The sequence below is a fragment of the Rhodophyticola sp. genome (genome assembly GCF_965284195.1).
Classification (GTDB): Bacteria; Pseudomonadota; Alphaproteobacteria; order Rhodobacterales; family Rhodobacteraceae; genus Rhodophyticola.
Map to the genome: position 1 here is coordinate 3,877,578 of NZ_CBDIRM010000001.1, position 111,866 is coordinate 3,989,443.

The 111,866-nt window shown below is 65.8% G+C and carries 105 protein-coding genes, 4 pseudogenes and 1 riboswitch (2 of these 110 cut by a window edge); of the genes and pseudogenes, 40 read left to right on the forward strand and 69 right to left on the reverse strand.

The genetic code is table 11. From position 1 onward, the window contains the following. Together ACQ651_RS19370 and ACQ651_RS19375 are read left to right on the forward strand one after the other, a co-directional pair. Nucleotides 1-587: the 3' portion of a uracil-DNA glycosylase family protein gene (locus ACQ651_RS19370; RefSeq protein ID WP_227284574.1), read on the forward strand. It extends 4 nt beyond the left edge of the window; 587 of the gene's 591 nt are visible here — the last part of the coding sequence; its start codon lies off the left edge, out of view; its stop codon occupies nt 585-587. Then, a complete protein-coding gene (locus ACQ651_RS19375) occupies nt 588-1,367 on the forward strand; it encodes an SseB family protein (protein WP_227284573.1) in 780 nt (259 codons plus the stop codon). 24 nt (nt 1,368-1,391) lie between these two features. On the opposite strand, the gene ACQ651_RS19380 is transcribed toward ACQ651_RS19375, so the two are convergent. The 7 genes from ACQ651_RS19380 to ACQ651_RS19410 form a co-directional block, all read right to left on the reverse strand. After that, a complete protein-coding gene (locus tag ACQ651_RS19380) occupies nt 1,392-2,327 on the reverse strand; it encodes a 2-hydroxyacid dehydrogenase (protein WP_430450202.1) in 936 nt (311 codons plus the stop codon). A 13-nt stretch (nt 2,328-2,340) separates the two neighbouring features. Continuing rightward, a complete protein-coding gene (rodA, locus tag ACQ651_RS19385; protein WP_375550731.1) occupies nt 2,341-3,480 on the reverse strand; it encodes a rod shape-determining protein RodA in 1,140 nt (379 codons plus the stop codon). Beyond that, nucleotides 3,477-5,429, reverse strand: coding sequence for a penicillin-binding protein 2 (gene mrdA, locus ACQ651_RS19390; RefSeq protein ID WP_430450203.1), 1,953 nt, complete (start codon nt 5,427-5,429; stop codon nt 3,477-3,479). The genes rodA and mrdA overlap by 4 nt, the downstream gene beginning before the upstream one ends. Continuing rightward, nucleotides 5,426-5,962 carry a rod shape-determining protein MreD gene (locus tag ACQ651_RS19395; RefSeq protein ID WP_227284569.1) on the reverse strand — a complete coding sequence of 179 codons (537 nt, stop codon included), beginning with the start codon at nt 5,960-5,962 and terminating at the stop codon, nt 5,426-5,428. The genes mrdA and ACQ651_RS19395 overlap by 4 nt, the downstream gene beginning before the upstream one ends. Beyond that, nucleotides 5,959-6,897, reverse strand: coding sequence for a rod shape-determining protein MreC (gene mreC / locus ACQ651_RS19400; protein WP_430450204.1), 939 nt, complete (start codon nt 6,895-6,897; stop codon nt 5,959-5,961). The genes ACQ651_RS19395 and mreC overlap by 4 nt, the downstream gene beginning before the upstream one ends. A gap of 44 nt (nt 6,898-6,941) precedes the next feature. Further along, entirely contained in the window at nt 6,942-7,979 is a 1,038-nt protein-coding gene (locus ACQ651_RS19405) for a rod shape-determining protein (RefSeq protein WP_121896350.1), read from the reverse strand. A 223-nt stretch (nt 7,980-8,202) separates the two neighbouring features. Continuing rightward, nucleotides 8,203-9,768 (reverse strand): 2-isopropylmalate synthase, encoded by a 1,566-nt coding sequence (locus ACQ651_RS19410; protein ID WP_430450205.1) that lies wholly within the window; start codon nt 9,766-9,768, stop codon nt 8,203-8,205. A gap of 258 nt (nt 9,769-10,026) precedes the next feature. Between ACQ651_RS19410 and ACQ651_RS19415 the strand changes: the two genes are divergently transcribed. The 3 genes from ACQ651_RS19415 (at nt 10,027) to ACQ651_RS19425 (ending at nt 12,764) form a co-directional block, all read left to right on the forward strand. Next, nucleotides 10,027-10,695, forward strand: coding sequence for an SDR family NAD(P)-dependent oxidoreductase (locus tag ACQ651_RS19415; protein WP_375550729.1), 669 nt, complete (start codon nt 10,027-10,029; stop codon nt 10,693-10,695). Continuing rightward, nucleotides 10,689-12,215 (forward strand): cryptochrome/photolyase family protein, encoded by a 1,527-nt coding sequence (locus ACQ651_RS19420; RefSeq protein ID WP_430450206.1) that lies wholly within the window; start codon nt 10,689-10,691, stop codon nt 12,213-12,215. The genes ACQ651_RS19415 and ACQ651_RS19420 overlap by 7 nt, the downstream gene beginning before the upstream one ends. Nucleotides 12,216-12,320: 105 nt before the next feature. Continuing rightward, a complete protein-coding gene (locus ACQ651_RS19425) occupies nt 12,321-12,764 on the forward strand; it encodes a DUF1801 domain-containing protein (protein WP_430450207.1) in 444 nt (147 codons plus the stop codon). Here ACQ651_RS19425 and ACQ651_RS19430 read toward each other — a convergent pair. From ACQ651_RS19430 to ACQ651_RS19440, 3 genes are all read right to left on the reverse strand, one after another. After that, entirely contained in the window at nt 12,754-13,671 is a 918-nt protein-coding gene (locus ACQ651_RS19430; RefSeq protein ID WP_227284563.1) for an MBL fold metallo-hydrolase, read from the reverse strand. The genes ACQ651_RS19425 and ACQ651_RS19430 overlap by 11 nt on opposite strands. A 128-nt stretch (nt 13,672-13,799) precedes the next feature. Next, nucleotides 13,800-14,897 carry a PAS domain-containing protein gene (locus tag ACQ651_RS19435; RefSeq protein ID WP_430450208.1) on the reverse strand — a complete coding sequence of 366 codons (1,098 nt, stop codon included), beginning with the start codon at nt 14,895-14,897 and terminating at the stop codon, nt 13,800-13,802. A 162-nt stretch (nt 14,898-15,059) separates the two neighbouring features. Continuing rightward, nucleotides 15,060-15,470, reverse strand: a complete 411-nt coding sequence (locus ACQ651_RS19440; protein ID WP_430450209.1) for a metallopeptidase family protein — start codon at nt 15,468-15,470, stop codon at nt 15,060-15,062. Nucleotides 15,471-15,533: 63 nt separating this feature from the next. Here ACQ651_RS19440 and gltX point away from each other — a divergent pair, with 63 nt between their 5' ends. Continuing rightward, nucleotides 15,534-16,856 carry a glutamate--tRNA ligase gene (gene gltX / locus ACQ651_RS19445; RefSeq protein WP_430450210.1) on the forward strand — a complete coding sequence of 441 codons (1,323 nt, stop codon included), beginning with the start codon at nt 15,534-15,536 and terminating at the stop codon, nt 16,854-16,856. A 285-nt stretch (nt 16,857-17,141) separates the two neighbouring features. Here the strand turns inward: gltX and ACQ651_RS19450 are convergent, their stop codons facing one another. Together ACQ651_RS19450 and ACQ651_RS19455 are read right to left on the reverse strand one after the other, a co-directional pair. Continuing rightward, nucleotides 17,142-18,398, reverse strand: coding sequence for a flavin monoamine oxidase family protein (locus ACQ651_RS19450; protein ID WP_430450211.1), 1,257 nt, complete (start codon nt 18,396-18,398; stop codon nt 17,142-17,144). A gap of 205 nt (nt 18,399-18,603) precedes the next feature. Continuing rightward, nucleotides 18,604-19,065, reverse strand: a complete 462-nt coding sequence (locus ACQ651_RS19455; RefSeq protein WP_227284560.1) for a pyridoxamine 5'-phosphate oxidase family protein — start codon at nt 19,063-19,065, stop codon at nt 18,604-18,606. 273 nt (nt 19,066-19,338) lie between these two features. Here ACQ651_RS19455 and ACQ651_RS19460 point away from each other — a divergent pair, with 273 nt between their 5' ends. After that, nucleotides 19,339-19,797, forward strand: coding sequence for a DUF2267 domain-containing protein (locus tag ACQ651_RS19460; protein WP_430450212.1), 459 nt, complete (start codon nt 19,339-19,341; stop codon nt 19,795-19,797). A 148-nt stretch (nt 19,798-19,945) separates the two neighbouring features. Here ACQ651_RS19460 and ACQ651_RS19465 read toward each other — a convergent pair whose 3' ends face one another. Next, a complete protein-coding gene (locus ACQ651_RS19465; RefSeq protein WP_227286038.1) occupies nt 19,946-20,350 on the reverse strand; it encodes an NUDIX hydrolase in 405 nt (134 codons plus the stop codon). Nucleotides 20,351-20,700: 350 nt separating this feature from the next. Here ACQ651_RS19465 and ACQ651_RS19470 point away from each other — a divergent pair, with 350 nt between their 5' ends. Next, a complete protein-coding gene (locus tag ACQ651_RS19470; protein ID WP_430450213.1) occupies nt 20,701-21,990 on the forward strand; it encodes an MFS transporter in 1,290 nt (429 codons plus the stop codon). Nucleotides 21,991-22,288: 298 nt separating this feature from the next. Continuing rightward, a complete protein-coding gene (locus tag ACQ651_RS19475; RefSeq protein WP_430450214.1) occupies nt 22,289-23,683 on the forward strand; it encodes an MATE family efflux transporter in 1,395 nt (464 codons plus the stop codon). Here ACQ651_RS19475 and ACQ651_RS19480 read toward each other — a convergent pair. Further along, a complete protein-coding gene (locus ACQ651_RS19480) occupies nt 23,657-24,220 on the reverse strand; it encodes a gamma-glutamylcyclotransferase family protein (protein ID WP_227284555.1) in 564 nt (187 codons plus the stop codon). The two genes, ACQ651_RS19475 and ACQ651_RS19480, sit on opposite strands and share 27 nt — an antisense overlap. Before the next feature lie 74 nt (nt 24,221-24,294). Then, nucleotides 24,295-24,387, forward strand: a riboswitch (glycine riboswitch). Between the two features lie 144 nt (nt 24,388-24,531). On the opposite strand from ACQ651_RS19480, the gene gcvT reads away from it, so the two are divergent. From gcvT to gcvP, 3 genes are all read left to right on the forward strand, one after another. Next, nucleotides 24,532-25,635: a glycine cleavage system aminomethyltransferase GcvT gene (gene gcvT / locus ACQ651_RS19485; RefSeq protein ID WP_227284554.1), complete on the forward strand. Its 1,104-nt coding sequence runs from the start codon at nt 24,532-24,534 to the stop codon at nt 25,633-25,635. A gap of 16 nt (nt 25,636-25,651) precedes the next feature. Beyond that, complete coding sequence (gcvH, locus tag ACQ651_RS19490) at nt 25,652-26,011, forward strand: glycine cleavage system protein GcvH (RefSeq protein ID WP_121896368.1); 360 nt, start codon at nt 25,652-25,654, stop codon at nt 26,009-26,011. A 181-nt stretch (nt 26,012-26,192) separates the two neighbouring features. Then, complete coding sequence (gene gcvP, locus ACQ651_RS19495) at nt 26,193-29,030, forward strand: aminomethyl-transferring glycine dehydrogenase (protein ID WP_430450215.1); 2,838 nt, start codon at nt 26,193-26,195, stop codon at nt 29,028-29,030. A gap of 80 nt (nt 29,031-29,110) precedes the next feature. Here the strand turns inward: gcvP and ACQ651_RS19500 are convergent, their stop codons facing one another. Both ACQ651_RS19500 and ACQ651_RS19505 read right to left on the reverse strand, forming a co-directional pair. After that, the gene (locus ACQ651_RS19500) at nt 29,111-29,572 is read right to left on the reverse strand and encodes an N-acetyltransferase family protein (RefSeq protein ID WP_430450216.1); all 462 of its coding nucleotides are present in this window, start codon (nt 29,570-29,572) and stop codon (nt 29,111-29,113) included. Between the two features lie 30 nt (nt 29,573-29,602). Then, nucleotides 29,603-30,127 (reverse strand): DUF4329 domain-containing protein, encoded by a 525-nt coding sequence (locus ACQ651_RS19505; protein WP_227284551.1) that lies wholly within the window; start codon nt 30,125-30,127, stop codon nt 29,603-29,605. A gap of 136 nt (nt 30,128-30,263) precedes the next feature. Between ACQ651_RS19505 and ACQ651_RS19510 the strand changes: the two genes are divergently transcribed. After that, nucleotides 30,264-30,437 (forward strand): hypothetical protein, encoded by a 174-nt coding sequence (locus tag ACQ651_RS19510; RefSeq protein ID WP_227284550.1) that lies wholly within the window; start codon nt 30,264-30,266, stop codon nt 30,435-30,437. A gap of 88 nt (nt 30,438-30,525) precedes the next feature. Here the strand turns inward: ACQ651_RS19510 and ACQ651_RS19515 are convergent, their stop codons facing one another. Both ACQ651_RS19515 and ACQ651_RS19520 read right to left on the reverse strand, forming a co-directional pair. Further along, entirely contained in the window at nt 30,526-30,732 is a 207-nt protein-coding gene (locus ACQ651_RS19515) for a cold-shock protein (RefSeq protein WP_121896372.1), read from the reverse strand. A 276-nt stretch (nt 30,733-31,008) separates the two neighbouring features. Continuing rightward, complete coding sequence (locus ACQ651_RS19520) at nt 31,009-33,558, reverse strand: glycosyltransferase (RefSeq protein WP_227284548.1); 2,550 nt, start codon at nt 33,556-33,558, stop codon at nt 31,009-31,011. A gap of 281 nt (nt 33,559-33,839) precedes the next feature. On the opposite strand from ACQ651_RS19520, the gene ACQ651_RS19525 reads away from it, so the two are divergent. After that, nucleotides 33,840-34,760, forward strand: a complete 921-nt coding sequence (locus ACQ651_RS19525) for a ring-cleaving dioxygenase (RefSeq protein WP_375550713.1) — start codon at nt 33,840-33,842, stop codon at nt 34,758-34,760. Then, nucleotides 34,757-35,416 (forward strand): alpha/beta hydrolase, encoded by a 660-nt coding sequence (locus tag ACQ651_RS19530; protein ID WP_430450217.1) that lies wholly within the window; start codon nt 34,757-34,759, stop codon nt 35,414-35,416. Before ACQ651_RS19525 ends, ACQ651_RS19530 begins: the two co-directional genes overlap by 4 nt. A gap of 24 nt (nt 35,417-35,440) precedes the next feature. Here ACQ651_RS19530 and ACQ651_RS19535 read toward each other — a convergent pair whose 3' ends face one another. The 6 genes from ACQ651_RS19535 to ACQ651_RS19560 form a co-directional block, all read right to left on the reverse strand. Further along, complete coding sequence (locus ACQ651_RS19535) at nt 35,441-36,988, reverse strand: polyamine aminopropyltransferase (RefSeq protein WP_430450218.1); 1,548 nt, start codon at nt 36,986-36,988, stop codon at nt 35,441-35,443. Then, nucleotides 36,985-37,209 carry a DUF350 domain-containing protein gene (locus ACQ651_RS19540; protein WP_227284544.1) on the reverse strand — a complete coding sequence of 75 codons (225 nt, stop codon included), beginning with the start codon at nt 37,207-37,209 and terminating at the stop codon, nt 36,985-36,987. The genes ACQ651_RS19535 and ACQ651_RS19540 overlap by 4 nt, the downstream gene beginning before the upstream one ends. Before the next feature lie 19 nt (nt 37,210-37,228). Next, nucleotides 37,229-37,399, reverse strand: coding sequence for a hypothetical protein (locus tag ACQ651_RS19545; protein ID WP_158598912.1), 171 nt, complete (start codon nt 37,397-37,399; stop codon nt 37,229-37,231). 12 nt (nt 37,400-37,411) lie between these two features. Then, nucleotides 37,412-38,707, reverse strand: a complete 1,296-nt coding sequence (locus tag ACQ651_RS19550) for a DUF4178 domain-containing protein (protein ID WP_430450219.1) — start codon at nt 38,705-38,707, stop codon at nt 37,412-37,414. After that, nucleotides 38,704-39,327, reverse strand: coding sequence for a DUF4178 domain-containing protein (locus tag ACQ651_RS19555; RefSeq protein WP_430450220.1), 624 nt, complete (start codon nt 39,325-39,327; stop codon nt 38,704-38,706). The genes ACQ651_RS19550 and ACQ651_RS19555 overlap by 4 nt, the downstream gene beginning before the upstream one ends. 84 nt (nt 39,328-39,411) lie before the next feature. Continuing rightward, a complete protein-coding gene (locus ACQ651_RS19560) occupies nt 39,412-40,782 on the reverse strand; it encodes an aspartate aminotransferase family protein (protein WP_430450221.1) in 1,371 nt (456 codons plus the stop codon). A 332-nt stretch (nt 40,783-41,114) separates the two neighbouring features. Between ACQ651_RS19560 and ACQ651_RS19565 the strand changes: the two genes are divergently transcribed. The 3 genes from ACQ651_RS19565 to ACQ651_RS19575 are packed head-to-tail and all read left to right on the forward strand — an operon-like array spanning nt 41,115 to nt 43,728. Further along, a complete protein-coding gene (locus tag ACQ651_RS19565) occupies nt 41,115-41,420 on the forward strand; it encodes a hypothetical protein (protein WP_430450222.1) in 306 nt (101 codons plus the stop codon). A 56-nt stretch (nt 41,421-41,476) separates the two neighbouring features. Next, entirely contained in the window at nt 41,477-43,003 is a 1,527-nt protein-coding gene (locus tag ACQ651_RS19570) for an ATP-dependent DNA helicase (protein ID WP_430450223.1), read from the forward strand. Then, on the forward strand, nt 43,000-43,728 hold the full coding sequence (locus ACQ651_RS19575; RefSeq protein ID WP_375550706.1) for an SDR family oxidoreductase: 729 nt from the start codon (nt 43,000-43,002) through the stop codon (nt 43,726-43,728). Before ACQ651_RS19570 ends, ACQ651_RS19575 begins: the two co-directional genes overlap by 4 nt. On the opposite strand, the gene ACQ651_RS19580 is transcribed toward ACQ651_RS19575, so the two are convergent. The 16 genes from ACQ651_RS19580 to trpS all read right to left on the reverse strand — a co-directional run bounded on the left by ACQ651_RS19580 (nt 43,725) and on the right by trpS (nt 57,116). Next, a complete protein-coding gene (locus ACQ651_RS19580) occupies nt 43,725-44,102 on the reverse strand; it encodes a nuclear transport factor 2 family protein (protein ID WP_430450224.1) in 378 nt (125 codons plus the stop codon). The genes ACQ651_RS19575 and ACQ651_RS19580 overlap by 4 nt on opposite strands. After that, on the reverse strand, nt 44,099-44,851 hold the full coding sequence (locus tag ACQ651_RS19585; RefSeq protein WP_430450225.1) for a TIGR02186 family protein: 753 nt from the start codon (nt 44,849-44,851) through the stop codon (nt 44,099-44,101). The genes ACQ651_RS19580 and ACQ651_RS19585 overlap by 4 nt, the downstream gene beginning before the upstream one ends. Further along, nucleotides 44,848-45,771 carry a sulfite exporter TauE/SafE family protein gene (locus ACQ651_RS19590; protein ID WP_227284534.1) on the reverse strand — a complete coding sequence of 308 codons (924 nt, stop codon included), beginning with the start codon at nt 45,769-45,771 and terminating at the stop codon, nt 44,848-44,850. Before ACQ651_RS19590 ends, ACQ651_RS19585 begins: the two co-directional genes overlap by 4 nt. Before the next feature lie 229 nt (nt 45,772-46,000). Continuing rightward, nucleotides 46,001-46,966 (reverse strand): ABC transporter permease, encoded by a 966-nt coding sequence (locus ACQ651_RS19595; protein WP_227284533.1) that lies wholly within the window; start codon nt 46,964-46,966, stop codon nt 46,001-46,003. Beyond that, the gene (locus tag ACQ651_RS19600) at nt 46,954-47,256 is read right to left on the reverse strand and encodes a hypothetical protein (protein ID WP_430450226.1); all 303 of its coding nucleotides are present in this window, start codon (nt 47,254-47,256) and stop codon (nt 46,954-46,956) included. Before ACQ651_RS19600 ends, ACQ651_RS19595 begins: the two co-directional genes overlap by 13 nt. Nucleotides 47,257-47,261: 5 nt before the next feature. Then, the gene (locus ACQ651_RS19605; RefSeq protein ID WP_227284531.1) at nt 47,262-48,371 is read right to left on the reverse strand and encodes an ABC transporter permease; all 1,110 of its coding nucleotides are present in this window, start codon (nt 48,369-48,371) and stop codon (nt 47,262-47,264) included. Continuing rightward, a complete protein-coding gene (locus ACQ651_RS19610) occupies nt 48,372-49,913 on the reverse strand; it encodes an ABC transporter ATP-binding protein (protein ID WP_227284530.1) in 1,542 nt (513 codons plus the stop codon). Between the two features lie 135 nt (nt 49,914-50,048). Further along, on the reverse strand, nt 50,049-51,047 hold the full coding sequence (locus tag ACQ651_RS19615; protein WP_375550701.1) for a BMP family lipoprotein: 999 nt from the start codon (nt 51,045-51,047) through the stop codon (nt 50,049-50,051). 180 nt (nt 51,048-51,227) lie between these two features. Beyond that, on the reverse strand, nt 51,228-51,644 hold the full coding sequence (locus ACQ651_RS19620; protein ID WP_430450227.1) for a GNAT family N-acetyltransferase: 417 nt from the start codon (nt 51,642-51,644) through the stop codon (nt 51,228-51,230). Beyond that, on the reverse strand, nt 51,641-52,315 hold the full coding sequence (gene tsaB, locus ACQ651_RS19625; protein ID WP_430450228.1) for a tRNA (adenosine(37)-N6)-threonylcarbamoyltransferase complex dimerization subunit type 1 TsaB: 675 nt from the start codon (nt 52,313-52,315) through the stop codon (nt 51,641-51,643). Before tsaB ends, ACQ651_RS19620 begins: the two co-directional genes overlap by 4 nt. Before the next feature lie 132 nt (nt 52,316-52,447). Continuing rightward, nucleotides 52,448-53,011 carry a NifU family protein gene (locus ACQ651_RS19630; RefSeq protein ID WP_227284526.1) on the reverse strand — a complete coding sequence of 188 codons (564 nt, stop codon included), beginning with the start codon at nt 53,009-53,011 and terminating at the stop codon, nt 52,448-52,450. 103 nt (nt 53,012-53,114) lie between these two features. Continuing rightward, on the reverse strand, nt 53,115-53,570 hold the full coding sequence (locus tag ACQ651_RS19635) for a universal stress protein (protein WP_121896393.1): 456 nt from the start codon (nt 53,568-53,570) through the stop codon (nt 53,115-53,117). A 136-nt stretch (nt 53,571-53,706) separates the two neighbouring features. Next, the gene (locus ACQ651_RS19640) at nt 53,707-54,573 is read right to left on the reverse strand and encodes a branched-chain amino acid aminotransferase (RefSeq protein WP_375550699.1); all 867 of its coding nucleotides are present in this window, start codon (nt 54,571-54,573) and stop codon (nt 53,707-53,709) included. Nucleotides 54,574-54,881: 308 nt separating this feature from the next. Continuing rightward, nucleotides 54,882-55,382, reverse strand: coding sequence for a VOC family protein (locus ACQ651_RS19645; protein WP_227284523.1), 501 nt, complete (start codon nt 55,380-55,382; stop codon nt 54,882-54,884). 119 nt (nt 55,383-55,501) lie between these two features. Beyond that, nucleotides 55,502-56,065: an AAA family ATPase gene (locus tag ACQ651_RS19650; RefSeq protein WP_430450229.1), complete on the reverse strand. Its 564-nt coding sequence runs from the start codon at nt 56,063-56,065 to the stop codon at nt 55,502-55,504. A gap of 25 nt (nt 56,066-56,090) precedes the next feature. After that, complete coding sequence (trpS, locus tag ACQ651_RS19655; protein ID WP_227284521.1) at nt 56,091-57,116, reverse strand: tryptophan--tRNA ligase; 1,026 nt, start codon at nt 57,114-57,116, stop codon at nt 56,091-56,093. A gap of 100 nt (nt 57,117-57,216) precedes the next feature. Between trpS and ACQ651_RS19660 the strand changes: the two genes are divergently transcribed. Then, nucleotides 57,217-57,900: a rhomboid family intramembrane serine protease gene (locus ACQ651_RS19660; RefSeq protein WP_227284520.1), complete on the forward strand. Its 684-nt coding sequence runs from the start codon at nt 57,217-57,219 to the stop codon at nt 57,898-57,900. Here the strand turns inward: ACQ651_RS19660 and murJ are convergent. The 3 genes from murJ to ACQ651_RS19675 are packed head-to-tail and all read right to left on the reverse strand — an operon-like array spanning nt 57,897 to nt 63,470. Then, on the reverse strand, nt 57,897-59,498 hold the full coding sequence (gene murJ, locus ACQ651_RS19665; protein ID WP_430450230.1) for a murein biosynthesis integral membrane protein MurJ: 1,602 nt from the start codon (nt 59,496-59,498) through the stop codon (nt 57,897-57,899). The two genes, ACQ651_RS19660 and murJ, sit on opposite strands and share 4 nt — an antisense overlap. 5 nt (nt 59,499-59,503) lie before the next feature. After that, a complete protein-coding gene (locus tag ACQ651_RS19670) occupies nt 59,504-62,338 on the reverse strand; it encodes a [protein-PII] uridylyltransferase (protein ID WP_375550695.1) in 2,835 nt (944 codons plus the stop codon). After that, nucleotides 62,298-63,470, reverse strand: a complete 1,173-nt coding sequence (locus tag ACQ651_RS19675; RefSeq protein WP_430450231.1) for a penicillin-binding protein activator — start codon at nt 63,468-63,470, stop codon at nt 62,298-62,300. Before ACQ651_RS19675 ends, ACQ651_RS19670 begins: the two co-directional genes overlap by 41 nt. A gap of 93 nt (nt 63,471-63,563) precedes the next feature. On the opposite strand from ACQ651_RS19675, the gene rsmI reads away from it, so the two are divergent. From rsmI to gshB, 3 genes are all read left to right on the forward strand, one after another. Next, nucleotides 63,564-64,460, forward strand: a complete 897-nt coding sequence (gene rsmI, locus ACQ651_RS19680; protein WP_375550694.1) for a 16S rRNA (cytidine(1402)-2'-O)-methyltransferase — start codon at nt 63,564-63,566, stop codon at nt 64,458-64,460. Continuing rightward, nucleotides 64,457-64,810 (forward strand): YraN family protein, encoded by a 354-nt coding sequence (locus tag ACQ651_RS19685; protein ID WP_227284516.1) that lies wholly within the window; start codon nt 64,457-64,459, stop codon nt 64,808-64,810. The genes rsmI and ACQ651_RS19685 overlap by 4 nt, the downstream gene beginning before the upstream one ends. A gap of 75 nt (nt 64,811-64,885) precedes the next feature. Then, a complete protein-coding gene (gene gshB, locus ACQ651_RS19690) occupies nt 64,886-65,833 on the forward strand; it encodes a glutathione synthase (RefSeq protein ID WP_430450232.1) in 948 nt (315 codons plus the stop codon). A gap of 135 nt (nt 65,834-65,968) precedes the next feature. On the opposite strand, the gene ACQ651_RS19695 is transcribed toward gshB, so the two are convergent. The 4 genes from ACQ651_RS19695 to cobU all read right to left on the reverse strand — a co-directional run bounded on the left by ACQ651_RS19695 (nt 65,969) and on the right by cobU (nt 69,430). Further along, complete coding sequence (locus tag ACQ651_RS19695; RefSeq protein ID WP_430450233.1) at nt 65,969-67,507, reverse strand: YifB family Mg chelatase-like AAA ATPase; 1,539 nt, start codon at nt 67,505-67,507, stop codon at nt 65,969-65,971. Nucleotides 67,508-67,570: 63 nt separating this feature from the next. Beyond that, entirely contained in the window at nt 67,571-68,251 is a 681-nt protein-coding gene (locus ACQ651_RS19700; RefSeq protein WP_430450234.1) for a glutathione S-transferase, read from the reverse strand. Between the two features lie 58 nt (nt 68,252-68,309). After that, on the reverse strand, nt 68,310-68,888 hold the full coding sequence (locus ACQ651_RS19705) for a histidine phosphatase family protein (protein WP_227284614.1): 579 nt from the start codon (nt 68,886-68,888) through the stop codon (nt 68,310-68,312). Beyond that, nucleotides 68,888-69,430, reverse strand: a complete 543-nt coding sequence (gene cobU / locus ACQ651_RS19710) for a bifunctional adenosylcobinamide kinase/adenosylcobinamide-phosphate guanylyltransferase (protein ID WP_430450235.1) — start codon at nt 69,428-69,430, stop codon at nt 68,888-68,890. The genes ACQ651_RS19705 and cobU overlap by 1 nt, the downstream gene beginning before the upstream one ends. 102 nt (nt 69,431-69,532) lie before the next feature. On the opposite strand from cobU, the gene ACQ651_RS19715 reads away from it, so the two are divergent. Continuing rightward, nucleotides 69,533-70,414 carry an RNA polymerase factor sigma-32 gene (locus ACQ651_RS19715; protein WP_227284511.1) on the forward strand — a complete coding sequence of 294 codons (882 nt, stop codon included), beginning with the start codon at nt 69,533-69,535 and terminating at the stop codon, nt 70,412-70,414. A 47-nt stretch (nt 70,415-70,461) separates the two neighbouring features. Here the strand turns inward: ACQ651_RS19715 and ACQ651_RS19720 are convergent, their stop codons facing one another. After that, nucleotides 70,462-70,932 (reverse strand): hypothetical protein, encoded by a 471-nt coding sequence (locus ACQ651_RS19720; RefSeq protein ID WP_430450236.1) that lies wholly within the window; start codon nt 70,930-70,932, stop codon nt 70,462-70,464. A 63-nt stretch (nt 70,933-70,995) separates the two neighbouring features. Here ACQ651_RS19720 and coaBC point away from each other — a divergent pair, with 63 nt between their 5' ends. The 7 genes from coaBC to ACQ651_RS19755 all read left to right on the forward strand — a co-directional run bounded on the left by coaBC (nt 70,996) and on the right by ACQ651_RS19755 (nt 78,162). Beyond that, nucleotides 70,996-72,195 (forward strand): bifunctional phosphopantothenoylcysteine decarboxylase/phosphopantothenate--cysteine ligase CoaBC, encoded by a 1,200-nt coding sequence (gene coaBC / locus ACQ651_RS19725; RefSeq protein WP_430450237.1) that lies wholly within the window; start codon nt 70,996-70,998, stop codon nt 72,193-72,195. A 42-nt stretch (nt 72,196-72,237) separates the two neighbouring features. Further along, nucleotides 72,238-72,714 (forward strand): dUTP diphosphatase, encoded by a 477-nt coding sequence (gene dut / locus ACQ651_RS19730; protein ID WP_430450356.1) that lies wholly within the window; start codon nt 72,238-72,240, stop codon nt 72,712-72,714. After that, nucleotides 72,714-73,769, forward strand: a complete 1,056-nt coding sequence (locus ACQ651_RS19735) for a HesA/MoeB/ThiF family protein (RefSeq protein ID WP_430450238.1) — start codon at nt 72,714-72,716, stop codon at nt 73,767-73,769. Before dut ends, ACQ651_RS19735 begins: the two co-directional genes overlap by 1 nt. Before the next feature lie 74 nt (nt 73,770-73,843). After that, nucleotides 73,844-74,632, forward strand: a complete 789-nt coding sequence (locus tag ACQ651_RS19740) for a transporter substrate-binding domain-containing protein (RefSeq protein ID WP_375550685.1) — start codon at nt 73,844-73,846, stop codon at nt 74,630-74,632. A 60-nt stretch (nt 74,633-74,692) separates the two neighbouring features. After that, entirely contained in the window at nt 74,693-75,496 is an 804-nt protein-coding gene (locus ACQ651_RS19745; protein ID WP_227284505.1) for an amino acid ABC transporter permease, read from the forward strand. Nucleotides 75,497-75,553: 57 nt separating this feature from the next. Beyond that, nucleotides 75,554-75,988, forward strand: a complete 435-nt coding sequence (locus tag ACQ651_RS19750) for a DUF4399 domain-containing protein (RefSeq protein WP_227284504.1) — start codon at nt 75,554-75,556, stop codon at nt 75,986-75,988. 155 nt (nt 75,989-76,143) lie between these two features. Further along, nucleotides 76,144-78,162, forward strand: a complete 2,019-nt coding sequence (locus ACQ651_RS19755; protein WP_430450239.1) for a M3 family metallopeptidase — start codon at nt 76,144-76,146, stop codon at nt 78,160-78,162. A gap of 81 nt (nt 78,163-78,243) precedes the next feature. Here the strand turns inward: ACQ651_RS19755 and ACQ651_RS19760 are convergent, their stop codons facing one another. Beyond that, nucleotides 78,244-79,296 carry an SDR family oxidoreductase gene (locus ACQ651_RS19760; RefSeq protein ID WP_430450240.1) on the reverse strand — a complete coding sequence of 351 codons (1,053 nt, stop codon included), beginning with the start codon at nt 79,294-79,296 and terminating at the stop codon, nt 78,244-78,246. 113 nt (nt 79,297-79,409) lie between these two features. Between ACQ651_RS19760 and ACQ651_RS19765 the strand changes: the two genes are divergently transcribed. After that, nucleotides 79,410-79,976: a TetR/AcrR family transcriptional regulator gene (locus ACQ651_RS19765; RefSeq protein ID WP_430450241.1), complete on the forward strand. Its 567-nt coding sequence runs from the start codon at nt 79,410-79,412 to the stop codon at nt 79,974-79,976. Between the two features lie 48 nt (nt 79,977-80,024). On the opposite strand, the gene ACQ651_RS19770 is transcribed toward ACQ651_RS19765, so the two are convergent. Next, the gene (locus ACQ651_RS19770; protein ID WP_430450242.1) at nt 80,025-80,585 is read right to left on the reverse strand and encodes an SH3 domain-containing protein; all 561 of its coding nucleotides are present in this window, start codon (nt 80,583-80,585) and stop codon (nt 80,025-80,027) included. Nucleotides 80,586-80,735: 150 nt separating this feature from the next. Between ACQ651_RS19770 and ACQ651_RS19775 the strand changes: the two genes are divergently transcribed. After that, complete coding sequence (locus ACQ651_RS19775; RefSeq protein WP_430450243.1) at nt 80,736-81,722, forward strand: 2-hydroxyacid dehydrogenase; 987 nt, start codon at nt 80,736-80,738, stop codon at nt 81,720-81,722. Between the two features lie 70 nt (nt 81,723-81,792). Beyond that, on the forward strand, nt 81,793-82,185 hold the full coding sequence (locus tag ACQ651_RS19780) for a GFA family protein (protein WP_430450244.1): 393 nt from the start codon (nt 81,793-81,795) through the stop codon (nt 82,183-82,185). A gap of 23 nt (nt 82,186-82,208) precedes the next feature. Here ACQ651_RS19780 and htpX read toward each other — a convergent pair whose 3' ends face one another. Continuing rightward, nucleotides 82,209-83,063, reverse strand: a complete 855-nt coding sequence (gene htpX / locus ACQ651_RS19785) for a zinc metalloprotease HtpX (protein ID WP_227284497.1) — start codon at nt 83,061-83,063, stop codon at nt 82,209-82,211. A 104-nt stretch (nt 83,064-83,167) separates the two neighbouring features. Between htpX and uxaC the strand changes: the two genes are divergently transcribed. Together uxaC and ACQ651_RS19795 are read left to right on the forward strand one after the other, a co-directional pair. Further along, on the forward strand, nt 83,168-84,565 hold the full coding sequence (uxaC, locus tag ACQ651_RS19790; protein WP_430450245.1) for a glucuronate isomerase: 1,398 nt from the start codon (nt 83,168-83,170) through the stop codon (nt 84,563-84,565). After that, on the forward strand, nt 84,562-85,944 hold the full coding sequence (locus tag ACQ651_RS19795) for a mannitol dehydrogenase family protein (RefSeq protein ID WP_430450246.1): 1,383 nt from the start codon (nt 84,562-84,564) through the stop codon (nt 85,942-85,944). Before uxaC ends, ACQ651_RS19795 begins: the two co-directional genes overlap by 4 nt. A gap of 16 nt (nt 85,945-85,960) precedes the next feature. Here the strand turns inward: ACQ651_RS19795 and ACQ651_RS19800 are convergent, their stop codons facing one another. Beyond that, the gene (locus ACQ651_RS19800) at nt 85,961-86,863 is read right to left on the reverse strand and encodes a sugar kinase (protein WP_430450247.1); all 903 of its coding nucleotides are present in this window, start codon (nt 86,861-86,863) and stop codon (nt 85,961-85,963) included. Nucleotides 86,864-87,043: 180 nt separating this feature from the next. Between ACQ651_RS19800 and ACQ651_RS19805 the strand changes: the two genes are divergently transcribed. Beyond that, nucleotides 87,044-89,548, forward strand: coding sequence for a GcvT family protein (locus ACQ651_RS19805; protein ID WP_430450248.1), 2,505 nt, complete (start codon nt 87,044-87,046; stop codon nt 89,546-89,548). 30 nt (nt 89,549-89,578) lie between these two features. Here the strand turns inward: ACQ651_RS19805 and ACQ651_RS19810 are convergent, their stop codons facing one another. From ACQ651_RS19810 to ACQ651_RS19885, 16 genes and pseudogenes are all read right to left on the reverse strand, one after another. After that, nucleotides 89,579-90,109, reverse strand: a complete 531-nt coding sequence (locus ACQ651_RS19810; protein ID WP_430450249.1) for a dihydrofolate reductase family protein — start codon at nt 90,107-90,109, stop codon at nt 89,579-89,581. Nucleotides 90,110-90,249: 140 nt separating this feature from the next. After that, a complete protein-coding gene (locus tag ACQ651_RS19815) occupies nt 90,250-90,603 on the reverse strand; it encodes a carboxymuconolactone decarboxylase family protein (RefSeq protein ID WP_430450250.1) in 354 nt (117 codons plus the stop codon). 69 nt (nt 90,604-90,672) lie between these two features. Continuing rightward, nucleotides 90,673-91,326, reverse strand: coding sequence for a DUF938 domain-containing protein (locus ACQ651_RS19820; RefSeq protein WP_430450251.1), 654 nt, complete (start codon nt 91,324-91,326; stop codon nt 90,673-90,675). Beyond that, complete coding sequence (locus ACQ651_RS19825; protein ID WP_430450252.1) at nt 91,323-92,402, reverse strand: NAD(P)/FAD-dependent oxidoreductase; 1,080 nt, start codon at nt 92,400-92,402, stop codon at nt 91,323-91,325. Before ACQ651_RS19825 ends, ACQ651_RS19820 begins: the two co-directional genes overlap by 4 nt. 122 nt (nt 92,403-92,524) lie before the next feature. Then, on the reverse strand, nt 92,525-92,887 hold the full coding sequence (locus ACQ651_RS19830) for a DUF1428 domain-containing protein (protein ID WP_375550671.1): 363 nt from the start codon (nt 92,885-92,887) through the stop codon (nt 92,525-92,527). A 157-nt stretch (nt 92,888-93,044) separates the two neighbouring features. Further along, entirely contained in the window at nt 93,045-94,124 is a 1,080-nt protein-coding gene (locus ACQ651_RS19835; protein ID WP_375550670.1) for a BMP family ABC transporter substrate-binding protein, read from the reverse strand. Then, nucleotides 94,121-94,882: an ion transporter gene (locus ACQ651_RS19840; protein ID WP_227284486.1), complete on the reverse strand. Its 762-nt coding sequence runs from the start codon at nt 94,880-94,882 to the stop codon at nt 94,121-94,123. The genes ACQ651_RS19835 and ACQ651_RS19840 overlap by 4 nt, the downstream gene beginning before the upstream one ends. 8 nt (nt 94,883-94,890) lie before the next feature. Then, nucleotides 94,891-95,825: pseudogene (locus ACQ651_RS19845) on the reverse strand (ABC transporter permease). Further along, nucleotides 95,795-96,922 (reverse strand): annotated as a pseudogene (locus tag ACQ651_RS19850) (ABC transporter permease). The pseudogenes ACQ651_RS19845 and ACQ651_RS19850 overlap by 31 nt, the downstream one beginning before the upstream one ends. Beyond that, nucleotides 96,909-98,448, reverse strand: a pseudogene (locus tag ACQ651_RS19855) (ABC transporter ATP-binding protein). Before ACQ651_RS19855 ends, ACQ651_RS19850 begins: the two co-directional pseudogenes overlap by 14 nt. After that, a complete protein-coding gene (gene xdhC / locus ACQ651_RS19860) occupies nt 98,445-99,380 on the reverse strand; it encodes a xanthine dehydrogenase accessory protein XdhC (RefSeq protein WP_430450253.1) in 936 nt (311 codons plus the stop codon). Before xdhC ends, ACQ651_RS19855 begins: the two are co-directional and overlap by 4 nt. After that, nucleotides 99,377-101,815, reverse strand: coding sequence for a xanthine dehydrogenase molybdopterin binding subunit (gene xdhB, locus ACQ651_RS19865; RefSeq protein WP_430450254.1), 2,439 nt, complete (start codon nt 101,813-101,815; stop codon nt 99,377-99,379). The genes xdhC and xdhB overlap by 4 nt, the downstream gene beginning before the upstream one ends. After that, nucleotides 101,812-103,209, reverse strand: a complete 1,398-nt coding sequence (gene xdhA / locus ACQ651_RS19870; RefSeq protein ID WP_430450255.1) for a xanthine dehydrogenase small subunit — start codon at nt 103,207-103,209, stop codon at nt 101,812-101,814. The genes xdhB and xdhA overlap by 4 nt, the downstream gene beginning before the upstream one ends. A gap of 178 nt (nt 103,210-103,387) precedes the next feature. After that, complete coding sequence (locus ACQ651_RS19875; RefSeq protein ID WP_430450256.1) at nt 103,388-103,861, reverse strand: SRPBCC domain-containing protein; 474 nt, start codon at nt 103,859-103,861, stop codon at nt 103,388-103,390. Next, complete coding sequence (locus ACQ651_RS19880; protein WP_375550662.1) at nt 103,854-104,321, reverse strand: SRPBCC domain-containing protein; 468 nt, start codon at nt 104,319-104,321, stop codon at nt 103,854-103,856. Before ACQ651_RS19880 ends, ACQ651_RS19875 begins: the two co-directional genes overlap by 8 nt. Then, the gene (locus ACQ651_RS19885; protein WP_227284478.1) at nt 104,318-104,662 is read right to left on the reverse strand and encodes an ArsR/SmtB family transcription factor; all 345 of its coding nucleotides are present in this window, start codon (nt 104,660-104,662) and stop codon (nt 104,318-104,320) included. The genes ACQ651_RS19880 and ACQ651_RS19885 overlap by 4 nt, the downstream gene beginning before the upstream one ends. Nucleotides 104,663-104,789: 127 nt before the next feature. On the opposite strand from ACQ651_RS19885, the pseudogene dnaE reads away from it, so the two are divergent. Beyond that, nucleotides 104,790-108,240 (forward strand): annotated as a pseudogene (dnaE, locus tag ACQ651_RS19890) (DNA polymerase III subunit alpha). 377 nt (nt 108,241-108,617) lie between these two features. On the opposite strand, the gene ACQ651_RS19895 reads toward dnaE, so the two are convergent. Beyond that, nucleotides 108,618-108,821, reverse strand: a complete 204-nt coding sequence (locus ACQ651_RS19895) for a SlyX family protein (protein WP_227284476.1) — start codon at nt 108,819-108,821, stop codon at nt 108,618-108,620. Between the two features lie 149 nt (nt 108,822-108,970). Here ACQ651_RS19895 and hisS point away from each other — a divergent pair, with 149 nt between their 5' ends. The 3 genes in view from hisS to hisG are tightly spaced (each overlapping or abutting the next) and all read left to right on the forward strand, a layout consistent with a single transcriptional unit that may run on beyond the window. Next, nucleotides 108,971-110,452, forward strand: a complete 1,482-nt coding sequence (gene hisS, locus ACQ651_RS19900; RefSeq protein WP_430450257.1) for a histidine--tRNA ligase — start codon at nt 108,971-108,973, stop codon at nt 110,450-110,452. Next, nucleotides 110,449-111,564, forward strand: a complete 1,116-nt coding sequence (locus tag ACQ651_RS19905) for an ATP phosphoribosyltransferase regulatory subunit (RefSeq protein ID WP_430450258.1) — start codon at nt 110,449-110,451, stop codon at nt 111,562-111,564. Before hisS ends, ACQ651_RS19905 begins: the two co-directional genes overlap by 4 nt. Beyond that, nucleotides 111,561-111,866, forward strand: the 5' portion of a protein-coding gene (gene hisG, locus ACQ651_RS19910; RefSeq protein ID WP_430450259.1) for an ATP phosphoribosyltransferase. Its footprint extends 384 nt past the window's final position; only the first 306 of its 690 coding nucleotides appear in the window; the start codon lies at nt 111,561-111,563; the stop codon falls past the right edge of the window. The genes ACQ651_RS19905 and hisG overlap by 4 nt, the downstream gene beginning before the upstream one ends.

Genomic DNA, 111,866 nt, shown 5'->3' on the forward strand with positions numbered 1-111,866 from the left:
CTTTCGAAGCGCTGACATCCGAACTGGCGGGCTGCACGATCTGCGCCGACCGATTTGCAGCCACCGCAACCGCGCATGCGCCCAAGCCGGTCATCTGGTTTGCCTCCGGCGCGCGCGTGCTGATCGCCGGGCAGGCGCCGGGACTGCGGGTGCATCGATCGGGCAAGCCGTTCACCGACCCATCCGGCGACCGGCTGCGCGCGTGGATGGGCGTGGCGGAGGATGTCTTCTATGACCGACGCAGGATCGCGATCGTGCCGATGGGGTTCTGTTTCCCCGGCTACGATGCGAAGGGCAGCGACCTGCCGCCGCCGAAAATCTGTGCGCAAACATGGCGCGAGCGGGTGATGGAGGTCCTGCCGAAGGTGCGGTTGACCTTGCTGATCGGTGGCTATGCGCAAAACTGGCATCTGGGGCGCGCGGGTGGTGTGACCGAAACGGTCGCCGGGTGGCGTTCGCATGCGCCCGACGTCATCCCGCTCCCGCACCCGTCCTGGCGCAACACCGGATGGCTGAAGAAAAACCCCTGGTTCGAGACGGAGCTTCTGCCCGTTCTCCGGGCCCGCGTCACGGAGGTTCTGGCGTAGATGACATCGCTTGATCAGGCCCATGCGGCGATGGAGGCCGCCCCCGGCGACGATGCCGCGCGGTTGAGATTTTACGACCGCTTGGCAAGCGCGGAGCTGTTCCTGCTTCTGGAGAGCGAGGCGGATGGCGACCGCGTCACGCCACGGATCTTTCCGGTGGAGGGGCAGAGTTTCGCGCTCGTCTTCGACCGGGAGGAACGGCTGACGGAATTCGTAGGCCAGATCGCGCCTTATGCGGCCCTCTCGGGGCGCACGCTGGCGGGCATGCTGGCGGGGCAGGAGATCGGCCTTGGGGTCAATCTGGGCGTGGCACCCTCCTCGATCCTGATCGACGCGGCGGCGGTGAACTGGCTGGCGCAGACACTGGAGAACGCGCCTGACGAAGTGGAGGGACGCCCGGACGAGCTGTTTCCGCCCAAGGGGCTGCCCGAGGCGGTGATCACGGCGCTGGATGCGAAGCTTGCCGGCGCGGCCGGTATGGCGAAACTGGCTTATCTCGCGGGTGTGACCTACGAGGGCGGGCGGCGCGCACATCTTCTGGGCTTCGTCGATGCGGACCCGGCAGCGGAGCGGGCGCTGGCGCAGGCGGTGGCGGAGGCCCTGACCTTTTCGGGGATCGAGGCCGGCAGTCTGGACGCGGCCTTTTTCAAGGCCTCGGATCCGATCTGTGCGTCTCTGGCGCGGGTCGGGTTGAGGTTCGACCTGCCGGACCCGGTGGTGGAAAAGGCACCCGGCACGGCGCCGGGTATGGACCCGGACACCCCGCCGCGTTTGCGCTGAGGCGCGGGCAGTGGCGGGCAGCGCTCAGTATCCCAGTGTCCGGTCCACGAGGTGAAGAAAGGGCTCGCCCGCTTCGCCGCGTCGGATATTGTCCACGATCACCCGCGCGGCGCTGTCGACGCGGGTTTCAGAGGCGATGTGAGGCGTTACGGTAACCTTGGGATGGGCCCAGAAGGGGTGATCCGCCGGCAGCGGTTCGATGCGGAACGTGTCGAGTGTCGCGTGGCCGATCCGGCCGCTGTCGAGCGCGGCAAGAAGTGCGTCGTCGTCTATCAGGGCGCCGCGCCCGGGGTTCAGGATCACCGCGCCGCGGGGCATCAGCGCAAGGGTGTCCACGTTCAGGGTGTTTTCGGTTGCCGGTGTGTCCGGCAGCAAAAGGGTTACAATCTCCGCCGATTTCAAGATTTCCTGTAACCCGTCCGGGCCGTGTTCGGTCCGGACGCCTTCGATCCGTTTCTCCGTCCGGGACCATCCGGTGACCCGGAAGCCGAGCCCGGCCAGCGCGGTTGCGCAAGCCGATCCGAGCGCGCCAAGGCCCAGGATCGCGACCGTGCGGTCGCGCGCAAGCGGCGGCACGACACCCGCGCGCCAGACGCCGTCCTGCTCGTGAATATGGGCGTCCATTCCCAGATGGTGGCGCAAGGTGTGGCCTGTGACCCACTCCACCATGCCTTCGGTCAGACCGTAATCCACCATGCGCGCCAAAGGGGCCTTGAGCGTGTCGTTGCCCACCACGTCCTCGACACCGGCCCAGAGGTTCAGGACCGCCTTCAGCCGCGTGTAGGGGGTGAAATCCGTGACCGGGCCGTTTGGTGCATAGACGATGTAGTCCACCTCCGACGGGTCGGCCTCGGTCGTCAGCACCGCATGTGCAAGACCGGCCTCGGCCAGGGCCTCGCGCAGTTGCGGTTCGTAGAGAGTCCAGCGCTCCGGTCGCGCGGCGAAAAGAATGTTGGGCATGGATTTCCGAGCCTTAGCGTGGGCGGTGAATATGTGCTGATTGCACCAGACCGAAGGCCACCATCAAGACCAACATGGCCGAGCCGCCGTAGCTGACAAGCGGCAGGGGCACCCCGACGACCGGTGCCAGCCCCATGACCATGGCCATGTTGAGCGCGAAGTAAAGAAAGAAGGCGACCGCGATCCCGAGGGTGACCAGAGACGCGAAGCGGTCCTTGGTCTGCAAGGCGGTGATCACACAGAACAGAAGGATCAGCAGGTAAAGCAGCAGAAGCGACGCCGCCCCGATGAAGCCGAATTCTTCGGCGAGCGTGGTGAAGATGAAATCGGTGTGCTTTTCCGGCAGGAAATTCAGCCGGCTTTGGGTACCTTGCATGAAACCCCGCCCGGCAAACCCGCCCGAGCCGAGCGCGATCTGGCTTTGGGTGATGTGGTAGCCCGCCCCAAGCGGATCGGTGGAGGGATCGAGGAAGGTGTCGATCCGGCGATATTGGTAATCCTGCAGCAACTGCCATGGCGTGCCGCGAGACGCGAACACCGCCGTGACGGCGCCAACCCCCGCGGCGACAACCGCGGCGAAATAGGCCCAGTGGACGCCGGCCAGAAACATCACCGCGCCGCCCCCCATCAGCAGCAGGAGCGCGGTTCCCAGATCGGGCTGGCGCAGGGTCAGCATCACCGGCACCGCGATGATGAGAAGCGGGATCAGCACATAGAGCGGACGCGACATTTTCCGGCTGTCGAGCCAGTCGTAATAGGCCGCAAGCAGCATCACCAACGTGATCTTCGTCAATTCCGAGGGTTGCAGCCGCATGAAGCCCAGATCGATCCACCGCTGCGCGCCCATGCCGATGGCGCCGAAGAATTCCACGTAAAGAAGCAGGAGGATCGAGATACCATAGGCCAGCCCCGACATGTTGCGCCAGAACCAGATCGGCACCATGGCGACCACGAACATCGCCACGAGCCCCATCCCGAACCGCTGCATCTGTGGCTCGACCCAGGGCGACATGGATCCGCCCGCGACCGAGTACAGCATCAGAAATCCGATGCTGGCGACCGCCGTAAGCAGGATGACCAGCGCCCAGTTGACGTAAAGCAGCTTCCGCAGGCCGGTGGGGGTCGATTTGACCGTGTATTCCAGAAAGCTCATGCCTGACTGCTCCCGCCCGTCGGACCGTCGACCGGGGGAGCGGGGCGAAGCGGCAGGCGTTCGTGCAGGTCTTCGATCTCGCGGCGCTGATCGGCGGGATAAAGCTCGGGCGGGGGCACATCGCCATGTTGGGCGCGCAGGAGAATGTCGCGTGCGATCGGCGCCGCCGCCGTCGACCCGCCGCCGCCATGTTCGACCACGACCGAGACGGCGTAGCGCGGATTGTCATAGGGCGCATATCCGACGTAAAGCGCATGATCGCGCCGTTCCCATGGCAGATCGGCGTTGCTGATCACGCCGGCGCGCCGTTCCGCGGCGGTGATGTTGCGAACCTGGCTGGTGCCGGTTTTGCCCGCGATGGTATAGGCCGCGTCTTCCGTCCGGCTGCGATAGGCGGTGCCGCGGCGGTGGTTGTTGACGCGGTACATGCCTTCCTGGATCAGCGCGAGATGGTTGGGGTGCAGGCCCATATCCTCGCCATGAAGCGCCCCCGCCTCCCGCCCGTCGATGGATTTCACCATACGCGGAGAAATCATCCGGCCCGTGGCCAGCCTTGCAGTCATCACCGCCAGTTGCAGCGGCGAGCTCAACACGAACCCCTGACCGATGGAGGCGTTCAGCGTATCGCCCACAAGCCAGTCCTCGCCCCGGTTCTCGCGCTTCCATTGCATCGTGGGGGCGAGACCTTCCACCACGCCGGACAGCGGCACATCGTGGCGCACCCCGCAGCCAAAGCGCCGGGCCATGGCGGAAATCGCCTCGATCCCGGTGCGTTGCGCAAGCTCGTAGTAATAGACATCGCAGGACTGGGTGATGCTGTCGATCATGTTCATATGGCCATGCCCGCCCCGCCGCCAGCAATGGAAACGCCGGTTGCCAAGCTCGGTGAAGCCGCCGCAGTAGACGGTTTCCTCCGGTGTGATGACGCCCGCCTCAAGTGCGGCCATGGCGACGATCATCTTGTAGGTGGAGCCGGGCGGATACAGCCCTTGCACCGCCTTGTTGGCCAGTGGGCGATAGCGGTCCTGGTTCAGCGTGTTCCAGTCGGTGGTGGAGATGCCGCGGACAAAGAGGTTGGGATCGAAGATCGGGGCGGAGGCGAGCGCCAGCACATCGCCCGTCTGCACCTCCATCACCACGGCGCCGGCGCTTTCGCCGATCATGCGCGCCTCCACGTAATTCTGCAGGCCCGCGTCGATGGTCAGTTGCAGATCCGATCCGGGCGTGGCGGCATCGCGGTCCAGCTCGCGCATGACCCGGCCGCCGGCATTGACCTCGACCCGCTTGGTACCCGCACGGCCGCGCAGACTGTTCTCCATCCGGGCTTCGATATTGTAGCGACCGACCTGAAAATCCGGGATCTGCAGGACCGGGTCGGTATCCCCGGTGGTTTCCAGATACCAGTCCGAGACGGGGCCGACATACCCGACCACATGGGCAAAATCGGCGCCGAGCGGATAGATCCGGCTGAGGCCGAATTCCGGCGTCACACCGGGCAGGGCGGGGGCATTGACCGCGACGGTGGACAACTCCTCCCAGCTCAGCCGGTCGGCAATGGTGACCGGGACGAAGGGCGCACGGGCCAGCATCTCCTCCCGCGCGCGGGAAAGGCGGCCCATGTCAAGATTGACCAGTTCGCTGAGCCGTCTGAGCACCTCGTCGATGTCATCGGCATCTTCGCGGACCATCGTGATCCGGTAATTCTGTTCATTGCCGGCAAGCAGCGTGCCGGCCCGGTCGAAGATCAGGCCGCGTGCCGGGGGAAGCAGGCGGATATTGATCCGGTTCTCTTCGGCCAGCAGGCGGAAATCATCCGCCCGTTCCAGTTGCAGATAGCGCATCCGGCCTGCCAGAACCGCGCCGGTGCCCGCCATCACACCCGCCACGATAAGACTGCGGCGTCCGATCAGGCGGGCGCTGTCTTCGGTTTCCTTGGGGGTGCGTTTCATGAGCTTGCCGCGGCTTCCGAGTCGATGGGGCCCAGTTTACGCAGGCCGAAGACGAATTTCGAGACGGCGACCACGATCGGATAGACTGCAACGGTGACAATTCCGTGTGCCAGCGTCAGGCCAAGTGTGGTCTGATCCACGACCAGCAGCCAGAGCGCGACCCTGTTCAGGATCAAAAGCGCGAAGACGGCCGCCGCGAAGGCCCCCCATTCCACCAGAAACGGGAACTCGGTCATGTGGGCGCGGCGACGGCGGAGGCTTTCGCTTGTCACCAGCACCAGCAGGGTCCAGAGGCCGGGCGGGCGTTGAAACAGGAAATCGGCCAGCAGAAAAAGGAGGATGATCGCCCCCATGGGGACGACGGCGGGCTGCCGCATTAGCCAGGCAAGCGTCAGGGCCAGCAGGATATCGGGCGCCGGGATGCCGGACTCGCCCAGACCCAGGGGCATGAGCTTATAAGCGATGACAAGGAGACCGAGCGCCAGATAGATCAGCCGATAGGTCCAGATATGCCGTGTAACCGGGTCGATCACTGGTTCAACTCCCCGGTTTCGAGGGTCGGCAGCAACGGCCCCTGCAGCGGAGCTTCGGTGCTGTCGTCGGGCAGGGGCCAGGGCGGCCCGACCAGCCCGCCGGGATCGGACAGCGTGGTGCCCGGATGGCTGCGCATCACCCGCAGGAAATTCAGCCGCGCGTAATCCGCCGCCAGACGGGTGCGCATCCGGCCATCGGGGCTGAGCCCGACCTGACCGACCAGAAGGCCTGCCGGAAACAAGCCGCCATCGCCGGAGGTCACGACCCTGTCTCCGGCGCTGATATCCTCGGGGTCCTCCACGAATTCCAGGACCGGCGCGACGGAATTGTCGCCAAGCAGCAGGGCCTGTTGCCCCGAGGGCTGAATGGTCACCGGCACACGGCTGTTGCTGTCGGTCAGAAGCAAGACGCGCGAAGTCCGTTCCCCCACGCCCGATATCCGACCCACGACGCCAAGCCCGTCCATCGTCGCCCAGCCATCCAGAATTCCGTCCCGCGCGCCCACATTCAGCAGGACCGAGCGTCGGAACGGCGAGCCGCTGTCGGCCAGAACGATGCCGGTCACGAAGGTCAGCTCCGGATCGAGCTGCACCCGGTTCAGATCCAGAAGGCGCGCGTTTTCCTGCTCAAGCTGCAACGCCGCCTCGCGCCAGGCGCGCATCTGCTGCAACTCGCGGCGCAGTTGCTCGTTCTGCTCGTAAAGCCTTGTGTAGCTTTGAAAATCATCCAGCATGCGGGCCATGCCGGTTACCGGCGCCATGGCCCATTCCATGTTGGGCACGACCCGGTCGATGATGGCCGCGCGCATCCGTTCGACGCGGGGATTGTCGATCCGCCAGATCAGCACAAGCAACACCAGACACAGGATCAGAACCGTCAACAGCAAACGCCGGACGGGGCGGGCATAGGCTTGATCATTGCGATCCCGTGCCATCTCGATCCTCGCAATCGGGCCGCGGCGGGCGCGGCGCGGGCGGGTTAACTGTCGTAATCTATCGCATGGCGGAGCAGTTTTTCATACTCCAACGCCTTGCCGGTGCCCATGGCAACGCAGTTCAGGCTTTCGTCGGCAACCGAGATGGCAAGGCCCGTCTGCTCACGAAGTGCGAGGTCCAGCTCGCCCAGAAGCGCACCGCCCCCGGTCAGCATGACGCCCCTGTCGACGATATCGGCGGCCAGATCGGGCGGGGTGGCCTCCAGCGCGCCCATGACCGCCTCGCAGATCTGCTGAACCGGTTCGGCCAGCGCTTCGGCCACCTGCGCCTGGCTGATCTCCGTCTCTTTCGGAACCCCGTTGAGAAGGTCGCGGCCACGGATCTGCATCGACGCGCCGCGCCCGTCATCAGGCATCCGCGCGGTGCCGATGGAGGTCTTGATGCGCTCGGCCGTCGCTTCGCCGATCAGCAGGTTCTGCTGGCGGCGCAGGTAGGAAATGATCGCCTCGTCCATCCGGTCGCCCCCGACACGGACAGAACGGGCATAGACGATATCGGCCAGCGACAGCACCGCCACCTCGGTCGTTCCGCCGCCGATATCGACCACCATGTTGCCGGTCGGGTCGGTGATCGGCATGCCGGCCCCGATGGCCGCGGCGATGGGTTCGGCGATCAGCCCGGCCTTGCGCGCGCCGGCGGACAGCACCGATTGCCGGATCGCGCGCTTTTCCACCGGCGTGGCCCCGTGGGGCACGCAGACGATGATTTTCGGCTTGGTGAAGGTGGTGCGTTTGTGGACCTTGCGGATGAAGTGCTTGATCATCTCTTCGGCCACGTCGAAATCGGCGATCACACCGTCGCGCATCGGGCGGATCGCCTGAATGCTGCCGGGGGTCCGGCCCAGCATCAGCTTGGCATCTTCCCCGAAGGCCAGCGCCTTCTTGACCCCGTCCTTCACCTGATAGGCCACGACCGATGGCTCATTCAGGATGACGCCCTTGCCCTTTACATAGACAAGTGTGTTCGCCGTGCCGAGGTCGATCGCCATGTCGGCGGAGAAAAGACTGCCAAATCCGGCCATATGAGGGGAAATCCTGCTGTCGCGTCCCAAAAAGCGCCTGACAGACTCAGGCGCCAAACCAGCATGCTTATAGGCACCCCCATGCAGCCCCGTAAAGGGCGATCTGGGATCGGATCAGCGCATTTTCGCTGCTCCGCGCCGGAGTGGCCGGCGCGGCGCGAAGGTCTTGCGATCTGCCCGGCCATCGCCCGTTCAGGGTGCGCCCGGAGGTGCGAGACCCTGGTCAGGAGACGTCCTTGTAAGAGACCTCCCTCAGGCCGCCGCCGGTCTTTTCGCGGCGCACAATCAACCGGTTGAGCGCGTTCACATAGGCCTTGACGCTGGCCACCACGGTGTCCGTGTCCGCCGACTGGCCGGTGGCGATGCGGCCCTCTTCCTCCATCCGGACGCTGACCGTGGCCTGTGCGTCGGTGCCTTCGGTGACCGCATTCACCTGATAAAGCTGCAAAACCGCATGATGGGGATAGATCGCCTTGACCGCGTTGAACGCGGCGTCGACCGGGCCGTCGCCCGTGGCCTCGACCGACTTCTCACGGCCATCGACGGATATGGTCATCGTTGCGCGTTGCGGGCCCTCGGTGCCGCAGACCACCGTCATCGAGACCAGTTGCAGATGGTCGGCCTGATCGGTGGCCGTGCTGTCGGTGACCAACGCGATCAGGTCGTCATCGAACACTTCCTTCTTGAGATCCGCCAGCGCCTTGAACCGGACGAAGACGTCGTTCAGCTGGTTGTCGGCCAGATGATACCCCAGATCGGACAGTTTGGAGCGCAGCGCGGCGCGGCCCGAATGTTTGCCCATCACGATATTGGTTTCGGCAAGCCCAACATCTTCGGGGCGCATGATCTCGAAGGTTTCGGCGTTTTTCAGCATTCCGTCCTGATGGATGCCGGATTCATGGGCGAAGGCGTTCTTGCCGACGATGGCCTTGTTGAACTGCACCGCGAAGCCCGACACCGTGGCGACCCGGCGGGAGATGTTCATGATCTTGGTGGAATCGATGCCCGTCGCATAGGGCATGATGTCGTGGCGCACCTTCATCGCCATCACCACCTCCTCCAGCGCGGTATTGCCCGCGCGTTCGCCCAAGCCGTTGATCGTGCATTCGATTTGCCGCGCGCCGCCGGCCACCGCGGCCAGTGAGTTCGCCGTCGCCATGCCCAGATCATTGTGGCAGTGGGTGGAGAAAACCACCTCGTCCGCGCCGTGCACTTCGGCGATCAGCCGCCGGATCAGATCGGCGGATTCATTGGGGGCGGTGTAGCCCACGGTGTCGGGAATGTTGATGGTGGTGGCGCCGGCTTTGATCGCGATTTCCACGACGCGGGCCAGATACTCCCACTCCGTCCGGGTGGCGTCCATCGGGCTCCACTGAACATCGTCGCACAGGTTGCGGGCGTGGGTGACCGTGTCGTGGATACGCTCGGCCATCTCGTCCATGGTCAGGTTGGGGATCGCGCGGTGGAGCGGTGACGTGCCGATAAAGGTATGAATTCGCGGCGCTTTTGCATGCTTCACCGCTTCCCAGCAGCGGTCGATATCCTTGAAATTCGCGCGGCTCAGCCCGCAGATCACGGCATTTTTGGCGTTCTTCGCAATCTCCGAGACGGCGGCGAAATCCCCCTCCGACGCGATGGGGAAACCGGCCTCGATGATATCGACGCCCATATCGTCCAGAAGGCCGGCGATCTCCAGCTTTTCCTGATGGCTCATCGTGGCGCCGGGGCTCTGTTCGCCGTCGCGCAACGTGGTGTCGAAGATCAGCACACGGTTTTCGTCATTACTCATGAATTCGGTCCTTAGCCTTGATTTTACGTGATTTTCTCGGCGCTGGATCTCCCCTGAGCGGTCGCGCCGGATGGCACGCTCAGAGGCGGCTAAGAAGGAGGAGACCGCGCAGCCCGAAGCGACCCGTGGGGGCGGCAATCAAGGCGATATGGCTGCGCATCGTCATGACCGGCATTTTACGGGCGCCTGTGAAGATGAAAAGCCCCTTTTTGGGTCAATGCGATTGACCTGTGGCCATGCCCGGCTAGATCGCTGGATATGACGGAAAAAGCTTTGATAATAGGGGCTTCCGGCGGCATCGGCGCTGCGCTGGTCGCGGAACTGGACCGCAGGGGCGCCGAGGTGACCGGCTTGTCGCGGAGCCGCGACGGGCTGGACGTGACCGACGAAGACAGCATCGCCACGCATCTGGGGGCGCTGGACGGGCCGTTTGACCGGATCGTGGTGGCGACCGGTGCGCTGGAGATCGACGGCGCCGTTCCGGAAAAGGCGCTGAAACAGCTTTCAGGTATATCAATGGTAGATCAATTCAGGCTCAACACGGTCGGGCCCGCGATGATCCTGAAACACGGGCTCCGCCTGCTTCCGCGCGACAGGCGGTCGGTCCTTGCGGTACTCTCCGCGCGTGTCGGCTCCATCGGAGACAACCGGCTGGGCGGCTGGATCAGCTACCGGACGGCGAAGGCGGCGGTCAATCAGGTGGTTCATACGGCGGCGATCGAGATCGGGCGGACCCACAAGCAGGCGATCTGCGTGGTGCTGCATCCGGGCACGGTTCAGACCCGGTTCACGGAGAAATACGTGGGGCGGCATCCGGCGGTGCCACCGGCGGAGGCGGCAGGACATCTGGTTTCGGTGATGGATCGGCTGACGCCGCCGGAGACCGGCGGTTTCTTCGACTGGGCCGGGAAACCCGTGCCATGGTGAAGCTCGTCCTGATCCTTGGCGACCAGTTGAGCGAGGAGGTTTCCGCCCTGCGCGAGGCCGACAAGGCGTGCGATGTGGTCGTGATGGCCGAGGTGGCCGATGAGGCGGGATATGTGCCCCATCATCCCAAGAAAATCGCCTTCATCTTCGCGGCCATGCGGAAATTCGCCCGCCGGCTGGAAGAGGCCGGGTGGCAGGTTCGCTATACGCGGCTGGATGACGACGGGAATTCGGGCTCGATCGCCGGTGAACTGTTGCGCCGCGCCGATGAGACCGGGGCCAAGGAGGTCATCGCGACGGAGCCGGGGGAATGGCGGCTGATTTCGGCGCTGGAGGACGTGCCGATCCCGGTGCACCAGTTTCCCGATGACCGGTTCCTGTGCGCGCATGACGAGTTCGACGACTGGGCGGAAGGGCGCAAGGAGCTGCGGATGGAGTATTTCTATCGGCAGATGCGGCGCAAGACCGGGTTACTGATGGAGGATGACAAACCCGCAGGCGGCAAATGGAATTTCGACCACGACAACCGCAAACCCGCGCCCGATGAGGTGGATTTCGGCGGGCCGATGCACTTCACCCCGGACGACACCGTGGAAGAGGTGCTGGACCTCGTGGAGGCCCGTTTCGGGGAGAATTTCGGCACGCTCCGCCCGTTCTGGTTCGCGACCGATCAGGGGCAGGCGCGGCGCGCCCTGAGCCATTTCATCAAGCAGGCCCTGCCCAGATTCGGCGACTATCAGGATGCGATGCTGCAGGAGAACCGGTTTCTCTATCATTCGGTGATTTCGATGTATCTGAATGCTGGATTGCTGGGCTGGCGGGAAGTGTGCGAGGCGGCCGAGGCGGCGTGGCGGTCCGGCGACGCGCCGATCAACGCGGTTGAGGGGTTCATCCGCCAGATCATCGGCTGGCGCGAATACATGCGCGGCATCTATTTCCGCGAGGGGCCGGAATACACCGCGCGGAACATCCTGCGCTATGACCGAAGCCTGCCCGCGTTCTACTGGACGGCTGAGACCGATATGCTCTGTGTCGCCAAGGCGGTCGAACAGACCCGCGAGGAGGCGTATGCCCACCATATCCAGCGGCTGATGATCACCGGCAATTTCGCGCTTTTGGCCGGTATCGACCCTGCGGAGGTGCATGAATGGTACCTGGCGGTCTATGCGGATGCCTATGAATGGGTCGAGGCGCCGAACGTGATCGGCATGAGCCAGTTTGCCGATGGCGGGATCGTGGGCTCGAAGCCCTATGTTTCGGGCGGGAACTACATCAACAAGATGTCGGATTATTGCGGGGATTGCGCCTATTCGGTCAGCAAGAAGACCGGCGAGGGGGCGTGCCCGTTCAACCTGCTCTATTGGGGGTTTCTGGACCGGCATCGCGACCGGTTCGAGAAAAACCCGCGAATGGCGCAGATGTACCGGACCTGGGACAAGATGGATGCGGAGCGCCGCCGCACCGTGCTGGCCGATGCGGCGGCGGTGCTGGAGCGGCTGGATGCAGGGGACCGCGTGTGACGGTGCAAGCGCGGCGCGCGGGCATAGCTTGCGGTCGTGACGACACGCGACGCTTTGGTGCGGGAGGCGTTCCGGTGTAATCTGCCCGTGAGCGGGGGCTGACGGATGAGCGAGATCGCGACACGACCCACGGATCAGGATGTGACCGCGTTTCTGGAGGCGGTGGAGCATCCGGTCCGGCACGCCGACGCGGTCGCGCTGGATGCGCTGTTCCGGCAGGTCACGGGCTGGGAGCCGGTGATGTGGGGCAGCAGCATCGTGGGCTATGGGCAGTATCGGTACCGTTATGAGAACGGCCGAGAGGGGACGTTTCTGGCCACCGGGTTTTCACCGCGCAAGGCCAGTCTGTCGCTTTACATCATGCCCGGCTATGCCGGGCGCGGGGCGATCCTGCCCCGGCTGGGCAAGCACAGGACCGGGCGGGCCTGTCTTTACGTCAACAAGCTTGCCGATATCGACAGGGAGGTTCTGGCGGAGTTGATCGCCGCTGGGCTGGAGGATCTGGGCCGGCGGTGGCCGGTCTCCGCCAGCCCGGGGGTCACCCCATGAGCTGGCCCGCTTCGGGCACCCAGCGAAACCCGTCGCCGCGCGTGTCGACGAAGCCCAGTGCCGGGAAGGGCATGTGATAGCCGATGGCGGGCAGCCGTTCGGCGGCCAGCATGCCCAGAACCGCGCGCCGGCTGGCGGCGGCGGCCGCCTTGTCCATATCGAAGCGAACCTCCCAGTCGGGGTGGGCAAGCGACCAGACGGGGTGATTGGCCAGATCGGCGAAAATCAGGAGGCCGGCGCCTTCGCTTTCCAGCCGATAGGTCATATGGCCGGGCGTGTGGCCGAAGGCGGCCAGCGCGGTGATGCCCGAGGCCGCATCCTGCCCGTCGTCGAGGAAGGTCATCCGGTCGGCGAAGGGGCGCACATTGGTGTTGAACCCGTCATCGTCCGCGGCGGCCCAGGCATCGTATTCGACCCGGCCCGTGACATAGCGCGCGTTGGCGAAGGTCGGCGCGCCGCCGGTCTGCATGCCGCCGATATGGTCGCCGTGCATATGGGTCAGCACCACGATATCCACCTGATCGGGGGCGTAGCCTGCGGCAGCCAGCGCCGCCGTTGTGCCCTCCGCGGACTGGCCGGTGTCGAACAGGACCAGCTCTGCCCCGGTATTGACCACGGTCGGGGTGAAGAAGAACCGGGATTCATCGGGGGAGAGGAAGTTTTCGGAACTCGCCTCCGCAAAGGCGGCGGCGCTGACATTCATTCCGAAAATGGATTGCGGGTCGGGCACCACCATCGTGTTGACCAGCAGGGTCGTGACCTCGAACGCGCCGAGGGTGATCCGGCGATAGGGGGCGAGATCGGCGCCCAGCATCGGGGCCTCGGCCCGGGCGAGGGCGGGGGCGAATGTGGCAAGCGGCAGGCTGGCGCCGGCGGCGAGGCTTTGGCGGCGGGTCAGTCGGGGCATCGCGGTATCCTTTGTTCAGATGTCTGAAAGGATAGCGCGACGCGGGCCGGGATGTAGCACAAGTTGTCGTGAGATGGCACGGACAGCAGGTCTCGGCGACCGGTCCGCGCCGGACCCGTTCCCGCCGCTCAGTGCATCTGGGCCGCATCGACCGATGGGGGCTTCAGCGGCACCACGAGGGTCAGAACCCCGCCATCGAAAGGGCCGCCAAGCGTGCTTTCGATCTTTCCGCCCCGGCTTTCGACCATGTTGCGCAAGTCATCATAGTGGTCGGTCGGCTCATCCAGACCCATGGCGAGCGTCGGGTTGGTGGAGAACGGGACGGACTTCCGGTCATCGGCGATCTGCAGTCTCAGGGTGCCGTCGGTTTCCTCCTCGGCCTTGATGTTGATGGCGCGGATCGCCCGCCGGACGGCCTGCGCCACCGACAGGCGCAGGATCAGCGGCAGCGCGACCGGATCGGCGGGCAGCACGCAGGAGGGGTACTGGATGAGCAGACGGGCGCCTGGGTCGAACTGGGCAACCAGATCGGCACAGATATGCCCCAGATCGACGGGCTTGAGATCGGACCCGCTCGCCGATGTCCGCATGCTTTGCTCCGCCAGCTGGACCAGTTGCTTTTCCAGGCTTCCGACCACGTCTAGGGCACAGGACAGCAGATCGAGCTTGCCGTCACCGAGATCGACGAAATCCTCCATCGCCAGCCTGATCATCGCATGTGCGGTGCCAAGCGGGCCCTGAACGTCGGTGGTCGCGACCTCCGCCAGCAGGCGCACCTCGTCATTCAGGCGGGTGAGCCGGGCGATTTTCTTGGCCGCATCGAAATGGCGGTGTTGCAGCTCGGTAACGTCGCGCGCGATGCCGATCAGGCGACAGACCCGGCCATTCCTGTCGAAAACCGGTGACAGGGTGGTCGACCACCAGCGCGTCTCGCCTTCGAGGGTCAGTTCCTCGTGGTAGGAATAGGGTGCGCCGGTTTCAGCGCATTGGCGATAGTTTCTGAGCACCGTCTCGGCCAGCCGTTCGGGGAGCAGATCGGTCGGGCTCATCCCCGCGATATCGGCGCTTTTCATGCCGACATCGCGTTCATAGGCGCGGTTCAGGCCCCTGAACCGAAAACCGCAATTCGATTGCTGGTCGATATCGACCACGAAGACGGGAAGGCTGATCAGATCAAGGACATAGTCGAGATCCTCGTCGGAGATGTCTTGGAAGTCGAACGTCATCGTAAGCGCCTAACCTGAAACTTGGGTGGACGCAGGATATCCTCCGACAGACTAACGGTAAGCTTACCTGTGCGACAATGAACTTAGAGTTTGGCGCAAATCCGAAACAAATCCGGTCGAAGCGGGCCGGACCGCAGGCGGGCCCCCGCGCCCCGCAACCGCCTATTCCCACCAGCGGTCGATCGCGGCGATATCGTCATCCGACCAGCCGAAATGATGCGCAAGTTCATGGACCAGCACATGGGCCACGAGCGTTTCCAGAGGCACGTCGCCGCGATCGGTCCACTCCTCCAGAATGGCGCGGCGGAAAAGCCAGATCGTATCGGGGCCGTAGGGCTGGTCCATCACCGATTTCTCGGTCAGGGGTATGCCTTCGTAAAGGCCTGTCAGATCAAGCGGGTCCGCAATCTCCATTTCGTTCAGGATATAGTCCGGCGCGAAATCCTCGACGCGCAGGGCGACCGCAAGCGCGGCCTCCCCGTAAGGTGGCGGAAGCGCCTCCCGCGCGGCATGGGCCATCATCTCGAAACTGGCGAGATCGGGAGCGGGGGTGTTGCCGGGCAAGCTGGACATTGCCCCGATATGGACAAAATGCGCCGCCTGTGAAAGAGGATCGACGCTGATTTGGAGGCATTCATGACCGTTACCCGTTTTGCGCCCTCACCCACCGGCTATCTTCATGTGGGCAACCTGCGCACCGCCTTGTTCAACTATCTGATCGCACGGAAGGCGGGCGGGCAGTTCATCCTGCGGCTGGACGATACGGATCCGGAGCGTTCGAAACCGGAATATGCCGATGCGATTCAGGAGGATCTGGAATGGCTCGGCTTGACATGGGACCGGCTGGAGCGGCAATCGGCCCGGTTGGACCGGTATGCGGCGGCGGCGGACGAACTGCGGGAAAAGGGCCGTTTCTACGAGGCGTTCGAGACCCCGACCGAGCTGGACCTGAAACGCAAGAAACAACTGAACATGGGTCTGCCGCCGGTCTATGACCGGGCGGCGCTGGCGCTGAGCGCGGCGGACAAGGACGCTTTGCGGGCAGAGCGCGGGCAGGGTGTGTGGCGGTTCAGGCTGGACCATGAGCGGATCGAATGGACCGACGGCATCCTTGGCGATCTGTCGATCGACGCGGCCAGCGTGTCCGACCCGGTGCTGATCCGGGGCGACGGGCAGGTGCTCTATACGCTGGCCTCGGTGGTGGACGACACCGAGATGGGGATCACCGATGTGGTGCGCGGATCGGACCATGTGACCAACACCGCGACGCAGATCCAGATCATCGATGCGCTGGGCGGGCATGTGCCGCGTTTCGCGCATCACTCGCTGCTGACCGGCCCGCAGGGGGAGGCGCTGTCGAAACGTCTGGGCACGCTGGCGCTGCGCGATTTGCGGGCGACCGGGGTGGAGCCGCTGGCGCTTCTGAGCCACATGGCGCGGATCGGCTCGTCTCAGCCGGTTGAACTGGCCGGATCGCTTGAGGAACTGGCCGACGGGTTCGACCTTGGCCATTTCGGCGCCGCGCCGACCAAATTCGATGTGCAGGATCTCTACCCGCTGACCGGGCGCTATCTGCACGGCCTACCGCTGGAGGCCGTTGCGGAGGACGTGGCCGCGCTGGGCGTGCCCGAGGCGCTGGCCGCGCCGTTCTGGAACGTGGCGCGGGCGAACATCACGACCCGCGCCGATCTGGCCGGGTGGTGGGCGCTGTTCCGGGACGGGGCGACACCGCTGGTGGATGCCGAAGACCGGGATTTCGTGGCCGATGCCTTCGCCATGCTGCCCGATCCGCCCTATACGGCGGAGACCTGGAGCACATGGACGGATGCGGTGAAGGCCGCGAGCGGGCGCAAGGGGCGGGGGCTGTTCATGCCGCTGCGCAAGGCGGTCACGGGGCTGGAACGGGGGCCGGAGATGGCCGATGTGATGCCGCTTCTGCAAAAGAAGCCAGTCCTGTAGGCCCCCGGAACAAGCGGCGGCCGAGCGCGGTGTCGCAAGATGGCCGGCGGCGCTGCGCGGGCACCCGGGAAGAAGTCCGCTGATGTGAGCCCACGCCACCGGAGGAGCGGCGGCGATGTTCTTTTCACCGGGAGACCGGAAGCGCGCTGCGGCGGCCATGGTATTTGTCACCGGGTCGGCCTGCGGGGTCGATAGACGCCTGAGAAAGCTGGGGCCTTTCCCGTCGTCCTTGAGATATGCGCGCCGAGCCTGTTGGTCCGGCTTGTCCGCGGGCGACGCGGGCGTTCAGCCGACCTCTCTTTTCATCCTCAGGGCCAGCCTGCGGGCCTGCTCCCGACCGCTTTCATAGGCGCCATGCGCCGCCCCGGTCCAGTACGGCGAAAAGGCCTCGCCCGCGAAGACGATGTTGTCCGTCTCCATGGAGATCGCCCGGCGTCTTTGCCTGGCTGCGCGGGGGCGCGCATTGGAGTAGCTTCCCAAAATCAGCGGGTTGTGGCTCCAGTCGCTGGTGCCGGACGCGATGATCCCGCGCCGGAAGTCGTTCCCGAACGCCTGAACCAGCCTCTCCGTCGCAAGGGCGATCATCGCCGGTCCACCTTCGTCGATCGCCGGGCCTGCCGCATCGCCGGCCAGATGGGCGATCAGCACCGGCGGCGAGGTCGACATGATCTGGAAGTCTATCGCCCTTGCGCCCGAGCCCGGGTCGATCATGCAGAAGATCTTCCCGGCGGTCTCCGGAGGGAGGTCGGTCACCGCAAGGGCCACTTTTTCATACTTGCCGCAGGGCAGGTCGGCGATGATGTCGAGCAGTTCGCTCGCGGGTCCGGGCGAGAAGCCGATCGAACCCGAGGCCAGAACGCTTGTCGAGGCGGTGATGATCGCGGCCTTTGCCGATATCGTGCCTGCGGAGGTGTCGAGCGTGACCGAGCCCGCTCTCTGCAGCACCTTTTCGACCCGTACATTCAGTTTGATCGGAAGGTTGGAGGCCATCCGGGCAAAAAGATCGCCGTAGCCGGAGATCACCGGCCAGTTCAGGTCGGTGTCTTCACCGTCGACATAGTCGGGCGCGGAGACCTCTTCAGGATTTGCGCCGGCCATGGTTTGCAGCACGCAGCGAACGCCTGCGTTCCAGCGCCCGGCATCGGGAAGTATCTCCTGGATGGAAACGTCGTTTTCGGCCTCGGCCGCGGCTTCGATTGCATCGAAGGCCGCCAGCGGGGCGGCGCGGGCCCCCGCCAGCTCGGCGGCGGAAACGAACCGTCCCGCCTGCCAGATCGCGAAATGATCGACGCGGTCCTCCGTCCGGTAGACGGCGCCGAGCCGGTCGGCCCATGCGACAAGCGGATTGATGTCGGCGGAATGCAGCCAGTGACAGCCATGGTCCCACGCGACGGGCAAGGTCGATGCGTCTGTCAGCGCGCGTCCTCCGACACGATCTGCAGCCTCCAGAACGACGAAGCTCAAATCCGTCCCGGCGAGTTCGAGCCCGGCGCCGATGCCCGCGGCGCCTGCTCCGACAATGACCACGTCATGGGAGTGCATGGCGAAAAGGTAACTCAGCTATGTCGAAACCGCCAGCAAGCGGCGGCGGCCAAGCCGGTGTGCCCGTGCCTCGCGCGGGGGGCTGTCGGAGCTTGGCTCCAACACTCCAACCATGGCAGCGCCAGGACGAGGCGGGCCTTTGCCCGCGGAGGAGATTGCGCCCGGCGCCAAAGCCGTGATCTGTCAGGCGATGGCGGGGCCTCCGTCACTCGGTGGCGAAGCGCGGCCCGGTGCGAAAAAAGCTTACATCATTGGTGAATATGCTGTCGGGGACGAGCCGGATCAGGCGGCCCGAAGGGTCCGGGATGCGGGCCACATTCTCGATGAACCAGGGGTTCCAGCGGGTTTCGTCGGGGCCAAGGTACCGCGACAGCAGGCGGCGGAACAGATCCTGATCCATCGCTTCGACCGTGGCGCGGCCGCGCAGGCCCAGATGGCGCATGATGCCGCGCGCGTTGTCGTAGTCGACGATTTCGACCGCGACCTGAGGCGTCTGGCGGATCCGGCGGACCGAACTTGTGCCGTCGTCCGAAAGCATGGAGAGCGCGCCGTCTTCCCAATGATACCAGACCGGCGCGCATCGGGGCGCGCCATCGGCTTCGCAGGTGGCGAGGCTCGCCACCAGAGGCAGGCGCAGAACCTCCTCGTGATCGAACGCTTTGGGCATGGAGGTCCTTCCCGGGCAAGAGGGCCGCGCGCACGCGCCGGCACCGGAGAGATTGCATGACGGGAGAGGGCGCAACAAGCACGAACAGCCGGGTCAGGGGCGCGGCGCAAAAGGGGCAGAGGACCGCGAAAGTGGGCTCACACCGGGCCCGGCGCATCAGGATCGCGCGATGGCGGAACGGCGGAACGCCGCCGCCCGTCACGACATCGACATCCGGCCCCCGATCTCTTTAGGCTGGGTGCGGTTCGAGTCGCGTCGACAGGGAGATCACCGATGCCGATGCCATGGACATACCGGCACGCGTCCAAGGAATGGCGTGCCTTTCTCGACGATGTGAAAGAGCGGATGCCCCTTGAATCCGACAACATGGCCTATACCGCCGTCGATGCGGTGTTGCAGGTGTTCCGGCGCCGTCTGACCGCGCAGCAGGGGCTGGATTTCGCAAGCGTTCTTCCAACCGTCCTGCGCGCGATCTTCGTGAACGGTTGGGATGTGACCGACCCGCCCGTTGCGTTCGCCGACAGGCGCGTGCTTATCGACGAGGTGAAGCGGGTGCGGGTGAACCACAACCTGACACCGGACAATGCGATCGAGGCGACCGCCTGGGCCATCCGGCGCTGCACCGACAAGAGAGACTTCGAGCGCGTGCTGGCCCAGATGCCCGACGGCGCGGCGGCCTTTTGGCACGTGGAGGTGGACGACCCTTCGGAACTCGACCAACGGATCATCTAGCAGGGGCGCATCACCCCCGGTTCAAGGGGCCGGAGGCTGTGATGGGAGGGGTTCCGTCCGGCTGATCGGTGCCGAAGAGCGGGTTTGCGGGACTTTGCAGACTTTTGCTACACCGGCCCCAACGACCGAAGTGACTGCTTCAACGAAATCATATCTGGGCGAAAAACTCTGCCACACGAGGTTGAAAATGCGGTACAGCATCATCTCGAGAACAGAAACGATCAGCCGGCATGAGTTCCCACCTTTGCCCTTCGTCGCCAAATTGAATTTTTTCGATCTGTTTAGGACTTATAGGAGCGGCAAAAAAGTGGGACGCAAAGCCAGTCGCTCTTGAATATTTCTTTTCCCAAACAATGCTATTGGGTTGAATGCTCAGCCCTAGTTCTTCGTCTAGTTCTCGGTAGAGAGCCTCACGCGGAGTCTCGTTTTCTTCGATCCCACCGCCAGGCAGGTCCCAGAAATTTGGAAACTTTATGAACGAAACATTGTCTCTCAGTATCGAGACAAGCGATGTTTGGTGATAGAGTATGATTTTGGAGCCACTTTGCGACATCAACGCTCTTCCTTCATTTCCCTAAGTTGACCTTCGCTGCCCTGCAGAAAGGCGTCAAGATGGGCTCACTGCCGACCTCGGATGCGGCGCGGCATCGGCATGATATGGGATGCCCGGCTAGGTAAGGACGGCCCTTAGTGGACCTCGGGCTGTCGTCCCGCCTGCCGCGGTGCGGCCCGTCAAACCGGCAGCTCGCTGCACCTGTATGATCTCAACGCTGGCGGATGTCCAAACAGCGGGACGAAGCAGCCCCTCGCCCCGCTTGCACGAACATCCGCTTTGGTGCGCGGCACAGGTTCTGGCTCACTTGATGTATTGTGTATGTCGACACCAACGGCGATCCTGCAAGGATGGCCACCGAAATCGAGTTCTCATACGCCGCACTGAACGAGCCCGCGCGCCGGCACATTCGCGTGTTTCAGATACACCAGTTCCTTGACCGTTTTGCGATGGGACTGACAGTCGCCGTTGTCGCTCTGGCACTGACCGACCGGGGCATGGACCTCTTTCAGATCTCGCTTCTCTTCGGGGTCTACTCGCTCACGACGATGGCGATGGAGCTGCCGTTCGGTGGCCTGGCCGACAGCATTGGCCGCAAGCCGGTCTTTTTGACGGCGGTCGTCGCCAGCCTGATGTCGCTCGCGCTCTTTCTCTCGACAAGCGATTTCCTTGTTCTGGCGCTTTCCTTCGCGTTCATCGGGTTTGGACGTGCACTCAGGTCGGGCACGCTTGATGCGTGGTTCGTCGAAACGTTCAAGGCCACTGCGCCCAATGTGGATGTCCAGCCCGCACTGGCCAAAGCGCAATGGGCCAATGCCATGGGCCTGGCCATTGGCGCGGTCTTGGGAGGTCTTTTGCCCGATATTTTGGGCGAGGTCGCGAAAAGCCTTGGGTTCAGCATCTATGATGTGTCCTACGTGGCAAGCTTCGGTGTGATGTTGGGCGTGTTTGTTTTCACGATGTTGGCCATTGTCGAAAAACCGCGTCCGAGAGACGTCACCGCTCTCATGCACGGCTTCGCCAGTGTCCCGACGGTGATAAAGGACGCGAGCCGTTTGGCCGTGAGACATACCACATTGTCGATCCTTCTGGCCGCGTTGGCGTTCTTTCTGATGGCAGCCAACCCTGTCGAGGTGATCTGGCCGACCCACGCAAAACCCATGTTGGACGTGGGTTATGCAAACACCGTCATCGGTGTCGTCACTGCGACCTATTTCTTCTCCATCGCGTTCGGCGCATCTTTGTCTCCGCATATCAGCCGGATCTTCAGGCGGCGGCACGCCATGACGCTGGCGGCGAGTTTTGCCTGCCTGGCAGGCGTTCAGATCGCATTGGCGTGGCAGGGCAATATCATCGGCTTTGTGGCGGTGTTTGTGTTGTATTCCGTGATCCTTGGTGTCACCGAAACGCCGGCCAGCAGCATTCTGCATCGCTGTGTGGACGACGGTCAGCGGTCCACCATGCTGTCTTTGCGGTCGCTAATACAGCAATTGGGGGGCGCGTTGGGTCTGGTTTTGGCGGGAACTGTCGCCGAGATTTACGCCACACCTATCGCATGGAGTGTCGGTGCGGTGCTTCTGGTCATTGCAGTGATGCTGTCCTTGGTGTTGGTCAGACGACTGGCCGTGGAAAGCCGATAGCTGACCTGCATGCGCCGTGCAGCAACCTTTACTTGGCCTCCAGGCCGCCCTCCGAAAGCCTCCCCAGCCGACGCGCCGGACGCGGTGGCGTCGGGGTGCGCGATGGCCCACCGGGCGCCCTCCGGCAGGGAGAGTTTCGGGGCCCTTCCCGAAGCTGAGCGAAGCGGGGGGCTGCCCCGGAGACGCGGCGCGCCGCGATAATCCGCGGACATGAGCGGCAATCTCTCCCGCGGCAGACATGAAAAACACTGGTCGGCCCTGTCCATTCGTGCCACGCCTTGAGCAGGAAGGGACGCGCATGGCACAGGCACAGGCGAAATTTCTGACCGGCAATCTCTTCCGGCATATCAGCATCATGTCGCTGACCGCCTCGATCGGGTTGATGGCCGTCTTTCTGGTCGATTTCATCGACATGATCTTCATCGCGATGCTGGGCAAGGCGGAGTTGGCCGCGGCCGTGGGCTATGCCGGGGCGATCCTGTTCTTCACGACCTCTTTCGGGATCGGCATGGCCATTGCCGGCGGCGCGCTGGTGGCGCGCGCTCTGGGCGAGGGCGACGCCATGCTGGCGCAGCGGCGCGCGACCAACAGCCTGATCTTCGGGGTCGCCTTCGGTGCGGTGTTCAGCGCGATCGTCTGGGTCAACCTGCACGGGCTGACGGCGCTGGTGGGCGCAAGCGGCCAGACCCAGGACCTGGCGGTGCAGTATCTGCGGATCATCATCCCCTCCCTCCCGTTCCTGCTGGTGGGCATGGTGGGCGGTGCGATCCTGCGCGCCCATGGCGATGCGCGCCGCGCGATGATGGCGACGATCTATGGCGGGCTGGTCAATGCGGTTCTGGACCCGATCCTGATCTTCGGGCTCGATCTGGAGCTGACCGGCGCGGCCCTTGCCTCGGTCGCGGCGCGGGTGACCATCGCGGCCACCGCACTGATCCCGATCCTGCGGCATCATGGCGGTTTCGGGCAGCCCGATCTTCCGGGCCTGCGCGCCGATCTTTCGCCGGTCGTCACGCTGGCCTTTCCGGCGATCCTGACGCAACTGGCCACGCCTGTCGGGCAAGCCTATGTCACGCGATCCATGGCAAGCTATGGCGAAGAGGCGGTGGCGGGCATGGCCATCGTGGCGCGGCTGACGCCGGTGGCGTTTGGCGTGATCTTTGCCCTGTCGGGGGCGGTCGGGCCGATCATCGGGCAGAATTTCGGGGCGCGGGACGCGGCGCGTGTCAGGCGCGCCTATTGGGACGGGCTGATCTTCACCGCGCTGGTGGTGATCCTCGTCACGGCGGTGTTGTTCGCCCTGCGCGGGCCGATCGCGGATCTGTTCTCTGCCAGCGGCATCACCCGCGACCTGGTTTTTCTTTTCTGCGGCCCGCTGGCGCTGGCTTTCTTTTTCAACGGAATGATCTTCGTCTCGAACGCGGCATTCAACAATCTGGGGCACCCGTATTACTCGACATGGATCAACTGGGGCCGGCACACGGCGGGCACGATCCCGCTGGTGATCGTGTTTTCGGTGTGGTTCGGCGCGGCAGGCGTGCTGATCGGGCAGGCGGTGGGGGGTGTGCTTTTCGGGCTGGTCTCGCTCTGGCTGGCGCTCAGGGTGATCGCGAAACAGGAGGGGGCCGGGGCCGAGCCGGGCCCGTTCCAGCGCCAGGCGCGCCTGCTACAGCTTTTTTATCACCGCCGATAGCCGCTCAAGATTGTCGTCGACAAAGGCCCTTTCATCGGCTTCGAGCGGCTGCGCGCGGGCATAGACGGGGGCCGCGCGGTCATTCAGGATCGGCGCGTCCCAGCCTGCGGTGGTGTCGAAGAAGCCTTGCGCGCCCGCTGCGCCGAACTCGCGCAGATACCCTTGGATCACCGTGTCGAGATAGCTGAGCAGGATCGGGTGTTCGTCGGTCGCGTCGGTGTCGTGTTCGGGCCGGGTGCGATAGATCTGGATATCGGGCAGATGGCCGTGGTCATGGGTGATCTGGGCGACCGGCAGGCGGTGATAGGCATGTTCGCGTTGGTCGAGCGCCGTCCAGTCGGCGCCGGGGACGGCCGCGATCAGCCCGTCGATCGACATGTCCGGCGCCTCCACCGCGGTCAGATACGCGGCTTTGCGCAGACGGGTGCGTTTCCAGGTGCGTGCCCAGCCCGTGACCCGCGCCCGCGCGGGGCGGGGGAAGTCATGTGTGGCGCGATTGACCAGGCTGCCATAGCCGAAGAAAAACGGGTCGGACATGGGCGCCAGTGATGACCATTTGCACCGCTGCACGCAACCCCTTGCCGAACGCGAGAATCCGGGTATCTTCGGCACCGTTCAGACAGGGAGAACCCGGCAAGACGCGCCGGTGCCGAAGGAGCAACCGCCCCGGTAAACTCTCAGGCAACAGGGACCTGTCTGCGCCAAGAAACTCTGGAGAGAGATGCCGGGAGGCATCCGCCGAAGGGATAACGATCTCAGGCGAAAGGACAGAGGGGGCATCGAGGGTCGCGCGCGTGCTGCGCGGCCGAAACGATGCCGGGCCTGCCCCGGGTAGACCCGAGGGACCGATGGCCGAAGAACTCAACCGTTTGCCGCTTCATGCGCTACACGCCGAACTGGGCGGAAAGTTCGTGCCCTTCGCGGGCTATGAGATGGCGGTGCAATACGCCGATGGCGTGATGGCCGAGCATCTCTGGTGCCGCGAAAAGGCGGGTCTGTTCGATGTCAGCCACATGGGGCAGGTTCTGCTGCCGCCGGATCAGGCGCAGGCGCTGGAGGCGTTGGTGCCGGTCGATGTGCTGGATCTGGAGGTCGGGCGGCAGCGCTATGGCTTCTTCACCAATGACGATGGCGGCATTCTGGACGACCTGATGATCGCGCGGCGCGACGCGGACCTGTTTCTGGTGGTCAACGCGGCCTGCAAGGCGGCCGATATCGCGCATCTTCGCGCGCATCTGGGCGGTGTGCAGCCGGTGGAGGGGCGTGCCCTGCTGGCGTTGCAGGGACCGCTGGCGGAGGCGGCCCTGACCCGGATGGTGCCGGATGCGGCGGCGATGCGGTTCATGGATGTGGCGGTGATGACGTGGCAGGGGGCCGAGCTGTGGCTGTCGCGTTCGGGCTATACCGGCGAGGACGGCTTCGAGATTTCGCTGCCGGCGGAAAATGCCGAGGCCTTTGCCCGCGCCCTGCTGGAGATGGAGGAGGTTGCGCCCATCGGTCTGGGCGCGCGCGATTCCCTGCGTCTGGAGGCCGGGTTGCCGCTTTACGGGCAGGATCTGAGCCCCGGGATTTCCCCGATCGAGGCGCGTCTGGGCTGGGCCGTGTCCAAGGCGCGGCGGGCGGATGGCGCGCGCGCGGGCGGGTTCCCCGGAGCGCCGCGCATCCTTGCCGAAATGGCCGGGGGTGCCTTGCGCAAACGTGTGGGTCTGAGGCCCGAGGGGCGCGCGCCGATGCGCGCGGGCGTGCCGCTATTCGCCGATGCCGAAGGCGGGCCCGGGATCGGGGTTGTCACCTCGGGCGGGTTCGGGCCATCGGTGGGCGGGCCGATTGCCATGGGCCTGATTGACAGCGCGGTGCCCGATGGGGCCATGGTTTATGGCGAGGTTCGTGGCAAACGCCTGCCTGCGGCGCAGGTCGCGATACCGTTCTACAAGAAGACATACAAACGCTGAGCGAGGGAACAGACCGATGAAATACACCGAGGAACACGAATGGCTGCGTGTCGAGGACGATCTGGTGGTGGTGGGCATTACCGAATATGCCGCCACGCAACTGGGCGATGTGGTGTTCGTGGAACTGCCGGAGGAGGGGCTTGAGGTTGTCAAGGATGACGAGGTCGTGGTGATCGAGAGCGTGAAGGCGGCGTCCGACATTCTGGCGCCGCTGGATGGCGAGATCGTCGAAGTGAACACGGCGCTTACGGACAATCCCGGGCTGGTGAACGAAGACCCCACCGGTGCGGCGTGGTTCTTCAAGATGAAGCTGGAAGACATGAGCGCGATGGACGACCTGCTGGACGAAGCCGCCTACAAGGCCCTGATCGAATGACGATGACGCGGATCGTGGCCGGGCGCGACGTAGAGGTCCCTTGCGGTTTGGCCCGGGCCCGCCGTCTGGGCCTTGGCCCCGCTCCGCAAATCCACCACGGGGGGCATCGCCGGGCCCGCCTGCGCGCGCCTGCCGGAAATCTCGTGACTATCCTTTGCCACGCCTGAACGGGAACACCTTCATGACCTTCACGCCGTCCGACTACGACCCCACCGATTTCGCAAATCGCCGCCATATCGGCCCCTCGCCGTCCGAGATGGCCGAGATGCTGGCCGAGGTCGGTGCGGGCAGCCTTGACGAGTTGATGGATCAGACGCTGCCAAGCTCGATCCGGCAGAAGAGGCCGCTGGACTGGCCCGCCCTGTCGGAGGCGGAACTGATCGCGCGGATGCGCGAGATCGCGGCCAAGAACAAGGTCATGGTGAGCATGATCGGGCAGGGCTATTACAACACGCATACCCCGCCCGCGATCCAGCGGAACGTGCTGGAAAACCCGGCCTGGTACACCGCCTACACCCCCTATCAGCCGGAGATCGCGCAGGGCCGTCTGGAAGCGTTGCTGAATTTCCAGACCATGGTGGCCGATCTGACCGGCCTTGAGGTGGCCAATGCCTCGCTTCTGGATGAAAGCACGGCCTGCGCGGAAGCGATGGTGATGGCGCAGCGGGTGGCGAAATCGAAGGCCACGGCATTTTTCGTGGACGAGAACTGCCATCCGCAGAACATCGCGGTGATCCGGACGCGGGCCGCGCCCTTGGGGATCGACGTGATCGTCGGCGCCCCCGCCGATCTGGACGCCTCGGCAGTGTTCGGGGCGCTGTTTCAGTATCCGGGCACCTATGGCGGGCTTGCCGACCCGTCGGCGCAGATCGCCGCACTGCACGAGGCGAAGGCGATCGGGATCGTCTGCACCGATCTGCTGGCGCTGACGCTGATCAAGGAGCCCGGCGCGATGGATGCCGATATCGCCGTGGGCTCGGCGCAGCGCTTCGGCGTGCCGCTTGGGTATGGCGGCCCGCATGCGGCCTTCATGGCCTGCCGGGACGCCTATAAACGCGCGATCCCGGGCCGGCTGGTGGGGGTCAGCATCGACAGCCACGGGCACAAGGCCTTCCGTCTGGCGCTGCAAACCCGGGAGCAGCATATCCGCCGCGAGAAGGCGACCTCGAATGTCTGCACGGCTCAGGCGCTGCTGGCGGTGATGGCCTCGTTCTACGCGGTGTTCCACGGCCCGCTTGGGCTGAAAGCGATTGCGGAACAGGTGCATCTGAAGGCGGTGCGTCTGGCGGCCTCCCTGCGCGCGGGCGGGTTCGCACCCGAGCAGGACCGGTTTTTCGATACGATCACCGTGCCGGTGGGCAATATGCAAAGCCGGATCATGGCCGCCGCCGTGGCGCGCGGGATCAACCTGCGGGATGTGGGCTCGGACCGGATCGGAATATCGGTGGACGAAACCACGACGGTGGAGCATCTGGCCGCGGTGTGCCGCGCCTTCGGCGTGTTGTTCGCGGGGCCGCAGAACCTGCCGGCGATCCCGGGCGATCTGTTGCGGACGTCGGAGTATCTGACCCATCCGATTTTCCACATGAACCGGGCCGAATCCGAGATGATGCGCTATATGCGGCGCCTGTCGGACCGGGATCTGGCGCTGGACCGGGCGATGATTCCGCTTGGCTCCTGCACGATGAAGCTGAACGCCGCGGTCGAGATGATGCCGATCACATGGCCTGAATTCGGCGCGATGCACCCGTTTGCCCCGGCCGATCAGGCCGAAGGCTATGCAGACATGCTGGAGGATCTGTCGGCCAAGCTGTGCGAGATCACCGGCTATGACGCAATGTCGATGCAGCCCAATTCGGGCGCGCAGGGGGAATATGCGGGGCTTCTGACCATTGCCGCCTATCACCGCGCCAATGGCGAGGCGCACCGCAACATCTGCCTGATCCCGGTGTCGGCCCATGGCACCAACCCGGCCTCCGCGCAGATGGCGGGGATGAAGGTGGTGGTGGTGGCCGCCGCCGCCAACGGCGATATCGACGTGGAGGATTTCCGCGCCAAGGCGGAGGCCGCCGGGGAGAACCTTGCGGCCTGCATGATCACCTACCCGTCGACCCACGGGGTTTTCGAAAAGACCGTCGGCGAGGTGTGCAAGATCACCCATGCCCACGGCGGGCAGGTCTATCTGGACGGCGCCAATCTGAACGCGATGGTGGGGCTGTCGAAGCCGGGCGAGATCGGGGCGGATGTCTCTCACCTGAACCTGCACAAGACCTTCTGCATCCCGCATGGCGGCGGCGGGCCCGGCATGGGGCCGATCGGGGTGAAGGCGCATCTGGCCCCTTATCTGCCGGGCCACCCCGAAACCGGCGGAACGGAGGGGCCGGTCAGCGCCGCGCCTTATGGCTCCGCCTCGATCCTGCCGATCTCCTATGCCTATTGCCTGCTGATGGGCGGGCAGGGCATCACGCAGGCGACCAAGGTTGCGATCCTGAACGCGAATTACATCGCGGCCCGCCTGAACGCGGCCTTCCCGGTTCTGTTCAAGGGCAAGAGCGGCCATGTGGCCCATGAATGCATTCTGGATACGCGCCCCTTCGCCGAGGCGGGCATCACCGTGGATGACATCGCCAAACGTCTGATCGATAACGGGTTTCACGCGCCCACCATGAGCTGGCCCGTGGCCGGTACATTGATGGTGGAGCCCACGGAATCGGAGACCAAGGCCGAGATCGACCGGTTCTGCGACGCGATGCTGTCGATTCGGGCGGAGATCGCGGATGTGGAGGCGGGAAAGATCGCGGCCGCCGACAGCCCGCTGCACCATGCGCCGCATACGGTCGAGGATCTGATCGGCGACTGGGACAGGGCCTATACCCGGGAACAGGGATGTTTCCCCGCCGGTGCCTTCCGGGTGGACAAGTACTGGCCGCCGGTCAACCGGGTCGACAATGTCTATGGGGACCGGCATCTGATCTGCACCTGCCCGCCGCTGGAGGAATATCTCGACGCGGCGGAATGAGCGCAGGCGGCGGGGCCGGTGAGAGGGCCGGCCCCTGACGACAGACGGCGCGCGCAGGTGCAGGGTGCTGCGCCTCGTTCTCAGGGGAGCTCATAGCATTTGCAGATGGCGCTATCCGTCCTGCGGTATGTTCTGAAGCCCATGGCCTCGTAATAGGCAAGGCCAAGGGGATTGTCCGCGCCGATGGTCGCGTCGATCTTCCGAAATCCGGCCGCAATGGCGGCCTCTCGCGAGGCGGCGAACAACCGGGAGCCGATGCCCCGGCGCGCGGCCTGCGGGCTGACATGGGTGCCGATGATGCCCCAGCCGGGCTCCACCCCGTAGGGATTGTCTTCGGTCGCGCGTTTGAGCGACTGCAAGCCCAGTATCCTGCCGCTGCCATCCTCGGCGACGGTACACGCGATCCGGTGCGGATCGGCGATGTAATGCGACAGGACGAAGGCCTTGTCGCTGGCATTGCTGCGCAGCCCTGCCGCCACAAGCTGTTCCAGCACATCGCTGATACCCCCGGCGTCGCCGGTTTCGGCGGGTCTGATCCGCATGAAGTCGCTCTCCTCGCCTTTCGTCGCCGCTCAGCGCTGCCCGAACCGGGCGCGCAGGCCTTCCAGCGTGTATTGCTTGGCGACGGGACCATGCTCCTCGGGCTGAAAATTCGGATCCGACGGCAGGCAATCGCGGCCACAGACCTGATGCATGTTGCCGGTTTGCCCGTTGACGAACCAGAGCCGCCCGCCGGGCGTGGAGACCCAGCCGTTTATCCCCTGCCTCATGTCGCCTTCGACATCGACGGTCGACGGGACCTCCCCGTCATAGCCCTGGCCCCAGGCCGCATGGGTATGCCAGGAGGACAGGACCTCCGCACCGGGTGGCAGGGGCAGGCTCGCGCAGGAGGCATGGCCGCCCCAACTGACCTTGGTGCTTTCCAGCTCGCCGGAGGGCGCGCGCAGCACATACCCGCATACCTCTCGGTTGAATTCGATCGACAGCGGGTTCATGTTTCTGAAAAGCGCCGTGATGAACTCGGTTTCCTCGGCACTCTGTGCCTGAGCGAGGGGGGCCGTCATCAGGCCGAGCACAAGCGCAAGGATCAATCGCATCACATCAACTCCGTAGAACGCGGGCCTGTGCCATGATAAGAGATATTCCGGCGTTTGCCAGTGCCTTGGGACCGGCTGGACGGCTATCCGGGATGCACTAGGTGGAATCCCGGGGACAGGCAAGGGCAGGGACATCATGGTCAGATCAGAGTTGGAAAACGCATCCGGTACGGAGGTTGCCCTGCGCAACACGCCGGAGGTGGACCGCGACATGCGGCTGTGGCTGAAGGCGGGGTATTTCGCGATGCTGTTCTGCCTCTGGAGCAGCTTCATCATCCCGATCGTCTTCGTCATTCAGATGCGGTGGTAGATCAGGCGCGTAAGAAAAACGGGCGCTGCCCGAAGGCGCGCCCGTTTTGAAATCCCAGAGCCCGCCGGTCAGGCGGGCGCGTTCCGGCTTATGCCAGAGCCAGATTGGTCGCGCTTTCGCGACCGTCACGGCCTGCTTCCACGTCGAAGGTGACCTTCTGGCCATCATTCAGACCGGTCAGACCGGCGCGTTCCACGGCAGAGATGTGCACGAACACGTCGCGCGATCCGCCTTCGGGCTCGATGAAGCCGAAGCCTTTAGTTGCGTTGAACCATTTTACGGTGCCATTGGCCATCCGCTTTTCTCCTTTGAAATCAACTGCCCGCGTAGTGCGGCAGCTATGGCGTCAGTCAGTGGCAGGTCGAGTCGTGGCGCCTATGGTAGGGAGACAGCGGGTCGATTTGCGGTAACGGTCGCAAGGGCCATATGGGGCGGGGCCGCACATAAAGCAAGATAATTCGCGCGGGCACCGGCAAGACCCCGCCTATCGGGCCCGGGTCGGACAGCGGTACAGGTCGCGGTGCAGGCCCCCGAACCGGGGCGACCTCGCGTGCAGAGAACCGGCATTCGATCAATCGGCAGCGGCGATCCTGGCGGTCTCGGCGGGAGCCATTGCGGCGGACAGATCCGCGATGAGGCGGGAGGTGCCGCGGCGCGAGATGACCCGGTTGGGCGGGCCGGCCTGCCGCACCGCCTCGGCCTGCGCGCCCAGATCGAAGCAGAAGACGGGCAAGCCCGTCGCCAGCGCCTCATGGGTCACGAAGGAGAAGGTTTCGGGCCAGATCGAGGGGATGAGCCAGTGGCTGACCCCGTATCTGGCGACCAGATCGGGGATCTCCCCGATCGCATAGCTGCCATGGATCGGCACCCAGTCGGGCATGGGGAACGCCCGGTCGAAATTGCCGATGACGGCCATGTCGAACGGGCGCTGCCCGGGGCCGGTCAGCTTCTTGCAGATCGCGGACACGACGCCGGCGCCCTTTTGCATGCCGATATCGCCCAGCACGCCGAGAACCGGGCGCGGGCCTTCGGGCGGGCGCAGAATGGCGGGCACCCTGGCCAGCATCTCGTGCGGGGCGACGGTGATCCGGTCGGCGGCTTCGGGATAGGCGGCGGTGACCAGATCGCGGCTGTCCCGGGAAAAGACCGTCAAACCGTCGGCCTTGGCGATCAGCGCGCCCCAGGCTTTGCGCCAGTCCCGCAAGGGGACATGGGTGCCGTCGGGGCGCAGGATGCTGTGGATCCTGGCGGTGCTGTCGGCGGCGGGCACGCCGGTGAAGCGGTTTTCCTCGTCCAGCAGCACGTAAGAGGGGCTGAGCGGGAAGAAATCGTGGAAAAGGATCTCCAGCCGATCCTCGGGCCCCCGTTTCAGGCCGGACAGGATCTCGGGCAGGCCGACCGGATCCGCATCGCCGACACCGCAGGAGTAGATCACCCTGCGCGGTCCGGTGGATGCCAGCAGCCCGGTGACAAGAACCAGATTTCCGGTGTGCCCCGAGATGGTTCCGAACGCGCCGTGGACCTCCAGCGTCAGGCGGCTGGCGCCGCCCACGCGCAGCACGACGGCCGCCCCGCCCGCCGCGATCCGGCGGCTGATTTCCCGTTCGAGATAGCGTTCCGCCCCGCCGCCGAGACTATGGGCGAGGTAGATCGGCAACGGATCGGCGGTCAGGCTGCCGGCCCAGGCGATGGCCAGCGCGAGACGCACGGATTTCAGCGGGTCGGTCGCGATGAAGTCCTGCACCTGGGCATCGTAGCGGGGATAGCGCCGGGAAATGGTTGCGCCGTTGCGCCGAAGCAGTTCCTGCTTCTGGAGCGTGCCGAAGCTTTCCCCGCCGCGATGTTCGACGAAGAGATTGCCAAGCCCGATATGGCGCCCGCCAAGGGCGGCTGCTTTCTGGCACCAATCGACCTCTTCGCCATAGCCGCGCCCGAAGACGGTATCGAGAGCGGGAAGCCGCCGGAGAAACGCGGCATTGATCGCCATGCAGAAGCCGACGCCTGTGGGCGTTGCGGCCTGCCCCGCGACGGGGTCGATCCACCGCGCGGCCCGGTCGATCAGGTCGGCCTGCCCGGGCAGAAGGACATTTCGCCTGCAGATGCCGGGGACCGAGAAGATCTCGGCATCGTTGGACATGGGCGTAACCGTCGCCACCTTGTCCCCGGTCAGGATCGGTTGCATCAGCCGGGAGGCCCAGCCCTGCGGCACGAACGCGTCGGAATTCAGCAAGATGACGTGCTCGCCCAGATCGCGCGCCCGCGCCAGCCCGCGGTTGACGCTGCCGATGAAGCCGAGATTTTGCTCGTTTTCCAGCAACTCCACCGGGGCGTCGGAGCCAAGCCCCTCGCGCCAGTCCCGCAGATAGGGGCGGACCGCCGGATCGCTGGAACAGTCCTCCAGAATGATCAGGCGAAAGGGAATATCGGTGTGCCGCATCACCCGGTCCAGCACCTCGGGCAGGAGATCGAGGGCGTTGTAGACAGGCAGGATGATCGTGACGGTGCCGGTTCCGGCGCTTGATTCCTGCGTTTCCGCCCTTGCCCCGGTCATCGCCGCGGGATGGGCCGTATCGGTGCGGGCAAAGAGATCATCATCCAGAAGGCCGCGGCCCGAGGGGCTGCGGTCGAACCCCAGTTCGGATATGATCCGGCTGTAGGCGCGCGTGTCCCGAAACAGTTTCCAGCGCAGGATCGGCCCGATATTGCGAAACAGAAGCCGGGCGAATTCGGGCCGCAGCGCGCGTTGCGCGGCCCGCACCTCCGCCGTGCCGGGGCCGGGCAGGGGCTGTGCATGGCCGAAGCTTCCGGTCACGCTGGTCAGGGTCAGGTCGGTGCCGTCGCGCGGCATGGTCAACTCGAAGCCCAGGGCGGCCGTGTCGGCAAGGTTCAGCGCGGAAGCGACATCGGGGCGCGGGATATCCGGGCGGGCAACACCGGATTGCGTTTCGCTGGACAGGATCAGATGGGACGCGGTGGACCAGCCCACCACATGCACATGATCCCCGGCCAATGTGTAGAAATCCACATAGCCTGTCGGATGGTCCGGATCGGGGCCCAAGGGAAAGCCCGGCATTTTCAACGTGATGTGCTGATCGGCATATCGGCTGAAAATAGATCTCAATCGTGAAATCATGGTGGGCGAAACGTCCCGTAACCAGCGCGATTGTCAAAAAAACGCCGCTCTGGAATGATCAAGCGGTATGGAAATGAAACGCTAGCTGATTTCCCCAGACCTCACAAGGGCGGGCCCGTTGGCCCCGGAAACCGGCGTTTCGGGGAGTGGGCGCAGTGCATTTCCGCACAACCTTCGCGCGTGTATGTGCATTGATGTAGGGAGATGCCGACCCAGCTTTCCAGCAAGCGGGGCCGCTTGCCCCATTCACGATCTGGAGGAGATATCAGATGACCCATTCGATCCCCGGCCTGCACCATGTGACGGCCATTTCCGGCCCGCCTCAGGCCAATGTCGATTTCTTCACCGGCGTGCTGGGCCAGCGTCTGGTCAAGAAGACTGTGAATTTCGACGATCCGGGCACCTACCATCTGTATTACGGCGATCGGACGGGCAGCCCCGGCACGATCCTGACGTTTTTTCCGTTTGCCGATGCGGGGCCGGGCCGGGCTGGGCCGGGCATGGCCTCCGCCTATGGGTATGCGGTGCCTGCGGGGCGGTTCGACCCCTGGATGGAGCGGCTGGCCGAAGCGGCCGTGGCTTTCGACGGGCCCGTGGAGCGTTTTGGCGCCCGGGTGATCACCCTTGCGGACCCCGACGGCGCGCCGGTGGAACTGATCGAGACCGACCGCGAGAGCGCGGAGGATCTGGACGGGTTTCACTCCGTCACGCTCTGGGAGCGGGATACCGAGCCGACCGCGCGGCTTCTGGTGGATGTGTTCGGCTATGAGCAGGCCGGTCATGAGCCGACCGGCGGGGTGGAACGCCTGCGTCTGAAAGCGCCGGGTGATGCGCGCGGTGCGGTGGTCGATCTGATCCGGTCCGATGCCCCCTCTATCGGGCGGCAGGGCGCCGGAAGCATCCATCATGTGGCGTTCCGCGCCGAAGACGACGCGGTGCAGCAGGCGTGGCGCGAGACGCTGACAAGCGCCGGGTTCGGGCCGACGCCGGTGATCGACCGGCAGTATTTCAACGCGATCTATTTCCGGGAACCGGGCGGAGTTCTGTTCGAGATCGCGACCGATCCGCCGGGCTTTGCGGTGGATGAGGATGTTGCCGATCTGGGCAGCGCGCTGAAGCTGCCGGCTCAATACGAGTCGCAGCGCGACCGCCTCGAACAGGTGCTGCCGCCCCTCAAGGTAACCCCATGAGCAACCGGGCCCTGCTGTCGTTTGGCGGGGCCAGCCCGGGCCGGGCGGCCCGGGGCCTCGTCCTGGCGCATGGGCGCGGTGGCTCCGCGGCCGACATTCTGGACCTGGGCGCGGCGCTTGGTCTGCCCGATGTCGCGCTGGCGGCTCCGGATGCCATCGGGCAAAGCTGGTGGCCCACGTCGTTTCTGGCGCCGCATGCACAGATGGCCCCTTATCTGGAGGCGGGATTGCATGCGCTGGACCGGGCGGTGGAGGCGCTGGTGGAGGGTGGCCTGGCGCGGGACCGCATCGCGGTGGCGGGCTTCAGTCAGGGGGCCTGTCTGGCGCTGGAATACGGGGCGCGAAGCGCCGGTCTGGGGGCGGTCATCGGCCTGTCCGGCGGGCTGGTGGGCACGGGCGACGCCGGTGGCGGCGCGACCGATGCGCTCTACGGGTATGGGCGCAAGCTTTTCGACTATGACAACCGGCTGGAGGGCACCCCCGTCGTGATCGCGGTTCATGCGCGCGACCCGCATATCCCGCTGGCCCGCGCCGAAGATAGCGCCAAGGTGTTCCGGACTCTGGGCGCGGAGGTGGAGCTTCAGGTCACACCCGGCGACGGGCACGGGATAACCGGCGACGGGATGGCGGCCATGCGCCGCCTGCTGAACCGTTAGCAGGGCTTTCCAGCGCCGGACGGATCAGCGGAACCAGTGGTTCCATCCGGCGTGATAAAGCGGCACCAGCGGATGGCCCTGAATGGAGTTGACCTCCGCCTGCAGGGGCGCGGTATCGAGGCCGAAGACCCGGGCGGCCTGCCAGACCCCGGGCGTGAGGAAACGCAGGTTTTCGGGCAGGACCGGCGTGCGATCCGTCAGGCCCATGGGACCGGCGATGACAAAGCCCCAATCGCCGAAGCTGGGCACGTAGACGTGATAGGGCAGCGTGGCGAGACCCGCGCCGGGGGCTTGCGGGTTGCGGGTGGCCGCCAGGGTCGCCTCGATCGTCCAGAAGGCCTGCCGCGCGAATGTGGGCGACCCGGCCTGCGTCACGAAAAGCCCCTGCGCGGAGAGGCGCTCGACCAGCATGGCGTAAAACTCGATCGAGTAAAGCTTTGACACTGCGATGGTTTTCGGGTCCGGCAGGTCGGCGATGATCACATCGTAAATGGCGGTATCCTCGGCGATGAAGGCCCAGGCATCGGCGTTGACGACGGTCACGCGCGGATCGTTGAACGCGTTTCGGTTGAGCGGGGTCAGGGCCGGATTGGTCGCGAACAGCTCCGTCACGCGCGGGTCCAGATCCACCAGCGTGACGGTCTCCACATCGTCATGGCGCAGCACCTCGCGAAGCGCCATGCCGTCGCCGCCGCCAAGGATCAGCACATCCGACCGCCGCGGGGCGAGGCCCATGGCCGGATGGACCAGCGCCTCGTGGTAGCGGTGTTCGTCCAGCGTGTCGAACTGGATCGACTGATCGAGGAACAGCCGGATCCGCTCGTCGAAGCGGGTGATGGTGATGGCCTGATACGGGGTCTGTTCGGAGAGGATGACGTCGTCTTCGAACAGCCGCGCATCGATTGCGGAGACGAGCCGGTCGCTCGCGGCGAGGCCGATCAGGGCAAGCCCCAGAAACCCGGCCCAGGGCAGCCAGAGGCTGCGGCCCAGCCGGTCGCGGAAAAGCCAGAGCGAAAACCCCGCCACCAGCAGGTTCAGCACGCCGAAGGCGAGGCTGGCCGCGATCAGGGAGAGGTTCGGGATGATCAGAAGCGGAAAGGCGAGGCTGGCGGCAAGCGCGCCGATGTAATCCGCGGTCAGCACGTTTTCGAAGCGGAACTCGGCCGCCCCGATCTGTTTCAGCACCCGGGTGATCAGGGGGATTTCCATGCCCGACAGCACGCCGATGATGATCAGCAGCCCGTAAAGCGGCAAGCCGACGCTGCCCGACCAGGCATAGGCGAAGAACAGGACCGGCCCCGACGCGCCGCCGAAGACGCCAAGGGCGATCTGCGCCCGCACGAACCCGCCAAGGGCATCGCCGACAAAGCGCGACAGATAGGCCCCCAGGCCCATCGCGGACAGGAATACCCCGATCACGAAGGAAAACTGCCGGATCGAATCCCCGATCAGATAGCTGGAGATCGTGGCCGCGATCAGCTCGTAGATCAGGCCCGCGACGGCAACCACGAAGGTGGCCGCCAGAAGCCAGGCGACCTTGGGCGTGACCTCGGACCGTGAGGAGGCGGTCAAGACAGGATGACGGCGGCGATGATGATCGAGATCGAGATGAAGACCGCGCTGATCAGCACGGCCAGGGCGGTGTTCTGATCCTCTTCGATCTCCTTGACGATCGAGAAGGGGGTCATCAGATCGAGCACTTTCCACGCGATCCACAAAAGTACCAGCCCGATGCCGGTGTAAAACAGCGTGGAGACGAATTCGGCCAGAACGATCAGCTCAAACGGGTTCATGGGACGGGCTCCTTTTGGGTCATTTGATACGGCCGAGCGAATTGTAGCCACCGCCCGGGCTGCCGGCGCGGATCGAGGCGGCGGTGGCGATATCCCGGCTTTCGCGACCGATGCCGTAATAGGACAGATAGCCTGCGCCCAGAAGGGCGAGGCTGCAGCCGACCAGTATGACGACGCGAAACGGGGTCATGGGCGGGCCTTTCTAATCTTCATCAGTCCAGTCCGAGCCGGACCAGCGGCGTTTTTCATACAATGCGTAGCGGCCTTGCAGCGCCAGGGCGCCCAGAAGGAACACAACCGTCATGGCCCCCATCCAGAGAGAGGTCGTCACCTTCTGACGCACCGATATGGTGACGTAGGAGAGCGGGCTATGATTGCCCTGCCAGCTTTCCGCCTCCTCCAGATCCAGCGTGATCCGATGCACGCCGGTGTCCGCGGGCCGGAACAGATAATGCGCGCGGCGCGAACCTTCGGACCATCGCTCGCCGCCATCGGTGCCGGAGTAATACTGCGCCGCGCGCATCCCCTCGACCACAGGCTCGCCCGCCGCATTCAGGATCTCGGTCGAGAAGAGCGCATAGGCGTTGCTGACATCGGTTTGCAGGTCCACGCGAACCAGCTGATCGGTCGAGGTGAGCGTGAAGTCGTAGGTTTGCGGCAGATCGCGGACCGGCACCCGGTCGACGTTCAGCACCCTGTCACCGGGCAACATCCACAGGGCCAGGGTCAGGAAAAGCGCGAGGGCGGCAAAGCCAAGCAGCGCGGCACGCAGGAAGCCTTCGTCCTTCAACGGTTTGAAAGGGGTCAGGGGATGGGGTTCCGTCACGCGGATTGTGGCCGGATCGATGCCAAGCTGGGCGCAGATCCGTTCGGTCGGGAGCAGGATCGAGCGTTCCACCTCGCGTTCGTTCCGGCTGAAGGAATAGCTCAGCATCGCCTCACGGGACATCAGCGTGACGGCGGTCTTGCTCTCCCCCAGTTTGGGGAGCCAGTTGAACTCCCCTTCCATGAAATCGATGCGCGCCGTGCTGGTCTCGTAGTAGCGGTAATGGCCGTCGTTCAGCCGGGCGCGCGGCGGGCTTTCGGCGCGTTCCACCTGCGCGGTGCCGATCCACATGGGCGAGGGCAGGTCGCGCAGCTTGCGGGTGAAGACAAAGGCGCCGCTTTCATAGCTGAGCCATGCGTAGCCGTGGGTGGGCGAAAACAGCTGATGCTCGGTCCAGCGCCAGGTTTCGCCGCGATAGGTCTCGATCATCCCGAGCGTGCCGATGACGGTGAAATCCGCGCCTTCGATGGTCGCCGTCATGCCGATATTCACCGGGCTGAACGGGTGGTCCCGTTTGCCGATGGAGGTCAGGATCCTGTACTTGTCCTGCGCGTCGAGAACCGCGCCGCAATAGCCGCAGACATGGGTTCGCACGCGGCCCCCGCCCAGCACGCCCAGGCCCGCGCCGCATTGCGTGCAATTGATCGAGGAGAGATCGGTGGTGCGGGTCATGCCGCGCGGTCCGGCTTCAGATCGAACGGGTCGAGCCAGCGGCCCCTGTACCATGCGCGGCCCCCGGCCCAGAACTCGCCGGAGATAAGCGCGCCATCGTCGCCGGCGGCGTTCACGAAGTCGTGCCGCTCCCCGATTTCCATGACTTCGGGGAACTCCCCGCGAATGGCAACGCAGGCGGCGGTGTCGGCCTCCGTCACGGTGTAGGTCTCGCCCTCCACCCGGAAGCTGGAGCCAAGCGGGGGCGCCCCGTTCCATTTCGGAGCCTGTCCCTCCGGCAGCGCGGTCTGGAGGATCACATCGCCCTCGTCGATGCTGATCCAGGCGCCATTGCCGCTGCCGTCGAGGGCCCAAAGCTCATCCCACCAGCCGCGCCCGTAGTCGAACCGGGCATGGCCCACCATCCGGTAGACATGCCGCCCGACGCGCAGCTTGTCGCCAAGGCCGAGCAGCATCGGGACTTCATGCATCTCGCCATGGTTGCCGATCGGGGCCAGCGCATCAGCCTCCCGGAACAGCGTCGTGCCGCAGGAGGGGCAATCGAACATCCGCATCGATTTTTGCAGGCGGTCGAAGCCATTGCCGCAGTTCGGGCAGGAAAGATGGCCTTTGGGCGTCATGAAAAGATATCAGAAAATCGGGTCATATGATGCCGAACTGGTACCTCATGCGGGGGGTGCGGAGCAATGAAAAGCGCGCCGGGTCTAGCCCAGGACCTCGGCCACCGCCCCGGCCGTGGCCGTTATCACGGTATCGGCCTCCTCCCGGGTCAGGCAGAGCGGCGGGGCGAAGCCGATGATGTCGCCCTGCGGCATCGCCCGCGCGATCACCCCGCGCCGGCCCATGGCGGCCACGATCTGCGGTGTGATCTTGCGGTCGGGGTCGAAATAGGTGCGGCTGTCGCGGTCGGCGATCAGTTCCACCGCCGTCAGCATGCCTTCGCCGCGGATCTCGCCCACATGGGGGTGGTCGCCAAGCGCCGCCTGCATCTGCGCGGTGAGGTAGGGCCCCACGGTGGCCGCATTCTCGACAAGGCCAAGGCTGTTGATGAGCTTGAGATTGGCAACGCCCGCGGCGGCACCGATGGGATGGGCCGAATAGGTCCAGCCATGGCCGATGGGTCCGTTTTCGTCCGTCCCCTGTTCCAGCACCTTCCAGACCTTTTCCGATACGATCGAGCCCGACAACGGGGCATAGGCGGAGGTCAGCCCCTTGGCGATGGTCATGATATCGGGGGTCAGCCCGTAGGCGGGGCTGGCGAACATATGACCCAGACGGCCAAACCCGGTGATCACCTCGTCCGCGATCAGCAGAATATCGTGCTTTTCCAGGATCGGCGTGATCGCCTCCCAATAGCCTTCGGGCGGGGGGACGATGCCGCCGGTGCCCAGCATGGGTTCGGCGATGAAGGCGGCGATCGTCTCCGCCCCCTCGGTGTCGATCAGTTGTTCCAGATCGGCGGCGCATTGCGCGGAAAACAGGGTCTCCGACATCTCCCGGGTGTCGCGGCGATAATAATAGGGGCTGGTGGTGTGCCGCACCATGTCGAGCGGCAGATCGAATTTCCTGTGGAACAGGCTGAGCCCGGTGAGCGAGCCGCTCATCAGCCCCGATCCGTGATAAGCGCGCCAGCGGCTGATGATCTTCTTCTTTCGGGGCAGCCCGCGGATGTTGTTGTAGTACCAGACCAGCTTTATGTTGGTTTCATTCGCGTCAGACCCGCCCTGACCGAAATAGACCTTGGACATGTGATCGGGCGCGCGGTCCATCACCATCTTGGACAGGGTCACCGACGCTTCGGTGCCGTGGCCCATATAGGCGTGGTAATAGGCCAGCTCGCGCGCCTGTTCGGCAATCGCGTCGGCGATTTCGGTGCGGCCATACCCCACGTTCACGCAATACAGCCCGGCAAAGGCATCGAGCAGGCGGTTGCCGTCGCGGTCGGTGATGTAGCAGCCTTCGCCCCCGGTGATGATCCGGCCCTGCACCTCGCCGCGCGCATGCTGCGCCAGATGGGTGGAGGGGTGGAGGAAACTGTCGCGGTCCCATTGGGACAGTTGATCATTGGTCAGCATTTGGGGCCCCTTTTTCTCGATATCCGCAGTCTAGCGGAGAACGGCGCGGGTGGTGCAAGGACAATCTATCGCAGATGGACGCGGCGGGGTGTCCGGCTGGTCCGGCCCGCCGGGCGCGGGCGGGCATGCCGTCCGCCCGGCCGGGCCTCTGTTGCCAGAATGCACCGCTTTTGTTAACCAGTTATTAATAAACTGCCGGTCGCGCGCGCCTTTCGTTGTTAATGCCGACGGGCAGGGCGTAGTTCATTGGTCACTGACCAGACGCCGCAGAACGCGGGCCCTGAATGGCGGGCAAAGCCCGGTCACCCACCCGGAACGGGACACGTAAGACCATGACTGCCGACGATCCCGATACGCTGCTGGAAGCCGTATTGGAAATTCTGATGAGACTTCCGAAAAGTCCTGAACAGGTGCTGTCGCAGATCGCCGCAGATCACGCGGATCTGCGCACGCTGCGCCTGATCCGGGTGCTGCTTGAGGCCGATGCGATGATCACCGCGACCTTCAATGGCGGCGCCGATCAGCGGGGCGATGCGCGGCTGGCCCGGGCGGTGGCCGTGCATCTGGCGAAGCTGGCCGATCTGGTCGAAGAGGCGCGACCGGGCGCGCCTGTCCTGTTGCGCGATCTGGCACTCTAGGCCCGCGCGCGGTTTGGCCGTGGCACTCGGGCGGGGGCCGGGCTAGGGTCGCGCCCATGACGCGCCCCGCTGTTTCCTTTTCCGACGATCAGGCCTCCGCCTACGATGCGATTGCGGAGATGCTGCGCGCCGCCGGCGTGGATCTGGACCGCGATACCCTGACGCCGATGGCGGAGGGCAAATCCGCGGTGATGGCGGTGATCGGCAAGGCCGGCAGCGGCAAGACCCTGTTGCTGGCCCATCTGGTGGACGCGCTGGTCAGCGCGGGCGTTGACCTCGTGTCGGGCGATTGGGAAGGCCGCCGCCGCAGGGACCGGCGCACCGTCGCGATTCTGGCCCCCACGAACAAGGCAGCAAGCGTGCTGCGGACGCGGGGCGTGCCCGCGACGACGATCCATCGCATCCTTTACACGCCGGTCTATGACCCGGAATACGAGAAAGTCGCCGAATGGCTGGCCGGTCAGGGCGAGCGGCCCGAGATCGAGGCGCTGAGCGATACGGCGCTGGACCGGGCCAGGGTGGTGTATGACGCGCATAAATCGGTGCCGGCCGCCCTGGCCGCCGCGGGGCTGCGCGGGTCCGATTTCATCACCGGCTGGAAGCGGCGCGAAGACCCGCTGCATATCGGGCTGGTCGATGAAAGCTCGATGCTGGATCAAAAGCAGTTCGAGGATTTGCAGGAGATTTTCCCCACTCTCGTTCTGTTCGGCGATCCCGCGCAGTTGGCCCCGGTCGGTCAGTCGGGCGCGATGGTGTTCGATCAGCTGAAAGGCCCCCGCAAGCAGGAACTGGCCCGGGTCCACCGGCAGGAGGCGGACAACCCGATCCTTGATCTGGCCCATGCCCTTGGCGACCCCGCGCTCAGCTTCGAGCAGTTCGAGCGGATGATCGAGGAGGCGGCGCGGACCGATGACCGGATCGTCGTCGCGCCGCGCGCCGACAGCGATCTGATGGCGCGCAGCCCGGTTCTGGTCTGGCGCAATGCGACCCGCATTCGCCTGATCCGCGCGTTCCGCATGGCCCATGGCGCGCCAGAGGATGCGCTTCTGCCGGGGGAGCCGCTGATCTGCGACGGGATCGAACTGCCGATCAAGCATCGGAAGAAACGGATCGACCTTGAGGCGCGCGGCCTGATCAAGGGCGCGCAGGTGGTCTATATCGGGCCCGGCACCAAGCCGGGGTTTTCGCGGCTGCATGTGGTGGGCGCGGAAAGCCCGCGCCTGTCGGCGGCCTCCATCGTGAAGATCGAAAAGCCGGGGGAGGAGGAGCCCTTCATCCCCTTCGCGGCGCGGATGGGCGCCACATTTCTGCATGGGGCGGCGGTGACGACCCACAAGGCGCAGGGCAGCCAGTGGGAAACGGTGCAGGTCTTCGCGCCCGATCTTTATGCCGCCGCGCGCGCCGGGCGGGAAGAGGCCGGGCAGGCGCTGTGGAAGCGGCTGGCCTATGTGGCGATCACCCGCGCCGAGGAACGGCTGATCTGGGTCACGCGCTATATGCTGTCGAAACCGCAGGCGGTTCTGGGGGTCGACGATCTGGAGGTGCCCGCGGAGCCGCTGGCCCTGCACGTGGAGGAGACATGAAGACCATTCTGATCACCGGGGCGAGTTCCGGAATTGGCCGTGCCACGGCGGAGCTGTTTCTGGCCGAGGGCTGGCGCGTGGGATTGCTCGCGCGCCGCGCCGGACGGCTGGAGGCGCTTGCAGGGGGGCGGCAATCGGCGATGTGCCTGCCCGCCGATGTGAGCGATCTGGCGGCGGTCGAGGCGGCGGTTGCGGCGCTGGCCGAAAAATGGGGCCGGCTGGATGCCGTTTTCAACAATGCGGGCATCTTCACGCCCCAGGGCACGATTGACGAGATCGACCCCGATGACTGGCACCGCAGCCTGGCGGTGAACCTGACCGGCATGTTTAACACCGCCCGCGCCGCGTTCGCCCAAATGCGCGCGCAGGATCCGCAAGGCGGGCGGATCATCAACAACGGGTCGCTTTCGGCCCATTCGCCGCGCGAAGGCTCCGTCTGCTATACCACCACGAAACACGGGGTGACCGGGCTGACCAGAACGCTGAGCCTCGACGGGCGGCGGTTCGGGATCGCGGCGGGACAGATCGATATCGGCAATGCGCGGACCGAACTGGTCGACAAGCTGAATGAGCGGATGCTGGCCGAGGGCAAGCCGCTGATGGACATGATGGATGTGGCCGACGCGGCGCGGTCGGTGCTGCACATGGCAAGCTTGCCGCCTTCGGCCAATGTGCTGTTCCAGACGGTGCTGGCGACGAATATGCCCTATGTCGGGCGCGGCTAGATGCGCCGGACCCATTGCGCCCGCCATTCCGGCGGATCGTAGGGATCGGGCCAGTATTCCACCTGTTTCGTGATCCGGCCCGCGCGGACGGTGTGAAAGGTGAGCGCCACGGCCTCTATCGCGCCGTCGGTCACGTGAACCTCCGTCACCACGGTGTCGCCCTCGGCCACGAGGCGGCGGATATCGAAACGCCAGCGCCCGCTGGCCGGATAGGCGGTGTTCACGGCGGCGAAGGCCGCGGGCCCCTCGATCACCTCGCCCGACTGGGGCCAATCGAGACGAAAATCGGGGCTGAGCCAGCGGCTTGCCGCATGAAAATCATTGCTGGCCATCGCGTCCCAGAAACCGCGCACGGTGTCGGCGGGGCCGGTCATGCGCGGATGTACCGGAACACCGCCGAGGCGAGCCAGCCCGCGGCGATTGCGATGACCAGCGACAGGATGCCGTAGATCAGCGGACGGTCATGGGCGAGATTGTAGATCAGCCGTTCAAGGCCGACCTTGCGCACCGCGATCACGGTGTCGTATTCGGCGATGATTTCGCGGTTCCGGGTCAGGAAGATCCGTGTGCGGTAACTGCCTTCGACCAGATTTGCGGGCAGCCGGACGGAGGTATCGAACAGCGTGTCATCGCGCAGGCTCACCGCCCCTTCGTTCAATTGGTAGAGGCCGTTCTCCTCCCTGATGCGGATCAGCGCGCGGGTGAAACTCGGCTGATCGCTCACGCCCGAGCCCACCACGCGGATCGCCCGGCGGATCGAGATCCGGTGGCGCAGATCGTTGGTGTCGCTCAGTACGTCGCGCAGCGGCGCCGTGGTGGACACGGCATAGAAGGTCGGCGCCTCATCCACCTCGGCGGCGTCGGTGTTGATCCAGATGCCGAAGCGGCGATCCTTGCGGCGCACGGTCACCGGCCGGTCGGGGCCTTCGACGGTGATGATCACCTCAAGCGGGCCGCTGCGCGGGATCGGCGCCTCCCGGCGGACCGCGCCGAAGATCAGGATCTCGGACCCGTCGAAATTGGTGGTGATCGCGATCTCGTCGCGGCTGAGACCGGCCACGACCTGCTCGGCCAGCGCAGGCGCGGGCAGGATCAGGGCCAGGATCAGGAGCAACCGTTTCAATGGGACCCCCCGTTGCCGAGGGAGTAGAGTTCCGCCGGTTCCAGAAGCAAATCCAGCGCCAGCCGACCGCAGACCGCCAGCACCATGATCGCCAGCAGGATACGCAGTTGTTCGGCCTTCATCTTGACACCGATCCGGGTGCCGATCTGCGCGCCGATGACGCCGCCCACCAGCAGTAGCACGGCCAGCACCATATCGACGGTGTAATTGGTCGTGGCGTGCAGAAGCGTGGCGAAGCCGGTGACGAAAATGATCTGGAAGAGCGATGTGCCGACGACGACCTTGGTGGGCATTCCGAGCAGATAGATCATCGCGGGCACCATGATGAAGCCGCCGCCCACGCCCATGATCGCCGCCAGCACACCGACCAGAAGCCCGACCAGCAGCGGCGGGATGACCGAGATGTAAAGGCCCGAGGTGCGGAACCGCATCTTGAACGGCAGGGCATGGATCCAGCCGCGATGCTTGCGGCGCGGAACAGGCGCATCGCCCGCCGCGCGCGCCCGGCGGATCGCGCGCAGGCTTTCGATGAACATCAGCCCGCCGATCAGGCCCAGAAACACGACATAACAGAGCCGCACCAGCAGATCGACCTGACCGAGGGCTGTCAGGATCGCGAAGACCTGAACGCCCGCCGCGGCCCCTACAAGCCCGCCTATGAGCAGGACCGTGCCCATCCTGAGATCCACGGTCTTGCGTTTGAGATGCGCCAGCACGCCGGAAAAGCTGGAGGCCACGATCTGGTTGGCTTCGGTCGCGACGGCGACGGCGGGGGGAATGCCGATGAAGAACAGCAACGGCGTCATCAGAAACCCGCCGCCGACGCCGAACATGCCCGACAGAACGCCGACCAACCCGCCCAAACCCAGCAGCAGAAAGGCGTTCACGCTGACCTCGGCGATGGGCAGGTAGATTTGCATGGGTTGGCTGAGGCCTCCGTCCTTATGGCTTCCCGTGTAGCGCGGCCCTTACGTCAATGCCAGAGTGTCGCACCCCGGGCCGGCTGCGACAGATCGGAACAGGATCGCTATGGAGCCATCGGGCTGTGCCCCGCCCCGGATTTTCGGGTCGCGCTGCCGGACGGAAACGCCGCGCGGCGCCCTGATCCGGGGCCGGTACCGGCATTGCCGGACGGACTCAGGCCGATCGTTACCGTTCCTTGACGTAGGGCTCCCCGCCGGCGCGCGGCGGGATCGCCTTGCCCACGAACCCTGCAAGGATCACCACGGTCAGGATATACGGCAGGGCCTGCATGAACTGCACCGGGATGGTCACGCCGACAAGCTCGATATTCTGATAGCGGTTGCCGACCGCATCCAGCAGCCCGAAGAGAAGACAGGCATAAAGCGCGTACCAGGGCCGCCACTTGGCGAAGATCAGCGCGGCAAGGGCGATGAAGCCGCGCCCGGCGCTCATGTCCTTCACAAATCCGGCGGCAAGGCTGGTGGCCAGATACGCGCCCGCAAGCCCGCACAGGACGCCGCAGATCATCACCGCCGCATAGCGCGCGCCCACCACCGAGATACCGGCGGTGTCCACGGCGGCGGGGTTTTCACCCACCGCGCGCAGGCGCAGGCCGAACCGGGTGCGAAACAGGATCCACCATGTCAGCGGCACGATCGCCAGCGCCATGTAGACTAGGATCGAATGGCCCGAGATCAGTTCGGAATAGATCGGCCCGATGATCGGGACATCGGCCATCGCATCGGCGAAGGGCAGGGTGATTTCCTGAAAGCGTGCGGCCCCTTGCAGCGGCGGCGTGCGCCCGCCTTGCTGAAACCATGTCTGGGCGATGACCACGGTCATGCCCGCGGCGAGGAAGTTGATCGCGACACCCGAGATCAGCTGATTTCCCCGGAAGGTGATAGAGGCCAGGCCGTGAATGCCCGACAGGACGCAGGATGCGGCAATCCCGGCCATCAGCCCGACCCAGACATTGCCGGAGGTGAAGGCGACGGCCGCCGAGAAGAAGGCGGCGGCCAGCATCTTGCCTTCCAGTCCGATGTCGAAAATGCCCGCACGTTCGGAATAGAGTCCCGCAAGGCAGGCCAGCAGCAGCGGCGTCGCCAGCCGGACGGTGCTGTCGAGGATTTGCAGGATGGTCAGGAAATCCATGGGCTCAGCTCCGGGATGTGGCGAGTTTGAAGGCGGCGAAGGCGAAGAAGAGACCCATGCCCGTTTCGATCTGGCGGCGCTTCGGGCTTCGTCAATTTGATGGCAGGCCCGCGCAGCACCATGTTCAGGCCCGTGGGCTCCTCGTCCTCGACCCCGTACGGCGCGTTCCGGCGGCGGCCTTGTGCCATCGAGGTGCCCATGACGGCCAGAATGCTGGGGCCGAGTACCAAGAACCCGGATGCGAAGATGCCGAGAGCCAGGAGCAATGCGGGCAGGTGCTGGGCGATCATCGGGGTTACTCCGCCGGGCTGTCCGCGCGGTCGCGGCGGCGCAGGCTGAGGAAGAGCTTTTCCATCGGCATCCGCACCATGTTGTCGAGCGCGCCGGTGAACAGGATGACCAGCGCCTGAATCACGACGATCATTTCGCGGCTGACGGCCGGCATCTCGAATTCAAGCTCCGCTCCGCCCTGATAGAGCACACCGAAGAGGATCGCCGCGAGGAACACGCCCACCGGGTGCGACCGGCCCATCAGCGCCACCGCGATCCCGACGAAGCCCGCGCCTTGCACATTGTCGATCACCAGCCGTTCGGCCTCTCCCATGACCGAGTTGGTGGCCATCAGCCCGGCCAGCCCGCCCGAGATCAGCATCGCGATCATGATGATGCGCACCGGGCTGATACCGGCATAGACAGCCGCCGTTTCGGAATGGCCGAAGGCGCGGATTTCATACCCCAGACGGGTGCGCCAGATCAGCATCCAGACCAGGAAACAGGCCAGCAACGCGAGGAGGAACGAGATGTTGAGCGGGGTGGAGGACCGGAACCCCAGCCACGGCACGATATCTGCCGCGTTCGGCAGATGCACGGCGTCGGCGAACCGCGCGGTTTCGGGCGCCATGCTGCCCGGCACGCGGAACACGTTGACCAGAAGATAGACCAGCAGCGCCGATGCGATGAAGTTGAACATGATCGTGGTGATCACGATATGGCTGCCGCGCTTGGCCTGAAGATAGGCCGGGATCGCCGCCCAGGCCGCGCCGAAGATCGCCGCCGCGCCGCTGGCCACAAGCAGGGCCACGGACCAGTGCGGCCAAGGCACGGACAGGCAGACGACCGCCACCCCGAGACCGCCCAGAGCGGCCTGCCCCTCGCCGCCGATATTGAACATCCGCGCGTGAAAGGCCACCGCCACGGCCAGCCCGGTAAAGATGAAATTCGTGGCGTAGAAAAGCGTGTAGCCCCAGCCATAGGCCGACCCCATGGCGCCGCGCACCATGATCTGCATCGCCTCGACCGGGCTTTCGCCGATATAGAGCACCACAAGCCCGGACACGAGCAGCGCAAGGATCACGCTGATCAGCGGGATCAGGATCACATCGGCCCATTTTGGCATCTTGTCCATCTACGCGGCCCCCTTGGTCATGCCCGCCATCATCAGGCCAAGCTCTCTTTCGTCGGTTTCATCGGGCAGGCGTTCGCCCATGAAATGCCCATCGAACATCACGGCGATCCGGTCGGAAAGCCCCAGGATCTCATCCAGCTCGACCGACACCAGCAGGATCGCCTTGCCCTGATCCCTGAGCGCGATGATCTGCTGGTGAATGAACTCGATCGCGCCGATATCCACCCCGCGTGTCGGCTGCCCGATCAGCAACAGGTCGGGATTGCGCTCCATCTCCCGGGCCACGACCAGCTTCTGCTGGTTGCCGCCCGAAAAATTGCGCGCCGGCAGGCGCGGATTGGGCGGGCGCACGTCATAGCGCTCCATCTTGGCCATGGTGTCGGCGCGGATCTCGGTATTGTTCATCAACAGACGGTTGCGCTGGTACTTCGGGTCATGGTGATAACCGAAGGCGATGTTTTCCCATGCCTCATAGGGCATGATGAGGCCTTCCTGCTGGCGGTCCTCGGGCACATGCGCGATGCCGCGATTGCGGCGGGTCTGTCCGTTGGAATGCTTGCCCGTCAGGTCGATCTGGTCGTTGTTCAGGATCACTGTGCCGCTCTGGGCCGGTCTCATCCCGCCCAGCACCTCCAGAAGCTCGGTCTGGCCATTGCCCGCGACGCCGGCAATGCCGAGGATTTCGCCGGCGCGGATGTGGAACGAGATGCCCTTCAGACGTTCCACGCCCTTGCCGTCCCTGACCTTCAGGCCATCGACCTTCAGGACCGTGGCGCCGGGATTTGCCGGTTTCTTGTCCACGCGCAGCAGCACCTTGCGGCCCACCATCATCTCCGCCAGTTCGGGGGGCGAGGTCTCGGCGGTTTTCACGGTCGCGGTCATCTGCCCCCGGCGCATCACGGAAACGGTGTCGGTCACCTCCATGATCTCACGCAGTTTATGGGTGATCAGGATGATGGTTTTGCCTTCTTCCTTGAGCCGCCCCAGGATCCGGAACAGCTGATCGGCCTCCGCCGGGGTCAACACGCCCGTAGGTTCGTCGAGGATGAGGATGTCGGCCTTGCGGTAAAGCTGTTTCAGGATCTCCACGCGCTGCTGGTGGCCGACGCTCAACTCCTCGACCACCGCGTCGGGGTCGACGTTCAGCCCGTATTCCTCGGCCAGTTCGGTCAGCAGTTTGCGGGCCTTGGCGATGGAGGGTTGCAGCATCGCGCCGTCTTCGGCGCCGAGGATCACGTTTTCGACGACGGTGAAATTCTCGACCAGCTTGAAATGCTGGTGAACCATGCCGATGCCGGCGCTGATCGCGGCCTGGCTGTCGGGGATCGGCGTTAGTTGCCCGTTGATGAAGATCTCGCCCGCATCCGCCTTGTAGAAGCCGTAAAGGATGGACATCAGCGTCGATTTTCCGGCGCCGTTTTCGCCCACGATGCCGTGGATGGTGCCGGGCTGAACGGAAATGGAGATGTCCTTGTTGGCCTGAACCGGGCCGAATGCCTTGGAGATGCCTTTCAGCTCGATCGCGGGGGAGGCTTGGGTCATTTACGTGGTCCTGCGTGCGCACGGGCTTGGAAAAAAGGTATGGAAAGGGCCGCACACCGGAGACCGGGGCGGCCCTTCGTCAACGTTATGGAACGGCGCAGGGGCATATGTCTATGCCGATGCGCCGCAACCGGATTATTGCATCGCCACCGGGCAGGTGCCGTCATCGGAGAAGTTGTGGACGACGATTTCACCCGCGATGATCTGTTCGCGCGCCGCGTCCACGGCCTCCTGCATCTCCGGCGTGATCAACTCGGCGTTGTTTTCGTCCAGCGCATAGCCGACGCCGTCTTCCGCCAGGCCCAGAACCGTCACACCGGTTTCGATCTCTTCGCCGGCGCTGAAGGCGTTGTAGACCGCCACGTCCACGCGCTTCAGCATCGAGGTCAGAACCTGACCGGGATGAATGCCGTTCTGGTTGCTGTCCACACCGATCGACAGGATGCCCTCATCCGCCGCGGTTTGCAGAACCCCCACGCCGGTGCCGCCGGCGGCCGCATAGACCACATCGGCGCCCTGCGCGATCTGGCCACGGGTCAGCTCACCGCCGCGAACCGGGTCGTTCCAGGCCGCAGGCGTCGTGCCCGTCATGTTCGCGATCACGGTCGCGTCGGGATTTGCGGCCACCACGCCCTGGGCATAGCCGCAGCCGAAGCGCGAGATCAGCGGAATGTCCATGCCGCCGACAAAGCCCACGACGCCGGTTTCCGACGCCATGCCGGCAAGCATGCCGACAAGGAACGAGCCTTCATGTTCCTGGAAGATGATCGACTGCACATTGGGCTGGTCGACCACGCTGTCGATGATCACGAAGGTGGTGTCCGGGTAGTCGGGCGCGATGGTGTCCAGCACCGATCCGAAGGCAAAGCCCGCCATCACCACCGGGTTGGAGCCCGCTTCGGCCAGACGGCGGAGCGCCTGTTCGCGCTGTGCGTCCGACTGCAACTCGATCTCGCGATATTCGCCGCCGGTCTCCTCGGCCCACCGCTGCGCGCCGTTGAAGGCCGCCTCGTTGAACGACCGGTCGAATTTTCCGCCCAGATCGAACACCAGCGCAGGGCCGTCGGCCAGAACCGCCGTGACGCTCAGCGCCGTCGCCGCGGCCGCGCCAAGCAAAGATTTCATCAAGCTCATTTAAACACTCCCAGTTGGTGGCGGGCCAGTGGCCGGTACGATCCGGCGCCCGCAAGCAAAGATCTCGTGATCCCTGCGCAGAATAAGGGCAAAGCCGGGCGGGGCGGTCAACCGGATTCTGGTGTGCGGCGCGGCACGGCAGGCGGACCCAACGTCAGCTTTTCCCGGGTTGACGGCAAATTAGGCGGTCAGCACGCGTTCCATGATCAACGCGTCGTCGCGGGTGCCGTCCTTATGGGTGTAGTAGGCCGGGCGCAGGCCGGTTTTCGCAAACCCTGCCCGGACATAGAGGCCGACCGCCGGCGCGTTGCCTGCGGCCACCTCCAGAAACAGGCGGTTCACCCCCTGATCGCGGGCCAGCATCTCGGTGTCGTCCAGAAGGGCCAGCGCGAGACCCTGCCGTCGCGCGGCCGGTGCGACGGCGAGGGTGAGGATCTCCATCTCCGGCGGGAGAAGCCGCAGGAGCAGAAACGCCTGCCCCCGGTGCAGCAGCCGGATACTGGCCTGCGCCAGAAGCTCCCGGAACTCCGCAGCGCTCCATGCACGCTGCCTTGTGAAGGCGCGGTCATGGATCAGGGCCAGCTGCTCCGGGGTCATTCCAGAATGACCGGGGCTGCCTGCCGGGAGGGGGCCGCGTCCGCCACCCGGACATATAGCGGGGCGGGGCGCTGAAAGCTCTGGCCGGTTGCGAATTTCGCCATCGCGATGCGGGCCAGCGGGAGGGCATAGTCCAGAAGAACGGTCGGGCGCGGATGTGCGTCGGATGCGAGCCCATAGGCGATGGCTGCGGCCTCATGGCCCAGCACCTCGCCACCCTCCGGCAGTTCGAGATCGGCGGGCGGATCGGCCGGGTCGATCTGGCGCGGTGGGCCAACCGCCGCGCCGCCCCTGAAGGGCTGCACATAGGCCGTGCCGCGCGGACCGGGCAGGCTGACGAGTTGCGGCGTGGCCGCTTGCGGGCAGTGTGCGCCTCGCATGATCTCAAAGCCGGTGACGCCGATGGCGGGCACGCCAAGGGCCAGCGCCATGCCGCGCGCGGCGGATACCGCGATGCGCAAACCGGTGAAATTGCCCGGACCGGTGCCGACGCCGATGGCGGCCAGATCCGCCGGGGTCAGCCCCTCGGTTTCCATCATATCCGCAATGAGCGGCATCAGAGCTTCCGCCTGCCCCTTTTTCATCGGCTCGTGACGATGGGCGAGCACCCGGTCGCCCCGGACCAACGCGGCGGCGCAGTGGGGGCCGGACGTATCGAAGGCGAGGATCATGGTTCGAGAACCGGCGCCGCGATGACGCGCCGGCAATCGCCGGACCGGCGAGAGGACGCCATCTCAGGCAGGGGTGAGACCGTGATGATGTGCGTGGCGCCGTAACGGCAGCGCCCGGTTCTCATCCCGGCGTCAGACTGCGACAGGGCGAACCTCAAGCACTTCGGGGATGTAATGACGCAGCAGGTTTTCGATGCCCATTTTCAGGGTCAGCGTCGATGACGGGCAGCCGGCGCAGGCGCCCTGCATATGCAGATAGACGACGCCCCGGTCAAACCCGTGGAACGTTATATCGCCGCCATCCTGTGCCACGGCCGGGCGCACGCGCGTGTCGAGCAGTTCCTTGATCTGCCCCACGATCTCGGCGTCCTCGCCATCATGTTCGGCATGGCCGCCGGTGCCGCCGCCTTCGCCTTCCATCACCGGCTGGCCGGACTGGAAATGTTCCATGATCGCGCCGAGAATGGCGGGCTTCACATGGTCCCATTCCACAGCCTCGGCCTTGGTCACCGTCACGAAATCGGTGCCGAAGAATACGCCAGTCACACCGTCGACGGCGAAGATACGGCTTGCCAGCGGAGATTTTCCGGCCGTGTCGGCGGAAGGGAAATCGGCGGTGCCCACACCCAGCACGGTCTGGCCCGGCAGGAATTTCAGGGTTGCGGGGTTCGGGGTCGATTCGGTCTGGATGAACATGGCGGCATATCCTTAGCGGTTTGCTCAGATATGCGCCCGATGGTCCGGGAAGTCAAGTTTTGGAACGGTTCTAAACTGGCAGGAGGCGTCCGGTGCCGACATATCAGGTGATCTGCTCAAGCTGCTCTTTCGACATCTCGCCCGGCACGATCGTCATCGGAACCGGCAGGGTGCCGGCACTTTTGGTCAGCGCGGTCACCAAAGGCCCGGGGCCGCCCTTGCCCGTGCCCGCCCCCAGAACCAGAACGCCGATTTCCGGGTCTTCGCGCACCTGCGCCAGGATCTCGTCCACCGGTTCGCCCTCGCGGATCACCAGTTCGGGGTCGATGCCCTGACGATCGCGCATCCATTTGGCGAAGACGTTGAAATGCGCCTCGATCCGTTCGCGGGCCTCGGCGCGCATCATCTCGCCGACACCGATCCAGTGATTGAATTCATCGGGCGGAATCACCGACAGGATTTCGACGCCACCGCCCGTATGGGCCGCGCGCATGGCGGCAAACCGCATCGCGTTCAGGCATTCGCGGGTATCGTCCAGCACGACCAGGAATTTGCGCATGGTTCAGGCCCTCCGGTGGCGGAGAATGACCTGTCGGGCGGGTCCATGCAACGGATTTAGCGCAAGGCTCCGGCCGCCTTGGGGCCGGTCCGGCCAATGCCCGCTTGCGCGCATCCGGACAAGCGGCCGTCGAAACTCAGGCATCGGCGGATTGCGCCCAGTCCCAGTAAAGCTCCCTTGTTTTCCGAGTCACCGGGCCGATCTGGTAGTGGGTGCCGTCGAATTCGGTTACCGGCGTGACCTTGTTGAGATTGCCCGACATGAACACTTCGTCCGCCGCGCGGAAGCGGTCGAAACCCAGCACTTCCTCCCGGACGTCGTAGCCGTCTGCGCGGAGGTTCCGGATATGGCGGGCCCGCGTGATGCCCGACAGGAATGTCCCGTTGGCGATCGGGGTGAACACCACGCCGTCCTGAACCATGAAGATATTGGCGGTGGCGGTTTCGGCCACATTGCCAAGCGCGTCGGCGACCAGCGCATTGTCATACCCCCTGGACGCGGCCTCGGCCAGCATCCGCGCGTTGTTCGGATAGAGACAGCCCGCCTTGGCGTTGGTCACATTGTCGGCCAGCACGGGGCGGTGGAACTGCGTGGTGGTCAGCCGCGAGGCGGCTTCGGGCGCCGCCATCGGGATCTCTTCCAGACAGATCGCGAAGCCGGTCGCGTTCTCCTTGGGAACAATCCCCATATGGCCGCCATCCAGACCCCAGTACATCGGGCGTATGTAAACGGGCGTGCCCTTCGGGTAGCGTTTCAGCCCCTCCCAGGTGATGTCGAAAATCTCTTGTGCCGTATGGGTCGGCGTCAGCATCAGCGCCGCGGCGGAGCGGTTCACCCGCTCGCAATGGGCCATAAGATCCGGCGCCAGACCGTCCACGTGACGCGCGCCATCGAAAACGGTGGTGCCCAGCCATGCGCCATGATCGGCGGCCCGCATGATCGGAACATCGCCATCATGCCATGCGCCATCGAAATAGGTTTTGATGTTGCTGCCGGTCGCCATCTGATCCTCCCCCCGCAAGTGACGGGGGGAGCATGAGTGACTTTAGGTCAGAGGTCCAGACGTAAACCCGAGCTGATAATCCATCGCGCCGGGTTTCGGGGCGTCGGGCCGGGGTCTGGCCACCGGTTTCAACGGTGTTTCGGCCGCCGTTTGGACCGGTTTGATCTTGGTCAGATATGTCATTAGAATGCTCCCCCAAGGTTTGAAGTCGCGGTTCGGAGTTGGAGATATAAGTGTGCGCCCGGGAAAGTCCAGCCCGGGATTGTGAAAGTTTTGTGCAACTGCGAACAGAGAAGGACCGGTGAGTGTCAGTCTTCGGCCAGAAGCGCCTGCAAATCCAGCGGATCGGTTATCATCGACAGGCTGCCATCCGCGGCGCGCGGCCAGTCTTCGGGCGCGCGGTCCCGGTAGAGTTCGACGCCGTTGCCATCGGGATCGGATAGGTAGACCGCCTCGCTGACACCATGATCGGAGGCGCCTTCGATCGGAATGCCGGCGGCGATGACCCGGGCCACCGCCCCGGCAAGCGCCGCACGGTCGGGGTAAAGGAAGGCCGTGTGAAACAGGCCCGTATGCCCGCGGGGCGCGGGTGTGCCGCCCCGGCTGCTCCATGTGTTCAGCCCGATATGGTGGTGATAGCCGTCCGCCGAGAGAAACGCGGCCTGGTCGCCATGGCGCTGCTGCACCTCGAACCCCAGCACATCCGCATAAAACGCGATCGCGCGGTCCAGATCGGCGACTTTCAGATGCACATGTCCGATGCATGTCCCCTTGGGTGCGGCGTAGGCTCCGTGCGTGATCTCAGACATGTCAGCTCTCCTTTGCTGAACGGCATACCGCCGGAACGCGGACAGAAAAACCGCCATCCCCGCAGGGCTTTCGTGCATGTCCGCGCAGATGCGCGCTGGCGGGTGGGGATGCGTTTGGGTCAAACCCGGCCAGCATCTCCGCGCCCTGCACCTGCCCCGATATGCCGCAGAACGAAGTCCACCCGGTCCTCCACCGGGTGTTTCGGGACGTCCACAAGCTTGTAGCCAAGCTCCGCATAGGCGCGGCGAGTTTCGTGAAACTCCCGTTCGGCGAAGGCGAAATCATGCTGCCGCTCCGCGTCGGCGCGGTAGATCTCCGGCCATGGCGGGCAGAGGAACACCGGCGCGGCGAAGCGAAGGTCGCGGGCTGTCTGCGCCATCCGGTCCGGGATCGGTGCGCCGATGACCCGGCTGTACCCCAACGCCTCGACAAAGCTGCGGTCGAAGAACACGGGGGGCCTTGCTGCGGAGTGCGCCTGATAGGCCTCCACCGACAGGGAAAACAGCAGATCGCGGAAGGCGACGCTATCCTGCCATGGCAGGGCCCGCCCGCCCGCGGCGACCTGATCCTGCACGATCCTGCGGCCGATTTCGGGCTCCGTGCGATACCCGCGCGCGGCCAGCGCCGCCAGCAAGGTGGATTTGCCGCCGCCCGATGCGCCGGTGATGACATGGATCGCCATGCTTCCCCCTTGCGTTCAGGCGGATCTAGCTGCGGATCATCCCGATGATATCATAGGTCTGCTCAAGGATCGGCACCGTGATCTCCCGGGCCCGTTCCGCCCCGCGGCCGAGAATCCGGTCGATCTCGGCGGGGTCGTCCATCAGCCGGGCCATTTCTTCGGAAATGGGCGAGAGCTTCGCCACCGCCACATCGGCCAGCGCCGCCTTGAAATGGCCGAACAGGGCACCCGCATGCTGATCCAGCACCGCCTGCGGCTCAATCTCGGACAGCGCGGCATAGATATTCACCAGGTTGCGCGCGTCCGGGCGCCCCTCCAGACCACGGACATCGCCGGGCAGCGGGTCCGGATCGGTCTTTGCCTTGCGGATCTTCCGCGCGATGGTGTCGGCATCGTCGGTCATGTTGATCCGCGATTTGTCCGATGGGTCGGATTTCGACATCTTTTTCGTGCCGTCCTGTAGGTTCATCACCCGCGTGGCCACGCCTTCGATCACCGGCTCGACGATGGGAAAGAACTCCACCCCGTAATCGTGGTTGAACTTCGCCGCGATGTCGCGGGTCAGTTCCAGATGCTGTTTCTGATCCTCGCCCACGGGCACATGGGTGGCGTGGTAGATCATGATATCGGCGGCCATCAGCGCGGGATAGGCCAAAAGCCCGAGCGAGGCCGCCTCGGCGTTCTTGCCGGCCTTGTCCTTCCACTGGGTCATCCGCCCCATCCAGCCCATCCGTGCGATGCAGTTGAAAATCCAGGCCAGTTGGGCGTGTTCGGGCACCTGGCTCTGGTTGATCAGGATGGATTTTTCCGGGTCGATCCCACTCGCCAGAAAGCCCGCGCACAGCTCGCGCGTGTTCTGGCGCAGGGTGTCGGGGTCCAGCAAGGTCGCGGTGATCGCGTGCAGGTCCACCATGCAGTAGACGGTTTCGTGCGTGCCGGCATCCTGCATCTCGACGAAGCGTTTGATCGCGCCCAGGTAGTTGCCAAGCGTCAGACCGCCCGAAGGCTGGATGCCGGAGAAGACGCGGGGGGTGAAAGATGGGTTGGACATCTTTGATGTGACCTTATCTGCGGTGCCGATGCACTCTGGCCATCGGCGTCGGCCTCGCTTACCCATGCGGGCCAAGCCCGTCAACCAAGGGAGATCACGCATGCAGGACCCGGATGCCAACCCCTTCAACGTGCTGCCGCCGGTGGTGATTGCGCTGGCCGTGGTGATCTTCGGGCTGGAGGTGATGTTTCAGGCCGCCACCGCGGGGTTTCTGGGCGGTCAGGCCGGCGTCGGCTGGCGGCTTGCGGCCATCGGCGACTATGGCGTGCTCAATGACGTGGTCGACTGGATGCTGGCCAATACCAGCTATCCGCCCGAACATCTGGTGCGCTTTGTTACCTATCCGTTGATCCACGCCGGAATGATCCATGCCGTCTTCGTGGTCGTCTTCATTCTGGCCATCGGCAAGATGGTGGCGGAGGTGTTTTCGCCGTTGGCATTCGTCGCGGTTTTTCTCGTCTCCGCGATTGCGGGGGCGCTTGGCTTCACGCTCCTGCTCGACAGCCCGTATCCGCTGATCGGCGGGTATCCTGCGGTCTACGGGCTGATCGGGGCGTTCACCTTTCTGCTCTGGGCCGATCTGGCGGCGCATGGTGCGAACCGGTTTCGCGCCTTCGCGCTGATCGCGGCGCTGCTGGCGATCCAGATCCTGTTCGGCGTGATCGACGGCGATTTCGGCAATGTGGTGGCCAATCTTTGCGGCTTCGTGGCCGGCTTCCTGATGTCCTTCGTGGTCAGCCCCGGCGGCTGGCAACGGGTCCTGGCGAAGCTGCGCCGCCGTTAGGAGCGGCGGAGCGCGCTGCGCAGTTCGGCGATGTGGAAAGCGTTCAGGGCCCGCCCGATGAGGAAATAGCTGAGCATCCCGAGCAGGACCATGGCCGCCAGCGCGCCGTAGCGCCAGCCATCGGTTCCCAGAAGCGGCCCGAGCAGCAGCGCCAGCCCCCACAGCACCACCCCCATCAGGATCGACGCGATGGAGATCCGCCAGATCCGCCGTCGATAGCGGTCGTCGAAGCGGGCGACCTCCCCCATCGGTCTGGTGCCGCGCGACAGAAGCCAGACCATGACCCAGGCCGCGACCGTGGTGCCGATGGCGGCACCCAGAAAGCCGATCGCCATGGCCAGCCCGACGGCGACAACGGCGTTGACCACCATCGCCACCACCGCATAGCGGAACGGCGCTCTTGTATCCTCGCGCGCGAAATAGAGCGGCTGCATGACTTTCTGAAGCACGAAGGCAGGCAGCCCCGCGCCATAGACCGCCAGCGCCAGCGCCGTGGCCGCCACGTCGTCCGGCCCGAAGGCGCCGCGCCCGAAAAGGACGGAGACGAGCGGAACCGGGATCACCATCAACGCCACCGCCGACGGCACGGTCAGCGCCATCGAGAGTTCCGCCGCGCGGCTGAGCGCCTCGCGCCCGCCCGTGGCGTCATCGGCGCGCAGCCGGCGTGACAGATCCGGCAAAAGAACGATCCCGATTGCGATCCCCACCACGCCGAGGGGCAATTGATAGAGCCGGTCCGCAAGGCTGAGCCATACGATCGCGCCCTCGAAGAAGCTGGCGACCTGGCGGCCCACCAGCAGGTTGATCTGCACGACGCCACCGGCCAGCATCGCCGGAGCCGCGATGATCGCCAGCCGCTTGAGATCGGGGGTCAGGCGCGGCATTTGCAGCCGCATCCGGAATCCCGCGCGCGCGGCGGCCACCCAGACCAGCACCACTTGGGCCACGCCCGCCACCAATACGCCCCAGACCAGCATCGTGCCGGCGTGGATCCCGGTGATCCCGGCCAGCCCGGGCGCCTCGACCGTGACCACGTCTTCCAGCACACCGGTGTCCGCCAGTAGCAGGGCGCAGATCAGGACCATGTTCAGAAGCACCGGGGCGGCCGCGGCGGCGGCAAACCGGCCCGAGGCGTTCAGGACCCCGGACAGCAGTGCCGCAAGGGAGATGAAGAGGATGTAGCCGAACGCAATCCGCCCGAAGACCACCGCCAGATCAAACCGTGCATCCCCGGCAAAGCCGCTTGCCATGGCAAGCACCAGCCACGGCATGATCAACTGGGCGACGAGCGTGAAGACGATCAGGAGCGTGGCCAACCCCGCGAAGGCCTCTCTCGCGAAGCCTTCGGCATCCTCCCGGCCTTCCAGTTTCTTCGAGAAAAGCGGCACGAAGGCGGTGTTGAACGCGCCTTCGGCAAAGAACCGGCGGAACATGTTGGGCAGGCTGAAGGCCACCAGAAAGGCCTCCGCCACCGGACCCGCGCCCAGAATGCCGGCGATGAGAATGTCGCGGGCAAAGCCGAAGACACGGCTGAGCAGGGTCCAGACCCCGACCGTGAGGAACCCCGCGACAAGCCGGATCGGACGCGCGGCCGCCATCGCGCTCAGGCTCCGGCCCGCTCGGCAACCCGTGCGATCGCGTCGCGGAGCTTGCGTTCAAGGCTGTCCTGCTTGGATTTGGTGTAAAGCTTCAACCCGAACATATCCTTGACATAGAAGGTATCGACCACCTGGGCCCCATATGTCGCGATGACGGCGCTGGCGATATAGATATTCGATGCCGCAAGCGTTTTGGTCAGATCGTAGAGCAGACCGGGCCGGTCGCGGGTGTCGACCTCGATGATCGTGTAGATCTCGGAGCCGTCATTGTCGAAGGTGATGTTGGTCGGGACATCGAAGGGCCGCTCGCGTTTCTTGATCTTGTCGCGGCGCTCCAGCGCGTGACTTGCCACTACCTCGCCTTTCAGGGTCTTGCCGATCATGTCGCGCAGGCGGGGCAGGCGGGCCTCCTCATAAGGGTTGCCATCGGCATCCTGCACCCAGAACACGGCGGTGGCGAACCCGTCTTTGGACGTATAGGTGCGGGCATCCACGACATTGGCCCCCACAAGGCTGAGCGCGCCCGCCAGACGGCTGAAGATGCCCGGATGGTCGGCCAGCGCAAAGCACACGCGGGTGGCATCGCGATCGGTGTCGCGGCGGGTGTCTATCCGGATCTTGGTCTCGCCCAGATCGCGCAGCATCTCGGCGAAGGTGATCTGGCTCGCCAGATCGAGGCCCTGCCAATAGGGCCCGTAATGCCGCGCCATTTCGATCTTGAGTTCGGGTTTGTCCCAGCCGTCGAGGGCTTCGCGCAGTGCGCGCTTGGCCTCGCTTTCCAGCTTGTCGCGGTTGAGATCCTCTAGACCGTTTTCCAGCGCATGGGCGGTCGCCCGGTAAAGCCCGCGCAAGAGCGTGGCTTTCCAGTTGTTCCAGGTATGCGGCCCGACCCCGCGAATATCGCAGACGGTCAGCACGGTCAGCAGGTCCAGCCGGTCCCTGGTTTTGACGGCCTTGGCGAAATCGCGGACCGTGCGCGGGTCGGAGATATCACGTTTCTGCGCCATGTCCGACATCAGCAGATGATAGCGCACGAGCCATTCCACGGTGTCGCACTCCGCCGGTTTCAGCCCGAGGCGCGGGCACATCATCCGCGCAATCCGGGCGCCGAGGATCGAATGATCCTCCTTCCGGCCCTTGCCGATGTCATGCAGCAGGCAGGCGACGTAAAGCACCTTGCGGTTCACGCCGCTCTTCAGGATCCGGCTGGCGACCGGCAGTTCCTCGATCAGTTCTTCCCGCTCGATCTGCGCGAGGGTGGAGACCACCTGTATCGTGTGCTCGTCCACCGTGTAGCTATGATACATGTTGAACTGCATCATCGCGACGATTTCGGCGAATTCCGGAATGAACGCGCCCAGAACGCCCAGTTCGTTCATCCGACGCAGCCCGCGTTCCGGATTGCCGTGTTTCAGCAGGAGATCCAGGAAAATCCGGTTCGCCTCTGGGTCCCGGCGCAGATCCTCGTCGATCAGCTCCAGATGGCCCGCGACCATCCGCATCGCATCGGGATGGAGCAGATATCCGGTGCGCAGCCCCTCCTCGAAGAGGCGCAGAACGTTCAGCTTGTCGGCCAGAAAGGCGGTCTCGTCCTCCACGCTCAGGCGGTTCTGCTTGACGGCGTAGCCGGGTTTCAGCTTCTTGCGGCGGGTGCGTTTGCGGCCCCGGAACAGCTCCCACAGACCCGGTTCGCGCTTGACGTGGCTCGCCTCGAGCGCGGTCAGGAAAATCCGCGTGAGTTCGCCCACGCGGGTGGCGTGGCGGAAGTAATCCTGCATGAAATGCTCGACCGCGCGCCGCCCGTCATGATCGGTATAGCCCATGCGATCGGCCACCTGGACCTGCATGTCGAAGGTCAGCTGATCCTGCGCGCGCCCGGCGATCAGATGCAGATGGCAGCGGACCGACCACTGAAACCGCTCCGCCGCGTCGAAGGCATCGAACTCTTCCTGCGTGAACACGCCCAGCCCCACCAGTTCGCGGGCCCGCTGCACGCCGTGCAGGTACTTCGCGATCCAGTAGAGCGTCTGCAGGTCGCGCAGCCCGCCCTTGCCCTCTTTGACATTGGGCTCCAGCATGTAGCGCTGGCCGCCCTGCTTGCGGTGGCGCGTGGCGCGCTCTTCCAGTTTCGCCTCGATGAACTCGGAGGCGGTGCCGGCGAAAAGCTGGCTGCGCAGCGTGTCCTGCAGATCGGCGGCCAGGGCGGCATCGCCCGCCAGATAGCGCATCTCCAGAAAGGTCGTGCGAATGGTGTAGTCGTCCTTGCCCAGACGCAGGCAGTCCTTGATGGTGCGGCTGGAATGGCCGACCTTCAGGCGCAGATCCCACAGCATGTAGAGCGTAGATTCGATGATGCTCTCCACCTTGGCGGTCATCTTCCACGGCGTGACGAACATCAGGTCGACATCGGAAAACGGCGCCATCTCGCCACGGCCGTAGCCGCCCACCGCCATCACGGCGACGCGCTCCGCGTCGGTGGGTGTCGGGGTCGGATGCAGCTTCGCGGTCGCCACATGAAGTACTTCGCGCAGCATCCCGTCGGTCAGATAGGCATAGGCGCGCAGCACCCGGCGCGCGGCGGTCGGATCGGCGGCGAAGGCCGCGCTGATCTTGCTGCGCCCGGCCTCCTTCACCTCGGCGAGGATCTCGACCACATGCGCGCGGATCTCGCCGGCATCGGCGCAATCGGCGATCCGCGCCTCGATCCGCCGGCGGATGGCAGGCTGATCGAAGACCTGCGATGCGGGACAGATCAGCTCCGCGGCATCCGAAGGCTCTGAAAGGACCGGTGGCGAGGGGTCAGAACCCCGCAGGGCCAAGGCGTCTTGGGGCAGGGTCAATCACGGCCACCTGGTTGTTTTGGACTTGGGCAATGGCCATGGCCCGCTGATTGGTGCCATCGCTTCTGAGGCGGAATACTCCGTTCGCGCCGTTAAAGCCAGAGGAGGCGGTGAGATCCGCCGCACCCAGTCTGCCCTGGGACGCGGCTGTCTCGGCCACGGCGCGCATCGCGTCATAGCCGATGGCGGCCAGGATATGCGGGGTGGAGCCGTTTGCCGCGCTGTAGCGGGCATTGAAACTGGCCGCCGCCTGCGGATCGGGCAGGGCGAACCAGCCGCCTTGCAGGCCCGAGAGTTCCAGCGTCTGCGGCGGCACATCCCATCGCGTCAGCCCGATGACCCGGGTGCTTTCCGTGTCGAGCCCGTTTTCGGGCAGCAATTGCGCGAAAAGCGGCAGGGCGCCCGCGGCATCGGAGGTCATGATCAGCGCATTGGTATCGGTGGACCGCACGGTGCTCATCACGGTCGGCAGGGCCGCGACCACGCCGTTTTGCGAAAACTCGTAGCTGACCCGGCCGGTGATCGTGGCGCCGGTGCCCGCAACGGCGCGTTCCACCGCGTCGCGTGCGACCTCGCCCGCCAGATTGCGGGCATGCAGGATCAGGATCCGGTTGCGCCCCTGGGTCGCGGCATAGTTGACGACGCGCGCGGCGGTGTTCTGGAAGGTATGGCCCAGCACGAAGACATTGCCGCCCGCGATCTCGGTGTTGTTGGAGAAGCTCAGCACGTTGATGTTGGAGCGCGCCACCGCAACCCCGACCGCGGCCGCCGCATCGGACCGGAGCGGCCCGAGGATCACATCCGCACCCGCGCTGACCGCCTGTTGCGCGACCGCGGCGGCCTGGGCCGCATTGCCGGCTGTGTTGTAGACCGTCAGGTTGATCTCGACACCCTGCACTTCGGCCATAGCCATGCGCGCCGCGTTTTCGAGGCTGCGGGCCACCAGATCGTCGCCCGCGCTGGCCGAGCCATAGGGCAGGAGCATGGCCACCTCGATGGTCTGGCCGGAGACGCGGGGGCCGATGGGGCCGCTGACGGGATTGCCCACCTGACAGGCGGCAAGAAGGCCGGTCAGCGCGAGAACGGAAAGCAGCCGGAATGGCTTGCGGAAGTTACGCAAAGCAGAGATCATGAGGATCCTCGTCTCCCTTGGGGCACCTGTCATCTATACGGGCGAGACTAGTGCGTTCAGACCCCCAAGTAAACGCCGCCGGAGCCTTTGGCCATGCCCGATCTGCCCACCGATCCCAGCCCAATGGCAACGCCCGCGCGCCGCGTGACGCTGGCGCCGGGGCTGTACTTCGTGGCGACGCCTATCGGTGCCGCGCGCGATATCACCTTGCGCGCCCTCGACATTCTGCTGAGCGCCGATCTGCTGGCCGCCGAGGATACGCGCACCGCGCGCAGATTGATGGAGCTGCATGGCATACCCTTGGGCGACAGGCCGCTTGTCGCCTATCACGATCACAACGGCCCGGCGCAGCGGCCCCGGCTGCTGGCGGCCCTGGCCGAGGGCAGGACGGTGGCCTATGTCTCCGAGGCCGGGACGCCGCTTGTGGCCGATCCCGGGTATCAGCTTGGCCGCGCCGCGATCGAGGCGGGTGCGCCGGTCTTTGCGGCGCCGGGTCCCTCCGCCGCGCTGGCGGCGCTGACGGTATCCGGCCTGCCGAGCGACCGGTTCCTGTTCGCGGGCTTCCCGCCCAGCCAGGCGGGTGCCCGCAAGCGGTTCCTGGACGGGCTGGCGGATATCGAGGCCACCGTGATCCTCTACGAAAGCCCCAAGCGCATTCACCGATTGTTAGATGTTCTGGGCGAAACTCTGGGTCAGGCGCGTCAGATCGCGCTGTGCCGGGAGCTGACCAAGCGTTTCGAGGAGGTCATCCGCGGCACGGTTGCCGAACTGCGCGAGGCCATCGAGGGCCGCGCGCTGAAAGGCGAGATCGTGCTGGTGGTCGGGCGCGGGCAATCCCGGCAGGCCAGCGCCGACGACATGGAGACCGCGTTGCGCGAGGCGCTGAAAACCCAACGGGTCAAGGATGCCGCCGCCGAGGTTGCCGAGAAACTGGGGCTGCCGCGTCGCCTTGTCTATCAGGCGGCCCTGAAACTGGAAGATAACGCATGAGCGGGATGACGAGCTATCTGGCTGGCAGGACCGCAGAAGACAGGGTTGCCGCGGAATATGCGCGCGGCGGCCACGTGATCCTGTCCCGCCGCTGGCGCGGCCAGGCCGGCGAGATCGATCTGGTTGCCGAAAAGGACGGGGAGACGGTTTTCATCGAGGTGAAGAAAAGCCGCAGTTTTGCCCGGGCCGCCGAACGCCTCTCCCGCCGTCAGATGCAGCGGATCTATGCCAGCGCCTCCGACTACCTTGGCCATTTGCCGGATGGGCAGAACAGTGTTGCCCGGTTCGATGTGGCGCTGGTGAATGACCGCGGCATGATCGAGATCGTCGAAAACGCACTCTGCGCCTGATCGCGGCATTCCCCCATTGCAAGCTCGCCGCCGTCGCGCCATGAAGGCGGGACCTACGCTGGATGGAGTGCTGCCATGGCCCTGAAAGTCGCGTTTCAGATGGACCCGATCGACCGCGTCAACATCGATGCGGACAGCAGTTTCCGGCTTGCCGAAGAGGCGCAGGTCCGGGGCCATGAACTGTTCTTCTACACGCCCGAGAAGCTGGCCTATCAGGAAGGCCGCGTGACCGCCCGCGGCTGGCCGCTTGAGGTGCGCCGGGTCAAGGGCGATCACTTTTCGCTTGGCGCCTATACCGAGGTGGATCTTGCAGAATGGGATGTGATCTGGCTGCGTCAGGATCCGCCCTTCGACATGGGCTATATCACCACGACGCATATGCTTGATCGGCTGCATCCCGCCACGCTGGTCGTGAACGATCCGTTCTGGGTGCGGAACTATCCCGAAAAACTGCTGGTTCTCGATTTTCCCGACCTGACCCCGCCAACCACCGTCGCCCGGGATCTCGACACGCTGAAGGCGTTCAAGGCGCGCCATGGCGACATCATTCTCAAGCCGCTTTATGGCAATGGCGGGGCGGGCGTGTTCCGCCTGACGCCGGAGGACCGGAACCTCAACTCGCTTCACGAGCTTTTTGCCGCCATGAACCGGGAGCCGCTGATCGCCCAGAAATTCCTCCCGGATGTGAGCGCTGGCGACAAGAGGATCATTCTGGTCGACGGAGAGCCGGTCGGCGGCATCAACCGTGTTCCGGCGGAGGGCGAAACGCGGTCCAACCTGCATGTGGGCGGGCGCGCGGAAAAGATCGGACTGACCGACCGTGATCTGGAGATCTGCGCCCGGATCGGGCCCCTGCTGCGGGAAAAGGGGCAGGTTTTCGTAGGTATCGACGTGATCGGCGGCTGGCTGACAGAGATCAACGTGACCTCGCCCACGGGCATTCAGGAGCTGGAGCGTTTCGATGGCGTGAACATCGCCGAGAAGATCTGGCAGGCGATCGAGGCGAAACGCGCCGGGCGCTGACGGAGCCGCCGCGGCGAGCGGCGTCTCAGGCCGGACGGACGGGCCCGATCCGGGAACCGTCCGGACCTTGAAGGGGGCCGCAGGATCGCGGGAACCGCCTGTTTCGTAACCTGTCCGCCGGCCCGGCGGCTCTTGTCAGTTCTGGGCTCCGATCAGGCGAAACCCGATCGCCTCGGCGATATGGGGCGCGCCCACGGTCTCATCCCCGTCCAGATCGGCGATGGTGCGCGCGACGCGCCGGATGCGATGATATCCGCGCGCGGAGAGGCGAAACCGGTCGGCGGCCTTCAGCAGCAGTTCCTTGCCTTCGGCATCCGGCGTTGCGATCCGGTCCAGCGCGTCGCCCTCGGCATCCGCGTTGCAACGGGCGGGCAGATCAAGTGCGGCGAAGCGCGCGGCCTGCCTGTCCCGCGCCGCCGAAATGCGCGCGGCGATCGTGGCGCTGCTGTCGCCCGAGGGCGGCAGATCCAGATCCGCATAGCCCACCGGCGGCACCTCAAGGCGCAGGTCGAACCGGTCCATCAGCGGGCCGGAGATCTTGCCCAGATAGTCCTCCCCACAGATCGGTGCCCGGCCGCAGGCCTGATCGGCATCGTAGAGATGCCCGCAGCGGCACGGATTGGCGGCGGCAATCAGCAGGAAGCGGCAGGGATAGGTGACATGGGCATTGGCCCGCGCCACGACGACATCGCCGGTTTCGATCGGTTGTCGGAGCGTTTCCAGCACGGCGCGCGGGTATTCGGGAAACTCGTCAAGAAACAGCACGCCGTTATGCGCAAGACTGATTTCGCCCGGTTTGGCCCCGCGCCCGCCACCGACGATGGCCGCCATCGACGCGGTGTGATGCGGCGCGCGGTAGGGGCGGGTGCGCGAAATGCCGCCCTCGTCCAGAAGGCCCGCCAGCGAATGGATCATCGAGGTTTCCAGCGCTTCGGCGGGCGACAGCGGCGGCAGAAGCCCCGGCAGGCGGGCCGCCAGCATGGATTTGCCCGACCCGGGCGGTCCGACCATCAGAAGGTGATGACGGCCCGCCGCCGCAATCTCCAGCGCGCGCTTGGCCCGTTCCTGCCCTCGAACTTCGCGCAGATCCCCGGGCGTTGCATCCTGCGTCACCTCGCCCGGAATGGCCTGCGCCAGGGGCGCGCGGTCCGTCAGATGGGCGATCATTTCGGCCAGCGACCCGGCGGCGAAAACCGGCGTGACCCCGACCCAGGCCGCTTCGGCGCCGCAGGCCGCCGGGCACAGAAGCACGCGGTCATCCTCCCCCGCGGCAAGGGCCGCCGGCAGGGCGCCGATAACCGCGACAAGGCTGCCGTCGAGAGAAAGTTCGCCCAATGCCACGGCCTCTTCCACGCGTTCGCGGGGCAGAACGCCAAGGGCTGCCAGCAGGGCGAGCGCGATCGGGAGGTCAAAATGAGAGCCTTCCTTGGGCAGGTCGGCGGGGGAGAGATTGATCGTGATCCGTTTCGACGGCAATGCGATGGCCATGCCCGAAAGCGCCGTGCGAACCCGTTCGCGCGCCTCCGATACGGCCTTGTCCGGCAGGCCCACGATCGCGAAGGCGGGCAGGCCCGGCGTGACCGCGCATTGCACCTCCACGCGGCGCGCCTCCAACCCCTCGAAGGCGACGGTATGGATTCGGGCAAGGCTATCGGGGCGGGCGGTATCCAGCATAGTTAACCGCTACGATCCGGAGGTTAGGAAAGCGTTAACACCCGCTGGTCTGCGCAGCGCCCGTCACCTGGGCAGGGGAAACGGGCGCCGCGGCAGATCCATGTCGTAATTCGGCTGCTCGGGGCCGTCAGACAGGCCGGCCTCATACCACGCGCGAAAGGCCGGATGGTCGAGCTGTCTGGCGACATAGGCCTGTGCCATGTCGGAAGCGGGCAGGCCGTAGGTGGCGATCCGGGTTGCGACCGGGGCAAAGAACACATCGGCCAGCGAATAGGCGCCGCACAGCCACGGGCCGCCATGCGCCTCCAGCGCCAGGCGCCAGATCAACTCCAGCCGCGCGAGGTCGGACCGGACGGCATCCGACACCTCGAACCCGCCCCACGCAGTGCGCAGGTTCATCGGACACGCCCCGCGAAGCGCTGCGAACCCGGCATGCATTTCGGAAACGAGGCTGATGGCTCGGGCGCGCGCCACGGGTTCGGCGGGAAGAAGCCCGCGATCCGGAAACGCTTCGGCCAGATGCCAGGCGATTGCGATGCTTTCGGTCAGAAGCCCGCCATCGGGGGTGCGAACGACGGGGACAGTGCGGCCCGGCGCAAAGGCGGCGACGTCGCGGGCGAAGCGCTCGTCATAAAGGCGGGTGACCGACACCTCGACGGGGATGTCAAAGGCGGCGAAGGGCAGCCAGCCGCGCAGCGACCAGCTGGAATAGGATCGATCGGCGATCAGAAGAGCATAAGTCATGCGGATATTGAGACGGCGTGCGCCTGCCCGGTCAAACGGCAATTCCTGATCGGGCCCATCACGGTGTGTGATTGATCCGCTCCACCGACCAGCCTTCGGGCCCGTGTTGCAGGCAGGTGACCGAAAGAGGGTCGATCCGGTGGCCGATGGCCTGCGCGGGCGGCAGACCGGCGGCGCGGCCGATCTGGGTCATGATCACGCCGATATGGGCCACGGCGACGATATCCCGCCCCGCATGGTGCCGTGTGAGGCGGCTCACCACCGGATCGACGCGGGCGGCGACCTGATGCCAGCTTTCGCCATCGGGCGGGGCGACATCCCCCGGCATTTCCCAGAACCGGCGGCTCAGTTCCGGCTCGCGGTCCATGATGTCGGGAAAGCCCAGCCCGTCCCAGGCGCCGAAATTGAACTCCCGCAGATCCGGTTCATGGGGGAGCCGCAGGCGGTTCGCCTCCAGCCTGTCGGCGGTCGCGGTGGCGCGGATCAGGTCGGAGGAGACCAGCACCGCCGGTTCCGGAAGGAATGCGTGGAGGCGGGCGATCCGGTCGTCGTCGGAAAGATCGGCGGGAACATCGCGCCAGCCGACCATGGCCTTTTCATGGGTCGGGCCGTGACGCACCCACCACCAGCGGGTCATCATCGCGGCACGCCCTCCGGCAGCGCGCCCTTCAGAACCTGCGGCAGCCCGGCGGTGATCTGCACGACGAGGTCCGCCTTGGCGGCAAGGCGCTGGTTCAGGAGGCCTTGCGCGGTGAGAAACCGCCTGCCGAGCCGGGTTTCGGGCACGATGCCCTGGCCGACCTCGTTGGTGACGACGATCACGGGCGCCGCGGTCCCGGTCATGGCCCCGATCAGGCCGGTGGTCTGTTCGTCCCAGTCCATCTCCGCCAGAATGATGTTGGTCAGCCACAGGGTCGCGCAATCGACAAGCGCGATGTCCTCGCCCCCCATGGCGGCCAGCGCCGGGGCCGCCTCGATCGGGGCTTCGATCACGCGCCAGCCCTGTCCGGCGCGGCGGGCCTGATGCAGCGCGATCTTGCTGCGCATCTCGTCGTCGAAGGCCTGCGCGGTCGCGAGATAGACCTTGGCCAGCCCTGTGGCGTGGACCAGCCTTTCGGCAAAGGCCGATTTGCCCGAGGATGCCCCGCCGATCACGAGGCTGAGAGAGGGTAGGCGCAATTATTTGTCCCTTACAGTGAACCAAACGGCATATTGCTTCGTATCCCTCATAGAGCCGCGATCAGCGCGGTCCAACATCAAACACTTACCGGGGGGTGAGTTATGGCTTTGGATATGGGTGGAGACCAGTCGCTTTCGCGTCGCGCCATGCGCGCCGAGCTACTGGATGCGGAAACGGAGTTGCGTCTGGCCTATGCCTGGCGGGACCACCGCGACGAGGCGGCGCTGCACCGGCTGGTAACAGCCTACATGCGTCTGGCGATCTCGATGGCGGCGAAGTTCAAACGCTACGGCGCCCCGATGAACGACCTGATCCAGGAAGCCGGGCTGGGCCTGATGAAGGCCGCCGACAAGTTCGACCCCGACCGGGGGGTGCGGTTTTCGACCTATGCGGTCTGGTGGATCAAGGCGAGCATCCAGGATTACGTGATGCGCAACTGGTCCATGGTTCGGACCGGGTCGACCAGCAGCCAGAAATCGCTGTTCTTCAACATGCGCCGGGTTCAGGCGCGCCTTGAGCGCGAGGCGATGGCCGCGGGTGAGCGGCTGGACAAGCATCAGTTGCGCCAGATGATCGCGACCGAGGTGGGGGTGCCGCTTCACGATGTGGAGATGATGGAAGGCCGCCTGGCCGGGTCGGACTATTCGCTGAATGCCACCCAATCCGTGGATGACGAAGGCCGGGAATGGATCGACGCGCTGGAAGACGACAGCGAACAGGCCGCCGAACTGGTGGAGCAGTCCCACGACACCGAACAGCTTCGCACCTGGCTGATCACCGCGATGAACGCGCTGAACGACCGGGAACGATTTATCGTGCGCGAACGCAAGCTGCGCGACGATCCCCGGACGCTGGAAAGCCTCGGCAACGAGCTTGGCCTGTCGAAGGAGCGGGTTCGCCAGCTGGAGGCGGCCGCGTTCGGCAAGATGCGCAAGAATCTCGAAGCGCAGTCGAAAGAGGTGCTTTCATTCTTCGCCGCGTAGCGTTTCACGCCCCGTTGGGACTGATGGCCGGGCTGTTTGTCACGGCGCTACTGGTTCTTCCGGTGTGAGCGCCCGACCAATGCTTTGAGCCGTCTTTGCCGGCGCCGATAGAAGGCGCGGGCGAAGGCGGCCACAAACGGTGTTCTCCAGCCGGCCTCTACAGCCACTTCATCTGCATAGCACGTACCGCTTCCCTCCGGTCTCAGACTGATCAGATGATCCCAAAGGCGGACCATCTGCCCCTCGCCCCGATCGCGGATGAACCGCGTGTCGCCCTTCGGCGGCGGGAAGCTGACACGGAGGATCTGCAGGCCGAGCGGGATGCCGAAGGGTCCGGATAGTGCGGCGCGATACGCGCCTTCCTGCCAGGTTTCGGGCCAGTCCGGCAGATCGAGCGGCCGAAAGCTCAACCAGCCTTCGGTGATCCTGATCAGCGTATCGGGCCGCTGCAGCAGATCCCAGACGAGATCCGGCGGCGCGGGCAAGTGGCTGGTTTCGCGGATCACGCGAGGGGTCATTGCAGTTGTGTCCAAGCTAGGGTGCGCCTACACCGGAGCAGGAGACCTGAGAAGAGGGCCGCCATGCTGACCGGAAAACGAATCTTGCTCATCATCGGGGGTGGAATCGCCGCGTTCAAGGCGTTGGATCTGATCCGGCGCTTGCGGGACCAGGGCGCCAGCGTGGTGCCCGTACTGACGAAGGCAGGCGAGGAGTTCGTGACTCCGCTCAGCGCGTCGGCCCTGGCTGCGCAGAAGGTCTACCGGGATCTGTTCGATCTGACGGATGAGGCCGAGATGGGCCATATCGAGCTGAGCCGCGCCGCCGATCTGGTGGTGGTGGCGCCCGCGACTGCGGATCTGATGGCCAAGATGGCGGGCGGGCACGCCAACGATCTGGCCTCCACCCTGCTGATGGCGACGGACAAGCGTGTGCTGATCGCGCCCGCGATGAATGTGCGGATGTGGGAGCATCCCGCGACGCAGCGGAACCTGGCCGTGCTGCGGGGTGACGGCGTGCATGTGGTGGGGCCGGACGAGGGCAACATGGCCTGTGGCGAATACGGGCCCGGGCGCATGGCCGAGGTGCCCGATATCGTCGCCGCGATCGGCGCGGCACTGGGCGACGGGCCGCTGAAGGGCCGCCATGCGATCGTGACCTCGGGGCCGACCCACGAGCCGATCGACCCGGTTCGATACATTGCCAACCGGTCGTCGGGTGCGCAGGGCGCGGCCATTGCCGCCGCGCTGCGGGATCTGGGCGCGCGGGTGACATTCGTGACCGGCCCCGCAACGGTGCCGCCGCCCGAGGGCGTGGCGGTGACGCGGGTCGAGACCGCACGCGAGATGGCCGAGGCGGTGGCGGCGGCGCATCCCGCGGATGTGGCGGTCTTCGCTGCGGCGGTGGCCGACTGGCGGGTGGAAAACGCCGCGGCCGAGAAGATGAAGAAAGGCGCCGGCGGGCTGCCGGTTCTGGCCTTCGCGGAGAATCCGGATATCCTGGCCGACGTGGCGAAAATGGGCGCGGGCCGGCCCGCGCTGGTGGTGGGCTTCGCCGCCGAGACCGAGGATGTGGTGGCCCATGCGCGCGCCAAGCTGGACCGCAAGGGATGCGACTGGATCGTGGCCAACGATGTCTCGCCAGAAACCGGGATCATGGGCGGGGCGGAAAACGCCGTGCATCTGGTGACCGCAACCGGCGTCGAAGACTGGCCGCGGATGGCCAAGGGGGAGGTCGCCCGGCGGCTCGCCGCACGGATCGCGACGGAACTCGGCACCGGTTGAGGGCGCCGGAGCCTCCGGCGGGGATTTTTTGAAGCAGAGAAGCTGGCGGCGATGAGCATTGATGTGCGGGTGATGCGGGAAGACTGGGCCGATCCGGGGGTGGCGCTGCCGGAGTATGCCACGGGCGGCGCGGCGGGCGCCGATCTGCGGGCGAATTTCGCACCGGAGGAGCGGGCGGCGGGCCTGACCCTGCGCCCGATGGAGCGGCGGATCGTGCCCACGGGCCTGCGCGTGGCGGTGCCGGATGGGTTCGAGATGCAGATCAGGCCGCGCTCGGGGCTGGCGCTCAGGCACGGGATCACCTTGCCCAACACACCCGGCACGATCGACAGCGACTATCGCGGCCCCCTGGGGGTGCTGTTGGTGAATTTTGGCGTCGAGGCCTATCACATCGCCCATGGCGACCGGATCGCGCAGGCCGTCGTGGCGCCGGTGGTGCAGGCGAAGTTCCGCGTCGTCGACCGGCTGGAGGATACCGTGCGGGGCGCGGGCGGTTTCGGCTCCACAGGGGTTGGCTGATGCTGTTCGTTCTGGGCCTTGCGGGCGTGATCTGGGGTATCGGCGCGCTGATGGGCGCGCCGCGTCAGGCGCGGTTCTACATGCTGGGGCTGCTCTATGTGGCGGTTCTGGCGGTGCAGGTCGCCCTGCCCGACGGGCATCCGCTGCGCGAAGCCACCGGAAGCTCGCCCGCGCTGTGGCTGATCCTTGGCGGCATGGTGGTGCTGGTTCTGGCCTATCGGGCGGCCCTGGGCCAGGTGCGCAACCGGGCCAGAGCGGCGGAGCAGCGTGTGGACGGGGTGGCCACGGCCAGTCATGGAGGGCCATTTTCGGGCGATGAGCTGGAGCGCTATGCCCGCCACATCACCCTGCCCGATATCGGCGGGCGCGGGCAGCACGCGCTGAAGGAGGCGCGGGTGCTGGTCGTGGGGGCCGGCGGGCTTGGCTCGCCCGCGCTGCTTTATCTTGCGGCGGCCGGGGTCGGAACCATCGGCGTGATCGACGGCGATGTGGTGGATCTGTCAAATCTCCAGCGGCAGGTGATCCACACCGATCAGCGTCAGGAGATGCCCAAGGTCTTTTCCGCCGAGATCGCGATGAAGGCGCTGAACCCGTTCGTCGCGGTGAAGCCCTATAATCGGGCGCTGAGCGCCGAGATCGCGGAAGAGCTTTTCGCCGAATACGATCTGATACTGGACGGGACCGACAGCTATGCGACCCGGGCCCTGATCAACGCCGCCGCGCAGGCCAGCGGACGGCCGGTGATGGCCGGCGCGATCTCCGCATGGGAGGGGCAGGTGACACTTTACGATCCCGCGGGCGGCGCGCCCTGTTTCGCCTGCATCTTCCCGCAGGCGCCGGCCCCGGGCCTGTCTGCGACCTGCGCCGAGACCGGAGTGATCGGGGCGCTGCCGGGCGTGATCGGCGCGATGATGGCGCTGGAGGCGGTCAAGGAGATCACCGGTGCGGGCGACGGCCTGCGGGGAAGGATGCTGATTTACGATGCGTTTCACGCCGAGACGCGGATCATTTCGCTGAAACGGAGGGCAGATTGCATGGTTTGCGGGCAGGACTGACCGCGCCGCCCCTTGCCCTTGTCCTGCGGCTCGCCATACTCAACCGCCATAACCAACAGGGAGTACCTGACCCCATGAAACATCTGCTTGCCGCCACGGCCCTTCTGGCCGCCACCGCCACGATTGCCGCTGCCCAGGATCTGCCGGATCTTGACGGGCGCGAGGTGGTGGTGGTGACCGAAAACGCCTATCCGCCGCTGCAATTCGTCGATCCCGCGTCGGGGGAGGCGATCGGCTGGGAGTATGACGCGATGGAGATCATCGCCGAGCGGTTGAACATCAATGTCGTCTACGAGAACATCAGCTGGGACGCGATGATCCCGGCGGTGTCCGAGGCCCAGTACGATATAGGCATGACGGGCATCACCATCCGGGAGGACCGGGACGAACTGGTGGATTTCTCGGACCCTTACATGGTCAGCCAGATGCGGATGCTGGTCCGCGCCAACGAGGACCGGTTCGCCACCGCCGAGGAATTCGCCGCCGATGACGACCTGCTGCTTGGCACGCAGGCCGGGATTACCCCCTTCTACGTGGGGGTTTACGAAGTGCTGGACGGCAATGAAGCCAATCCGCGGATCGTGCTTCTGGAAACCATCCCGGCGGCGGTTCAGGCCCTGCTCAGCGATGATGTGGACATGGTGCTGAGCGACAGCGCCGGCGGCGAGGCCTATGTCAACGCCAATCCCGAGCGGCTGAAAATGGTGGGCGAGCCGCTTGGCACCGAAGAGTTCGGCTTCATCTTCCCCAACGGCTCCGATCTGGTGGCGCCGATCAATGCGGCCATCGCCTCGATGCGGGCCGACGGGACGCTGGACATGCTCAACCAGCGCTGGTTCGTAGAATACTCGCTCGGCCAGTAAGGCGTTCCCGATGCCGCGATTTTCCGCCCTGGCCCGTTCGGGCCGGGGCCCGTCCCGCACATGATGCCGTCCGCGCCGCCGGATCGCGATTTCCCCTGGTGGCTGGTGGCGATCGTGGGTCTCGGGATCTATGCGCTGTGGCAGGTGCTGACCGACGCGGTCTATCTGCAGGTCCTCGACACGCTGCGTCAGGGTATCCTGATCACGATTTTCGTCACGCTGGTCGGGTTTGCCATGGCTGCGTCGATGGGAATGCTGCTGGCGATCGCCAGCCTGTCGCGGAGCCTGATCCTGCGCCAGATGGCGCGGTTCTATGTGGAGATCATTCGCGGCATCCCGATCATCGTCCTGCTGCTCTATGTGGCCTTCGTCTTCGCCCCCGCGCTGGTGGCGTCGTATAACTGGGTGGCCGAACTGGTGGGTGCCGAAGCGATCCGCACCCGTGATTTTCCACTGCTCTGGCGCGCGATCATCGCGCTGGCCATCGGTTATTCCGCTTTCATCGCCGAGGTGTTCCGCGCCGGTCTGCAATCGGTGGACCGCGGCCAGATCGAAGCCGCCGAAGCCCTGGGCATGGGCCGTTGGCTGCGCTTCCGCTTCATCATCTTTCCGCAGGCGATCCGCACGATCCTGCCGCCGCTTGGCAACGACTTCGTCGCCATGGTGAAGGATTCCAGCCTTGTCTCGGTTCTGGGCGTGCTGGACATCACGCAACTGGGCAAGGTCACCGCGGCCAGCAATTTCCGCTATTTCGAAACCTACAACGTTGTGGCGCTGATCTACCTGACGATGACCATCACGCTGTCGATGGGGCTGCGGCGGCTGGAACGCTATATGCGGCAGGGGCAGGATCGCGGGACTTGAGCGGCGGCCGCGCTATCTTCCCCAAGGTCACATGACGACAGAGGAGGAGGATGTCACATGCGGTCACTTCTGTTCGCGGCGGCCCTGGTCATGGCCGCGCCTGCCTTGGCGCAGGACACGCCCTCGGCGGAGGGCACGGAGTTGTACTTCATCGGTCTGGAAGACGGCGACACGGTCAGCAGCCCGCTGACGATCTATTTCGGGCTGCGCGGGATGGGTGTGGCGCCGGCCGGCACCGAGGTGGACAATACCGGCCACCACCATCTGCTGGTGAACCGCCCGCCGCTTGGCGAAGGATTCTTCGGCGAGGAGGAGTTCGAGCTTGCCCTGCCGACGGATGAAAACCACCGGCATTTCGGGGGCGGCCAGACACAGATGACGCTGGAACTGCCGCCCGGCGATCACACGCTGCAACTGGTTCTGGGCGATCACGGGCATGTGCCGCACAACCCGCCCGTGGTCAGCGAGGTGATCACGGTCACGGTGGAGTAGCGCAGGCCCCGGCCGATGCGTCCGGCGAGCGGCCTGCCTGCGGGATATGAGGGGCACGAAACCCCGGGACATGGCGGATATCCGCGGTTCGGGGCAGAACGGGTCTGGCATGTCGGGCGCGTATCCTTACCTTCTGGAACAAAGGAGACCCGCCCATGACCAACCCGCTCTTGCAAGACTGGACCACGCCTTTCGAACTGCCGCCGTTCGAGGCGATCCGGGACGAGGATTTCGCCCCCGCGCTGGATGCGGCGCTGGATGCGGGCCGCGCGGCCTATGAGGCGATTGCGGAAAACCCCGAGCCCCCCACATTCGCCAACACGATCGAGGCGATGGAACTGGCCGATGAGACGCTGGACCGGGTTGCGGGCGTGTTCTTAAACCTCGTCGGGGCCGATGCGACCCCCGCGCGCGAGGCGTTGCAGCGCGATTATGCCCCGAGATTTTCCGCCTATTACTCGGAGATCACCAACAATCGCGCGCTCTGGCAGCGGATCAAGACGCTGTGGGAGACCCGCGACACCCTGAATCTGACGGCTGAGCAGGCGCGGGTTCTGATGCTGACCCATCGCAGTTTCACCCGCGCGGGGGCCGCCTTGGAAGGGGCGGCGTCGGAGCGGCTGACCGAGGTGAAGAGCCGTCTGGCGGTTCTGGGCACCAGCTTCATGCAGAACCTGCTGGCGGACGAGCGTGACTGGTTCATGGAACTGGACGAGGCCGATCTTGAAGGGCTGCCGGACTTCGCTATCGCCGCCGCGCGCGCCGCGGGCGAGGAAAAGGGCGTGGACGGCCCGGTGGTGACCCTGTCGCGGTCGATCATCGTGCCGTTCCTGCAATTCTCGCCGCGGCGCGATCTGCGCGAGATCGCCTACAAGGCCTGGACCGCGCGCGGGGCCAATGGCGGCGAGACCGACAATCGCGAGATCGCGCGCGAGACATTGCGCCTGCGCGAGGAGCGGGCCGGGCTGCTCGGCTATGACACATTCGCGGATTTCAAGCTGGAAACCGAAATGGCCAAACACCCCGGCGCGGTGCGCGATCTGCTGATGCAGGTCTGGGAGCCGGCGAAGGCTCAGGCCGACGCGGATGCCGAAAAGCTGACCGCGATGATGCACGCGGACGGGGTGAACGTGGATCTGGAACCCTGGGACTGGCGCTATTACTCCGAAAAGCGGCGCAAGGCGGAGCATGATCTCGACGAGGCGGCGCTGAAGCCGTATCTGCAGCTCGACGCGATGATCGACGCGGCGTTCGATTGCGCCAACCGTCTGTTCGGGCTGGAGTTTTCACCGCTCGACGTCACGCTTTACCATGCCGACGCGCGGGCCTGGGAGGTTACGCGAAACGGCGAACATCTGGCCGTTTTCATCGGGGATTACTTCGCGCGCAGCTCCAAACGCTCCGGCGCGTGGTGTTCGGCGATGCGGTCCCAGAAGAAGCTGGGCGGGGAGACCCGGCCGATCGTGATGAATGTCTGCAACTTCGCCAAGGGCGATCCGGCGCTTCTGTCCTATGACGATGCGCGGACGCTGTTTCATGAGTTCGGGCATGCGCTGCACCAGATGCTGAGCGACGTGACCTATGGCTCGATCTCGGGCACCTCGGTTGCACGGGATTTCGTGGAGCTGCCCAGCCAGCTCTACGAGCACTGGCTGGAAGTGCCGGAAGTTCTTGAAAAACATGCAAAACATGCACGCACCGGGGAGCCGATGCCGAAGCAGCTTCTGGACCGGCTTCTGGCGGCGCAGACCTATGACATGGGGTTCCAGACGGTGGAGTATGTCGCTTCGGCTCTTGTCGATCTGGATTTTCACCATGGTCCGGCGCCGTCCGATCCGATGGCCGCGCAGGCCGAAACGCTGGCGCGGATCGGCATGCCGCACGCCATCGGAATGCGCCACGCGACGCCCCATTTCGCCCATGTTTTCGCGGGCGACGGCTATTCTTCGGGCTATTACAGCTACATGTGGTCCGAGGTGATGGATGCCGACGCGTTCGAGGCGTTCGAGGAGGCGGGCGACCCCTTCGATGCCGAGACCGCGAAACTCCTTGAAACGCATATCCTTTCCGCCGGCGGAAGCCGGGAGGCGGATGCGCTTTACACGGCCTTTCGGGGGCGGATGCCGGGGGTGGAGGCGCTTCTGAAGGGGCGGGGTCTGGACAAGGTCGCCTGAGGCGCGGCGGTGGCGCAGGTATAACAATCGTATATCAATTTGCCGCCGGACCGGGGCCGTCCCTCCGCCGTGGGCCGCGTATCAGACCAGCCCCTTGCCGATCAGGTCGCGGGCGCAATCCCTGATGCTTTCGGCCGGGGGCCGGGCGCTCCAGCCCAGCATCCGGTGCGCCTTGTCGGCGCTGACCCGGCGGCGCACGCCAAGTTCCGGGATCACCTGCTGCATGGCGGGCGTGACCGTGGCCAGAAGCCGGAATAGCCAGCTTGGCAGGTTCCGCGACGGGATCTTGCGGGCGCGGTCCGGCAGGGTCGCCTTCAAGACGTCGCCGATCTCGCGGAACATCATGTAATCGGCGGTGACCAGAAACCGCTCCCCTGCCGCTTTGGGGCGTTCCATCGCCAGAAGATGCGCCGCGGCCACGTCGCGCACATCCACGATCTCGAAGCCGAAATCGGGATAGGCGGGGACCTTGCCGGTCAGAAGCTGCGTCACCAGTTCAAGCGAGGCGGATCCGTCGCGCCCGACCAGCGGGCCGAGCACGGCGGAGGGGTTGATGGTGGCCAGTTCCATCGGGCCGCCATCGCTGTCCATGAATGCCCAGGCGGCGCGCTCGGCAATGGTCTTGGAGCGCGTATAGGCGGTGTTGTCCGCGAGATTGTCGGGGTTCGACCAGAGCGTTTCATCGGCCATCGCGGGCCGGTCCGGCCCGTGGCCATAGGCGACGGCGGCCATCGAAGAGGTGAGCACCACCCGCTTCACCCCGGCGGCGCGGGCAAACCGCAAGGCGCGCAGGGCGCCGTCGCGGGCCGGCGCGATCAGCTCGTCCGGATCCTTCGGCTGGTTCGGCGGAAAGGGGGAGGCCACATGCTGCACGAAGCTGACGCCCTCCATCGCCCCGGCCCATCCGTCATCGGCACCGAGATCGACGGTGGCGAAGTCGAGCCCGGCGGCGCGGTCGGTATGGGCGGCGAAGGCAGCGCGCAGATCCGGGGCCTTGTCGAGCCTGCGCAGCGTGCCGCGCACGCGGTAGCCTTTGTGCAGCAACTGCAGGATCACATGCTGCGCGATGAACCCGCTGGCGCCGGTCACCAGCACAAGGGGGCCGGCGGGGCCGTCTTCGGTGGCGTCTGTCATCGCGGCCATCCTTCCGGGGCTTGGTCTTGCCAGAACAACTCTGACAGTCTAGGCAGAAAATGTCAGCCAATGACTGACAAAATATACAATATATGTCAATAACGTTTGTGGCCATGCCTGACGAAAAACACACCCATCTGATCCACGCCGCGATGGAGGCGTTTCTGCTGTACGGCTTCCGGCGCACGTCGATGGAGGATATCGCGCAGCAGGCGGGCGTGTCGCGGGCCGCGCTCTATCTGCATTTCAGGAACAAGCGCGATGTGTTCCGGTCCGCCACGGCGGTGATGTTCGCCGAGGCGGTGGAGCGGTTTCAGGCCGCGCTGGTGCCCGGCGACGATGTGGCGGAAACCTTGCTGCGGGCCTTTCTGGAAAAGAACGGCCCGCTTACGGAACGTGTGTTCGCCTCGCCCCACGGGGCGGAACTGATGGGGACGGGGCTGGAGGTGGCCTGCGATATCGCGGCCGAGGCCGATGCGAAGTTCATCGCCGCGATGACCACGTATTTCAGCGCGGTCCAGACCCGTCTGGGGAGCGATGGCAGCGTTGCCCCCGACGCGCTGGCCGATATGGTTCTGCGCGCGCTTTACGGCGTCAAGGAGCCCGGCGCCGCGACCGAGACATACCATGAGCGGCTGAGGCTTCTGGCGGCATCGGTGGCGGCCTTGCTGAACGCCTGACGAGGGGCGGCCGATCCGGGCATTCCGGGCGCGCGCGGCGGGGCCGCGTCAGTCGACGATCTCGCCCGGTTCGACCCCCCAGAGGGCGCTGACCGGAACCCAGCCCCAATGCCCGCCGGTGCTGATCCGGCACCATTCGCCGTTGCATTCCTCCAGCCGGGCGACCACGCCAAGCTCGGCCTGCGCGCGCACGGGCGAGGCGGGATCGGGGCGCTGATGCATCTGGAGCATGTCGGATTCGACAATCGCGGTGCGCACGCCCGACAGAAGCGAGTAATGCATCCAGCCGCCGGCCCCGTCGCGGTCCACCACGCGGCGCCAGTGGCCATATTCGGCCACCACCATCATCGGCATGTTCCTGCGTTGAAAGACCCAGTCGATCCGGTGGCTGCGCGACGGGCCGCGCCGGGCGTTTGCCTCGCCCGCCTTGAGCGACACATAGCGCGGGATCGGAAAGCCGGTGACGGCGCCGGTGCGCGGCGTGGCGGTGGCGATCACGCCGGTGATCTCGACTTCGGGGCGGGGGGTGGGCGCGGTGTCCTGCGCCACACCGGGCGTTGCGACGGCCAGCGCCGTCGCGAGAAGGGCAATACGGGAAATGGTCCGCATCGGGGATGTGCCTGTCATATTGTCCCGGCCGGTGTCGCGCCGGCCTCAACTGCTGTTTTTGTCGCGGTTTTCGGGCCGCATCTTGCGCCGCAGCCTTGGATCAGAGAGTGTCACGGCAGGCGCAGAAATGCCAGCGAAGGGATTGCCGGGATGCCAGGTCAGAAGCTGAGTGTTGTCGTAACGCGACGGTTGCCCGAGGTCGTCGAAACGCGGATGAGCGAGTTGTTCGATGTGGAACTGCGCGAGGCCGATACCAAGATGGACAAGGCCGAACTGGTCGCCGCCATGACCCGGGCGGATGTTCTGGTGCCTTGCGTGACCGACCATATCGACGCGGGCATGCTGGGTCAGGCGGGCAACCGGCTGAAGCTGATCGCGAATTACGGCGCGGGTGTGGACCATATCGACGTGTCCACCGCCCGGCAGCGGGGCATTCTGGTGAGCAACACGCCGGGCGTGATGACCGACGACACGGCGGATATGACCATCGCGCTGATGCTGGCGGTGACCCGGCGGATCCCCGAAGGGCTGTCTGTCATGCAGGAGGGGCGCTGGACCGGGTGGGCGCCGACCGCCTATATGGGCAGCCGGATCGGCGGCAAGCGGCTGGGCATTCTGGGGATGGGCCGGATCGGGCAGGCGGTGGCGCGCCGGGCGGCGGCCTTCGGCATGCAGGTGCATTACCACAATCGCCGGCGGCTGCATGAGGATATCGAGACCGCGCTGGAGGCGACCTATTGGGAAAGCCTCGACCAGATGCTGGCGCGGGTCGACGTGCTGAGCATCAATTGCCCGCACACGCCCTCGACCTTCCATCTGATGAATGCGCGGCGTCTGAAACTGATGAAGCCCGGCGCGGTGATCGTGAACACGTCACGCGGCGAGGTGATCGACGAAAACGCGCTGACCCGGATGCTGCGCGCGGGCGATCTGGGCGGGGCGGGGCTGGACGTGTTCGAGCGCGGCCATGAGGTGAACCCCCGGCTGCGGGAATTGGAGAATGTCGTACTCCTGCCGCATATGGGCTCGGCCACGCTGGAGGGCCGCGTCGAGATGGGGGAGAAGGTGCTGATCAACATCAAGACCTTCGATGACGGGCACCGCCCGCCCGATCTGGTCGTGCCGTCGATGCTGTGACGGAACGGCGTTGTCCTTCCGGACGGCGTCGCGCGGGTCCGGGCCGGGACGTATTGAAGGATGTGGTGTGATGGAGCGGTTCACGGGCGGGTGTCTTTGCGGCAAGGTCAGGATCGTGGCGTCGGGGCCGCCGCGCCGCGTGGGGATCTGCCATTGCCTTGACTGCCGCAAGCATCACGGCGCGCTGTTCTACGCGGCCGCGATGTTCCCGTCGGAGGCGGTGACCGTGGAGGGCGACCCGCGAGATTATCGGGGGCGGTTCTTCTGCCCCGTCTGCGGCGGGTCGGTCTTCGCGCGCAGCGGCGACGAGGTCGAACTGCATCTGGGCGCGCTTGACGCGCCGGACCGGCTGAAACCGGATTATGAATGCTGGACCGTGCGGCGGGAGGCATGGCTGCCGGCTTTCCCGGAGATCGAGCGCTTCGAGCGTGACCCCGACGATACGGACGCGGCCGGCGCGTAAGGCGCGGCCGCCGCACGCGCTCCTCAGGCCCAGGGCCCGCCTGTTCCGCCCGCCATCTCCCGCAGCTTGGCAATTCGGTTGGCCGTGTCCGGATGGGTGGAGAACAGCCGGTCATGGGCGTGGGCATGGAGCGGGTTGATGATGAACATATGCGCGGTGGCCGGGTTCCGTTCGGCGGTGTTCATGTCGATCCGCTGGGCGAAGGTGGCGATTTTCGACAGCGCCGAGGCGAGCCAGAGCGGCTGGCCGCAGATCTCCGCCCCGATCCTGTCGGCCTCGTATTCCCGCGCGCGGCTGATCGCCATCTGCACCAGCGCCGCCGCGAGGGGCGCCAGGATCATCGTCGCCAGAAGCCCGACGATGCCAAGCGGATTGTCCCGCCCGCCGCGAAAGAAGAAGGCGAAATTGGCAAGCAGGCCGATGGCGCCCGCCAGCGTGGCGGTGATGGTCATGATCAGCGTGTCGCGGTTCTGGATATGGGCAAGCTCATGGGCCATGACGCCCGCGATCTCTTCGCGCGACAGGCCCCGCAGCAGGCCGGTGGTGGCCGCGACGGCGGCATTTTCGGGGTTGCGGCCGGTGGCGAAGGCGTTCGGCTGATCGGTGTCTATCAGATAGACCTTGGGGCGGGGCATCCCGGCCTTGTCGGCCAGCTCGTGGACCAGCCCCACCAGATCGGGCGCGGTCTGCGCGCTGACCTCGCGCGCGTTGTGCATCCGCAGGACCATTTTGTCCGACCGCCACCACGCGAAGAGGTTCATCGCGGCCGCCAGCATCAGGGCGACGATCAGGCCGGTCTGGCCGCCCAGCATCAGCCCGACGCCGCCGAAAAGCGCCGTCATCGCCGCCAGAAGCATCGCCGTGCGCAGATATCCCATCCGTCAGATCTCCATATAGCCGGGTGAAAACGCATGTGGGGACCGGTTGGTTTCCACTCAAGAGGCCCCCTTGCCATGACGGGCGACGGGGCTAGGGTGCCTGCATGGGCAAGCTGAGCGCGGATCATCTGATTATCGGACGGAGCGGGCTGGCCCGCGCGCTTTACGACACCGTGCGGGACCTGCCGATCATCAGCCCCCATGGCCATTGCGACCCGGAATGGTTTGCAACCGACGCGCCGTTTTCGGACCCCGCAAATCTGTTGATCGTGCCCGATCATTACGTGCTGAGGATGCTGGTGAGCCAGGGCGTGCGGCTGGAGGATATGGGCGTGGCGCGGCGCGACGGCGCGCCGGTGGAGACCGATCCGCGCGCCATCTGGCGGCGGTTCGCGGGCCAGTACCATCTGTTCGCGGGCACGCCGACCCGGCTATGGCTGGATTACACCTTCGAGATGCTTTTCGGGCTGGAGACGCCGCCTGGCCCGGAGACGGCGGATGCCACCTACGACAAAATTGCCGCCTGTCTGGCGCGGGACGGGTTCCGGCCCCGGGCGCTGTTCGGGCGGTTCGGGATCGAGGTGCTGGCCACCACCGAAGGGGCGCTGGACCCGCTGGAGCACCACGCCGCGATCCGCGACAGCGGGTGGGACGGCCGGGTGATCACGAGCTACCGGCCCGATCAGGTGACCGATCCGGAGCATGAAGGCTTTGCCGAGGCGCTGGACCGGCTGGCGGAGATCACCGGCGGCGAGACCGACACCTATGCCGGCTATCTGGAGGCGCATCGCGTCCGCCGCGCCCGGTTCCGTACCCATGGCGCGACGGCGACGGATCACGGCCACCCGACGGCGGACACCGCCGATCTGTTCGCAAGCGACGCCGCCGAGCTGTATGACCGGATCCGGCGGGGCCGGGCCGAACCCGGGGACGCAGGCCTGTTCCGGGCGCAGATGCTGACCGAAATGGCGCGGATGAGCGCCGAGGACGGGATGGTCATGCAGATCCATCCGGGCAGCTATCGCAACCATAATGCGGGCGTCTTCAGAGCGTTCGGGCGCGACAAGGGCTTCGATATCCCGACGCGCACCGATTATGTCACCGCCCTGCGCCCGCTGCTGAACGCGGTCGGGATGGAGCCGAACCTGACCGTGATCCTGTTCACTCTGGACGAAAGCGCCTATGCGCGCGAACTGGCGCCGCTGGCAGGCGCCTATCCCTGCCTGCGGCTGGGGCCGGCATGGTGGTTCCATGACAGCCCCGAGGGGATGCGCCGGTTCCGCGAGATGACGACTGAGACGGCGGGATTTTACAACACCGTCGGCTTCAATGACGACACCCGCGCCTTTCCGTCGATCCCGGCACGGCACGACATGGCCCGGCGCGTCGATTGCGCCTATCTGGCGCGTCTGGTGGATGACGGACGCCTGCGCGAGGCGGAGGCGTTCGGGATCGCCCGGACCCTGACCGTGGATCTGCCGCGGCAGGCGTATCGGCTGTGAGATTGTCGCCCCGGACCCTGGCCGAGACGCGGAATGCGGCGCGGCCCGCCTATGACCGCGCGCGGGTGACGCCGGGGATCGTGCATCTGGGCTTGGGCAATTTCCACCGGGCGCATCAGGCGGTCTATGTGGATGACTGTCTGGCCGCCATGCCCGACTGGGGCATTCGCGGCGTGTCGCTGCGTCGGCCCGATATGCGTGATGCGCTGGCCCCGCAGTCGGGGCTCTACACGCTGGCCATACGGGATGGGGAGGGGACGCGGGCGCGGATCATCGGCGCGGTGCTGGATGTTCTGGTCGCCACGGAGGCGGGGGGCGGCGTTCTGGCGGCGCTTTGCGACCCGGCGATCCGGATCGTCAGCCTGACGGTGACCGAAAAGGGGTATTGCCGCGACGGGGCGGGCGATCTGGCGTTGGAACATCCGGCGGTTGCCGCCGATCTGGCGATGCCCGAGAGCCCCGGTTCGGTGCCCGGCCTGCTGGTCGAGGCGCTCAGGCGGCGGCGGGCCGCGGGCGTGGCGCCCTTTACGGTGCTGAGCTGTGACAACCTGCCGGACAATGGCGCGACGCTGGCCCGGATCGTGACGCAGTTCGCCCGGCAGCGTGACGCGGGTCTGGCCGACTGGATCGCCGCGGAGGTGGCCTTTCCGGCAAGCATGGTGGACCGGATCGTGCCCGCCACGGGCGATGGGGATCTGGCCGAGATCGCGGCGCTGACCGGGGTGGAGGATGCCTGGCCCGTGGTGACGGAGCCGTTTTGCCAATGGGTGATCGAGGACCGCTTTCCCGCCGGGCGGCCCGATCTTGCGGCGGCGGGCGTGGAGTTCGTGGACGATGTGGCGCCCTATGAAAAGATGAAGCTCAGGATGCTGAACGGGGCCCATTCGACCTTGGCCTATCTGGGCCAGCTTGGGCATCACGAGACGGTCGCCGACGTGATGGAGGATGCGGAGCTGGCCGCGCTGGTGGCCGAGGTGATGCGGGAGGCGGCGGGTACGCTGCCCCTGCCTGCGGCCGATATGGCGGATTATGCGGCGCGGTTGCAGGCGCGGTTCCGCAACCCGGCGCTGCATCACCGAACGGCGCAGATCGCCATGGATGGCAGCCAGAAACTGCCGCAGCGTCTGCTGGCCCCGATCGCGGAGGCGCAGGCGGCGGGCAGGCCATGGGCGGCGATGGGCCGGGGCGTGGCGGGCTGGATCGCCTATGTGCTGGCCCGGGACGGCGCGGTGGAGGATCCGCTGGCCGGGCCGTTGCGGGCCGCGGCCGCGACCGGGCCGGAGGCGATCCTGTCGCTGCGGGCGTTGTTCGGTGATCTAGCCGATGCGCGCTGGTTCACAGATGCGATGCTGGCGGAGGTCGCGCGGCGGCGGAGCTAGCGGGGGTGCCCGGCGTTCAGACCGCGCAAAGCGCGCCGCGCTCGCCGATGACCTTGCCGGCAAGCGCATGGGCGGCGCGCGCGGCCTCCGGCTCGGGCGCGCCGGTCAGCCGGGCGGCCAGGTAGGCGGCGTTGAAACTGTCCCCGGCCCCGGTGGTGTCCACCGGGGCGACACGGCCCGCGGGCGCGACCTGCCACGTGCCCCGGTCGCTCACGATCCGCGCGGGGCCCGGCCCGCTTTTCACCACCACCTCCGCCACGCCCGCGCCGCGATAGCGGGCGATCACGGCCTCTTCGTTCGCATCGTCGCACAGTGCGGCCTCGTCGGGCCATGTGGGCAGGGCAATCGTGGCGGCGCCGGCGGCGGCCATCAGCGTTTCGCGCATGATCCGGGGCGTTTCCCAGAGGCCGGGGCGGAGATTGCTGTCGAAGGCGACATCCCGCCCGGTCGCCTTGACCTGAGCGAGGATCGTCAGCAGCGTGTCCCGCGCCTGCGGCGACAGGATCGCCAGGGTGATGCCCGAGACATAGATCAGATCGGCGCCGTCCGTGGCGCGGGCCAGTTGATCGGGGTCATCGGCCAGATGCCGCGCCGCCGACGCGCTGCGCCAATAGGTGAAGCTGCGCTCGCCGCTGGAATCGGTGTCGATCATGTAAAGACCGGGCGTGGCGCGGGGCAGCCGGGTGACCGCATCGGTCGCGATCCCGCTTTCGGCCATGAAGGCCAGCATCCGGTCCGACATCGGATCGGTCCCGATGCAGGTCAGATACGCCACCTCCCAGCTTGCGGGGAGCACGCGGCGCATGTGCCAGGCGGTGTTGAACGTATCGCCGGCGAAGCCCTGCCGGTAGGTGCCGGGCGCGCTTGCGGCCAGTTCGACCATGCATTCGCCGATGGAGAGGATGCGTTTGTGTGACATGGGCCGCAGTGAACAACCAAATCCCGGGATAGGCCAGCAGGTTTCTTGCGCGCACCCCGGCGGGGGCGGAGGGGCGCGCATGTCGTTTTCGCGCGGGCTTAGGTCGAATAGCGCAGGATTGTCGCGCGGCGCTCTGGCATGGAAGATGGGACGATCTTTCCGACCGGAGTGCCCGCGCCCATGAAAACCCAAGTCAAAGCCCTTGTCGTCGGCGGCGGTGCTGTCGGCACCTCGATTGCCTATCATCTGGCCAGGGCCGGTTGGGACGATGTGATGCTTCTGGAGCGCGACGAGCTCACCTCGGGTTCCACCTGGCATGCGGCGGGGCTTCTGCCGCTCTTCAACATGTCCTACGCCACCACCCATATCCACGACTACTCGGTCCGGTTCTACAAGACGCTGGAGGCGGAGACGGGGCTGAATGCGGGCTTCGCGGTGGTGGGCAACCTGCGGATGGCGCAGACGCAGGAGCGGATGGACGAATACATGCTCTATGCCGCCACCGCCGAGACCGTGGGCATTCCCTATGAATGGCTGACCCCGGACGAGATCAAGGCGCGCTGGCCGCTCATCGAAACCGCCGATCTGAAAGGTGCGCTCTACCACAATACCGATGGCTATATTAACCCCGCCGACGTGACGCAGGCGATGGCGAAGGGCGCGCGCCAGCGCGGCGTGGCGATCGAGCGGAAATGGCAGGCGGACGGGTTTCACTGGACCGGTCAGGCCTGGGAGGTCACCTGCACGAAGATGGTGGAAAAGGGCGGGAACCTGGTGCCGTCGGACGAGCAAATGGTGATCACCGCTGAGCATGTGGTGACGGCGAGCGGCAACCATGCGCAGCGCACTGCGCGGATGCTGGGCATCAAGATCCCGGCCATCCCGGTGGAGCATCAGTTCATCGTCATGGATCAGGACCCGGCGCTGTTGGACTATCGCAGGAACGGCGGTGCCGAACACCCGGTGATCCGCGATGCGGATGCGCAGAGCTATGTGCGCGAGGAACGGGGCGGCTGGATCCTTGGCGTCTACGAGAAGGGCGCGCCGGCGCGGTTCGAGTATGGCGTGCCGGACAGTTTCCGCGCGGATCTCTTCCCGCTGGATCTTGAGCGGATCGAAGCGCAGTACATGGCGATGATCCACCGCATCCCGTCCTGCGAGGAGAGCGGTCTGAAGGACGATTTCAACGGCCCGATCTGCTACACGCCCGATGGGAACCCGCTGGTCGGCCCCGCGCCGGGGCTGGAGAATATGTGGCTGGCGGAAGGGTTCAGCTTCGGGATCACGGCGGCGGGTGGCACGGGCTATTACCTCGCGCAGATGATGGTCGACGGCGAGGCCGAGATCGATATGGCGAGCCTCGATCCCAAGCGCTACGGGCAGGATTGGATGACAACCGAATATGCCGCGCGCAAGAACGAGGAATGCTACGATCACGTCTATATCCTGCATCACCCCGATGAGGAGCGGGAGGCCTGCCGGCCTTTGCGGACCGCGCCTGCCTATGACCGGCAGAAGGCGGCGGGGGCGCAGTTCGGCTGTGTGAACGGGTTCGAGCGGCCGAATTATTATGGACCGCTGGATGCGCCGTCTTCGTTCGACAAGGACGCGCGGTCGTTCCGGCGTGGGGGCTGGTGGGACTATGCCAAGGCCGAGGCTGAGGCGATCCGCGAGGGGGTCGGCCTGATCGATGCGACCGCCTTTGCCAAGCACCGGATATCAGGCCCGGGGGCGACGGCGTTCCTGGATTGGTTCACCACGAACAAGCTGCCCAAGGTCGGGCGGATCAACCTGACCTATGCGCTGACCGATGCGGGGACGACGCGGACGGAATATACCATCGTGCGGATCGCGGAGGATGATTATTACCTCGTGAGCGCGGGTGCGTGGCACGCCTACGATCAGGATTACCTCTACAAGGCGATCATGGCGAATGAGGATCGGTTCGGGCGGATCAACGAGGAAGATGTCACGACCCAGTGGGGCGTGTTCGCCATCGCCGGGCCGAAATCGCGCGATGTGCTGCGCGAGATCGTGAAGGACGCGGACCCCGAAACGGTGCTGGGCAACAAGCGTTTCCCGTGGCTGTCGATGCGTAATATCGAGCTTGGCATGTGCCCGGTGCGCGCGATCCGTGTGGCCTATACCGGTGAGCTGGGCTGGGAGCTGCATCATCCTATCGACATGCAGAATTACCTGTGGGATCAACTGGTTGCCGCGGGGTCGGGCCATGGGATGAAGCTGGTGGGCGCGCGGGCGCAGAACTGGCTGCGGCAGGAGAAATCGTACCGTGCCTTCGGGACCGAACTGGGCCGGGACGCCACGCCGCTGGAGGCCGGGCTGGACCGGTTCGTGGACCTGTCGAAAGACTTGCGCGGCAAGGAGGCGATGACGGCGCTGGGCATCCGCTCCAGATGCGTGACGCTTCTGATCGACGGGCCCGGGGATGCGGACCCCTGGGGCCGGGAGGCGCTGTATGACGGCGACACCAAGGTGGGCCGCCTGACATCGGGCGGGTATTCCGTGGCCTTCGGCAAATCCATCGGGATGGGCTATGTGCGGCCCGATCTGGCCGTGACGGGCCGGAAGCTTCAGGTGAAGATGCTGAACCGGCTCTGGCAGGCGGAGGTGGTGGAGGACAGCCCCTATGACCCCGGCAACGCGGCGATCCGGATGGATGGATAGACCGCAGGCGGCGCGCGGCGCGCCAACTGGCTATGACAGCGCGAATTCCTGATAGATCAGGCCATTGGCATGGTCCCGCTGGTCCCGCAGGGTCAGCACCGGGGGCCGCGCCATGGCGGCGAAAAGCGGCACGCCGCCGCCCAGAAGGATCGGGGCGCGTTTGAGCCGCAGGCGGTCGATCTGGCCCATGGCCAGCAGATGCGCCGCCAGCACGCCGCCGCCGCAGAGATAGATCGGCCCGGCGCTTGCCGCGCGCAAAGCCCGCAGCGCGCCTTCGGGTGCCGCGCGCCAAATCTCCACATCCGCGGTTTCCGGCAGGGCGAGGCCCGAGGACACCACGATGCTGCGCGCCCATGGATAGGGGTTGGCCCCGGGCAGAAGCCCGAACCCATAGCCGAATTCATAGGTCGCCCGGCCCATCAGGACCGTGCTGTAACCCCGCAGGCGGGCCACGTAGTCATCGACGACCGTTCCCTGATGGGGAAAGGCCGAGATGTCGGCATTCGGGCCGGCAATGAAGCCGTCGGCGGAGACCGCCACGTCATAGATGATGGGATGCATGGACTGCTCCGTCTGATCGAGAAAGCCTTGGTCCGTTTCAGGACCGGAAAACGGGGGTCAGGCTGTCTTGATCACTGGCAGGGCACTCCTGTTGATGGGGGTCTGATAGCAGGCGCCGGCGGAGCGGGCAAGCCGCGGGGTCAGTCCGCGGCCCGGGTCGCGCCGCTCAACTCGTCGAAACAGGCCAGCGCCTTGGCGGCATACATCAGCGACGGCCCGCCGCCCATCTGCACCGCCATCGAGAGGACATCGGCGATCTCCTCCCGGCTGGCACCGGCGGAGATCAACGCCTCCACATGAAAGCCGATGCAGGGCTCGCAGCGGTCCGCGACCGAAATCCCGAGGGCCACGAATTCCTTGGTCTTGAGGTCGAGCGCCCCGCCCGTCTTGACCGCCTTGGACAGCGCGCCGAAGCCCTTGAGCGTGTCGGGTGCCGCGCCGTTCAACGCCTGAAGGTCGCGCCGCATGGCCGCGTTCTTTTCCATCCAGTTCATCGTCTGTCCCTTTTTTCAGATGTTTCCCGGCGCGTTACGGGGTGATCGCGCGCTGCACTTTGATCGACATCAAATGCGCCGTTCCGCGCAGAGCATCAGGTTGTTGGCGGGCAGTTTCACCGTTTCGAACAGAGACAGGCCGTGCCGGTTCAGGGCCGCGGCGATATCCACCACATCCTTGTAGCCGATGGCCGGATCCTGGGCGCGCAGGCTGGCGTGAAACCGGGCGTCGCCGTCGGAGGTCGCCTCCCCATCCCGCAGGAACGGACCGTAGAGCGCGAGGATGCCGCCGGGGGCCAAGGCCTTACCGATTTCATCTATAAGAATGGTGGTTTCGGCATCCGAAATCAGATGGATCAGGTTGACCAGAACGATCAGATCGGCCGGCTCTTGCGTTGCGGCCCAGCCCGGTTTGCAGGCGTCCAGCGCAATCGGCGGCAGCAGGTTCGGCGCCGGGTGCCGGGCCGACCATGCGGCGATGGAGGCGCGGCGGGCCGGGTCCGGGTCGCTCGGTTGCCAGATCAGCCCGGGCAGGGCCGGGGCGAAGGCCACCACATGTTCCCCGGTGCCGGAGGCGATTTCCAGCGCCCGGCCCGCCGGGGGCGCGATCCGGGTCAGGACCGACAGGATCGCCGCGCGGTTGCGCAGGGCGGACGGGGCGGACAGGGCGCCGTCGGGCGCCGGGCCGGGTGCATCGGGAAGATCGAGCCTGCGCGGGCTCATGCGAACCGGGCCGGGCCAAGGCGGGCCACGGTGTCGGGCGCAAGTTCCGGCGTGCGGCCGGACAGCAGGTCGCCCACCAGCCGCGCCGCGGCGGGCGCGGTCTGAAACCCGTATCCGCCCTGTCCGGCGACCCAGACGAAATCGGGCGCGTCCGGGGCCGGGCCCAGAACCAGACAGCGATCGGGCGCGAAGGTTCTCAGCCCCGCCCATGTGGCGGTGATGCGGGTCACCTCTTCGGTGACGAAGGGCTGGTAGCGCGCGATCCCCTCGGCCAGCACCAGATCATCGGCCCAGGCGTCATGGGGTTCGGCGGGGTCCTCTTCGGCGGGGGAAACGAGCCACGCACCCGCGTCGGGTTTCGCGTACCAGCTTTCGCCCGAGCCGATCACCATGGGCCAGCGGCGCACGTCATGCCCGCCGGGGGCGGGCATCCGCGCCATGGACCGGCGAAGGGGCTTGAGACCAAGCGGATGCACCCCGGCCAGTGCGGCAATGTGATCGGCCCATGCGCCCGCGGCATTGACCAGCACCCGCGCCTCGTGGGTCTGGCCGGTGGCAGTGACCTGCCAGAGCCCGGAGGCGCGGGTGATCCCGGTGACCTTCGCGCCATTCCGGATCTCGCCCTGATTGTCGCGGATCGCGCGCACGTAGTTCTGCAGCAGCCGATCCGTGTCGATATCCCATGCGGCATCGTGATAGGCGGCCATCGCCAGATGGGAGGGGTTCAGGATCGGAACCATCGCGCGGGCGTCATCCGGGCTGATCTCGTCCAGATGCATCAGCGCCACATCCTGCGCGAAGCTGTCGGCCTGGGTGGCGCTGGCGACGAACATCAGCCCGCGCGGCGACAGGACACCGCCATTGGCGGTCATGTGAAACGCATGGGATGCCTTGTTCAGCTCGATCGTGACCGGATGGCCATAATGCGCCTCGAACAGCGCGGCGGAGCGGCCCGAGGCGTGATAGGCCAGCGCGTCTTCGGCCTCCAGGAGCAGGACGGAGCCGAGGCGGCTGAGCTCCGCGCCGGTGGACACGCCCGCGATGCCGCCGCCGATGATGAGGAAATCATGGATCATGGGCCAGACGCTATGCGCCGCCCGCGCGCTGTGCAAGGCCCCGAAACAAAGCTGCCGGTGTCATCTTCCGCAGGGCCGTCGCGAAGGCGCGGCAGGTAGGCCGGTCTGCCCGCCGCGGCGTCTTACGCCCTGTCGGAGGCGGTGGAGAGGATCGGCGCGAAGCAGCCCATGATAAGACGTTTCTGATCGAACGGGGCGCCGCCCGGCGGATCGAAGCGCGGGTCTTCGGACATCGCTTTCTCGACCGCGTCCACGCTGGCCCTGTCCGGCCATTTTTGCCATGAGAAGACGATTTTCTCCTCGGGTCTCGCCCGGACGGCGCGGCGAAAATCGGTATGCTTTCCCACCGGCACGTGGTCTTCCCATGCCTCCACGATTTCAAGGCATCCGTATTCCATGAGAAGTGCCGCGGCCTGCCGCGACCAGAGCCTGTAATGCTCCAGCCTGTCTTCCGGCACGGGGATGACGAAGCCGACGATATACATGTGCGGGCGTCCCGATGGGTCCGATAGCGGTATTCTCGGCGTGTCTCCGCCCCGGATCAACAGGTTTCGGCCCCGGATCGGGCCGCACGAATGCGGAAAGGCCCGCGCGAAACGGCGGGCCTTTCGGTATCCTGATCGGTCGATCCGTCTGGCCGGATCAGTTGGGTATCTCGCCGGTGATGCCTTCGACGTAGAAATCCATGCCCGCCAGCGTGCCGTCATCGGCCACTTCGCCTTCGGCCAGCCAGACGGTGCCGTCCTGCCGGTTGATCGGCCCGGTGAACGGGTGATAGCTGCCATCCGCGATGCTGTCGGCCAGCGCCTGCGCCGAGGCGCGGACATCTTCGGGGATCCGCTCGGAGAACTCGCCCAGTTCTACCATGCCCGGTGCGATCCCATCCCATGTGTCGACGCTTTCCCATGTGCCGTCCATCACCGCCTGCGTCCGGGCGATGTAATAGGGCGCCCAGTTGTCGATGATCGAAGCGACGCGCGGGAAGGGCGCGAACTGCTCCATGTCGGAGGCCTGCCCGAAGGCCACCACCTCGGCCTCGGCGGCGACGGTCATCGGCGCGGTGCTGTCGGTATGCTGCATGATCACGTCTGCGCCCTGATCGATCAGGGCCTGGGCCGCATCGGCTTCCTGCGCGGGGTCGAACCATGTGTAGACCCAGACCACGCGAAACTCGACATCGGGGTTGACCTCGCGGGCGTGGAGATAGGCCGAATTGATGCCCCGGATCACCTCGGGGATCGGGTAGGAGGCGATATAGCCCACGATGTTGCTTTCAGTCATATGGCCCGCGATATGGCCGATCACCGCGCGGCCTTCATAGAAGCGGGCCGAATAGGTGGAGACGTTGGGATGATCGCGGCGGTATCCGGTGGCGTGTTCGAAATAGACCTCGGGAAAGCGCGCGGCGACCGCGTTGGTGGCATCCATGTAGCCGAACGAGGTGGTGAAGATCAGATCGGCGCCGTTCAGCACCATCTGGGTCATCACCCGCTCCGCATCCGCGCCTTCGGGCACGTTCTCCACATAGGTGGTTTCGACCGCGTCGCCGAAATGCTCCTCCACCGCAAGGCGGGACTGGTCATGCTCGTAGGTCCAGCCCAGATCGCCGATCGAGCCGACATAGACGAAGCCGACCTGCAGCGGCTCGTCCTGGGCGATGGCCGGCGCGGCCAGCCCAAGCGCCAGCGCGGCGCCGGCGAGATATGTCAAGTTGGGTTTCATTCCTTGGTCTCCTTGTTGGACGTGTTTTCCGTTTCGGTTGGGGTGCTCGGCCCCGCCTCGTATTTATCCGCCTCCAGAAGGGCGGTTGTGATAATGGCCGCCGGGCCCGCGACGATGCCCAGCCCGATGAACAGGACCAGCGTCGTGAACAGCCGCCCGCCAAGCGTGATCGGCACCAGATCGCCATAGCCCACCGTGGTCAGCGAGGCGACGGCCCACCAGAGCGACATCGGGATCGAGGTGAAGGCCTCGGGCTGGGCCGGGTGTTCGAAGACATAGATGCCCACCGCCGAGACATAGAGCATCATCGCGGCCAGCACGCCGAAGACCGTCAACTCGCCCTTGACCGCATGGAAGGCGCGCGCCATCCGGTCCAGCGCCCGCGAGGTGCGGAACAGTTTCAGCAGCCGGATCAGCCGCACGAGCCGCAGGATCCGCACCGCGGTCCATTGCGGTTGCAGGATCGCCAGAAGAGGCAGGATCGCCAGAAGGTCGATGAGGCCCCAGAAGCTGAAGACATATCTCAGCGGCCGGGGGGAACAGAGGATGCGGGTGATGTATTCCAGCGCGAAGATGGCCAGCACCGCGATCTCGAACCAGCCAAGCAGGCGCGTGACCGGCTGCGGCAGGTCCGGCATCGTTTCCATCGCGATGGCGATGGCCGACAAGAGGATCAGCGCGTTCAGCGCCAGCGCCACCCCGCGCCCGTCGCGCGGGTGCGTTCCATCGAGAAGCTGGATGATCCCGGCGCGTGTCATGGGCCCCCTTAACCGCTGGCATGGAACACCTTGCCCAAGGCTGCGGGTGCATTCAATGCGGCCCTGCCCCTGTCGGAGGAAATAATGACCAGAACGATGATCGTCACCAGATAGGGCGACATGTCGAGAAACATGACCGGAATGTTGATTTCGGCGGCCTGCAGCCGCAGTTGCAGCGCCGCGATGCCGCCGAAAAGATAGGCCCCGATCAGCGCGCGCCATGGCTTCCAACTGGCGAAGACCACGATGGCCAGCGCGATCCAGCCGGCGCCTGCGGTCATCCCCTCGGTCCAGGAGGGGCACGCGGACAAGGCTCAGATAGGCCCCGCCCAGCCCGGCGCAGGCCCCGCCGAACAGGATCGCGCAGATGCGGATGCGGATCACCTTGTAGCCCAGCGCATGGGCCGCGTCGTGGCTTTCGCCCACCGCGCGCAGGATCAGGCCCATGCGGGTGTGGCGCAGGGCGTACCAGACCCCGGCCACCAGCAGAACGGAGAGATAGATGACGAGGTCATGGCCGAAGAGGATCGGCCCGGCGACGGGGATGTCGCGCAGCGCCTGCGGGAACAGATCGGGGGTAAGCGGCGGGTTGATACCGGTATAGGCCTCGCCCATCAACGAGGACAGGCCGAGGCCGAAAAGCGTGAGCGCCAGCCCGGTGGCGACCTGATTGGACAGAAGATACTGGGTCAGAAGCGCGAAGATCAGCGACAGGCACCGCGCCGCCCACCGCGCCCGCCGCGAAGCCGAGCCAGGGCGAGCCGGTGTTGACCGCGATGGCGAAGCCGCGAGACCGCGCCGACGATCATCATCCCCTCGACGCCGAGATTCAGCACGCCGGATTTCTCCACCACCAGTTCGCCGATGGCGGCCAGAAGGATGCGGCGTGGCGGCGACCGATCAGCGCGGCGATCAGGAGTGACCGGGTCGATGCCCAATCCATGCCGCGACCTCCCGGCCGATCCTGACCCGGTAGTTCGAGAGTACATCCAGCGCGAGCAGGAAGAACAGGAGCATCCCCTGAAACGCCTGGATCGCGGAGGCGGGGATACCCAGCATCAGCTGCGCCAGTTCGCCCCCGATATAGGTCAGCGCCATCAGGAGGCCCGCCAGCAGGATCCCCACCGGGTGCAGGCGGCCCAGAAAGGCCACGATGATCGCGGTGAAGCCGTAGCCGACATTGAAGTCGATGCTGATCTGGCCCGCCGGGCCCGCCACCTCGAACAGCCCCGCCATCCCCGCCAGCGCGCCGGACACGCCGAGGCAGAGCAGCGATCAGCCGGGTCGGGTTCACGCCCGCGAATTTCGCCGCGCGCGGGGCCTGACCCGGCCAGCTTGATCTGATAGCCCATCAGGTGCCGGTTCAGCAGCACATAGGCTGAAGATCACCGCGATGAAGGCCGCGACCACGCCCCAGTGCATGCCCGTGCCCGCGATCAGTTCCAGCATTGTCGGTGCCGGGATGCTGGCTGCAGGTTGCGGCTGCCGGGAAAGCCGCAGCCCGTCGGGATTGCGTCAGAAAGCCCGTGCGCCATCGGAGGCGAGGATCTGCCTCGGCCACATAGACCAGCAGCAGCGACACGAGGATCTCGTTGGTGCCGGAACCGGATGCTTCAGCACCGCCGGGATCATCGCCCAGGCCCAGCCGCCGAACAGCGCCGGCCAGCACCATGCCGGGGAAAGATCAGCAGGCTCTCCGACGGGTAGAAGGCCAGCCCGAATGCGGCGCCGCAGATCGCGCCGATGATGTATTGCCCCTCCGCGCCGATATTCCAGATGCCGGCCCGGAAGCCCAGCGCAAGCCCGATCGCGATCAGGATCAGCGGCCCGGCCTTGACCAGCAGTTGCGGGCGGGAATAAGCTTGCGAAGCGTTCGTCGAACAGCGGGTCGAGGAAGATGATCCGGATCGCCTCCACCGGGTCCTGACCCAGTATCGCGAACATGATCCCGCCGGCGATCATCGTCAGGATCACCGCGATGACCGGGGTCGCGAGGATCCAGACCCGCGACGGCATGGGCCGTTTTTCAAGCCGGAACATGGGGCATCTCGCCATCGGCCTCGTGCATGTCATGGGCGCCGCCCAGCATCAGGCCGATCTCTTCCATGCTCAGCCCGCGGGCCGGACGCGGGGCGCTCAGCCGCCCTTCGTTCAGGGCGCAGAACCGGTCGGAGATCTCCAGCAACTCGTCCAGATCCTGTGAGATGCAGATCACCGCCGCGCCGTTCTGCGCCAGATCGAGAAGCGCCTGCCGGATATCGGCGGCGGCGCTGGCATCCACGCCCCAGGTCGGCTGGTTGACCACCAGAACGCGGGGGGCCTGCATGATCTCCCGCCCGATCACGAATTTCTGCAGATTTCCGCCCGAGAGCGCCCGGGCCGCCACATGGGCCCCCGGCGTGCGCACGTCGAATTTCGCGATCACCTGCTCGGCATAGGCCTGCGCCCCGTTCCAGTTCAGAAACCCGTGCCGGTCGAGCCCCTGTCTCAGCCGCGCGGTCAGAAGCGCGTTTTCCGTCAGGCTCATATCCGGGGCGGCCGCATGGCCCAGCCGTTCCTCCGGCGCGCAGAGCAGCCCCAGCCTGCGCCGCTCGTTCGGGCCAAGCGCGCCGATCTGCGCGCCTTCCAGCGCGATCGCGCCAGGGCTCGTGCGGGCCTCGCCCGAGAGCGCCGCCAAAAGCTCGTCCTGCCCGTTGCCCGCGACCCCGCCGATGCCGAGGATCTCGCCCGCCCGCAGTTCCATCCCGATATGGCGAAGCGGGGTGCCGAAGGGCGTGGCGGGCTCCAGCGAGAGGCCCGTCACCTTCAGCAGTACCGAGCCGGGCGGGGTGGCGGCGCGCGCCGGCGCGGCCAGCGACTTGCCCACCATCAGCTCGGCCATATGCGCCGCCGAGACCTCGCGCGGGGTGCATTCGGCCACCACCTTGCCCAGCCTCAGGATCGTGGCCGCGTCGCACAGGGCGCGGATCTCCTCAAGCTTGTGGGAGATATAGAGAATGGCCGTGCCCTCGGCGCTCAGTTTCCGCAATGTGTGGAACAGGATCTCCACCTCCTGCGGGGTCAGAACGCTGGTCGGTTCGTCCATGATCAGCAGTTTGCGGGTCCTGCAGCAGGCAGCGGATGATCTCCACCCGCTGGCGCTCTCCCGCGCTCAGATCCCCCACCAGACGGTCCGGGTCGAGCGGCAGGCCATAGGTTTCGGACACCTCCCGGATCTGTTGCGCCAGATCGCGCGGTCGGGGCGGGTCCTCCATTCCGAGAGCCACGTTTTCGGCCACGTTCAGCGCCTCGAACAGGCTGAAATGCTGAAACACCATCGCCACGCCCGCCGCGCGGGCGGCGCGCGGTTCGGCGGGGGTGAAGGCCCGCCCCTCCAGCGTCATGCTGCCCGCGTCCGGCCGGACCAGCCCATAGATCATCTTGACCAATGTGGATTTGCCCGCGCCGTTCTCGCCCAGAAGCGCGTGCACCTCGCCCGGGCGGATGGCGAAGGACACCGCGTCATTCGCGACGACCCCGGGATAGGCCTTGGTCAGGCCCGCAATCTCCAGAAGCGGGGCCGTCACCGAAACATCTTTCGGAGGGAATATGCCGGTTTTTCGTGCATCTGCCCGCCAAGTAACCGCGTGGCGACGCCCACTGCAATGGCTTGCGGGTGCTTGCCCAGTTCCGGATCGCCGATCGGGCAGGTGATGCCCGAAATTTGTGCAGCGCTGTGGCCCAGATCCGCCAGGCGTTTCCGGAAGCGCGCCCATTTCGTGGCGCTGCCGATCAGCCCGCAGCTTTGAAACGGCTGGCAGAGCGCCCCGTGGCAGAGCGCGAAATCCATCTCATGGGAATAGGTCATGATCAGATGATGCGCATCCGCCGCCGCGTGGCGCATCGCCAGTTCGGGCCGCGCCGCGGGCAGAACGGTGACGCCATCGGCGACGGGATCGGGAAACCGCTGCGGCCCGGTATCGACCCATGTGATCGCGAAATCGGGCAGCGGCGCCAGCACATCGACCAGCGCCCGCCCCACATGGCCCGCCCCGTAGATCCAGACCGGCTGGCGGCGCGCGGCGAGGGGTTCGATGAACCAGTCCGAGACATGAAGCGGGCGGTCGACCCCGCGCGCGATGGCGCGGTCCACCGCCTCGGGCCGGGAGCCGGGCGCCATCACCGGATGGGCATGGGGGAAGCTCCCGGGCAGCCTGTCGCGGGTGAATAGCTCGAAGGAGAGGACCACCGCCCCGCCGCAGCATTGCCCGAGCGCGGGGCCAAGGGCGAAGGCCTTGCCAGAATGAAGGATCTGCCGGTCGAGGTTGCTGCGCGCCATGGCGGCCGCGTCATACTCCAGCCGCCCGCCGCCGATGGTGCCCGACTGCCCGCCGTGCCAGACCAGCATCGCCGCGCCCACCTCACGCGGGGTGGAGCCGCGGGTTTCCACCACAACGACCCGGCAAACCTCGCCATGGGCGTCCACCGCCCGCTGCAGCGCTGGCAGATCGAAGCTCACGCGCGCGCCCGTCCGACCGCGCGCAGCACCTCTTCGGCGGTCGCGGGGGCATGCAGGTCGGGATAGGCGGGCCCGGAGGCCGCGCAGGCGTCGCTCAGCGCCATCAGCACCGAAATGCCCAGCATCAGGGGCGGCTCCCCCACGGCCTTGGAGCGATAGATCGTCTCCTCCCGGTTCGGCCGGTCCCAGAGCGCGACATTGAAGATGTCGGGCCGGTCCGAACAGGCCGGGATCTTGTAGGTGGAGGGGGCATGGGTCCGGAGCGCGCCCTTGGCATCCCAGACCAGCTCTTCCGTCGTCAGCCAGCCCGCGCCCTGTACGAACCCGCCTTCGATCTGGCCGATATCGAGCGCCGGGTTCAGGGAAGCGCCCGCATCGTGCAGGATGTCGGTGCGCAGGATCCGGTTCTCGCCGGTCAGCGTGTCGATCACCACCTCGGTGCAGGCCGCGCCATAGGCGAAATAGAAAAATGGCCGCCCGCGGCCCGCGATCCTGTCCCATTCGAGCTTGGGCGTGCGGTAGAACCCCGTGTCGCTGAGCGAGACGCGCGCCATGTAGGTCATGCTCACCGCCTCTTCGAAGGTCATCTCCGCGCCGTCCGCGCGCAGCATGCCCCCGTCGAAGATCACCGCCTCGGGCTCGGCCTGCAGATGCGGGGCCGCGACCCGGGCGATCCGGGCCCGGATCTCGTCACAGGCGACTTTCACCGCCATCCCGTTCAGATCGGTGCCGGAGGAGGCCGCCGTGGCAGAGGTGTTGGGCACCTTGCCGGTATCGGTGGCCGTGATCTTCACCCGCTCCAGCCCCACGCCGAACCGGCTTGCGGCCACCTGCGCCACCTTCTGGAACAGGCCCTGGCCCATCTCGGTCCCGCCATGGTTCATGTGGATGGAGCCATCCTGATACACATGCACCAGGGCACCTGCCTGGTTCAGATGGGTGAGCGTGAAGGAGATGCCGAATTTCACCGGCGTCAGCGCGATCCCCTTCTTCAGCACCGGCTGGGTCGCGTTCCACGCCGCGGCCGCCGCGCGCCGGCCCGCATAGTCGCAGCTTTCCGACAAGGCCTCCGTCATCTCGTGCAGGATGAAATCCTCCACCTCCATCCCGTAGGGCGTGGTGTTTCCGGTGGCCGCGGGCGCCGGCGAATAGGCCGCGCCGAACCGCCGCCCGCCGCCGGAGCCGCCCTCCACCCGGACCGATCCGCGCCCGGCCAGATCGGCGGTGTCGAGCGGCGCGCCGGTCTTTGCCCCGGGCGTGTCGCCGGTGGCGGTATCCGAGGATGCCGCCTGCGCGGGGGGGTAGTAATTCACCCGCCGCACTTCCAGCGGGTCGCGCCCCAGGATATGGGCCACATGGTCCAGCACGCGTTCGATCCCCACCATGCCCTGCGGCCCGCCGAACCCGCGAAAGGCGGTGGCGCTCTGGGTGTTGGTCCTGAGCCGGTGGGAGGTGATCCGGGCCGCCGGCAGAAGATAGGCGTTATCCGCATGCAGCATGGCGCGGTCCGCGACCGGCAGGCTCAGATCCATGGACCAGCCGCAGCGCACATATTGGGCGAAATCCACGCCCGCGATCCGGCCGTCCGCTCCGAACCCGACCCGGTAGTCGATCCGGAAGTCGTGCCGTTTGCCGGTGATCAGGAAGTCGTCGTCCCGGTCGTAGCGCATCTTGCAGGGCCGCCCGGTGGCACGCGCGGCCACGGCGCAGGCAATCGCCAGATGGTTGCCCTGGCTCTCCTTCCCGCCGAAACCACCGCCCATGCGCCGCACCTCCACCCTGACGCCATGCATCGGCAGGCCAAGCGCATCGGCGACCTTGTGCTGGATCTCGGTCGGGTGCTGCGACGATGACTGCACGATCATGTCGCCGTCTTCCTGCGGCAGGGCCAGTGCCGCCTGTCCCTCCAGATAGAAATGCTCCTGACCGCCGATCTCGATCCTGCCATCGGCCACATGATCGGCGCTCGCCAGCGCCGCCGTCACGTCGCCCTTGGTGTAAACCCTTGGTCCGTCTTCGAAAATCGAACCTGCGGCCAGCGCATCCTCGATCGTCAGGATGGCCGCCGTCTCCGCGTAGGAGACCTGCGCCGCCCGGGCCGCCCTGCGCGCGGCCAGATGGCTGTCGGCCACCACCAGAAACAGGGGCTGGCCCAGATAATGCACCGTCCCGTCGCTCACCAGCGGCTCGTCGTGGTTGGAGGGGGAGCAATCCGGGATCACGTCGAAATCCGCCGCTTCCATCACCGCCACGACCCCGGGCGCGGACCTGACCGCATCCAGATCCATGGCCGTGACCGTGCCCGCCGCGACGGAGCTGATCCCGAAGGCCAGATGCAGACAATCCGCGGGCGTCGGGATGTCGTCCACATAGCGCGCGGCGCCCGTCACATGGAGCCGCGCCGCATCATGGGGCAGGGGCTTGTGCGCGCTCATGCCGTCACCGCCAGCACATCGGTCGCCACGCCCCGATCCTCATGGAAGGCCCGCAGAAGCATGTTTCGCGCCGCCTCCATCCGGTAGTCGGCGGAGGCGCGCATGTCGCTCATCGGGGCGTAATCGCGCGCGAACGCCGCCATCGCCGCCCGCACCGTCTCCTCCGTCCAGGGGCTGCCGGTCAGGGCGGCCTCGACCGCGCCGGCCCGTTTCGGCGTGCCCGCCATGCCGCCGAAGGCAATCCGCGCCGATGTCACGGTGCCATCTTCTACAAGAATATTGAAGCACCCGCAGACAGCCGAGATATCCTGATCGAAGCGTTTGCTGAGCTTGTAGCAGCGAAGCCGGTCGGCCTGCACCGGCAGGGAAATCGCCTCGACGAACTCGCCGGGTTGCCTGTCCTGCCTGCCGTACTCGATGAAAAACGCCTCCAGCGGCATCTCGCGCCGCGCATCTCCCTTGCGCAGATGCAGCCGCGCGCCCAGCGCGATCAGCGCCGGCGGGCTGTCCCCGATGGGCGAGCCGTTGGCGATGTTGCCGCCCAGCGTGGCGGCGTTGCGCACCTGCACCGAGCCGTAGCGCCGGATCATCTCCGCAAGGCTCGGGTGCCGGTCGGCGAAGAACGCGCCAAGCTCGGTCAGGCTGGTCATCGCGCCGATGCGGATCACGCCGTCATCGTCGGTGATCCCGCGCAGGTCGTCACACCGGTTCAGGAACGCCACCGGGGCCAGATCGCGCAACTGCTTGGTGACCCATAGACCCACATCCGTGGCGCCCGCGATCAGCGTCGCGTCGGGATGGGCCTCATACCACGCGGCAAGCGCATCGGCGGAGCGTGGGGCGAAGGCCGCCGATCCGTCCCCGTCCCGTGGGACGGCGTCCGGCACGGCCAGGGTGCCCAGCGCCGCCGCATCGGTACGCATCCAGTCGGGCACCGGCTCGGCCGCGGCCGCCTCGGCGGCGCGCAGGATCGGCGCATAGCCCGTGCAGCGGCAGAGATTGCCCGCAAGCTGATCGTCGAAATCCCTGCGCCCGTTCAGATGCGCCACGGCCATGGAGACGATGAAGCCCGGTGTGCAGAAGCCGCACTGGCTGCCGTGGTGCGCGACCATCGCGTGCTGAACCGGGTGCAACTGCCCCTCCGGTCCGCCCAGCCCTTCGACTGTTCGCACCGCGCGGCCCTGCACCTGCGGCAGGAACAGAATGCAGGCATTCAGCGCCCGCGCCCCGTCCGCATCGGTCACCATCACGGTGCAGGCGCCGCAATCGCCTTCGTTGCAGCCTTCTTTCGTGCCGGTCAGCCCGCGCGTCTCGCGCAGCCAATCCAGCAGCGTGGTCGTCGGAGATGCCTCGACCTCCACAGGTTCCCCATTCAGAAGAAACCGGATGCTCATGAGATTTGCCCGCCGCGTTACCGTAACTACGGGTGGTCTCCGGCCTTCGATGCGGCGTAGAAGGCGGCCCGTTTCCCTGTTCGACCGTCAGCCAGCAAAGCGGGGAACGCGGCATATTGCAAGCTTTCCCTGCCGTGGGCCTGCCCGCCTTTGCGGCAGTTGCCCGTTTTTCGGGCGGCTAGCCCAGCCCGCTGGCCAGGTCGTCGAGCTGGGCAAGGGTCGTCGCCCATCCATCGGCAAAGCCCATCTCCTCATGGCGGCGCCGCGCCTCGGCGGAGTTGTGCATCACATGGGCGCGGTAAAGCGTGCCGCCCGCCTGCGGGGTCAGCGTGATATCGGCGGTCATGAAGGGTGTCCCGTCGCCGGGACGGAAGCCGGCCCGGACGGCATCGCCGTAAACCAGCCGCCGACAGGGCTCGGCAAGGAAGAAACAGCCCTCGCTCGGCATCAGCGTTCCATCGGGCAGCTTCATCACCACGAAGGCCCGCCCGCCGCTGCGCAGGTCATTCTCCACCTCGGTCACCTCCACACCGGGCGGGGTGAACCATTGCCTGAACAGATCGGGGTCTTCCCAGCAGCGCCAGATCGTCTCCGGCGCCGCACGGATCAGCCGTTCGATCTCCAGATCGGCATCGGCATCGAAATCAGGCATTTTCAACCTCGCCCGCGATTGCCGCCATCTTCGCGATCAGGTCCGTGGTCCCGGCCAGCCGCGTCTCGCGCCGGTCTCCGCCATCCAGAAACACCGCCTGTTCGGTGTAGATCACCCTGCTGCCGGCCCCATGCGCGTGAATGCAGACGGTCGCGAGAGAGGCCGACAAAAGCGCCTCCGCGGTCGCCATGGTGAAGCTGTAGACCAGCCGCCCGGGCGCGCGCATCTGGATGTAGCGCGCCTCGAACTGGAAGCTTCCGATCTCGTCATGGCGGAACCGGCTGCGTTCCACGCCACCCTCGCGCAGATCGGCCTCGTAGCCCTCCGCGTGCCATCCGTTCGATACTTCCGGGGCGAACCAGCGGCGCTTCAGATCCGGCTCGGCCCATGTGCGATAGACCGTCTCGGGGCGGGCGGCGATCTCCCGCGTCACATCGAATGTCTGAAAATCCGTATTCATTCCATCTCCTTTCGCTCCAGATCCTCGGCCAGCGCGGCCATCCGGTCGATGCGGCCCTCCCAAAGCTGCTTTTGCTGTGCAATCCAGGCGTCGGCCATGGCGAAGGCCTCGGGGTGGAGCGTGCAGACCCGCACCCGCCCGGACTTGCGCGACCGGACGAGGCCCGAGCGTTCCAGCATGTCGAGATGTTTCAGAAAGCTCGGAAGCGCCATGTCGTGGGGTCCGGCCAGTTCCTTGACCGGCGCGGGCCCCCGGCCCAGACGCGCGATGACGGCGCGGCGGGTCGGATCGGCAAGCGCCTGAAAGAGGGTGTCGAGACCGGGTGTGATTCGATTAGCCATATGGCTAACTATCATGAAAATGCGCTGAAACAAAGCCAGAAGGCTAAGTTTTCGATTTTGCGGTTATCCCCAACATCCGGTGGCGTTCCTGTGGCGCGCCCCATCATCCTGCGGTAGCCTTGCCCGCATGAGCAGTGATCCGCGATTCATCCATCTCCGCCTCCACACCGAATATTCGCTCCTTGAAGGGGCGATGCGGGTCAAGAAGCTGCCCGGTCTCGTGGCCGATGCGGGCATGCCCGCCGTGGCCGTGACCGACACCAACAACATGTTCTGTGCGCTGGAATTTTCCGAAACCGCGGCCCGGGCCGGTGTCCAGCCGATCCTCGGCTGCCAGATCGACGTGGAATACGAAACCGCTGCCCCGGGGGAGCGCGCGCGCCCGGCCGCGCCGCTGGTCCTGCTGGCCCAGAACGCCGAAGGCTATGCCAATCTGATGAAGCTCAACTCCGCGCTCTATCTGCGCGGCGACGGGACGCTGCCGCATGTCACGATGGCCGAACTGGCGCGGCACGGCGCGGGCCTGATCTGTCTCACGGGCGGACCCGAGGGCCCGCTTGGCCGCCTCTTGCAGGATGGCCAGAAATCCCGCGCCGCCGCGGTTCTCTCGGCGCTTCGGGAGATCTATGCCGACCGGCTCTATATCGAGCTGCAACGCCATCCCCGTGACGATGCCAGCCCGCCCGAAGCCGAGCGGCTGACCGAGCGAATGGATTCGTCGAAACCGCCTATGGCGAAGGGTCTGCCGCTGGTGGCCACCAACGATGTCTATTTTCCCAAGGCCGACATGTACGAGGCCCATGACGCGCTGATCTGTATCGCGCAGGGCGCCTATGTCGACCAGCAGGAGCCGCGCCGCCGCCTGTCGCCGCAGCATTACTTCAAGACTCCCGCCGAGATGGCGGCGCTTTTCGCGGACCTTCCCGAAGCGCTTGAAAACACGGTGGAAATCGCGCGCCGCTGCGCCTTTAGGGCGCGCACCCACGACCCGATCCTGCCGCGCTTCGCCGAGAACGAGGTGGAGGAGTTGCGCCGTCAGGCCCGCGAGGGGCTGAAGGCCCGGCTGGAGATCATCGAGCCCGCCGTGCCCGTGGAGGAATACGACAAACGCCTCGAATTCGAGCTGGGGATCATCGAGGGCATGGGCTTCCCCGGCTATTTCCTGATCGTGGCCGATTTCATCAAATGGGCCAAGGATCACGATATTCCCGTGGGCCCGGGCCGCGGCTCCGGCGCGGGCAGCCTTGTGGCCTATGCGCTCACCATCACCGATCTGGACCCGCTCCGCTATTCGCTGCTGTTCGAGCGGTTCCTGAACCCCGAACGGGTGTCGATGCCGGATTTCGACATCGATTTCTGCATGGACCGGCGCGAAGAGGTGATCCGCTATGTGCAGGACCGCTATGGCCGCGACAGGGTGGGCCAGATCATCACTTTCGGCGCGCTGCTGTCCAAGGCGGCCATTCGCGATGTGGGCCGGGTGTTGCAGATGCCGTTCATGCAGGTCGACCGCCTGTCCAAGATGATCCCGGTCGAAGGGGTCAAACCCGTCTCGATCGAAAAGGCGCTGGCCGACGAGCCGCGCCTGCGCGAGATGGCCAAGGAGGAGGAGGTTGTCGAGCGGCTTCTGACCTATGGCCAGCAGGTCGAGGGCCTGTTGCGCAATGCCTCCACCCATGCCGCCGGCGTGGTGATCGGGGACCGGCCGCTCGACGAGCTTGTCCCGCTTTATCAGGATCCGCGCTCGGACATGCCGGCCACCCAGTTCAACATGAAATGGGTGGAGCCCGCAGGGCTGGTGAAATTCGACTTTCTGGGCCTGAAGACGCTGACGGTGGTGCAGAACGCCATAGATCTTCTAAAAGAAAAGGGGATCGTGATCGATCCGGGCCTGATCCCGCTGGATGACGCGAAAACCTACGATCTGTACGCCTCCGCCAAGACGGTCGCGGTGTTCCAGGTGGAAAGTTCGGGCATGATGGACGCGCTCCGGCGCATGAAGCCGGACTGCATCGAGGATATCATCGCGCTGGTCGCGCTCTACCGGCCCGGCCCGATGGAGAACATCCCGAAATTCTGCGAGGTGAAGAACGGAATTTCGGAACGCGAGCTTCTGCACCCGACCATCGACCATATCCTCGACGAGACCCAGGGCATCATCGTCTATCAGGAACAGGTGATGCAGATCGCGCAGGAGATGGCGGGCTACAGCCTTGGCGGCGCCGACCTGCTGCGCCGCGCGATGGGCAAGAAGATTCAGGAGGCGATGGATGCCGAACGCCCGAAATTCCTCAAAGGCGCCGCGGAAAACGGCGTCGACGAGAAGAAGGCGATCGAGGTCTGGAACCTGCTCGACAAGTTCGCCAATTACGGTTTCAACAAATCCCACGCCGCCGCCTATGCGGTCGTCAGCTACCAGACCGCGTGGCTGAAGGCCAATCACCCGGTCGAATTCATGGCCGCGGTGATGAATTGCGACATCCACCTGACGGACAAGCTTGGCGTCTACAAGCAGGAGGTCGACGCGGCTGGAGATCGAGACGATCCCGCCATGTGTCAACCGCTCTTCGGCCAGGTTCAGCGTGAAGGACGACAAGGTGGTCTATGCCCTTGGCGGGCTCAAGAATGTCGGCGTCGAGGCCATGAAACTTATAGAAGAAGCGCGCGGAGACACGCCCTTCGCGACGCTCTTCGACCTTGCCCGCCGGGCCGATCTCAAGCGCGTGGGCAAACGCTCCCTCGAAATGCTCGCCCGCGCCGGCGCCTTCGACGAGCTGGACCGCAACCGCGCCCGCGTCTTCGACAGCCTCGATGCGCTCACCGCCTATTCCGCCGCGATCCATGACCAGCGCGCCTCCGATCAGGTCTCGCTCTTCGGGGAGGCGGGCGACGACCTGCCCGAACCGCGCCTGCCAGACCGCGACGACTGGCTTCCCAATGAGCGGTTGGCCAATGAACACATGGCGATCGGCTTCTACCTCTCCGGCCACCCGCTGGACGATTACATGCCGGCCCTGAAGCGGAAGGGCTGCAAGACCCTTGCGGACGTGCAGGCGCGGGTGCAGGGCGGGGCCTTCGTCGCCAAGATGGCGGGCGCAGTCTCCTCCCGGCAGGAACGCAAGAGCCAACGGGGCAACCGCTTCGCCTTCGTGCAGTTGTCCGACCCGACGGGGCTTTACGAGGTCACCATGTTCTCCGATGTGCTGGAGGCATCGCGGGAGCATCTGGATACCGGCGCAAATGTCGTGCTGCAGGTCGAGGCCACGCTGGAGGGCGACAGCCTGAAGCTGCTCGCCCGCGGCGTTCAGCCCATCGACGACAACATCGCCGGCGAGATCGGCCGGGGTTTGCGGGTTTTTGTAGAAGAATCCGAGGCGATTTCCACCGTGGCGGGTCTTCTGGACCGCGCCAGATCGGAATCCAGACTGAAAGGCCGCGGTCCGGTCCATCTCTGCCTCATGCATCCTGACCTGCCGGGGGAGGTGGAGGTGCTTCTGGGCGAGGACTTCCCGGTCAACCCGCAGATAAAGGGTGCATTGAAGAGCCTTGGCGGGGTGATGACCGTGGAGGAGGTTTGATACCGGGTGAAGACTTTCGCAGGTCTCTGTCGACAACCACCATTTCGCGACGCCCTCCAGACGAGAGGATCAGGCCAGCCAGAAAGCAGAGCCCGCCAGGAAAGGAGCTGATCACTCCGGCCAGGACTGTCATGGCGGTCCCTGCCTGAACTGCGCCGGTCGCCGCCGCGCCTCGGTCGCCCTGATCGGTCATGCTGACGATATCTGTCGTCACGGCTCCCGAAAGAGCCATTGTCGGGAGGGGCGAGAGAAACAGGTTTTCGTCGCGGGCCGCCGGGCCTCCATTTGCCAAGCCTGAACATCGGGTCGCAGGGTGTCGGGGCTCCGCCCGTTCGCAGGCGAACCGCTCCGCCGGAGCGTTTCCGGGGTGCCTGCTCTCACCAGTGCGGCGGTTTCGCATCGGCCAGCGGCAAGGTTCCGCCGCTCTCCATCTCCCGCTCCGCCTCGCGCATCATCAGCATCTCCACCCGCCGGGTCAGCGTGGCTATCTCCGCGTCTTGCCGGGCGACGACCTCCGACAGGTCCTCCACCGTCCTGATCAGATGCGCCATCCGCTCTTCCAGCTCCGTCCGATCCGCCATCTCCGCCTCCTTGCGATCCGCCGCCGCGTATATACCGGTTCTATACCCGAGATATACCGCATCTATATGCCCGGTTTCAGCCCCGCCTTGCCCCGGTCGCCCCCCTCGGCTACACGTCCCGCGACCTTTCAGACCCGGACGCAAGCCCCATGGCCAAAGTGAAGAAACAGCCCCGCCCCAAGGCCGAAACGCCCAAAGGCTTCCGCGATTACTTCGGCGCCGAAGTGACCGAGCGCGAGCAGATGTTGCGGGTGATCGGCGAGGTCTACCACAGATATGGGTTCGATCCGCTGGAAACCTCCGCTGTGGAGACGGTCGAGGCTCTGGGAAAGTTCCTCCCCGATGTGGATCGTCCCAATGCGGGCGTCTTCGCCTGGCAGGAGGAGGAGGGCGATTGGCTGGCGCTTCGCTATGACATGACCGCCCCGCTGGCCCGCGTCGCGGCCCAGTTCCGCAACGATCTGCCAAGCCCCTACCGGCGCTTCACCATGGGCCCCGTCTGGCGCAACGAGAAGCCTGGGCCGGGGAGATTTCGGCAGTTTTATCAATGTGATGCGGATACCGTCGGGTCGGCGTCTATGGCCGCGGACGCGGAAATCTGCGCGATGCTGGCGGACACGTTGGAGGCCGTGGGCATCCCGCGCGGCGACTACATCGTGCGAGTCAACAACCGCAAGGTCCTGAACGGCGTGATGGAGGTCGCGGGGCTTGCCGGGACCGACAAGGAGGCCGAACGTGGCATCGTGCTGCGCGCCATCGACAAGCTGGATCGCTTGGGCGAAGAGGGCGTCCGCGCGCTGTTGGGCGCGGGCCGGGAGGATGCCTCCGGCGATTTCACCAAAGGGGCCGGGCTGGCCGACGCGCAGGCCGATATCGTCATGGGCTTCATGGCCGCCAAGCGGGACACGGGCCCGGCCACCGTCGCCCGGCTGAGCGCGCTTGTCGCCGGTTCGCAGATCGGCGCGGACGGCGTGCAAGAGCTTGAAACCATTTCCGAACTTCTGGCCGCGCAAGGCTATGGCCCGGACCGGATCGAGATCGATCCAAGCGTGGTTCGGGGGCTGGGCTACTACACTGGCCCGGTCTACGAGGCCGAGCTGACATTCGAGATCACCGATGAGAAGGGGCGCCCGCGGCAGTTCGGGTCCGTCGCCGGCGGTGGCCGCTATGACGATCTGGTCAAGCGGTTCACCGGCCAGGACGTGCCTGCCACCGGTATCTCCATCGGTGTCGACCGGTTGTTGGCGGCGCTCCGCGCGACGGGCCGGATCGGCGGCAAGGCCCGTGGTCCGGTGATTGTCACGGTGATGGACCGCGAGCGGATGGGCGATTATCAGGCGATGGTCGCGACGCTCCGGCAGGCGGGCATTCGCGCGGAGGTCTATCTGGGCAATCCGAAGAACTTCGGTAACCAGTTGAAATACGCCGATAAACGCGAAAGCCCCGTAGCCGTCATCCAAGGTTCGGACGAGGCCGCGCGCGGCGTGGTCCAGATCAAGGATCTGGTTCTTGGCGCAGAGCTTGCGGAACGCGTCAGCCATGAGGAATGGAAGTCCCAGCCCGCGCAGCGGGAGGTGCCCGTGAGCGATCTGGTGACCGAAATCCGCGCCATTCTGGACCGGCAGGGGTGAGCGACAAGGCCACCATACGGGCCGAGGCCGCGCGGCTTCAGGCCTTTTTCACGGCGTCGGGCGCTGTGCCGGTGGAGGCCGATCTGCTGCAATCCGCCGAGACGCTGCTGGATCTCTACGGGGAGGATATCCGGGCGCGCGCCTATACCACCCACGATCCCGACCGGGGCGAGTTGATGCTGCGCCCAGATTTCACCGTGCCCGTGGTGCAGATGCATATGGCCAATGGCGCGGAACCCGCCCGATACACCTATCTGGGCGAGGTGTTCCGCAAGCAACAGGCCGACAGCAGGCGCGCGAGCGAATATCTTCAGGTCGGATACGAGGTGTTCGATCGCGCCAATCCCGCCGCCGCCGATGCGGAGGTGTTCGCGCTGTTTTCGGAAGTGTTGTCACCGCTAGGTCTGGCGCCGGTCACCGGGGATATCGGGATCCTTCTGGCCGCGGTCGACAGCCTGTCGACCACGGACCGGCGCAAACGCGCGCTGCGCCGGCATATCTGGCGCCCACGCCGGTTCAGGGTCCTCTTGGACCGGTTCACGGGCCGCAAACCCGCGCCGTCCGGTCGTGCGGCCCTGCTGGAGCGTGCCGAAACCGGGTTGGAGGCGCTGATCGCGTCGGGCGGGCCGATGATCGGCCTGCGCGGACCGGACGAGATCGAAAGGCGGATCCGCCATCTTCAGGAGGATGCCGCCGCCGAGCCCATCGGCGCGGCCGAGGCGGAAGTGCTGGATGTCATCCTGTCGCTGCGCGAAACGCTGAACAATGCCCATGAGCAACTGCGCGACATTGCCGTGGACCTGCCGGGCATGTCCCACGCGGTGGCGCGCATGGCGCGCCGGATGGACGCGCTGGATCAGGCTGGCGTGGATGTGGCGGGCCTGCCGTTCGAGGCGAGCTACGGTCGCACGAATATGGAGTATTACGACGGGTTCGTGTTCGGATTTCTGGCGGAGGGGCAGCCGCGGCTGCCACCCGTGGCGACCGGCGGGCGCTATGATGCGCTTTGCCGGATGCTGGGCGGCGGGCGGGAAATCCCGGCCGTGGGCGGCGTGATCCGGCCCGAACTGGTGCATGCGCTGCACAACGATCTCGCGGAGGGCGGATCATGAGCCTGAAGCTTGCGGTTCCGTCCAAGGGCCGTTTGATGGAGAAGACCTTCGACTGGTTCGCGGCTCGCGGCATCGGGATGCGGCGCAGCGGCTCCGACCGGGAATACGCCGCACATGTGGATGGCGCGGATCTGGAGCTTCTGCTGCTCAGCGCCTCGGAGATCCCGCGCGAGTTGCAGGCCGGGCGCATTCATCTGGGCGTCACCGGCAGCGATCTGGTGCGGGAACGGATCCCGGGATGGGAGCAGGTCGTGCGCGAGATGGAACCGATGGGCTTCGGCTTTGCCGATCTGGTGATTGCC

What these genes read in the sequence shown, in the direction of transcription:
- ACQ651_RS19600 (WP_430450226.1), bottom strand. Translation starts at nt 47,256, where the DNA reads ATGATCGCCCAGCACCTGCCCGCATTGCTCCTGGCTCTCGGCATCTTC.
- ACQ651_RS19460 (WP_430450212.1), top strand. Translation starts at nt 19,339, where the DNA reads ATGCCGATGCCATGGACATACCGGCACGCGTCCAAGGAATGGCGTGCC.
- ACQ651_RS19840 (WP_227284486.1), bottom strand. Translation starts at nt 94,882, where the DNA reads ATGACACGCGCCGGGATCATCCAGCTTCTCGATGGAACGCACCCGCGC.
- ACQ651_RS19830 (WP_375550671.1), bottom strand. Translation starts at nt 92,887, where the DNA reads ATGTATATCGTCGGCTTCGTCATCCCCGTGCCGGAAGACAGGCTGGAG.
- ACQ651_RS19450 (WP_430450211.1), bottom strand. Translation starts at nt 18,398, where the DNA reads ATGCACTCCCATGACGTGGTCATTGTCGGAGCAGGCGCCGCGGGCATC.
- mrdA (WP_430450203.1), bottom strand. Translation starts at nt 5,429, where the DNA reads ATGAAACGCACCCCCAAGGAAACCGAAGACAGCGCCCGCCTGATCGGA.
- ACQ651_RS19735 (WP_430450238.1), top strand. Translation starts at nt 72,714, where the DNA reads ATGCTGTTCGTTCTGGGCCTTGCGGGCGTGATCTGGGGTATCGGCGCG.
- ACQ651_RS19475 (WP_430450214.1), top strand. Translation starts at nt 22,289, where the DNA reads ATGGCACAGGCACAGGCGAAATTTCTGACCGGCAATCTCTTCCGGCAT.
- ACQ651_RS19595 (WP_227284533.1), bottom strand. Translation starts at nt 46,966, where the DNA reads ATGGATTTCCTGACCATCCTGCAAATCCTCGACAGCACCGTCCGGCTG.
- mreC (WP_430450204.1), bottom strand. Translation starts at nt 6,897, where the DNA reads ATGGCACGGGATCGCAATGATCAAGCCTATGCCCGCCCCGTCCGGCGT.
- ACQ651_RS19760 (WP_430450240.1), bottom strand. Translation starts at nt 79,296, where the DNA reads ATGACAGACGCCACCGAAGACGGCCCCGCCGGCCCCCTTGTGCTGGTG.
- ACQ651_RS19425 (WP_430450207.1), top strand. Translation starts at nt 12,321, where the DNA reads ATGAGCGAGATCGCGACACGACCCACGGATCAGGATGTGACCGCGTTT.
- ACQ651_RS19470 (WP_430450213.1), top strand. Translation starts at nt 20,701, where the DNA reads ATGGCCACCGAAATCGAGTTCTCATACGCCGCACTGAACGAGCCCGCG.
- ACQ651_RS19825 (WP_430450252.1), bottom strand. Translation starts at nt 92,402, where the DNA reads ATGATCCATGATTTCCTCATCATCGGCGGCGGCATCGCGGGCGTGTCC.
- ACQ651_RS19620 (WP_430450227.1), bottom strand. Translation starts at nt 51,644, where the DNA reads ATGACCCCGGAGCAGCTGGCCCTGATCCATGACCGCGCCTTCACAAGG.
- ACQ651_RS19405 (WP_121896350.1), bottom strand. Translation starts at nt 7,979, where the DNA reads ATGGCCGGATTTGGCAGTCTTTTCTCCGCCGACATGGCGATCGACCTC.
- ACQ651_RS19560 (WP_430450221.1), bottom strand. Translation starts at nt 40,782, where the DNA reads ATGCTGACCAATGATCAACTGTCCCAATGGGACCGCGACAGTTTCCTC.
- ACQ651_RS19430 (WP_227284563.1), bottom strand. Translation starts at nt 13,671, where the DNA reads ATGCCCCGACTGACCCGCCGCCAAAGCCTCGCCGCCGGCGCCAGCCTG.
- ACQ651_RS19565 (WP_430450222.1), top strand. Translation starts at nt 41,115, where the DNA reads ATGACTGCCGACGATCCCGATACGCTGCTGGAAGCCGTATTGGAAATT.
- ACQ651_RS19770 (WP_430450242.1), bottom strand. Translation starts at nt 80,585, where the DNA reads ATGCGGACCATTTCCCGTATTGCCCTTCTCGCGACGGCGCTGGCCGTC.
- ACQ651_RS19715 (WP_227284511.1), top strand. Translation starts at nt 69,533, where the DNA reads ATGGCTTTGGATATGGGTGGAGACCAGTCGCTTTCGCGTCGCGCCATG.
- gcvH (WP_121896368.1), top strand. Translation starts at nt 25,652, where the DNA reads ATGAAATACACCGAGGAACACGAATGGCTGCGTGTCGAGGACGATCTG.
- ACQ651_RS19635 (WP_121896393.1), bottom strand. Translation starts at nt 53,570, where the DNA reads ATGCGCAAATTCCTGGTCGTGCTGGACGATACCCGCGAATGCCTGAAC.
- ACQ651_RS19835 (WP_375550670.1), bottom strand. Translation starts at nt 94,124, where the DNA reads ATGAAACCCAACTTGACATATCTCGCCGGCGCCGCGCTGGCGCTTGGG.
- ACQ651_RS19605 (WP_227284531.1), bottom strand. Translation starts at nt 48,371, where the DNA reads ATGGACAAGATGCCAAAATGGGCCGATGTGATCCTGATCCCGCTGATC.
- ACQ651_RS19885 (WP_227284478.1), bottom strand. Translation starts at nt 104,662, where the DNA reads ATGGCTAATCGAATCACACCCGGTCTCGACACCCTCTTTCAGGCGCTT.
- ACQ651_RS19640 (WP_375550699.1), bottom strand. Translation starts at nt 54,573, where the DNA reads ATGGCGACCGGCAGCAACATCAAAACCTATTTCGATGGCGCATGGCAT.
- ACQ651_RS19695 (WP_430450233.1), bottom strand. Translation starts at nt 67,507, where the DNA reads ATGCTGGATACCGCCCGCCCCGATAGCCTTGCCCGAATCCATACCGTC.
- ACQ651_RS19500 (WP_430450216.1), bottom strand. Translation starts at nt 29,572, where the DNA reads ATGCGGATCAGACCCGCCGAAACCGGCGACGCCGGGGGTATCAGCGAT.
- ACQ651_RS19530 (WP_430450217.1), top strand. Translation starts at nt 34,757, where the DNA reads ATGAGCAACCGGGCCCTGCTGTCGTTTGGCGGGGCCAGCCCGGGCCGG.
- ACQ651_RS19820 (WP_430450251.1), bottom strand. Translation starts at nt 91,326, where the DNA reads ATGAGCCCGCGCAGGCTCGATCTTCCCGATGCACCCGGCCCGGCGCCC.
- ACQ651_RS19580 (WP_430450224.1), bottom strand. Translation starts at nt 44,102, where the DNA reads ATGACCGGCCCCGCCGACACCGTGCGCGGTTTCTGGGACGCGATGGCC.
- hisS (WP_430450257.1), top strand. Translation starts at nt 108,971, where the DNA reads ATGGCCAAAGTGAAGAAACAGCCCCGCCCCAAGGCCGAAACGCCCAAA.
- ACQ651_RS19375 (WP_227284573.1), top strand. Translation starts at nt 588, where the DNA reads ATGACATCGCTTGATCAGGCCCATGCGGCGATGGAGGCCGCCCCCGGC.
- ACQ651_RS19660 (WP_227284520.1), top strand. Translation starts at nt 57,217, where the DNA reads ATGCAGGACCCGGATGCCAACCCCTTCAACGTGCTGCCGCCGGTGGTG.
- ACQ651_RS19880 (WP_375550662.1), bottom strand. Translation starts at nt 104,321, where the DNA reads ATGAATACGGATTTTCAGACATTCGATGTGACGCGGGAGATCGCCGCC.
- ACQ651_RS19775 (WP_430450243.1), top strand. Translation starts at nt 80,736, where the DNA reads ATGCCAGGTCAGAAGCTGAGTGTTGTCGTAACGCGACGGTTGCCCGAG.
- uxaC (WP_430450245.1), top strand. Translation starts at nt 83,168, where the DNA reads ATGGGCAAGCTGAGCGCGGATCATCTGATTATCGGACGGAGCGGGCTG.
- ACQ651_RS19800 (WP_430450247.1), bottom strand. Translation starts at nt 86,863, where the DNA reads ATGTCACACAAACGCATCCTCTCCATCGGCGAATGCATGGTCGAACTG.
- ACQ651_RS19525 (WP_375550713.1), top strand. Translation starts at nt 33,840, where the DNA reads ATGACCCATTCGATCCCCGGCCTGCACCATGTGACGGCCATTTCCGGC.
- ACQ651_RS19645 (WP_227284523.1), bottom strand. Translation starts at nt 55,382, where the DNA reads ATGTCTGAGATCACGCACGGAGCCTACGCCGCACCCAAGGGGACATGC.
- gcvP (WP_430450215.1), top strand. Translation starts at nt 26,193, where the DNA reads ATGACCTTCACGCCGTCCGACTACGACCCCACCGATTTCGCAAATCGC.
- ACQ651_RS19440 (WP_430450209.1), bottom strand. Translation starts at nt 15,470, where the DNA reads ATGTCCAGCTTGCCCGGCAACACCCCCGCTCCCGATCTCGCCAGTTTC.
- ACQ651_RS19545 (WP_158598912.1), bottom strand. Translation starts at nt 37,399, where the DNA reads ATGACCCCGTTTCGCGTCGTCATACTGGTCGGCTGCAGCCTCGCCCTT.
- ACQ651_RS19750 (WP_227284504.1), top strand. Translation starts at nt 75,554, where the DNA reads ATGCGGTCACTTCTGTTCGCGGCGGCCCTGGTCATGGCCGCGCCTGCC.
- ACQ651_RS19895 (WP_227284476.1), bottom strand. Translation starts at nt 108,821, where the DNA reads ATGGCGGATCGGACGGAGCTGGAAGAGCGGATGGCGCATCTGATCAGG.
- ACQ651_RS19780 (WP_430450244.1), top strand. Translation starts at nt 81,793, where the DNA reads ATGGAGCGGTTCACGGGCGGGTGTCTTTGCGGCAAGGTCAGGATCGTG.
- ACQ651_RS19465 (WP_227286038.1), bottom strand. Translation starts at nt 20,350, where the DNA reads ATGTCGCAAAGTGGCTCCAAAATCATACTCTATCACCAAACATCGCTT.
- ACQ651_RS19765 (WP_430450241.1), top strand. Translation starts at nt 79,410, where the DNA reads ATGCCTGACGAAAAACACACCCATCTGATCCACGCCGCGATGGAGGCG.
- ACQ651_RS19700 (WP_430450234.1), bottom strand. Translation starts at nt 68,251, where the DNA reads ATGACTTATGCTCTTCTGATCGCCGATCGATCCTATTCCAGCTGGTCG.
- ACQ651_RS19510 (WP_227284550.1), top strand. Translation starts at nt 30,264, where the DNA reads ATGGTCAGATCAGAGTTGGAAAACGCATCCGGTACGGAGGTTGCCCTG.
- ACQ651_RS19755 (WP_430450239.1), top strand. Translation starts at nt 76,144, where the DNA reads ATGACCAACCCGCTCTTGCAAGACTGGACCACGCCTTTCGAACTGCCG.
- ACQ651_RS19740 (WP_375550685.1), top strand. Translation starts at nt 73,844, where the DNA reads ATGAAACATCTGCTTGCCGCCACGGCCCTTCTGGCCGCCACCGCCACG.
- ACQ651_RS19805 (WP_430450248.1), top strand. Translation starts at nt 87,044, where the DNA reads ATGAAAACCCAAGTCAAAGCCCTTGTCGTCGGCGGCGGTGCTGTCGGC.
- ACQ651_RS19720 (WP_430450236.1), bottom strand. Translation starts at nt 70,932, where the DNA reads ATGACCCCTCGCGTGATCCGCGAAACCAGCCACTTGCCCGCGCCGCCG.
- ACQ651_RS19650 (WP_430450229.1), bottom strand. Translation starts at nt 56,065, where the DNA reads ATGGCGATCCATGTCATCACCGGCGCATCGGGCGGCGGCAAATCCACC.
- murJ (WP_430450230.1), bottom strand. Translation starts at nt 59,498, where the DNA reads ATGGCGGCCGCGCGTCCGATCCGGCTTGTCGCGGGGTTCCTCACGGTC.
- tsaB (WP_430450228.1), bottom strand. Translation starts at nt 52,315, where the DNA reads ATGATCCTCGCCTTCGATACGTCCGGCCCCCACTGCGCCGCCGCGTTG.
- xdhA (WP_430450255.1), bottom strand. Translation starts at nt 103,209, where the DNA reads ATGAGCATCCGGTTTCTTCTGAATGGGGAACCTGTGGAGGTCGAGGCA.
- ACQ651_RS19705 (WP_227284614.1), bottom strand. Translation starts at nt 68,888, where the DNA reads ATGACCCGCTGGTGGTGGGTGCGTCACGGCCCGACCCATGAAAAGGCC.
- ACQ651_RS19745 (WP_227284505.1), top strand. Translation starts at nt 74,693, where the DNA reads ATGATGCCGTCCGCGCCGCCGGATCGCGATTTCCCCTGGTGGCTGGTG.
- ACQ651_RS19570 (WP_430450223.1), top strand. Translation starts at nt 41,477, where the DNA reads ATGACGCGCCCCGCTGTTTCCTTTTCCGACGATCAGGCCTCCGCCTAC.
- ACQ651_RS19675 (WP_430450231.1), bottom strand. Translation starts at nt 63,470, where the DNA reads ATGATCTCTGCTTTGCGTAACTTCCGCAAGCCATTCCGGCTGCTTTCC.
- xdhB (WP_430450254.1), bottom strand. Translation starts at nt 101,815, where the DNA reads ATGAGCGCGCACAAGCCCCTGCCCCATGATGCGGCGCGGCTCCATGTG.
- ACQ651_RS19815 (WP_430450250.1), bottom strand. Translation starts at nt 90,603, where the DNA reads ATGAACTGGATGGAAAAGAACGCGGCCATGCGGCGCGACCTTCAGGCG.
- gltX (WP_430450210.1), top strand. Translation starts at nt 15,534, where the DNA reads ATGACCGTTACCCGTTTTGCGCCCTCACCCACCGGCTATCTTCATGTG.
- ACQ651_RS19505 (WP_227284551.1), bottom strand. Translation starts at nt 30,127, where the DNA reads ATGCGATTGATCCTTGCGCTTGTGCTCGGCCTGATGACGGCCCCCCTC.
- ACQ651_RS19610 (WP_227284530.1), bottom strand. Translation starts at nt 49,913, where the DNA reads ATGACCCAAGCCTCCCCCGCGATCGAGCTGAAAGGCATCTCCAAGGCA.
- ACQ651_RS19685 (WP_227284516.1), top strand. Translation starts at nt 64,457, where the DNA reads ATGAGCGGGATGACGAGCTATCTGGCTGGCAGGACCGCAGAAGACAGG.
- rodA (WP_375550731.1), bottom strand. Translation starts at nt 3,480, where the DNA reads ATGAGCTTTCTGGAATACACGGTCAAATCGACCCCCACCGGCCTGCGG.
- trpS (WP_227284521.1), bottom strand. Translation starts at nt 57,116, where the DNA reads ATGTCCAACCCATCTTTCACCCCCCGCGTCTTCTCCGGCATCCAGCCT.
- ACQ651_RS19380 (WP_430450202.1), bottom strand. Translation starts at nt 2,327, where the DNA reads ATGCCCAACATTCTTTTCGCCGCGCGACCGGAGCGCTGGACTCTCTAC.
- ACQ651_RS19515 (WP_121896372.1), bottom strand. Translation starts at nt 30,732, where the DNA reads ATGGCCAATGGCACCGTAAAATGGTTCAACGCAACTAAAGGCTTCGGC.
- ACQ651_RS19615 (WP_375550701.1), bottom strand. Translation starts at nt 51,047, where the DNA reads ATGAGCTTGATGAAATCTTTGCTTGGCGCGGCCGCGGCGACGGCGCTG.
- gcvT (WP_227284554.1), top strand. Translation starts at nt 24,532, where the DNA reads ATGGCCGAAGAACTCAACCGTTTGCCGCTTCATGCGCTACACGCCGAA.
- ACQ651_RS19575 (WP_375550706.1), top strand. Translation starts at nt 43,000, where the DNA reads ATGAAGACCATTCTGATCACCGGGGCGAGTTCCGGAATTGGCCGTGCC.
- ACQ651_RS19540 (WP_227284544.1), bottom strand. Translation starts at nt 37,209, where the DNA reads ATGAACCCGTTTGAGCTGATCGTTCTGGCCGAATTCGTCTCCACGCTG.
- ACQ651_RS19455 (WP_227284560.1), bottom strand. Translation starts at nt 19,065, where the DNA reads ATGCCCAAAGCGTTCGATCACGAGGAGGTTCTGCGCCTGCCTCTGGTG.
- ACQ651_RS19810 (WP_430450249.1), bottom strand. Translation starts at nt 90,109, where the DNA reads ATGCATCCCATCATCTATGACGTGGCGGTCTCCGCCGACGGCTTCATT.
- ACQ651_RS19630 (WP_227284526.1), bottom strand. Translation starts at nt 53,011, where the DNA reads ATGTTCATCCAGACCGAATCGACCCCGAACCCCGCAACCCTGAAATTC.
- ACQ651_RS19555 (WP_430450220.1), bottom strand. Translation starts at nt 39,327, where the DNA reads ATGACGCCCAAAGGCCATCTTTCCTGCCCGAACTGCGGCAATGGCTTC.
- ACQ651_RS19875 (WP_430450256.1), bottom strand. Translation starts at nt 103,861, where the DNA reads ATGCCTGATTTCGATGCCGATGCCGATCTGGAGATCGAACGGCTGATC.
- coaBC (WP_430450237.1), top strand. Translation starts at nt 70,996, where the DNA reads ATGCTGACCGGAAAACGAATCTTGCTCATCATCGGGGGTGGAATCGCC.
- ACQ651_RS19410 (WP_430450205.1), bottom strand. Translation starts at nt 9,768, where the DNA reads ATGAGTAATGACGAAAACCGTGTGCTGATCTTCGACACCACGTTGCGC.
- rsmI (WP_375550694.1), top strand. Translation starts at nt 63,564, where the DNA reads ATGCCCGATCTGCCCACCGATCCCAGCCCAATGGCAACGCCCGCGCGC.
- ACQ651_RS19435 (WP_430450208.1), bottom strand. Translation starts at nt 14,897, where the DNA reads ATGACGTTCGACTTCCAAGACATCTCCGACGAGGATCTCGACTATGTC.
- gshB (WP_430450232.1), top strand. Translation starts at nt 64,886, where the DNA reads ATGGCCCTGAAAGTCGCGTTTCAGATGGACCCGATCGACCGCGTCAAC.
- ACQ651_RS19480 (WP_227284555.1), bottom strand. Translation starts at nt 24,220, where the DNA reads ATGTCCGACCCGTTTTTCTTCGGCTATGGCAGCCTGGTCAATCGCGCC.
- ACQ651_RS19550 (WP_430450219.1), bottom strand. Translation starts at nt 38,707, where the DNA reads ATGACCCGCACCACCGATCTCTCCTCGATCAATTGCACGCAATGCGGC.
- ACQ651_RS19415 (WP_375550729.1), top strand. Translation starts at nt 10,027, where the DNA reads ATGACGGAAAAAGCTTTGATAATAGGGGCTTCCGGCGGCATCGGCGCT.
- ACQ651_RS19590 (WP_227284534.1), bottom strand. Translation starts at nt 45,771, where the DNA reads ATGCAAATCTACCTGCCCATCGCCGAGGTCAGCGTGAACGCCTTTCTG.
- htpX (WP_227284497.1), bottom strand. Translation starts at nt 83,063, where the DNA reads ATGGGATATCTGCGCACGGCGATGCTTCTGGCGGCGATGACGGCGCTT.
- ACQ651_RS19420 (WP_430450206.1), top strand. Translation starts at nt 10,689, where the DNA reads ATGGTGAAGCTCGTCCTGATCCTTGGCGACCAGTTGAGCGAGGAGGTT.